General features: G+C 34.9%; 98 protein-coding genes and 4 pseudogenes (2 of these 102 cut by a window edge). 53 read left to right on the top strand and 49 right to left on the bottom strand.

Translation table 11 applies throughout. The annotated features are described in order from the left end of the window. Window positions 1-1,034, bottom strand: partial view of a 1-deoxy-D-xylulose-5-phosphate reductoisomerase gene (locus IPK14_24885; GenBank protein ID MBK7996487.1) — the 5' portion only. It extends 166 nt beyond the left edge of the window; the window shows 1,034 of its 1,200 coding nt (coding positions 1-1,034); it begins with the start codon at window positions 1,032-1,034; its stop codon lies off the left edge, out of view. Between the two features lie 326 nt (window positions 1,035-1,360). On the opposite strand from IPK14_24885, the gene IPK14_24880 reads away from it, so the two are divergent. The 7 genes from IPK14_24880 (at window position 1,361) to IPK14_24850 (ending at window position 8,202) form a co-directional block, all read left to right on the top strand. Beyond that, window positions 1,361-2,173 (top strand): mechanosensitive ion channel family protein, encoded by an 813-nt coding sequence (locus IPK14_24880; GenBank protein MBK7996486.1) that lies wholly within the window; start codon window positions 1,361-1,363, stop codon window positions 2,171-2,173. Window positions 2,174-2,358: 185 nt separating this feature from the next. After that, on the top strand, window positions 2,359-3,096 hold the full coding sequence (locus IPK14_24875; protein MBK7996485.1) for a hypothetical protein: 738 nt from the start codon (window positions 2,359-2,361) through the stop codon (window positions 3,094-3,096). A 36-nt stretch (window positions 3,097-3,132) separates the two neighbouring features. Further along, window positions 3,133-3,738 carry a 4Fe-4S dicluster domain-containing protein gene (locus IPK14_24870; GenBank protein ID MBK7996484.1) on the top strand — a complete coding sequence of 202 codons (606 nt, stop codon included), beginning with the start codon at window positions 3,133-3,135 and terminating at the stop codon, window positions 3,736-3,738. A 29-nt stretch (window positions 3,739-3,767) separates the two neighbouring features. Further along, on the top strand, window positions 3,768-4,196 hold the full coding sequence (gene nrfD / locus IPK14_24865) for a polysulfide reductase NrfD (protein ID MBK7996483.1): 429 nt from the start codon (window positions 3,768-3,770) through the stop codon (window positions 4,194-4,196). Then, a complete protein-coding gene (gene nrfD / locus IPK14_24860; protein ID MBK7996482.1) occupies window positions 4,156-4,692 on the top strand; it encodes a polysulfide reductase NrfD in 537 nt (178 codons plus the stop codon). Before nrfD (IPK14_24865) ends, nrfD (IPK14_24860) begins: the two co-directional genes overlap by 41 nt. A 30-nt stretch (window positions 4,693-4,722) precedes the next feature. After that, the gene (locus IPK14_24855) at window positions 4,723-7,551 is read left to right on the top strand and encodes a molybdopterin-dependent oxidoreductase (protein MBK7996481.1); all 2,829 of its coding nucleotides are present in this window, start codon (window positions 4,723-4,725) and stop codon (window positions 7,549-7,551) included. A gap of 60 nt (window positions 7,552-7,611) precedes the next feature. Further along, on the top strand, window positions 7,612-8,202 hold the full coding sequence (locus IPK14_24850; protein MBK7996480.1) for a glutathione peroxidase: 591 nt from the start codon (window positions 7,612-7,614) through the stop codon (window positions 8,200-8,202). A 45-nt stretch (window positions 8,203-8,247) separates the two neighbouring features. On the opposite strand, the gene IPK14_24845 is transcribed toward IPK14_24850, so the two are convergent. The 5 genes from IPK14_24845 to IPK14_24825 all read right to left on the bottom strand — a co-directional run bounded on the left by IPK14_24845 (window position 8,248) and on the right by IPK14_24825 (window position 12,090). Further along, window positions 8,248-9,411, bottom strand: a complete 1,164-nt coding sequence (locus IPK14_24845) for a PLP-dependent aminotransferase family protein (protein MBK7996479.1) — start codon at window positions 9,409-9,411, stop codon at window positions 8,248-8,250. Window positions 9,412-9,445: 34 nt separating this feature from the next. Continuing rightward, on the bottom strand, window positions 9,446-10,381 hold the full coding sequence (gene pssA, locus IPK14_24840) for a CDP-diacylglycerol--serine O-phosphatidyltransferase (GenBank protein MBK7996478.1): 936 nt from the start codon (window positions 10,379-10,381) through the stop codon (window positions 9,446-9,448). After that, entirely contained in the window at window positions 10,374-10,997 is a 624-nt protein-coding gene (locus IPK14_24835; GenBank protein ID MBK7996477.1) for a phosphatidylserine decarboxylase, read from the bottom strand. Before IPK14_24835 ends, pssA begins: the two co-directional genes overlap by 8 nt. A gap of 112 nt (window positions 10,998-11,109) precedes the next feature. After that, window positions 11,110-11,349 (bottom strand): DUF465 domain-containing protein, encoded by a 240-nt coding sequence (locus IPK14_24830; GenBank protein MBK7996476.1) that lies wholly within the window; start codon window positions 11,347-11,349, stop codon window positions 11,110-11,112. A gap of 126 nt (window positions 11,350-11,475) precedes the next feature. Then, window positions 11,476-12,090: a hypothetical protein gene (locus tag IPK14_24825; protein ID MBK7996475.1), complete on the bottom strand. Its 615-nt coding sequence runs from the start codon at window positions 12,088-12,090 to the stop codon at window positions 11,476-11,478. Window positions 12,091-12,359: 269 nt separating this feature from the next. Between IPK14_24825 and IPK14_24820 the strand changes: the two genes are divergently transcribed. After that, on the top strand, window positions 12,360-13,055 hold the full coding sequence (locus IPK14_24820) for an N-acetylmuramoyl-L-alanine amidase (GenBank protein ID MBK7996474.1): 696 nt from the start codon (window positions 12,360-12,362) through the stop codon (window positions 13,053-13,055). Between the two features lie 296 nt (window positions 13,056-13,351). On the opposite strand, the gene IPK14_24815 is transcribed toward IPK14_24820, so the two are convergent. Genes IPK14_24815 through sixA form a run of 4 tightly spaced genes read right to left on the bottom strand, consistent with a single transcriptional unit; the run spans window position 13,352 to window position 18,615 of the window. Continuing rightward, window positions 13,352-14,275, bottom strand: coding sequence for a hypothetical protein (locus IPK14_24815; GenBank protein MBK7996473.1), 924 nt, complete (start codon window positions 14,273-14,275; stop codon window positions 13,352-13,354). Beyond that, entirely contained in the window at window positions 14,227-17,238 is a 3,012-nt protein-coding gene (locus IPK14_24810) for a hypothetical protein (protein ID MBK7996472.1), read from the bottom strand. The genes IPK14_24815 and IPK14_24810 overlap by 49 nt, the downstream gene beginning before the upstream one ends. A 43-nt stretch (window positions 17,239-17,281) precedes the next feature. After that, window positions 17,282-18,100 (bottom strand): hypothetical protein, encoded by an 819-nt coding sequence (locus IPK14_24805; GenBank protein MBK7996471.1) that lies wholly within the window; start codon window positions 18,098-18,100, stop codon window positions 17,282-17,284. A gap of 5 nt (window positions 18,101-18,105) precedes the next feature. Beyond that, the gene (sixA, locus tag IPK14_24800) at window positions 18,106-18,615 is read right to left on the bottom strand and encodes a phosphohistidine phosphatase SixA (protein MBK7996470.1); all 510 of its coding nucleotides are present in this window, start codon (window positions 18,613-18,615) and stop codon (window positions 18,106-18,108) included. Between the two features lie 191 nt (window positions 18,616-18,806). Between sixA and IPK14_24795 the strand changes: the two genes are divergently transcribed. Genes IPK14_24795 through IPK14_24785 form a run of 3 tightly spaced genes read left to right on the top strand, consistent with a single transcriptional unit; the run spans window position 18,807 to window position 21,040 of the window. Then, window positions 18,807-19,898 carry a VWA domain-containing protein gene (locus tag IPK14_24795; GenBank protein ID MBK7996469.1) on the top strand — a complete coding sequence of 364 codons (1,092 nt, stop codon included), beginning with the start codon at window positions 18,807-18,809 and terminating at the stop codon, window positions 19,896-19,898. Window positions 19,899-19,932: 34 nt separating this feature from the next. Continuing rightward, window positions 19,933-20,493: a hypothetical protein gene (locus tag IPK14_24790; protein MBK7996468.1), complete on the top strand. Its 561-nt coding sequence runs from the start codon at window positions 19,933-19,935 to the stop codon at window positions 20,491-20,493. A 16-nt stretch (window positions 20,494-20,509) separates the two neighbouring features. Continuing rightward, window positions 20,510-21,040, top strand: a complete 531-nt coding sequence (locus IPK14_24785) for a hypothetical protein (protein MBK7996467.1) — start codon at window positions 20,510-20,512, stop codon at window positions 21,038-21,040. A gap of 79 nt (window positions 21,041-21,119) precedes the next feature. On the opposite strand, the gene IPK14_24780 is transcribed toward IPK14_24785, so the two are convergent. From IPK14_24780 to IPK14_24770, 3 genes are read right to left on the bottom strand one after another with little or no spacing between them, the layout of a single operon-like run. After that, window positions 21,120-21,275: a hypothetical protein gene (locus IPK14_24780; GenBank protein MBK7996466.1), complete on the bottom strand. Its 156-nt coding sequence runs from the start codon at window positions 21,273-21,275 to the stop codon at window positions 21,120-21,122. 59 nt (window positions 21,276-21,334) lie between these two features. Continuing rightward, on the bottom strand, window positions 21,335-22,510 hold the full coding sequence (locus IPK14_24775; protein MBK7996465.1) for a VWA domain-containing protein: 1,176 nt from the start codon (window positions 22,508-22,510) through the stop codon (window positions 21,335-21,337). Between the two features lie 4 nt (window positions 22,511-22,514). Further along, window positions 22,515-23,333 carry a VWA domain-containing protein gene (locus IPK14_24770; protein ID MBK7996464.1) on the bottom strand — a complete coding sequence of 273 codons (819 nt, stop codon included), beginning with the start codon at window positions 23,331-23,333 and terminating at the stop codon, window positions 22,515-22,517. A 178-nt stretch (window positions 23,334-23,511) separates the two neighbouring features. Between IPK14_24770 and queF the strand changes: the two genes are divergently transcribed. The 3 genes from queF (at window position 23,512) to IPK14_24755 (ending at window position 26,639) form a co-directional block, all read left to right on the top strand. Beyond that, a complete protein-coding gene (gene queF, locus IPK14_24765; protein MBK7996463.1) occupies window positions 23,512-23,907 on the top strand; it encodes an NADPH-dependent 7-cyano-7-deazaguanine reductase QueF in 396 nt (131 codons plus the stop codon). 150 nt (window positions 23,908-24,057) lie between these two features. Further along, window positions 24,058-24,651, top strand: coding sequence for a superoxide dismutase (locus tag IPK14_24760; protein ID MBK7996462.1), 594 nt, complete (start codon window positions 24,058-24,060; stop codon window positions 24,649-24,651). Between the two features lie 227 nt (window positions 24,652-24,878). Continuing rightward, a complete protein-coding gene (locus IPK14_24755) occupies window positions 24,879-26,639 on the top strand; it encodes a SpoIIE family protein phosphatase (GenBank protein ID MBK7996461.1) in 1,761 nt (586 codons plus the stop codon). Window positions 26,640-26,645: 6 nt separating this feature from the next. On the opposite strand, the gene IPK14_24750 is transcribed toward IPK14_24755, so the two are convergent. After that, the gene (locus tag IPK14_24750) at window positions 26,646-27,134 is read right to left on the bottom strand and encodes a hypothetical protein (GenBank protein ID MBK7996460.1); all 489 of its coding nucleotides are present in this window, start codon (window positions 27,132-27,134) and stop codon (window positions 26,646-26,648) included. Between the two features lie 533 nt (window positions 27,135-27,667). On the opposite strand from IPK14_24750, the gene IPK14_24745 reads away from it, so the two are divergent. The 5 genes from IPK14_24745 (at window position 27,668) to IPK14_24725 (ending at window position 32,794) form a co-directional block, all read left to right on the top strand. Then, window positions 27,668-28,573: a right-handed parallel beta-helix repeat-containing protein gene (locus IPK14_24745; GenBank protein ID MBK7996459.1), complete on the top strand. Its 906-nt coding sequence runs from the start codon at window positions 27,668-27,670 to the stop codon at window positions 28,571-28,573. 26 nt (window positions 28,574-28,599) lie between these two features. Beyond that, window positions 28,600-29,475: a right-handed parallel beta-helix repeat-containing protein gene (locus IPK14_24740; GenBank protein ID MBK7996458.1), complete on the top strand. Its 876-nt coding sequence runs from the start codon at window positions 28,600-28,602 to the stop codon at window positions 29,473-29,475. Between the two features lie 167 nt (window positions 29,476-29,642). Further along, complete coding sequence (locus IPK14_24735; protein ID MBK7996457.1) at window positions 29,643-30,857, top strand: efflux RND transporter periplasmic adaptor subunit; 1,215 nt, start codon at window positions 29,643-29,645, stop codon at window positions 30,855-30,857. 12 nt (window positions 30,858-30,869) lie between these two features. Beyond that, complete coding sequence (locus tag IPK14_24730) at window positions 30,870-31,901, top strand: dienelactone hydrolase family protein (GenBank protein MBK7996456.1); 1,032 nt, start codon at window positions 30,870-30,872, stop codon at window positions 31,899-31,901. Between the two features lie 26 nt (window positions 31,902-31,927). Beyond that, the gene (locus IPK14_24725) at window positions 31,928-32,794 is read left to right on the top strand and encodes a formylglycine-generating enzyme family protein (GenBank protein MBK7996455.1); all 867 of its coding nucleotides are present in this window, start codon (window positions 31,928-31,930) and stop codon (window positions 32,792-32,794) included. Window positions 32,795-32,944: 150 nt separating this feature from the next. Here the strand turns inward: IPK14_24725 and IPK14_24720 are convergent, their stop codons facing one another. Continuing rightward, on the bottom strand, window positions 32,945-33,982 hold the full coding sequence (locus IPK14_24720) for a potassium channel protein (GenBank protein MBK7996454.1): 1,038 nt from the start codon (window positions 33,980-33,982) through the stop codon (window positions 32,945-32,947). Then, entirely contained in the window at window positions 33,982-35,862 is a 1,881-nt protein-coding gene (locus IPK14_24715; GenBank protein MBK7996453.1) for a protein phosphatase 2C domain-containing protein, read from the bottom strand. Before IPK14_24715 ends, IPK14_24720 begins: the two co-directional genes overlap by 1 nt. 309 nt (window positions 35,863-36,171) lie before the next feature. Between IPK14_24715 and IPK14_24710 the strand changes: the two genes are divergently transcribed. From IPK14_24710 to IPK14_24700, 3 genes are all read left to right on the top strand, one after another. Next, window positions 36,172-38,082 (top strand): ABC-F family ATP-binding cassette domain-containing protein, encoded by a 1,911-nt coding sequence (locus IPK14_24710; protein ID MBK7996452.1) that lies wholly within the window; start codon window positions 36,172-36,174, stop codon window positions 38,080-38,082. 319 nt (window positions 38,083-38,401) lie between these two features. Next, a complete protein-coding gene (locus tag IPK14_24705; GenBank protein MBK7996451.1) occupies window positions 38,402-40,714 on the top strand; it encodes a glycogen-debranching protein in 2,313 nt (770 codons plus the stop codon). A 161-nt stretch (window positions 40,715-40,875) separates the two neighbouring features. Next, the gene (locus tag IPK14_24700) at window positions 40,876-41,664 is read left to right on the top strand and encodes a hypothetical protein (protein MBK7996450.1); all 789 of its coding nucleotides are present in this window, start codon (window positions 40,876-40,878) and stop codon (window positions 41,662-41,664) included. Between the two features lie 2 nt (window positions 41,665-41,666). On the opposite strand, the gene IPK14_24695 is transcribed toward IPK14_24700, so the two are convergent. The 3 genes from IPK14_24695 to IPK14_24685 are packed head-to-tail and all read right to left on the bottom strand — an operon-like array spanning window position 41,667 to window position 43,773. Further along, on the bottom strand, window positions 41,667-42,959 hold the full coding sequence (locus tag IPK14_24695; protein MBK7996449.1) for an HD domain-containing protein: 1,293 nt from the start codon (window positions 42,957-42,959) through the stop codon (window positions 41,667-41,669). A gap of 7 nt (window positions 42,960-42,966) precedes the next feature. After that, on the bottom strand, window positions 42,967-43,170 hold the full coding sequence (locus IPK14_24690; protein MBK7996448.1) for a hypothetical protein: 204 nt from the start codon (window positions 43,168-43,170) through the stop codon (window positions 42,967-42,969). Window positions 43,171-43,206: 36 nt separating this feature from the next. Beyond that, the gene (locus tag IPK14_24685) at window positions 43,207-43,773 is read right to left on the bottom strand and encodes a sigma-70 family RNA polymerase sigma factor (GenBank protein MBK7996447.1); all 567 of its coding nucleotides are present in this window, start codon (window positions 43,771-43,773) and stop codon (window positions 43,207-43,209) included. Between the two features lie 248 nt (window positions 43,774-44,021). Here IPK14_24685 and IPK14_24680 point away from each other — a divergent pair, with 248 nt between their 5' ends. From IPK14_24680 to IPK14_24625, 12 genes and pseudogenes are all read left to right on the top strand, one after another. Then, on the top strand, window positions 44,022-44,867 hold the full coding sequence (locus IPK14_24680) for an alpha/beta hydrolase (protein MBK7996446.1): 846 nt from the start codon (window positions 44,022-44,024) through the stop codon (window positions 44,865-44,867). A 5-nt stretch (window positions 44,868-44,872) separates the two neighbouring features. Continuing rightward, entirely contained in the window at window positions 44,873-45,307 is a 435-nt protein-coding gene (locus IPK14_24675) for a DUF2752 domain-containing protein (GenBank protein MBK7996445.1), read from the top strand. Between the two features lie 2 nt (window positions 45,308-45,309). Continuing rightward, window positions 45,310-45,806 (top strand): annotated as a pseudogene (locus IPK14_24670) (GNAT family N-acetyltransferase). 441 nt (window positions 45,807-46,247) lie between these two features. After that, entirely contained in the window at window positions 46,248-47,078 is an 831-nt protein-coding gene (locus IPK14_24665; protein MBK7996444.1) for an alpha/beta hydrolase, read from the top strand. A gap of 251 nt (window positions 47,079-47,329) precedes the next feature. Then, window positions 47,330-48,421 (top strand): TonB-dependent receptor, encoded by a 1,092-nt coding sequence (locus tag IPK14_24660; protein ID MBK7996443.1) that lies wholly within the window; start codon window positions 47,330-47,332, stop codon window positions 48,419-48,421. 466 nt (window positions 48,422-48,887) lie between these two features. Then, window positions 48,888-50,564 carry a TonB-dependent receptor gene (locus tag IPK14_24655; protein ID MBK7996442.1) on the top strand — a complete coding sequence of 559 codons (1,677 nt, stop codon included), beginning with the start codon at window positions 48,888-48,890 and terminating at the stop codon, window positions 50,562-50,564. A 106-nt stretch (window positions 50,565-50,670) separates the two neighbouring features. Continuing rightward, window positions 50,671-52,581, top strand: a complete 1,911-nt coding sequence (locus IPK14_24650) for a cyclomaltodextrinase N-terminal domain-containing protein (GenBank protein ID MBK7996441.1) — start codon at window positions 50,671-50,673, stop codon at window positions 52,579-52,581. A gap of 23 nt (window positions 52,582-52,604) precedes the next feature. Then, a complete protein-coding gene (gene ugpC, locus IPK14_24645; GenBank protein MBK7996440.1) occupies window positions 52,605-53,711 on the top strand; it encodes a sn-glycerol-3-phosphate ABC transporter ATP-binding protein UgpC in 1,107 nt (368 codons plus the stop codon). Window positions 53,712-53,714: 3 nt separating this feature from the next. Further along, window positions 53,715-54,653, top strand: coding sequence for a sugar ABC transporter permease (locus tag IPK14_24640; GenBank protein ID MBK7996439.1), 939 nt, complete (start codon window positions 53,715-53,717; stop codon window positions 54,651-54,653). Then, the gene (locus tag IPK14_24635) at window positions 54,654-55,235 is read left to right on the top strand and encodes a hypothetical protein (protein ID MBK7996438.1); all 582 of its coding nucleotides are present in this window, start codon (window positions 54,654-54,656) and stop codon (window positions 55,233-55,235) included. 170 nt (window positions 55,236-55,405) lie between these two features. Continuing rightward, window positions 55,406-55,990, top strand: a complete 585-nt coding sequence (locus IPK14_24630) for a carbohydrate ABC transporter permease (protein MBK7996437.1) — start codon at window positions 55,406-55,408, stop codon at window positions 55,988-55,990. Between the two features lie 74 nt (window positions 55,991-56,064). Further along, window positions 56,065-57,372 (top strand): extracellular solute-binding protein, encoded by a 1,308-nt coding sequence (locus IPK14_24625; protein MBK7996436.1) that lies wholly within the window; start codon window positions 56,065-56,067, stop codon window positions 57,370-57,372. 191 nt (window positions 57,373-57,563) lie between these two features. Here the strand turns inward: IPK14_24625 and IPK14_24620 are convergent, their stop codons facing one another. Next, the gene (locus IPK14_24620; protein ID MBK7996435.1) at window positions 57,564-60,674 is read right to left on the bottom strand and encodes an alpha amylase C-terminal domain-containing protein; all 3,111 of its coding nucleotides are present in this window, start codon (window positions 60,672-60,674) and stop codon (window positions 57,564-57,566) included. A 421-nt stretch (window positions 60,675-61,095) separates the two neighbouring features. Here IPK14_24620 and pulA point away from each other — a divergent pair, with 421 nt between their 5' ends. After that, the gene (pulA, locus tag IPK14_24615; protein MBK7996434.1) at window positions 61,096-62,955 is read left to right on the top strand and encodes a type I pullulanase; all 1,860 of its coding nucleotides are present in this window, start codon (window positions 61,096-61,098) and stop codon (window positions 62,953-62,955) included. Window positions 62,956-62,962: 7 nt separating this feature from the next. Here the strand turns inward: pulA and IPK14_24610 are convergent, their stop codons facing one another. Then, window positions 62,963-63,283: a DUF2834 domain-containing protein gene (locus IPK14_24610; GenBank protein ID MBK7996433.1), complete on the bottom strand. Its 321-nt coding sequence runs from the start codon at window positions 63,281-63,283 to the stop codon at window positions 62,963-62,965. Between the two features lie 540 nt (window positions 63,284-63,823). Between IPK14_24610 and IPK14_24605 the strand changes: the two genes are divergently transcribed. From IPK14_24605 to IPK14_24595, 3 genes are all read left to right on the top strand, one after another. Next, on the top strand, window positions 63,824-66,376 hold the full coding sequence (locus tag IPK14_24605; protein MBK7996432.1) for a cyclic nucleotide-binding domain-containing protein: 2,553 nt from the start codon (window positions 63,824-63,826) through the stop codon (window positions 66,374-66,376). 63 nt (window positions 66,377-66,439) lie between these two features. Next, window positions 66,440-69,736: an NAD(P)-binding domain-containing protein gene (locus IPK14_24600; protein MBK7996431.1), complete on the top strand. Its 3,297-nt coding sequence runs from the start codon at window positions 66,440-66,442 to the stop codon at window positions 69,734-69,736. A gap of 81 nt (window positions 69,737-69,817) precedes the next feature. Further along, on the top strand, window positions 69,818-70,483 hold the full coding sequence (locus IPK14_24595; protein MBK7996430.1) for a hypothetical protein: 666 nt from the start codon (window positions 69,818-69,820) through the stop codon (window positions 70,481-70,483). Window positions 70,484-70,490: 7 nt separating this feature from the next. Here the strand turns inward: IPK14_24595 and trpS are convergent, their stop codons facing one another. From trpS to IPK14_24580, 3 genes are all read right to left on the bottom strand, one after another. Beyond that, a complete protein-coding gene (gene trpS / locus IPK14_24590; protein MBK7996429.1) occupies window positions 70,491-71,459 on the bottom strand; it encodes a tryptophan--tRNA ligase in 969 nt (322 codons plus the stop codon). 92 nt (window positions 71,460-71,551) lie between these two features. Further along, a complete protein-coding gene (locus IPK14_24585) occupies window positions 71,552-72,334 on the bottom strand; it encodes a hypothetical protein (GenBank protein MBK7996428.1) in 783 nt (260 codons plus the stop codon). A gap of 61 nt (window positions 72,335-72,395) precedes the next feature. Then, the gene (locus tag IPK14_24580) at window positions 72,396-73,001 is read right to left on the bottom strand and encodes a response regulator (GenBank protein ID MBK7996427.1); all 606 of its coding nucleotides are present in this window, start codon (window positions 72,999-73,001) and stop codon (window positions 72,396-72,398) included. Between the two features lie 167 nt (window positions 73,002-73,168). Here IPK14_24580 and IPK14_24575 point away from each other — a divergent pair, with 167 nt between their 5' ends. Both IPK14_24575 and IPK14_24570 read left to right on the top strand, forming a co-directional pair. Beyond that, complete coding sequence (locus IPK14_24575) at window positions 73,169-74,734, top strand: YifB family Mg chelatase-like AAA ATPase (protein MBK7996426.1); 1,566 nt, start codon at window positions 73,169-73,171, stop codon at window positions 74,732-74,734. A 125-nt stretch (window positions 74,735-74,859) separates the two neighbouring features. Continuing rightward, a complete protein-coding gene (locus IPK14_24570) occupies window positions 74,860-75,411 on the top strand; it encodes a DNA-binding protein (protein MBK7996425.1) in 552 nt (183 codons plus the stop codon). 11 nt (window positions 75,412-75,422) lie between these two features. Here IPK14_24570 and hisB read toward each other — a convergent pair whose 3' ends face one another. Together hisB and IPK14_24560 are read right to left on the bottom strand one after the other, a co-directional pair. Further along, entirely contained in the window at window positions 75,423-76,013 is a 591-nt protein-coding gene (gene hisB, locus IPK14_24565) for an imidazoleglycerol-phosphate dehydratase HisB (protein MBK7996424.1), read from the bottom strand. Between the two features lie 16 nt (window positions 76,014-76,029). Further along, window positions 76,030-76,764, bottom strand: coding sequence for a DUF2071 domain-containing protein (locus tag IPK14_24560; protein MBK7996423.1), 735 nt, complete (start codon window positions 76,762-76,764; stop codon window positions 76,030-76,032). An 819-nt stretch (window positions 76,765-77,583) separates the two neighbouring features. Between IPK14_24560 and IPK14_24555 the strand changes: the two genes are divergently transcribed. Next, a complete protein-coding gene (locus IPK14_24555; GenBank protein MBK7996422.1) occupies window positions 77,584-78,297 on the top strand; it encodes a carbonic anhydrase in 714 nt (237 codons plus the stop codon). A gap of 69 nt (window positions 78,298-78,366) precedes the next feature. Then, window positions 78,367-79,928, top strand: a pseudogene (locus tag IPK14_24550) (SulP family inorganic anion transporter). 101 nt (window positions 79,929-80,029) lie between these two features. On the opposite strand, the gene IPK14_24545 reads toward IPK14_24550, so the two are convergent. From IPK14_24545 to lon, 6 genes and pseudogenes are all read right to left on the bottom strand, one after another. Next, window positions 80,030-80,221: a hypothetical protein gene (locus IPK14_24545; protein ID MBK7996421.1), complete on the bottom strand. Its 192-nt coding sequence runs from the start codon at window positions 80,219-80,221 to the stop codon at window positions 80,030-80,032. A 51-nt stretch (window positions 80,222-80,272) separates the two neighbouring features. Further along, window positions 80,273-80,458 (bottom strand): hypothetical protein, encoded by a 186-nt coding sequence (locus IPK14_24540; protein MBK7996420.1) that lies wholly within the window; start codon window positions 80,456-80,458, stop codon window positions 80,273-80,275. Window positions 80,459-80,576: 118 nt separating this feature from the next. Continuing rightward, window positions 80,577-81,290 carry a dipeptidase PepE gene (gene pepE, locus IPK14_24535; GenBank protein ID MBK7996419.1) on the bottom strand — a complete coding sequence of 238 codons (714 nt, stop codon included), beginning with the start codon at window positions 81,288-81,290 and terminating at the stop codon, window positions 80,577-80,579. 192 nt (window positions 81,291-81,482) lie between these two features. Further along, complete coding sequence (gene sppA, locus IPK14_24530; protein MBK7996418.1) at window positions 81,483-83,183, bottom strand: signal peptide peptidase SppA; 1,701 nt, start codon at window positions 83,181-83,183, stop codon at window positions 81,483-81,485. A gap of 182 nt (window positions 83,184-83,365) precedes the next feature. Continuing rightward, complete coding sequence (locus tag IPK14_24525; protein MBK7996417.1) at window positions 83,366-83,656, bottom strand: antibiotic biosynthesis monooxygenase; 291 nt, start codon at window positions 83,654-83,656, stop codon at window positions 83,366-83,368. A 10-nt stretch (window positions 83,657-83,666) separates the two neighbouring features. After that, window positions 83,667-86,040 (bottom strand): annotated as a pseudogene (gene lon / locus IPK14_24520) (endopeptidase La). A gap of 297 nt (window positions 86,041-86,337) precedes the next feature. Between lon and IPK14_24515 the strand changes: the two are divergent. Further along, entirely contained in the window at window positions 86,338-86,763 is a 426-nt protein-coding gene (locus tag IPK14_24515) for a hypothetical protein (GenBank protein ID MBK7996416.1), read from the top strand. A gap of 5 nt (window positions 86,764-86,768) precedes the next feature. Here the strand turns inward: IPK14_24515 and pilO are convergent, their stop codons facing one another. The 9 genes and pseudogenes from pilO to IPK14_24470 form a co-directional block, all read right to left on the bottom strand. Further along, window positions 86,769-88,697 (bottom strand): type 4a pilus biogenesis protein PilO, encoded by a 1,929-nt coding sequence (gene pilO, locus IPK14_24510; GenBank protein MBK7996415.1) that lies wholly within the window; start codon window positions 88,695-88,697, stop codon window positions 86,769-86,771. 29 nt (window positions 88,698-88,726) lie between these two features. Next, the gene (locus IPK14_24505) at window positions 88,727-88,915 is read right to left on the bottom strand and encodes a hypothetical protein (GenBank protein ID MBK7996414.1); all 189 of its coding nucleotides are present in this window, start codon (window positions 88,913-88,915) and stop codon (window positions 88,727-88,729) included. Then, the gene (locus tag IPK14_24500) at window positions 88,887-92,729 is read right to left on the bottom strand and encodes a GAF domain-containing protein (GenBank protein ID MBK7996413.1); all 3,843 of its coding nucleotides are present in this window, start codon (window positions 92,727-92,729) and stop codon (window positions 88,887-88,889) included. The genes IPK14_24505 and IPK14_24500 overlap by 29 nt, the downstream gene beginning before the upstream one ends. A gap of 334 nt (window positions 92,730-93,063) precedes the next feature. Next, window positions 93,064-93,837: a hypothetical protein gene (locus IPK14_24495; protein MBK7996412.1), complete on the bottom strand. Its 774-nt coding sequence runs from the start codon at window positions 93,835-93,837 to the stop codon at window positions 93,064-93,066. 56 nt (window positions 93,838-93,893) lie between these two features. After that, window positions 93,894-95,834, bottom strand: coding sequence for a TonB-dependent receptor (locus IPK14_24490; protein MBK7996411.1), 1,941 nt, complete (start codon window positions 95,832-95,834; stop codon window positions 93,894-93,896). 11 nt (window positions 95,835-95,845) lie between these two features. Further along, window positions 95,846-96,022 carry a hypothetical protein gene (locus IPK14_24485; GenBank protein MBK7996410.1) on the bottom strand — a complete coding sequence of 59 codons (177 nt, stop codon included), beginning with the start codon at window positions 96,020-96,022 and terminating at the stop codon, window positions 95,846-95,848. 608 nt (window positions 96,023-96,630) lie between these two features. Then, complete coding sequence (locus IPK14_24480; protein MBK7996409.1) at window positions 96,631-97,977, bottom strand: WD40 repeat domain-containing protein; 1,347 nt, start codon at window positions 97,975-97,977, stop codon at window positions 96,631-96,633. A gap of 51 nt (window positions 97,978-98,028) precedes the next feature. After that, window positions 98,029-98,388 (bottom strand): annotated as a pseudogene (locus IPK14_24475) (hypothetical protein). Next, window positions 98,364-99,629, bottom strand: coding sequence for a hypothetical protein (locus IPK14_24470; protein ID MBK7996408.1), 1,266 nt, complete (start codon window positions 99,627-99,629; stop codon window positions 98,364-98,366). The pseudogene IPK14_24475 and the gene IPK14_24470 overlap by 25 nt, the downstream one beginning before the upstream one ends. 113 nt (window positions 99,630-99,742) lie before the next feature. On the opposite strand from IPK14_24470, the gene IPK14_24465 reads away from it, so the two are divergent. Both IPK14_24465 and IPK14_24460 read left to right on the top strand, forming a co-directional pair. Further along, window positions 99,743-101,533, top strand: coding sequence for a hypothetical protein (locus tag IPK14_24465; GenBank protein ID MBK7996407.1), 1,791 nt, complete (start codon window positions 99,743-99,745; stop codon window positions 101,531-101,533). Then, on the top strand, window positions 101,491-101,895 hold the full coding sequence (locus IPK14_24460) for a hypothetical protein (protein ID MBK7996406.1): 405 nt from the start codon (window positions 101,491-101,493) through the stop codon (window positions 101,893-101,895). The genes IPK14_24465 and IPK14_24460 overlap by 43 nt, the downstream gene beginning before the upstream one ends. 22 nt (window positions 101,896-101,917) lie before the next feature. On the opposite strand, the gene tsaD is transcribed toward IPK14_24460, so the two are convergent. The 4 genes from tsaD to IPK14_24440 are packed head-to-tail and all read right to left on the bottom strand — an operon-like array spanning window position 101,918 to window position 104,302. Then, window positions 101,918-103,006 carry a tRNA (adenosine(37)-N6)-threonylcarbamoyltransferase complex transferase subunit TsaD gene (gene tsaD / locus IPK14_24455; GenBank protein ID MBK7996405.1) on the bottom strand — a complete coding sequence of 363 codons (1,089 nt, stop codon included), beginning with the start codon at window positions 103,004-103,006 and terminating at the stop codon, window positions 101,918-101,920. 3 nt (window positions 103,007-103,009) lie between these two features. After that, window positions 103,010-103,444, bottom strand: a complete 435-nt coding sequence (locus tag IPK14_24450) for a peptidylprolyl isomerase (GenBank protein ID MBK7996404.1) — start codon at window positions 103,442-103,444, stop codon at window positions 103,010-103,012. 22 nt (window positions 103,445-103,466) lie between these two features. Next, window positions 103,467-103,910 (bottom strand): HAD-IIB family hydrolase, encoded by a 444-nt coding sequence (locus IPK14_24445; protein ID MBK7996403.1) that lies wholly within the window; start codon window positions 103,908-103,910, stop codon window positions 103,467-103,469. Next, window positions 103,826-104,302, bottom strand: coding sequence for an HAD-IIB family hydrolase (locus tag IPK14_24440; GenBank protein MBK7996402.1), 477 nt, complete (start codon window positions 104,300-104,302; stop codon window positions 103,826-103,828). Before IPK14_24440 ends, IPK14_24445 begins: the two co-directional genes overlap by 85 nt. 106 nt (window positions 104,303-104,408) lie before the next feature. Between IPK14_24440 and IPK14_24435 the strand changes: the two genes are divergently transcribed. The 7 genes from IPK14_24435 to IPK14_24405 all read left to right on the top strand — a co-directional run bounded on the left by IPK14_24435 (window position 104,409) and on the right by IPK14_24405 (window position 109,357). Next, window positions 104,409-105,569 (top strand): threonine synthase, encoded by a 1,161-nt coding sequence (locus IPK14_24435; GenBank protein ID MBK7996401.1) that lies wholly within the window; start codon window positions 104,409-104,411, stop codon window positions 105,567-105,569. Between the two features lie 3 nt (window positions 105,570-105,572). After that, window positions 105,573-107,255: a glycosyltransferase family 39 protein gene (locus tag IPK14_24430; protein ID MBK7996400.1), complete on the top strand. Its 1,683-nt coding sequence runs from the start codon at window positions 105,573-105,575 to the stop codon at window positions 107,253-107,255. Between the two features lie 3 nt (window positions 107,256-107,258). Further along, the gene (locus tag IPK14_24425; protein ID MBK7996399.1) at window positions 107,259-107,729 is read left to right on the top strand and encodes an acyl-CoA thioesterase; all 471 of its coding nucleotides are present in this window, start codon (window positions 107,259-107,261) and stop codon (window positions 107,727-107,729) included. A 45-nt stretch (window positions 107,730-107,774) separates the two neighbouring features. Further along, window positions 107,775-108,257, top strand: a complete 483-nt coding sequence (locus tag IPK14_24420) for a 6,7-dimethyl-8-ribityllumazine synthase (GenBank protein MBK7996398.1) — start codon at window positions 107,775-107,777, stop codon at window positions 108,255-108,257. A 35-nt stretch (window positions 108,258-108,292) separates the two neighbouring features. Next, window positions 108,293-108,769 carry a transcription antitermination factor NusB gene (gene nusB / locus IPK14_24415; protein ID MBK7996397.1) on the top strand — a complete coding sequence of 159 codons (477 nt, stop codon included), beginning with the start codon at window positions 108,293-108,295 and terminating at the stop codon, window positions 108,767-108,769. A gap of 81 nt (window positions 108,770-108,850) precedes the next feature. After that, window positions 108,851-109,102 carry a hypothetical protein gene (locus tag IPK14_24410; GenBank protein MBK7996396.1) on the top strand — a complete coding sequence of 84 codons (252 nt, stop codon included), beginning with the start codon at window positions 108,851-108,853 and terminating at the stop codon, window positions 109,100-109,102. Window positions 109,103-109,123: 21 nt separating this feature from the next. Next, the gene (locus IPK14_24405; protein ID MBK7996395.1) at window positions 109,124-109,357 is read left to right on the top strand and encodes a hypothetical protein; all 234 of its coding nucleotides are present in this window, start codon (window positions 109,124-109,126) and stop codon (window positions 109,355-109,357) included. An 82-nt stretch (window positions 109,358-109,439) separates the two neighbouring features. On the opposite strand, the gene IPK14_24400 is transcribed toward IPK14_24405, so the two are convergent. From IPK14_24400 to IPK14_24390, 3 genes are all read right to left on the bottom strand, one after another. Then, on the bottom strand, window positions 109,440-110,249 hold the full coding sequence (locus tag IPK14_24400) for an enoyl-CoA hydratase/isomerase family protein (GenBank protein MBK7996394.1): 810 nt from the start codon (window positions 110,247-110,249) through the stop codon (window positions 109,440-109,442). A gap of 568 nt (window positions 110,250-110,817) precedes the next feature. Beyond that, a complete protein-coding gene (gene ftcD / locus IPK14_24395; protein ID MBK7996393.1) occupies window positions 110,818-112,392 on the bottom strand; it encodes a glutamate formimidoyltransferase in 1,575 nt (524 codons plus the stop codon). After that, the gene (locus IPK14_24390) at window positions 112,393-113,643 is read right to left on the bottom strand and encodes an imidazolonepropionase (GenBank protein MBK7996392.1); all 1,251 of its coding nucleotides are present in this window, start codon (window positions 113,641-113,643) and stop codon (window positions 112,393-112,395) included. It abuts the gene before it with no gap. A 122-nt stretch (window positions 113,644-113,765) separates the two neighbouring features. Between IPK14_24390 and IPK14_24385 the strand changes: the two genes are divergently transcribed. Then, entirely contained in the window at window positions 113,766-114,947 is a 1,182-nt protein-coding gene (locus IPK14_24385; protein ID MBK7996391.1) for a glycosyltransferase family 4 protein, read from the top strand. Between the two features lie 55 nt (window positions 114,948-115,002). Here the strand turns inward: IPK14_24385 and IPK14_24380 are convergent, their stop codons facing one another. After that, window positions 115,003-115,343, bottom strand: the end of a protein-coding gene (locus tag IPK14_24380; protein MBK7996390.1) for an ascorbate-dependent monooxygenase. It continues 1,192 nt past the right edge of the window; the window shows 341 of its 1,533 coding nt (coding positions 1,193-1,533); its start codon lies off the right edge, out of view; it ends in the stop codon at window positions 115,003-115,005.

Here is a 115,343-nt window from a genome sequence, read left to right as displayed (position 1 = left end):
ATAAAACCAATACTGCCATCAAGAAATCTAGCTACAGCAACTTCATTTGCAGCATTAAGAACCGTTGGAGCAATTCCACCTAAACGCAAGGCTTTATAAGCTAGTGAAATTGCTGGAAAACGACTCTCATCAGGTGCAAAAAATTCTAGTTTTTGTAAGTTGGTAAGATTTAATCTAGGCAGGTCTAAAACTAATCTATCAGGGTAAGTCATAGCGTATTGAATTGGCAATCGCATATCTGTAAGCCCCATTTGAGCTAAAAATGAGCCGTCAACCAGTTCAATCATTGAATGCACTACGGATTGAGGATGAATAACAATATCTATTTGATCAGCAGTAAAACCAAAAAGCCAACGGGCTTCAATAACTTCTAGTCCTTTATTCATCATAGTTGCAGAGTCAATAGTAATTTTTGCTCCCATTTGCCAAGTAGGGTGTTTAATTGCTTGTGCTACTGTAGCTTGTTGCATTTCTTCTAATGTTGCATTGCGAAAAGGCCCACCTGACGCGGTTAAAATAAGTCTTACTACTTCCGAAAAGCGTTCACCCCTTAAACATTGGTGTAGGGCGTTATGTTCGCTATCTACAGGCAAAATTTCTGCTCCATTTTCTTGAGCGCATTTTTGCATAAGCTGACCAGCCATTACAAAAGGCTCTTTATTAGCAATTGCAACTCGTCTGCCAAGTTCAATAGCCTTGTAGGTTGGCAGCAATCCCAACGCTCCAACCGTTGCAGAAACGACTATTTCCGCCTCTGAATGTGTAGCAACAGCAAGCATTCCTTCCATTCCAGTTTTTATAGTCGGCATGCCGACATTTAAGCCTTGCAAGCGTTTTACCAACTCTTTAGCGTGTTGATCTGTTGCAACAGAAACTATTTCCGGTTTGTAACGGGCAGTTTGTTCTGCAATCAACTCTATATTTGTTCCCCCAGAAATTGCTATAACTTGAAAACGTGGAGCTAGTCGATCAACTACATCTAAAGTATTTCGCCCAATTGAGCCAGTAGAACCAAGTATTGCTACTTTTTGCATATAAAACCCTCAAAATTTTTTCTTTAATTTATCTATTTTTTAGCAAACAAAAGATATTACACCAAACCTATTATTTGGGCAAAACCCTCTAGCTAGTAAATTTAGCCCAGGCCTTTAGAGCTAAAAAGTTGTGCATTGCTCTATATTTCAATAACTTGTAAAGCAAATTCCATAACTATTTAACTAAACATTAAGTTATCTTTAACTAAATATTTATGAAAGTAGTGCTATTTTTTCCCCTTTATAATACTCTTTAAGGTAAATAGCTTAATACCAAGCTATTTATTTATGAGTAAAAATCTATTTATTGAGGAGGAAGTAAATTAATGGATATCGATTTAGCAAAAATTATTCAAGATTTAATAGTCATTCTATCCCAATTTGGAATGAAATTAGTTGGTGCTTTAGCACTTTGGATAGTTGGACGTTATTTAATCAAACTAGTAAATCAAATGTTGGTTAGCTCTCTAAGAAGACAACCTATAGAACCAACAATTCTTGGTTATTTAGGTTCAGCTTTAACAGTAATACTAAATATTACTTTAGTAGTAGCTATTTTAGGCTTTTTCGGCGTTCAAACCACAACTTTTGCAGCACTTTTAGCGGCTGCGGGGTTTGCAGTCGGTACAGCTTGGAGTGGACTACTTTCTAATTTTGCTGCTGGTGCGTTTATCGTTGTTTTGCACCCCTTCAAGGTAGGTGACTTTATTTCTGCTGGTGGCATTATTGGAACTGTTGAGGAAATAGGGCTATTTGTTACAACAATTAACACTATGGATAATGTAAAAACCTTTGTTGGTAATAATAAAATTCTCTCTGACAATATACAAAATTTTTCTGCTAATCCTTTTCGCCGCGTAGATTTACTTGCACAACTTGACCATAGTGTTGATCCAAAAGCTGCTAGTCAACTACTAAGAGAGCGAATTAGCAAAATTCCAAATGTAATTGCTGAACCTAAACCAGACATTGAAATTTTGCAATTTACTCCTATGGGGCCGGTTTTAGCAGTTCGTCCTTATTGTAATAATGACCACTATTGGCAAGTTTATTTTGATACTAATCGAATAATCCGAGAAAGCTTTGGTGAAGCTAACTACCCTGCTCCAGAACAACATTTTGCTGTTAAGCAAAGTTAACTTTTTGTCTTTGCTTAATTTTCTAAAAGCTAAATAACCTTAAAAGAGCTATTTGTTAAAAACAAGTAGCTCTATTTTTTTAACTACCTGCGCTTGTGATTGTAGGCTGTTACTAAATTATGCTTAAATATCACTATCCTTTTATAACCAATCCCTATTAACAACTTTATTTTTAAGGAAGTTTTATGAGTCAAAGATTTTTTTATTATTCACTCAATTTATTACTTGTATTAGTTTTTTTACTAGCAGCAAATGTTAATCAAGTACAAGCTCAATCTGGCAGAAGAGTTCAACCACCTCCACCCGCACCAGTAGAAAATTCTAGACCTGAAACAACAAAACCAAGAGAAACCTTTGACCCACCTCCAGCCGCTAAAAATGAAGAAAAAGAGGTTGTAGAACGAAAACCTTTTGTCTTGACCTATGATCAAAATGCTTTTGAACTGCCTCAAGGCAATACAGGCAATAATATTACTGGTCTAGTTGTTAATACCTGTTTAGAACGCTTAAGACAATATGACAGTATTAGCGTTACTCCTGATAAAGAAATGAATCGCGGTCAAGCTTCTAACAAAGCAAAAGCTGATGAACATAACCACTTTATTTGGCTACAAGTTCGTGTAGAAACTTTTAACAGTAATGGTCAACCTCAAAGCTTACAAGACTTTGCAGTTGATTATGTAGTTTTTAGTCCTAAAGATGGCAAAATAAAAGCTAATGGACGTGTTTATTTACGTCCCTATCAACCTGGTGTTGGAATAGGTGGAGTTAATCTTCCTCTACCAGCTAATATTCCTCTAGGTGTTCCTGGTGTAGGTAATTCCCTACAATATTCACTGCTTCAAGCAGGCGTAGAGACAGCCGATCGCATTATGCAAGGTCTTAAAATTGCTCCTCCAACGCAACCTAATAGAAGATTTTAAGTCAAGTAACAGCTAATTTCTTGTTGGGGTTCTTTTATGCGCTATGGGTTTTTGATTGATCAACGTAAATGTATTGGTTGCCACGCTTGTACAGTGGCTTGTAAGGCTGAAAATAATGTTCCTTTAGGTAGTTTTCGCACTTGGGTTAAATATGTTGAAGAAGGAAACTTCCCCAACACAGAACGCCAATTTGCTGTTTTGCGCTGTAATCATTGTGATAATGCTCCTTGTGTAAAAATTTGTCCTGTTACAGCACTTTATACCCGTCCAGATGGAATAGTTGATTTTGATCAACAACAATGTATTGGTTGCAAAGCTTGTATGCAAGCCTGTCCCTATGACGCGCTTTATATCAATTCCCACACAGACACAGCAGAAAAATGCAATTTTTGTGCGCATCGTGTCGAAGTAGGGCTTCAACCTGCCTGCGTTATTGTTTGCCCAGAACAAGCTATTGTTACAGGAGATCTAGACAATGCAGAAAGTCCTATTTCACAACTACTTAGCAAAGAACGTGGTGTTGCTCGTAAACCTGAGCAAGGCACACGTCCTAAGCTTTATTATTTAGGCTCAGGGAAAAGTGTCTTAAAACCAGAACTTCAAAACGAGATAATAGCTATCTTTGGTCAGAAACTGGACTAGATAAACAAACCGTTGATTTACAACAATTTATTTCCAAAGCAGAAGCCAAAGCCCGTACAGCTTATGACGTACCTCATCATCAAGTTTGGGGTTGGCGCGTTTGGGCCTACCTTTGGACTAAATCCATTGCTGCTGGAGTGTTCTTTTTACCAGCCTTTGCGCTAATAATGGGTTGGCAAAAGTCTAAATCTCTGTTAGTTGCTTCATTGATTTCTTTGATTTTTCAAGTAGTTACTGGTTATTTGCTAGTGTCAGACTTGCGCCGTCCTGAAAGGTTTTTGCGTATTTTACTGCGTCCACAATGGAAGTCCTGGCTTGCAATTGGAGCTTATATTTTAACTGCATTTGGTGGTGTTTCTAGTTTAGTGTTTGTAACTGAAACTTTTTCTTTATCCAATTTAACTTACTATTTAGCAAATTCCTGGGGCAATTTTAGGAATTTTAGCAGCAATTTATAGCGGCTTTCTTTTTGCTCAAGCTGAAGGTCGGGACTTTTGGCAAAGTCGGCTAACTACACCTCATTTATTTTTCCAAGCTACTTTGGCTGGTGCTGGGGCATTAGGTGTTATTGCTCCATTAATCAATTTACTTGCAGTTTTTGCTTCTTTAACTATTGGCAAAGTACCAGAACAAATTTTTTCCTGCTTTATTAGAAATAGCTTATTAGTTGGTTTAATTGGACATTTAGCAATTATAGTTTTAGAAATAGCTTTAACTTACTTAAATAAACCTAAGCCACAAATGGCTGATGCTCGACGAGCAATGACATTACTAACACACGGGCCTTATTTTTATCAATTTTGGGCAAATGCAATATTTTTTGGGGTATTAATACCAGCATTATTTTTAACTTTTGGTTTATCAACATTTTTTGCTTCAATACTTGCTTTATCTGGTCTTTACACTTATGAAAGACTTTGGATTACAGTAGGTCAGAAAGTTCCGTTAAGCTAAAAATTCTTTAATTCTTTGGAAAATTAAACAATGTTTACTTTTGTAAAAAACTTAATTTCAAGAAAAGCACCTCGTAAAGACAAAATTGAGCCAATTAATAAAAGTGGAGAATTAAGTAATTTTCCTCCTGTAGATCGTTGGGATGATTGGACAGAATATGAAGCAGCCGAGTGGCCTGATAGGGTTGCACGCCGCTATATGCTTGTTCCTACGATTTGTTTTAATTGTGAAGCGGCTTGTGGACTGCTTGCTTATATCGACAAAGAAACAATGCAAATTCGCAAGCTAGAAGGAAATCCTGTTCACCCAGGTAGCCGAGGCCGTAATTGTGCTAAGGGGCCAGCAACACTTAGCCAAATAAACGACCCTGAAAGAATACTCCATCCTCTTAAACGTGTTGGACAACGTGGCGGTGGAGAATGGAAAAGGGTCTCTTGGGATGAAGTTTTAACAGATATTGCAGGACGAATTAGACAAGCTTTTTTAGATAACCGACATAATGAAGTGATGTACCACGTAGGCCGCCCAGGTCATGACGGCTATATGGACAGAGTTTTACAAGCTTGGGGAATTGATGGTCATAACAGCCATACTAATGTTTGTTCTGGTGCTGCACGGTTAGGTTATGCTCTTTGGCAAGGCTCCGATCGTCCTTCGCCAGACCATGCAAATGCTAAATTTATTTTGTTGCTAAGTTCCCATCTTGAAACCGGACATTATTTTAACCCTCATGCACAGCGAATTATTGAAGCTAAAATGGCTGGTGCAAAAATTGCAGTTATTGACATACGTTTATCAAATACGGCTTCAATGGCTGATTATTGGCTAGCACCTTGGCCCGGTACAGAAGCAGCATTATTACTAGCAATGGCTCAAGTAATCTTGGCTGAAAATCTTTTTAATAGAGAATTTTTAGAACGCTGGGTTAACTGGCAAGAATTTATGAAGGCCAAATACCCAGAGCGTCAAGCTAATTTTGATGAATTTTTAGCTGCATTAAAGGAGCATTATCAAGAATTTACCCCAGAATTTGCTGAAAAAGAAACCCGTGTTTCTGCTGAAATGACTCGTAAAATTGCCCGTGAAATTGCTCAAGCAGGCGAAGCATTTGCATCACATGTTTGGCGTAATGCTGCTTCTGGCAATTTAGGCGGCTGGCAAGTGTCACGCTGTTTAGAGTTCTTAAATGTTCTTACTGGTAGCATAGGGACTAAGGGCGGAGTTTCGCCTAATACTTGGGATAAATTTGTCCCTACACCACCTAATAAACCAAGTCCACAAAAAATGTGGAATGAAATGCTTTATCCAAAAGAATATCCTCTTTCACATCATGAATTAAGCTTTTTGCTACCACATTTTCTTAAATCTGGACGAGGCAAGCTATCAGTTTATTTTACAAGAGTTTATAACCCAATTTGGACAAATCCAGATGGGTTAACTTGGCTAGAAACTTTACTAGATGAAACTTTAGTAGGACTGCATATTGCACTTAGTCCAGTTTGGAGTGAAACAGCTTGGTTTGCTGATTATGTCTTGCCAATGGGGGTTGGTGCAGAACGACACGACATTCAGAGCCAAGAAACTCATGCAGGTAGTTGGATAGGTTTTCGTCAACCTGTGCTAAAAACCGCACGTCAAAAACTTGGAGAAAAGTTTGAGTTTACCTATCAAGCTAACCCTGGCGAGGTTTGGGAAGAAGATGAGTTTTGGCTAGAACTCTCCTGGCGTATTGACCCTGATGGCTCATTAGGAATCCGCCGTTATTTTGAATCACCTTATCGGCCAGGTGAAAAAATAACAGTTGATGAATATTACCAATGGATCTTTGAAAATAGTGTCCCAGGTCTAAAAGAAAAAGCCCAAGCAGAAAATTTAACACCTTTAGCATATATGCGTAAGTATGGAGCTTTTTCAGTAGAAACAGATGTTTATAAAAAACATGAAAAAGTGCTTTCAAGTTCAGAGTTTTCCGATAGCCAAGTTGATGAAACAACAGGAATAATTAGAAAAAATGGTGCTGCTATTGGCGTAAAGATTAATGATAGTGCCGTAGTCGGTTTTCCTACACCATCCCGCAAACTAGAACTTTATTCTGAAACCATGAAAGATTGGCATTGGGCAGAATATACATTACCTGGTTATATACGTAGTCATGTACATTGGCAAAATATTAAGCAAGAAGCTAATGAAATGGTACTAGTACCAACATTTCGACTTCCAACTTTAATTCATACTCGATCAGGCAATGCTAAATGGTTAAATGAAATTTCTCATAGTAATCCAATTTGGATACACACAGAAGATGCCGTTAGAGTAGGCGTTAAGACCGGTGACTTATTAAAAGTAGAGACTGAAATAGGACTTTTTATTAATCGTGTTTGGGTGACAGAAGCAATTAGACCAGGTGTTATAGCTTGTTCTCACCATTTAGGACGCTGGCGACTACGCGATAAAATAGGCGGAGAACGTTGGTCAACGGCTCTAGTAGATTTAATTAAACTTAACCCTACACAATGGTTTATGCGACAAATGAAATCGATAGAACCATTTACTAGCGCGGATCCTGAATCTGAACATATTTGGTGGCAAGATGCTGGAGTTCATCAAAACTTGACTTTTTCAGTACATCCTGACCCAGTAAGCGGAATGCACTGCTGGCATCAAAAAGTAAAAGTCTCTCGTCCCTTGCCAAATGAGCGTTATGGAGATATTTTTGTTGATACAGCCAAAGCTCATCAAGTTTATCAAGAATGGCTAGCTCAAACTCGTCCCGCACCAGGGCCAAATAATTTACGTCGTCCATTGTGGTTTGCTCGTGCAGTCAAACCAGCACCAGAGGCTTATAAAATCAATGAGTAAGCTGCTAAATCATTTAATAATATTAATTTTTAATCTTAATCTAATTTCTTAGGAGAAAATATGAAACTGTTTATATCTATAATGATGATGGTAATGATGTTTGCAACATTATCTGTAAATATGGGTTGTTCTTCAGCAGAAGCTAATTTACCACCTTTAACAGAAAAATCTATTTATGATTTTTCTATGAAGTCAATTGATGGTAAAGATGTCAAAATGGAAGAATATAAAGGTAAAGTTTTGCTATTGGTTAATGTAGCTAGTCAATGTGGTTACACTCCACAATATGAAGGTCTACAAAAAGTTTATACCAAATATCAAGATAAAGGATTTGTTGTTTTAGGTTTTCCAGCAAATAATTTTGGTGGGCAAGAACCTGGTAGCAATGAAGAAATTAAAACTTTCTGTAGTACAAAATATAATGTTACTTTTCCAATATTCTCAAAAATTTCTGTAAAAGGTTCTGACAAACATCCTTTCTATAGATTCTTAACAGAAAAAGCAACTAATCCCGATTCAGCGGCTGAAGTAGCTTGGAATTTTAATAAATTCTTAGTAGATAAAAATGGAAAAGTTGTAGCTAAATATGATTCTGGCGTTGCTCCAGAAAGTGCAGAATTGACTTCAGCAATTGAAAAAGCATTGCAATAAATTCTAAATGTAACTGGGAACGCTATTTTGCGTTCCCATAAAAATTTATAGTAATGAACAGAGGGTTTTTATCCCCTGGCTAATACGTTCTGGTGTTTCTTTAGAAAAAGCTAGCCGTAAACTATTAGCCTTTCCTTCATTTACATAAAAAGGTTGACCAGGCACATAAGCCACACCTGTTTCTACAGCTTGAGTTAAAAGCTTAGTAGTGTCTATTTCTTGGTTAGCAAGCTCTACCCAAACAAATAAACCGCCTGTGGGTTGTGTCCAAACGGTATTAGCAGGAGCATTTTCTTTTAATGCTTGAAGCATTGATTGGCAACGAATTTGATAAAACTCTCGCAAAACTCCAAGCCGCTTGTTAATTAAACCTTGTCTTCCACATTCAGCAACAATAGCTTGATCTAGCATACTAGAACAAAGATCAGCAGATTCCTTGATTAATTCAATATTTGCAACAAATTCACTATTAGCAACAATCCAAGCAGTTCTAAGACCTGGGGTTAAAACTTTTGAAAAGCTTCCTAAATAAATTACTCGTCCTTCTTTATCAAAACTTTTTATTGGTGGAGGTGGAGGAGCAGAAAAATAAAGCTCTCCATAAGGATCATCTTCTAAGATTAGTAAATCTAATTCTGAGGCCAAAGCTAGCAAGTCTTTACGTTTTTGCAAAGATAGCGTAATTCCAGAAGGATTTTGAAAATTTGGAATAGTATAAATTAATTTAACTTTGCGGCCTTGTTTGCGAAGTTCTAAAACTTTTTCTTTTACAATACTTGGCTCTAGGCCGTCCATAGCCATTTCAATGCCAACAAGTTCTGCACCTGCATTATTTAAGGCGTAGGTGCCCCCAATATAGCTAGGTAGTTCAACTAACACAACATCGCCTGGGTCTATTAGCAAGCGGGAAACCAGGTCTAAACCTTGTTGAGAGCCGCTAGTAAGAATAAATTCCTCGGCTTTTGTTTCAACTTTGCGGTTTTGCATTTCTTGAACCAAGTATTCAATTAGTTGGCGATTGCCACGAGTGACCCCATATTGCAAAACTTCGCTACCACGTTCATAGACCAAGCGGCTAGAAATTTCTGCTATTTCATTGTAAGGAAAAGTTTCTGGGCGAGGAACACCACCAGCAAAGGAAATAATTCCAGGACGATTAATTAAAGTAGAAAGACGACGAATTGGATTAGGTCTTAGCCGATCTGCCAAAGAAGAAAAATATTTTTATTACCCATATTTTTGCCTAAGATTGTTGATTAAGACTTACATCAGAAGAAACATTTCCTGTTGAAGGATCTTCTGTTGAAGAATGTGGACGGAAAAAGCTTAAAATTTTTGCTACTGGCCCCAAAGAAACATAACAAGTTGCCATTACTAGTAAAACTACCTGTGACCATTGGTAAATAGCTAAAATCATTATAGCAATTAGCAAAAAGGTTTGATTACGGCTTATAGATGGTTTATCAGACGTGCTTTTAAAATTATTATAGCGCACTGTACTAACCATTAGGAGAGCAAGGATAGCAGTTAAAATCATTAGTAAAACACTAAAAAAGTTAGCGTCAATTATAAACCCAAATAGATCCATTTGGCCTTTACGCATAATTAAAGGTACTGGGGTAAAATGCACTATAGCAGCAATTAAACTTGCACCTGCTGGGATTGGCATACCAACAAAGTATTTTTTTACAGATTTATCTTGTACAGGTTTACGAGCTAAAACATTAAAGCGTGCAAGACGTAATGCCCCACAAACTAAAAACATAAAGGAAACAGCCCAGCCAATTTTTTGTAGTTCAACAATTGGGCTATAGGCCCAGGAATAGACCAAAACAGCAGGCGCAATTCCAAAACTTAACACATCGGCTAAAGAATCTAGTTCAACGCCAAATTCACTAGTAGCATTAGCCATTCGTGCAATACGGCCATCTAGGAAATCAAATAAAACAGAAAAACCAATACACATTGCAGCTAAATCAAAATGATGTATTGCTTGGGATTGTAATACTTCATTTTTTAATGAAGCACTGAGAGCGACTTTTTGAAAACCTTTTAAGGCTTCTAGAACAGAATAAAAGCCACAAAAAATATTTGCAGTAGTAAGGAGACTTGGGACAATATACACGCCTTTACGTAGGTCAGGGCCTCGCCGCGGTTTTTCTTTAGATTTATTATCCATTAGAGTTTTTCCTTCCAATGATGGTTACACCACCTTTTAACTTATCGCCTGCTTTAATTAAAATCCTAAATTCTGCTGGTAAAATTAAATCTGTACGAGAACTAAACTTAATTAAACCTAATCTTTCACCTAAATCTACTGATTCTCCAGTTTTTTTCCACAAAACACATCGACGGGCAACAATACCTGCAATTTGTTTCATAATAACTTTAACAGAGCCATTTTCAATAGTAATAACATTTTGCTCATTAATTAGTGAAGCATCTTCACGGGTAGCAGGTACAAAACGACCTTTTACATAATTAATATCACTTATTTTTCCTGCTATTGGAGAGCGGTTAATGTGTACATCAAGAGGTGAAAGAAAAATACTAATTAAATTTGGAGAATTTGCTATTTCTGGGTTAATAGCTACTACTTTGGTGACACGACCATCAGCAGGAGCAACAACTATATCTTTTTCATCAGGAATACTACGTTCTGGATCACGAAAGAAATAAATCACAAACAGCAATAAAATAAAAAATATTGCTGCTATTAAATATAATTGCATAAAGGCAATCATTATAGTTAATAATGCTAAGAAAATTATATAGGGATATGCTTCTTGTGCCATATTTTTTTTACTATAAAGTTTTAATACTATAATCAAAAACGGGAACTACCTTAATAAGATTGTCCCCGTTTTGGTTGTAACCTGTTGAAAACACTTGTTTTATTAGTTTAGCTTAGTGACTAGCTGCTTTACGTTTATAGTTTTGTAGGATCGATTCCATTCTATCTTTAACCTGGAGTTTTTTCTTTTTTATTGTCGCCAATTCTAAACGTTCTTCTTCACTAGGATATAATAATGCGGCTAATTCGCCTACACGTATTTCATAACTTTGATGTTCTTTTGCTAAGTCTCTAAATTCTTGATTATTAGACATTAATTCCATTTTTAACAAATCACCAGTAGTAGCATTCATAAAGCAAAATCCTCCTTAAAAGATAATAAAACGACCCTTAAAATCAATTTTTAATTTCAGCTTAGTTGCTCTACATACTATTACAAAGACCACACTAAAGCAAGTATCAGCTTATATCATATTAGATTAGCGTCCAGCCAAAAATTTTCTTTGAGTTCTTTTATCTAATGGTGCATAAATGTACATAGTTCTTACTTGATTTTTGGTCATAAATATACTAATTCCTTTAGAAAAATAATCAAATAACAAATCTTTAGATAATGATGTAGTGCTAATGTAGGAGCGGCCCAAAGTAGTTTGCATTTTTTCTCTACCATCACCAAAAAAGAAAGTGCTTGATATACCAAAATTTTTGCATTTCTCTTGGTCATAACCATAAGAAGACAAAATCATATAAACTACTTTTTCATCCTTAAAATAAATAGTATATATAGGGTAGTAAGTGCGATTAGCATAACTAGCGTACTCTACTACATAATCAAATCCCAAGAAAAATACCAATTCATTTTTAGGATTTAGTTTTCTACTTAAAAGAGTTTGTTTTTCTTCTTCAAAAGTGCTTCTTCTAACAGGTTTTTTACCTAAAATACTAAATACTGTTTCTGATGGAGTGCCAATAGTAATTTCTGCTACACCTGAACCAGGAACAATAATATCTTTATAAATTTCTAAATCACTTTGAGCAAATACTTCTATATAACCTAACATTACTAATAAAAAAACTAACACCCATCTTTTCATCAACTTAAAAACATCTCCTTAACTTTTAGACAGTAACTTTTACTATATTAAAATTATTTATAGTTTAATCTCCTAAAAAGATTTTTAGAATTATTAAGATAATAGGGGCTTTTTAGTAAGATAGCAAATATTAGTAGCAGATTGACTAGAAAAAACATTCTTTTAATAATATTATTTACTTATACTTAAGCGGTATAGCTTATGTCTTATAACAAAAATAAGCAATTGATAGATAAACACAAAAATTTAGAAAATCTAGAGGGAAAATTATGGCACAACCAAAAAACTATCAATTTGATTTACCAGCAACAGGTCGACCAAGTAATGTAATACTTCCAGAAGCCTGGTATCCAGGAATCCAGCAATATTGGCAAGCTTCAACATCAAAAAGAATAGTAGATCCAATATTAGGAATAAAAGCTGTAGTAATACATGCAACCGCTGGTAGTAGTTCTCAAGGGGCAATATCTGTGATAAAGGCTAAAAAAGCATCATTTCATTGGCTAATACCAGATGAAGATGAACTCCAGCATGGAAAATTAGTTTGGGCCTGCGCTCCAGAAGCAAGAGCAGCCTGGCATGTAAGAAATGATTGTAGCCATTCAGATGTTAATGATGGAAAAACTAGAGTTAATCACTGGTCATTAGGGATAGAAGTTGTTAATAATCAACAAAATAACGATAAGTTTTCTGATTGGCAAGTTGAAATAACAGCCCAAATAATTAGATATTGCTGGGAAAAATACCCTAACTTAAAACATATAGTTTCACACGCAAAACTAGATCCTACTAGGCGAAGTGATCCAGGTGTTAACTTTCCTTGGGATAAATTTAAGAATTTAGTATTAAATGGAATTACTAGTAGTGACCCAGCTAATATAGGTTTGTTAGCACTTATTAACAATGCTCCAGAAGCTTCATCTATTAGTTTGGATACAAACATAGAAGGATGTTGTGAAGGTTAAAAAAGTAAAGATTTATTTTTTATAAATAATAAATACAATGTAAACAAAGTTTTGTAGTATTCCTAAATCTTAAGTCACGCGCGTGACGAAATAATTGTAGCCTAGGTCGTAAGACCTAAGCTTAGTTATTATACATAATTAGAGTCGCGTAGCGGTGGCATAACAAACATATTAAATTCAACAAATTAATTATGTCGTCACGTTCGTGACTCTATTAATATTTTATTATAATACGTAGGGTTCCAACCCTACGTATTATAGAACCCAAAAGTAATTATTTTAATTAATTATATAGATTAGGTTTTGTTGAACAAATTGCGAAAAGCTCCAAGTGCGCGGCCAAAAATAGAATTTCCACCACTACCACTAGGAGGAGTCACCGTAACTTGTAGCATATCGCTACTACCAGTGCGTTCTTCCTCAAACATATTGCGAACACAAACAGCAAAATGTTGTGGGCTAACTTCGCCTTCTCGGTTAACTGTCATAGATGTTGCAGCTAATGGAACAGTTAATTCGTTCTTACCAGCAAAATCTAGTGAGAATTTCTTTACTTGTCCACCTCCAATTACACGAGAAAGTGCTTCAGGCAAGCAAACCCATAAAACATCCCCTACCTTATAACCCCCTTCTAGTTTAACTTTTAAGTCAAGACCATCCCCAATATTAACTTTTGGTTGGAATTTTCCATCTTTTTCAAGTGTAATTCTAAGTTGTATTCCGTTGCTAAATTGTCCCCAATCTTCTGTTACTACACGAGTGACTTCAATAGGAATTACTCCTTGTAAAGCAGCAATACTAATAATTTTTTCTGTTGTATTTATTGCTTCCTTAGCAGTAGTAGCTTGTCCGTTAACTTCTAGTTTTCCAGTTCCACTAACAATTTTAGCTGCTTGAAGTTCTGACATTAGAGCAATTGCAGCAACAGAATCAACTGTTGAATAAAGCCGTCCATTTTCACCTAAATCTTTTACTACTTTGTTAGCTAAAGCTAAGGCAGCAACATAATCTGCTGTTGTTCCTACTCTAAAAAGCGTTGCTGCTGCATATGCGGCTTCTGCTCTCATTCCTACAGCACCCATTAAATAAGGATCATTACTAGCAGATTGTTGATTATCAGCATATTTTCGAGCAATTCTTAAGGCTTGCTCCTGTGCATTATTACCAAATCTTACTGCTCCATAAGCTTCTTCACAATTATTAGGATTTTTGGAGGCCAATCTAATTTATAAGCCGCAGTTGCATCTTTTGCCATCATTAACCCATTTTCTATAGCTTGGGCTAAACTAGGGCTAGGTCTACCAACATCTTTAAGCAAAGATAAATTCCACAGATAACGAGCAGCCTTTGGCCCGTAATAAGAATGTGGTTCATTAGCATAATCGGGATACATCTTAAAGCCCCTACCTTTAAGCCACATTGATTCTTCCCGTTTTACCCCAGCAATAATAATGCTTTCGGCCTGGTCACGTCGCTTTTTATCATCTCCAGAAAATGTATACATTGCACAAGCCGACAACATTATTGCTGCGGTCTGTTCACAACATGCATGTCCATAATTTGAAGTAGCATCCACTAAGGCTTGAAAAGGTTTGTCTAAACTAGGCATTACCCTTAGTGCAACAATTGTAGGGTCAGATTCTAAATAAAGTTTCTCGCTTTCTCTTAGGAAACAAAGTGTTTTGGCTAAATACTGGAATTTTCCTGGCTCATTAACTCGTTTGACTACATAATCCACCCGGTTAGTTATAGGGTCTTCAAGCATTACTTCATAATCACCTGGTGTAACTAAAAAGCTAACTTCTGCTTGTGCAGCATTTATTAGCTCATTTTGTTCAATTGGATGACCATCATAAATTAGTTGTATAGGTTTTCTATCACAGGTTACTTTTACACGTATTTGACCAGATTTTGACCCTAAATGAACTCGTCCAATAGCTGTATCGGCTTTATAAACAAAAAGTGGGACATCTAGCACAGCAAAAACTTCTTTTTCTGCTCTAAAACGTGTTTCAACTCTAGCCCAATCTAGTCCAGAAATAGCAAAAGCTTCTACAACATAATCAGCAAAAGCATCTCCTAGCTTAACATTTACGCTAGCAATACCACCTTTAACATCTACTAGGCCAGCAAATAAAACTTCTGGATCTTCTACAATAGTTGGTTTTGTGTTGTTATCGGCCTCATTTGATTCTTCTTTTTTGGATGTTCTTTTTTTAAGGCTTCCTTTTCCACCGCTTTCTTCAGATTCTAAAAATACATCGTCAAGCATACTACTTACGGCATCTAACATAGCAAAACCTCCGGCTGGTGCTGAAGCTGGCCTTGGCATAGGGATTGATTCCATCATCATAGGTACTGGAGGTGGTAAAGCACCTGTTATAGAAGCACTTCTAGCAACTGAAGGCATAGCTGGCATGTAAGAAGATTTATAGTAAGTAGGTGGTTCAGGTGGGCTAAGGAATTGACGGAGTTTTGTTTGTGGGTTGCCAAACATTAAATCTTTAGAGCTTTTTTCTACTAAATCCTTAATTTGTCCTGCTAGGCGGCTAGTTGGAGTGTCACTACTTAAAAGCCTTGCATCTTTAACAATTAAATAAAGAGCCGAGGTTTTATCTTCGCCTAAATTAATTTCAATGTTGATTTCGCTACCAGGTCGGCAAGTTTCAGGAAGTTTAATTTCTGGCTTTAAGCTGGTAGGGCTAACTAAAGCTCCCCAACCTTCCCAGGGCTTACCTTCAACATAAGCACCTATAGCTAAAATAGCTGTTGGTGCTGGAACATCCATTTCTATAACTTCTCCTGCTCTTAAAACAGGAAAGTTTAATTGTTGCCGTCCGCCTGTTTTTAGCATTTCATAGCCAGAAAGCCCTCGTAAACTAGCTAGATCATCATCATTCATCATATGGTTAAAATCATTCCAACCATCTTCAATTGCTGTTCTAAGTGCCATTAAAGCTTGTTTTTGATTTCCTTCACGAGCATAACAGCAAGCTAAATAATAGGCATAATTAGGATGTGGGTTTGTTAAAGTAGCACGTTTTTCTTCAAACATTATCCTAGCTTGAGAAAATTTGTGTTCTGCAAAAAGTTTTTCACCAAAACGATAAATTTCATCTGTTGTTGCTGGATGTGCTGCGGTTGAAGGATTTACAGCCCCATTACGTGCAGAAGGAAATGTATGATCTACAATTACTACACAAGCTGATTCTACTGTAGTATTAGCAATTAAACGAGCGCGATTTGTGTCAACTTTTTCCAAGCGAAAAGGTGATGTGACTTGAGTTCCTTCTTCTAGGAAAATTCCTCGCACCTCCCGACTATTTTCATTAGGAAGCAAAGTTCCTCTTACGGTTGTGCCTAGGTAAGAAAATGGGGTTTGCTTGCGTTCAGATTCACGACTACCAACTATTGGGACGGTAGCAGTACGAGCAGGATCATTAACTAGCTGAATATTAATAGAATGTGGCCCTTGACCGCTTAAATTAAACGTGGTTTCTACTATACCATCTACTGAGTCAGCTTTATTGCTAGCAAGTCGTTGGTTACGATCCATTAAATCTAGTTTTACAGGGCCACTTAAAGCGACTCCAAAAGCCTCTAACCGTATTTTGACAGTAAGTTTTTCTCCAACTAGACGACGATCTACTAAACTTGCAACTAATGAAGCTAGCCGATATTCAGCAACAGTAAAAGCGCAAGTAGGATCTTTATCTGTAAAATCCTTAAATTTTACCTCATAGCTACCACTTAGTAAGTCTCTGAGTATTAAAGTTGCTGCACCACCGCTATTAAAATGCACTGTATGTTTAGAAAGTTCTGCTCCATTAGCATAAAGAATTACTACCACATCTGTATCTGGGCTAAGAGGGTCTAAAATCAGTAAATTAACAGGATCTTTTTTTTCTCGATAAAGAGCTTTATCACTAGTAATATTAGCAAGCTTAAGTTTTGGTATTGTTATAGGTTGAATAGAAACAGAAGGAAGAACAACTGTGTCAGGCCCCATTAAAGAAAGCACTTGGGAGCGAATTACAGATTCACCAAAAAAGCGTTTTACCCAAACAAGGCTTGGTTGGTCAAAAACTTCTCGTCCAACAAAAGCAAAAGCTTTTCCTAACACAATTTGATCAGCAATTTGATTTGCTAAAGTCCAATCTTGCGTAATTACTTGATGTGACATAAGTTTTCGCTCCTTTAATTTTAGAGGTTATTTAGAGGGTTATTTATTTTACAGACTTAGCATTAGCTGGTTTAACAAATAATTTTTCTAGGATTGGGACATTAAAATCTCTAGTTTCATAATTAATACGTAAGATTTGTTTTCCATTTTCAAAAAGGTCTACAACATAGGGGGCTGTAATACCATTAAATTCTAGGTAGCGTAAAAACCGATTTTCAGCCTTTACCCTTACCCCTTCAAAATTCTCTTTAGGAAAACGCAAGGCTAAAGGAAGTTTAGTTTGTGGGTCAAAAAATACTTCTGCTTCCTCATTATCAGAATAACTTAAGCGTACGCCTTCGCCATATTGACGGGGCCAAAGTTCTTGACGAGATAAATAACTAATTTTGACATTTTCACTTTTCCAACCACCACGCAAAATTTTATCTATTTGATAGCGCAAGGTGTTGGCAAAACGTTGTTGTTGTGCTTGGGTTTGGTCGCGTAGAAGTTCAGAATCAGAGTCATAAATCCAGTTATGTTTAGCAGAATTACTTTGGATAAAAAGCCGACCTTGATTCTTAAATTCTACTCGTTCTTTATCTGGTAAAAGAATGTAGTCTACAAAAGATTGTGTTCCAAGTTTATCTGGTTCGGTTTCTGTGCTTTCAGGATTTTCAGTATTAGTAAGACGATATGGAGTAACAAAACCTTGCGCTCGTTCGCTTTTAATCGACAAGTAAGCTTGTCCTCCCAATGCAGTTATTGCATTTTGAATTAAAGCTATAGCTTTATCTTGGGATTCATTTTGTGCTTTAACAGAAAAAGTTGTTAGCACAAAGCAAAATAAGATTATAAAAAAAACAATCTTTCTAAAAGTCATTAAACTTACTCCTGCCCAGCCAACTGACGCAGTTGTTTTGGGGTAAGTAACCAATGTAAGAGTCCTGTACCTTTTGGGTCTTCTCGCTCAATTTCTACACAAGCAATTCCGCCTTTTTTTAATGGAACATTGCGAACTTCTCCATTAGAAGTTAGATAAGAAACTAAATCTCCTAAATGTGGTTGATGCCCAACAACCATTACTCGACTACTCCAATACTCATTAAGATCAATAAATATATCATCTAAAGGTCTATCAGGGGTTAAATGCTCTGTTTCTACAACTTTATCTGCAATCTTAAACCCATAAATTTTACAAACAATTTCTGCTGTTTGACGCGCACGTAAATAAGGGCTAGTTAAAATGGTATCTATTCTTGGTAATATTCTGGTTAGCCCAGTAGCGTTTTGGCGCATTTTCGCAATTCCATAAGCACTTAACGGCCTAGTATCGTCTGACTCTTCCCAGCCTGATCTTTCTACTGCAATAGCATGTCTTAGAATATAAAGTTCCATCTCCCGAAAAACTCCTAAATTAAAAGTGGGAATTAAATTGATAATGTTTCAAAATATGTCATTAAAAGTTATGCTTTGCAACGTGAAAAATCCTCTTTGGAGAAAACAAACTTTTTTAGCTAAAAATGTTTCTAAGATGTAACACTCCAAGAATTTTCTTAATTTCTCAGTTTGTTGAAAATAAAAGATTTATGACTAGAAAAATTATCAATACCAAAATAGCCCTATTTTACTTCTTATTTGTTTTTTGCTTAATAGTTATTCCTAGCCAAGCACAAGAACCAACAATTAGCATTGATGCTACAGTGGTAAATGTGCCAGTTGTGGTTAGTGATAGCCAGGGACGTTATATAACAGGCTTAAAACAAGAAGATTTCCTACTTTATGATAACCAAGTACAACAACAAATCGCCTTTTTTGATGCAGCAGAAGAACCTCTTAACGTTGCTTTGCTTTTAGACACTAGCCAAAGCACTAGAGAAGTTTTAGAAGATATTAAAGAAGCAGCCTTTGATTTTCTGCTCCAATTAAGGTCAAAAGATCGTGCTATGGTTATTACTTTTGATGATCGAGTACGTTTTCTTACTCCCCTTACTAGTGATCAAAGCGTGTTAGAAAGAGCAATTTATCAAGCTAGAATAGGTGATCGCATTGGTACAAGGTTAAATGATGCAGTAATTGAAGCTAGTCAAGAGCTAAAAAAAGCTGTTGGACGTAAAGCTATCATTTTGTTAACAGATGGAAAAGATTATGGAAGTGATATTGACACGGATGAATTATTAGATAAGGTAATGGAGTCTAACTCATTAATTTATACAATTTTTTATCCAACAGGTAGAAACTTTAGTTCGCCAATTAATAAACCTCCTTGGCGAGAAAATCCATTTCCAAAAAGTCCTAGAATGGAACCTTTTCCCCGTTTTCCTCGCTTTCCTCGTGTTAGCAGGCTAGTGCCGCAAGCAGGTCGTAGAGTTGACCAAAATAGAGGTCAGCGGAGAAACGAAAGAATACAACGAAGAAATCAAACGGCAATAGATTTTCTTACTGAGCTAGCAGAAGTAACTGCTGGACGTTTTTATAAAAGTGAAGTGACAGACTTAAAAAAGACGTTTCGTTTAATTGCTGAAGAACTACGTAACCAGTATATTTTGGGCTTTTACCCTGATAATTCTGACTTTACAGACACACCACACAGCATTAAAGTTCAAGTTAGCCGTAAAGATGTAGTAGTTCGTTCACGTCGTAACTATCGGCTATTACCTCCAAATAGTAATAACGATTGAAAATTTTTAAAATTTTTAAGGAGCGTCTTCAATTATGAGTGAAGATCTTGAACAAGTTTTTGTATCTTTGGTCAAAGAAAGTTGGAAACAATATAACGAAAGTATTTATAACGCCCGTGTAGACGATATTTTGGTTGGTGCTGTAATTCATTCTAATGTTGAGCTTGGATATTCTTTAATAGACCTTAGTTCTGATGGAGTTTATCATTACTTACGTTTTGAACACTTAGCAAGCAGACAACGTGTAATTTTTGAATTAAGAAACCTAAGTGAAGATTTAATTACTGCAAGAGTCTTAGGACGACGTGCTAGAGTAGTAATTGGCTATGGTTGTCCTGTTCAAAATTTTGGCACACTTTGGCAAACCTTAAAAGCAGAGTTCAAAAGCGGTTTTGTTGATGCAGCAGAGCCAGGTGTTATTACTTGTGATGCTGATGTTTCTTCAGGCTATATCTATGCTCAAGTACCTTTACTATTTGAACTTGATAAATATATTGGTAATAACTACCAAATAAATTACCAACTACTTCAACACCATATCAATGCTACGGTACATTCTCTAGCAAAATACTTACAAGGTAGACTACAAGCCTAAAGGAGAGGGGAAAAATATGTTTTCTTTTTTAGCTAAGTTTCAACATAAACAAGAGATGCGAGAAAGTAAGGACGAAATCCTAATAGGCGAAATAGTCCGAGCAATGACCCGTTCAGGAAATGTTGCTATAAAATTTTCTGCTGATAGTGGTTGGCAAGCTGTTGTTTTTAAGCCACTTAATGACAATGTGCTAAATTCAATTGTAGTAATTTTAGACCGTAAAACCGGAGATAGCGCAATCCAACAAGCTATTTTTGGTAGTAAAGCTACAATTACACTTCAATGTGAAACAAAAAATTACCTAGTTGATCCAGATGATTTAATTCAAATGTACAAAACTGACCTTAAAAATATTTTTAAAATTCCGATGTTGGGAGAAGTCAAGCTAGATCATCAACTTAACTCAATTCTTGCTACCAAAAAGTTAATTATTGACATAGATAATTACATCCTTAAAGGTGAGCAAAGCGTGTCAAATCTTGCTAGTTTGTTAACTACAAATATTCAAGAAATACGTAATAAGCTTGCTCCCTACAAAAAAGCATAGGTATTTGTAATTATATTTCAAAAATAAAAGTTCTGAAAATCTTAATCTTTGTGATTTTCAGAACTTTTATTTTTATTGCTTACTCAATTGTGAAATCTTGTTCTTGAGAAACTTGTTTTTTACCCTTAGCATCATTAATAGTAATTTTTAGTTGATATTGTCCTGAAGGAAAACCTCCTAGAGGTAAACTTCCACCATAGGCAATACGTCCGCTTTTGTCGAGTTTTTCAACCACATCTATTTGAGGGCTAGTAAATAAAGCTTTATCACCTTGCAGAATTTGAACTTGTGCTGTTAGTTCAGGAATTTTTTACTAGCTTTATTATCAAAGACATAGCATAAAAATCCAATAGATGATTTTTCTGAAAATATATTCAAAGCTTGCCCACTACCGCTAATATTCGTAGCAACATCTTTAGCATTATCATTTGAATGTAATAGCAAAATATTACTTAAAGCTAATTTAGATTTTTCTAAGTCTGGCACTTCTACCCAGGTTGTAGCACTGCCAAGTTTATTGCTAATAGGATCACGTAGGGCAAAGCGAATATTATAAAAACCTGGTTTTAATGTCAAAGTTCGACTAAAGAAAAACCAAGCTTTTCCTATTTGTTTATAGCGGGCTTCTGTAAGATTTAAATCTAAAACGCTTTCTGATGAGTGTGCAATTTTACCGTTTTCTGCAACTACAACTAACAAAGTATTTAGCTTATTTTGGTAGTTATTATTAACTTTATTGAAGTCAATATTGTTAAGATTAACAGCTAAAGAAACTGCGCTATTATCTTTGCTATTATCAATATAGCCTAAAAAATCAGCTTTTAGTTTTAAGTTAACATCTTTAACAGGCAAAATTGATGTCATAGCTTGAAATAAGTTACTGTTAATATTTGAGTTAGTGTTTTCTACATTTTCTTGGCTGCTATCTTTATTGTTATCAACTTTATTATTTTTTGCTGCCTTTTCTTTTGCGTTTTTTTCTTTTTTTGCTAACTCTTTTAGATCAATTTTTTCACCACCACTAAAGTAGCCTTTTCGAGTTTTTATAGTTAAATCTTTTCGGGATTTTATCTTAATTTGGAATTTTTTAAACTTGCCATCTTTTTCAACTGATGTTGGATAATAAGCTAGTAAATAATAGCTAGAACTTTCATCAACAATACGTTTTAGTCCTCCAGACAAGTCATTAGTATTAATAATGCTAACTCCTCCTGTATCAGCAGCTAAAGTATTTAACCCAATTAAACTAGCAAATTGTTCACGCCCAGATAGACTTATTCCAACTCCTGTAAGATCAAAAGAAGACTTTTCAGCCCCAAAAGGATTATTAGGGCCAAAACCTAATCCATCACTACCTAAAGAGTAAATTACAACGCCTGCACGAGTAGCAGAATCAACAATTCGTTGCATTTGTTGGTAATGATCAGCTTCTCTAGGCTCAAGTAAAAAACCATCTGAGACTAAAATCATTGTTTTACGACCCTGGTACACTTTTAAGAGCAAGAATACTGTTACGAACTGTTTGCAAAGTAGCAGTAGTTTGAAGATTTAGCGCGTCAACTATTTGGCGGGATGTAGTTTGTATATCTCTTTCAACTGTAGTTCTTGGAATAGGAACTCCAACATTTTCAAGATATCTCATAACAGCTAAATCTAAAGATTCAATCTCACCTTCTAAAATTTTTTGTGCTTGAAATTCTGTTAGGTTAGCTAAGTTATTTGGTGGAACTGTTGGACGAACTTGAGATCTAAGTCTTTCAACTGCTCTACGCATTACTCTTGGATCATCGGTTAGTTGCTGTAAAAATCCAAGTCCTCCACCAGTGCTAATAACTGCAACTTTATCTCCAACTTGAAATTGGGTATTAATTAAATTGAGAAGTTGTTTTCTTACATTAACTATATTGTTAAAACTAATATGTAGGTCATCAACCAAGATAATAAAATTGCGGCCAGACTGTTCAATAAGTGGAACATCTATAGGAATATTTTTATTATTATTTACTGGAGTTTTAATAGTAGATTTTGCTTCTACTTTAGGGCGTACTATGGAAAAAAACGAAATATCTTGCAGTTTATCATCTTCTAATAGCTGAAAATCTTCTTTTGTTAAATTATTGACTATATTGCCTTTTTTGTCTGTCACCACTACATCAAGTTGTATTAGTTCTGTGTCAATACGTATAGCTTCACCATCATCTTGATTATTTTGATTAGAATTTTCTTGAGCAAAAACTGAGGCACTAAAGAGAAAAAGCAGAATTATAGATAAAAACAAATGCTTTCGTAACATAACTAGTTTATCCCTTTCATTGTTGTTCTTGGAAATATTAATTAGCTTAAATATTCCTAAAACTTATTTATTTTTTATTCACGTAAGTTTGTTTTGCTAGTCAGGCTAAGAAAAAATACTTTTACAGGTTATAATAGCCTAAATTTGATGACGTTAGATTATTTAGAGGAGAGAATGGATGTCCACCGGATATACAGAAAAAGAAGCAAAAGCCGGATTAGATGTAGCACTTCCTAGCATTGAATGTTGGCCTAATCAATTTCAAGATTATGAAATCGAGATTGAAATCCCTGAATTTACTTCTATTTGCCCTAAAACAGGACTACCTGATTTTGGAACTATCACAATTCGCTATCAACCTAATGAATTTTGCGTAGAATTAAAATCCTTAAAGCAATATTTCTTAGAATATCGAAACATTGGCATTTTCTATGAAAATGTTATTAATCGGGTGTTAAATGATTTTGTAGCAGCTTGTCAGCCGGTTTGGGCTGAGGTAATAGGCGAATTTACCCCACGCGGTGGTATTCGTTCCAGAGCCAAAGTACGCTATCCAAAAGTGGAAAAGAGTTAGATTTATTTCTATATTCTTAACTACACAAAGTTTATCTTAAAGTGTGCTAACTATGGTTGTTTGATCAAAAATTTTCGGCTAGTATGGCCTTTTCCTAGATAGCAATAACTTACTAATTTATCAAATAAATAAAAATCTGGAGGATAATTTATGTCTGGAAATCAGCCCTACCAGGAGCAGAAATACGACCTTTCTAATCTTAATGGTATTTCCGATAAACAATTAGAAATTCACTTTGGGCTATACGCTGGCTATGTGAAAAATACTAATTTACTAAATGAACAAATCGGTGATTTGCTAAAAAATGGTAAAGGTGGCACACCTGAATATGCAGAACTTAAACGCCGCTTAGGTTTTGAATATAATGGTATGCGCTTACATGAATATTACTTCGGTAATATGACTAAAAGTCCACAAGATTTAGCAAGCGATTCAAAGCTACATACTCAAATCAACAATGTTTTTGGCAGTTATGACAACTGGAAAACAGATTTTGTAAAAGTTGGAACAATGCGCGGTGTAGGCTGGGCAATGCTTTATCAAGACCCAACCAATGGAAATCTTTCTAATCACTGGATTACATTACATGAAGATGGACATCCAGCCGGATTTACTCCACTACTTGTAATGGATGTCTGGGAACATGCTTTTATGGTAGATTACAAACCTGCTGAACGCGCCAAATATATAGAAGCTTTCTTTTCTAATATTTGCTGGAATAGTGTAGAAAAAAGAATGAGCTAAAATAGACCTGCCCTAAAGAGCAGGTCTATTATCAAAAACCCTTCTAGGGCTTAAGAACAAAAATTTTCAACTTTTTATACTACATAGTGGTGTTTGATAATAGCCAAGTCCTTTAGGGCTTGGCTATTTGGTTTGGTTAAAACTAGCAGTAAAAAATAGGTACTACTTAAAAAAAAATTTTTGTTATACTTGCGCTTCTGACATTTCTGGAGGAACTACCAAAATCCATGCATTATTTAATTATTTATTCACCGGGCCTACCACCTCGTACTGTTTGGCTTACCCAAAATAAACAAACCATTGGACGCTCAAGCCGTGCAGATATAAATATTAATGACTCTTTTGCTTCTCGTATTCATGCAGTTTTAGAACTGCGTGGAGATAATTACTGGCTTACAGATCTTGGTAGTCAAAATGGTACATATTACAATGAAACTCGTGTTTCAAGAGAGCTTTGTTTAACACCAACAGATCGAATTAGAATCGGTGAGACCGAACTACATTACTATAGGGAAACTGCTGAAGGTGCAGGAACAAAAACTAGCGTTATTTTCCATAATAACCAATCGGGTCAAAGCCCTGAAGTTACTTTAGGCCCTGAGCCTGGGACACGTATGTCACGGGTGCTTGTGCCTTCCTCTACCCAACTTTTATCAGACAAGCAATTACAAAGAAAAGTAGCAAAAGATTTTGTTGATAATGCACAACAAAGAGATCTTTTAGCACTAGTAACAAAAGTAGGGTTAATGCTTTCTGATTGGTCATTAGATCAATTGTTAGAAAACATTTTAGATATAGTTTTTGAAAATATTCAGGCTGACCGAGGATTTTTATTACTTGTAGAAAAAAGCGGTGATTTAACCTGTAAAGTTGCCCGTTATCGAGTTCCACCATCTACTGGAGAAACGCCTGAAGTAGCTATTAGTCGTCATATTTCTGATTTAGTTTTACAACAAAAGTCGGTTTTAACTTCAGATGCACAACAGGATGCAAGATTTGCTGGCGCACAATCAATAGTTTTATCTGGTATGCGTTCCTGTATGGCTGTTCCATTAGCACTACATGAACAAGTTTTAGGAATGATTTATGTAGATAATCCTTATGAAAAACGTTTTAGTGAAGATGATCTACGTGTATTAACTACTATTGCATCTGTAGCAGCAATTAAAGTTGAGCAAGCACGTTTTCTAAAAGAGCATTTAGAAAAACAACGAATTGAGCAAGAATTAGAAGTAGCAGTAACAATTCAAAAGCGTATTTTGCCGCAAGAGCCTCCTGCTATGGAGGGTTTAGAAGTAATAGGTGTTAATATTCCTTGTCATACAGTAGGAGGGGATTACTATGATTTTGTTATATCTTCTCCAGAAAATATTGGTTTTTGTATTGCTGATGTGTCTGGCAAAGGAATCCCAGCAGCATTGCTTGTATCTACTTTACAAGCAACTTTTCGTGCAACCATAGAACAGCCTGATCTATTAGAAGCAATTTCACGAATTAACAAAGTAATTTGTCGTAGTACACCTTCTTATAACTATATTACTTTCTTTTATGGGTTATTAAATAAACATTCAAAAGGTTTTACCTCAATCAATGCTGGTCATAACGCTCCGCTAGTAATTAGGCGAGGTGGAAAAGTATTAAAGCTTGAAAAAGGTGGTTTTTGTTTAGGGATGTTTGAAAAAGCTCAATATGAAGTAGAAGAAATATTTTTAGAAGATGGTGATTTGGTTTGTCTTTATACTGATGGTGTAACAGAAGCAAATAATGTTGAGCAAGAAGAATTTGGTGAGGCACGGCTTATTACTTTTTTACAAGAAAACCGAACTTTAGCATTAGATGAGCTTTCCAAACAGCTTTACCGACAAATAGAAAATTTTGTAGGAGATGAGCCACAACACGACGATTTAACTTATATATTATTTAGGCTAGAAAGCGATTTATCCGACGGGGAAACAATAATTTTTGACATTCCAGATGATGAAGATTAAAGGTTACTAGTTTTTTTCCGTTTTTAAGCTAAATGTGCCATTAGGGTTACGTCGGTTTAAGTGCAGCAAAATAGTTATCCCTAATGGCAGCACCAAAAAGCTATAAATTAGACCTATTATTCTTATGGGTGTTTCAGCCTCTTGAGGAAGCCAATTAAAAATCAATATTAGACTTATACAAAACAAACTAATTAAGAATCCAGATAGCCCAACCACTACACCTAAACGCTTATTACAGCGATAAGAAGTCCAAGCAACTACAAGCCCAACAGCACTTAACATTGGCCCGCTTAATAAAATAGTACGTATTTCTACAAAACTTCCTATTAATGCACCAATAATTACTATAATTTGAATTACTGTCATTAGTTCAATATTACCATTAGCAAGGATTCTATTAGGTCGATTATTTTGGTTTGTCTGGCTTGATTGATAGGCTTTAGTGCTAACATCTTTAATAATACTACAACGGCGACAAAAAATTATTTTCACCATCAAAAAGATCTGATTGATGGCAAATCTCACATCTAAGAGCATATTTTTCTTGTCGAATTTTTATTTTAACCATAAATAACCATCTCTTTTTAACTCAATATTAGTAGAAGGTAAACAAAGTAATATAGTAAATTTTTGAATCTTAAGCCCTAATAAAGCGATAGATATATAGCCTAAGTTTCTTAAAATCCATAGAAGATCCTAAGATATTCTTAGATAAAAATTTTAACTAACTATTAAATTAAAGAGTTAGTTAGAACAAGCAAAGGGCGAAAAAATGAAAATTCTCGCCGCTAATACTTCCCATAACTTCTTTTAATCGCTATAATTGTGTCGGCTATTCCTTTTATATCTAATTTCATTATACAGAAACTATCAATTAACATAACTTAACTTTTTATTTTGCCTAAAATACTGTCTGTTTCTGTATTGCCATTAAATGTGTTAGCTTAGTGGAAATTGTAAATATTTACTTAAACCACTGAAATTATAACGACCAGAAATTATGTTAAAACCTTGAAGGAGATCACTCAATGGAGAAATTTAATATTCGCAAAGTTACTTTTTTAAGATTGGTAACTTTTGCTTTGATTATTGCTGGCCTAATTCTTAGTACAAACTTTGTTAAAGAGGATGTCTCTGCTAATCATCCTGTATTAGTAGAAGGCGAAAGAGATTTTGACGGTGATGGCAGACTTGGTGCTGATGAAGATGGCGATAATGCTACAGATAGAGTCTATGGAACTATAACAGCAGGATTACTAGCTGCTAATGGTGCTACTAATGCTAATGGACAAGTAATTGTTGTTACTAATGGCCGTTTCCCAGAATTAATTCGTATTCCTAATACAGATGCAGGCCAAATGACTGTAAATGGTGTAACTATTGTTGAAGCCGCACCTGGCATTATGGCTGATATTGATGCTGTTTTAGCTGGTAATGCTAATAATGGTGTGCGTCAAGCTGCGGTTGGCGTTCTTATCAATACAGATCTAACTGATAGAGCTATTATTTTACGTAACCTCAATATTCGTAACTACTTAGAAGGAATCCAAGTTTTAGGAGCTTCCAGAGTATTAATAGATAACTGTCGTTTAGATAGCAACCTTAACTTTGGTATTCGTGCTATGGGAACCTCCAGAGTCAGTATAACCAAAACTACTGTTCAAGCTTCTGGTATGAGATTTAATCCTATGATGGGAACACCAGGCCCAGGTACAGGTGTCCGCTTTGAAGAACAAGCTAGAGGAACTATTGTTGATAGTACAATTTCTGGCAATACCGCTACTGGATTAAGCAATGGCTCTACTCAATCTGTTGTACTATCAAGAACTACTGTTTTTGATAATGGCACCAATGTTTCTGGTACTTCAGCTTCTTCTTTTGTTAAGTTGTCTGATGAAATGACACCAGAAGTAGAAAATGATTCATTAAGATAAGTCTTAAACAAAGAAGGAGAATAAAAATGAATAGAATTACTCGATTTATTGTGTTAGCTTCGCTAATTTTAGCATTTGGTTTTGTTGCTACTTCCTGGAATACCACTGATGTAGCAGCTAACCACCCACTATTAGTAGAAGGTGAAAGAGATTTTGATGGTGATGGTTTACTTGGTGTTGATGAAGATTTAGATAATGCTTCTGACCAAGTATTTGGAACTATTAATGCTTCATTAGGTATGGCTAATGCTGGTGCTAACCAAAATGGTGTTGCTGTAGTTGTTACCTCTGGCCGTTTCTTAGAAACTGTTCGTATCACTGGTGCTAATGGTAATGTAACTTTAGAAGCTGCTCCCGGTGTAAGTGCTATGGTTGAAGCTGTTCGTGCTGGTAATGCTGGTAATGGTGATCGTCAAATGCGCCCTGGTATTATTGTTGATGCTCCAGCAACTAGAATTGTCACTATTCGCAATATGATTAGCCGTAACTGGACTGATGGTATTCAAATTAATGGCTCTTCTAGAGTAGTGATTGATAATTGTCGTGTAGAAAATAATACTAACTTTGGTATCCATGTAACTGGATCATCTAAAGTTACTATTAGCAATTCTACAGTAGCTTCTTCCGGTTTCCGTTCTGGTGCTGCCCCTGCCAACAATATGCCTAACCCAGGTATTGGTATTGGTTTTGAAGGTAGTTCAACCGGTACAGTAGCATTTACTACAGTTAGCGGTAGTGTAGCGGCTGGTGTTTCTAACACCTCTTCTGCTGGAAGAAAAGCTGTAGGAATTTTATCTGTCAATGCTTTTGATAACAATCCAAACTTTAATGGTATCAAACCAGCTAAAGGAACTATTCCTGCTGTTGCTGCTCCAAGCCAAGATGATCCAGATAATCAATAATAGTTAATATAAATAGGGGTACAAAATTTTGTATCCCTATTACACCAAACTTTACTGCTCTACCAAAAGATATTTGCTGCTTTAGTCCAAAGTTAATAAGCCTTGCAACAAATCAACTATACTTTATAATTTCAGAAAAAGATTTTTCATAAATTACTAAGTTTCCCATGAAAAAACTAGCTTTACTCCTATCTATATTAACTACTTTAGTATTATCTTTTAGTTATATTTTTATATCTACAACAAATACTAAAGCAACTACTGAAACCAAATTAGAAAATAAGATAGAAAATAAAGAAAATCCTCCTGTAAACCTAATTACACTTGATAAAGAATCTCAGCTACTTTTTAAGCTTCGTACAACACCAGCAACTAACAAAATAATAAATAATGGTTTTCAAGTACCAGCTACAATTAAATTACGGCCTCAATCCCAAGCAACTATAAGCAGTTCTGTTACTGGACTACTAAAAATGAAAAGAATTATTACTGTAGGAGATCTGGTAAAAAAAGATGAAGTTATTGCTACTGTTCAACAACCACTTAATGTAGCTGACCAAATTACTTTAGACGCTTACCAAATAGAGCAACGTAGCCGCCGAATTAAAGTAGAAGACGATGTAGACCATACGCGTAAATTATTAGTAATTGCTAATGTAGAATTAACAAGAGTAAAAAAACTTTATGAAGCTGGTGCTACTTCTTTAAAACGTTTACAAGAAGCAGAACAAAAGGTTGAATTTGCTTCTATAGAAGCCGCTCATGCTATACGTAATTTAATTGATCTTGGACAAAAAGATAAAAACTTTGACTCAAATCTTACAATCAAATCTCCTCTTACAGGAATTGTTGCTTCATTAAATGCTACTAATGGCGAGCAAGTAGAAAGTGGTAAAACATTACTTACAATTGTTGATTTATCAAATGTTTGGGTAGAAGCACAAATTTTTGAAAATGACTTACCTAAGCTATATAACGCTACTAATATTAATTATCAAATACCTGCAATAGATAGTAAAATAAATACTTTACCTGTAAGAACAAACTTCTTTAACTTAGCTACAAATGTTAATCCTACAACTCGGATGGTAGCAGTATATTTTGAAATTCCAAATCCAGAAAATAAATTAATAGATGGGCTTATTGTAAAACTAGATATTAATAGCAGCGAAAAGATAGAAAGATTAACCGTACCAACTCAAGCAATAATAATAGAAAATGAACAAAAAATAGTTTTTGTTTATAAAGGCGGAGAACAATTTGAAAAACGTGTAATTACAACAGGAATAGAAACAGAAGAAAATACAGAAATTCTTACTGGGTTAAGCCTAGGAGAAAGAGTAGTAGTAGAAGGAATTTATCAATTAAGAGCAAAAAAATGAGGTATTAAAATTGTGAATGTATTAAGAAAAGTTTTATTAGTATCAATTCTATTAACTTATATTATCTTCCCTATTTTAGCTCAAGATAATGCTGAAAACTCTTCTCGTCCTAGACGTGCTAACATTACTGGCGCACCACGTACTATGGAAGATGTAAGAAAATTTGAGCAGGCAATAGCACGTAATAAACAAATAGTGGGTTTTGTTTCTTATTATTATGATGGTTGTTATAATTTAGCAGCACTTAATGCACTGTTAGGAAATAAAGAAGAAGCAATAAAATGGTTAGAAAAGGCTGTAGAAAAAGGATTAATTGACACCGAGATAATTAATAATGACCCTGATATAGATTCATTAAAAACAGAAAAAAACTTTTCTGAGATTCTTAAGTTAACCGAAGAAACAAAAAGCAACTTAGCTAGAAGCACTCCATTTACAGTTGAAAATAATTTACAAACTGATGGCAAAAAGAAATTACCGCTTCTTGTAGTTTTACATGGAGAAACAGAAAATGCCTCTAATTTATTTCAACTCTGGGATTCACTTGCCAAAAAAAATCAAGTAGTGTTAATTGCTCCACAAGCTCTTTATACAATTGGTGATGGGCATTATCAATGGGGAACAATGGCTGAAGGGCGAGAGATAGTTGCAAAAGCTATTGCAGAAGCAGAAAAAAAATATCCTGTTGATACAAATAAAATTTATGTTATGGGTTTTTCTCAGGGTGCAACCTTAGCCTTAAATATGGCTTTATCTACTCCAGAACGTTTTGCAGGTGTTATTGCTGTTGCTCCTCGGTATCTACATAAACTTGTTGCTCTGGAGAAAATCAAAAAATACTCCCCAGCAGTTTACTTAGCTAATGGAGAAAATGAGGATCCTCATATTTTAGCCAACAATCAGCTAGCTAAAAACTTGTTAACTGATGCAGGCTTAAAAGTAGAATTAAAGCTTTTTCGTAACACTGGACATGCCTTTCCAGCTAACCCATCCCTAGAACTAGAAAAAGCTTTAACTTGGATAGAACAAAACAAAAAGCAATAAAAAGTAATAGCAAAGGTGTTAAAAAAATGGCTAATAAAAATTTTTACTTAAAAAACTTTATTTTATTTCTTACTATTTTTTTACTATTCTTTAGTTTTTCTTGTAAAAAGAGTAAACCTGGAGATGATCGCCGAGTTACACCACTTGAAAAACCTTTAACAAAAGTTAGTGAAAAATATGGGATAAAATTTGAGGATTATTTAATTCCAGAAACAATTTCTATTCCTGCCGGTCAATTTATGATGGGTAGTGATCAGGAAGAAGAAATCCCAAAAGAAGAACAACCCCGCCATAATGTTACACTTAAAGCTTTTGAAATTGGACGTTTAGAAGTAACTAATGCTCAATATGCAGATTTTGTTAAAGCTACAGGTTATGAAAATCCAAAATGGCAAGAAACTAATAGCGAACGTGTAAGTAATATGCCTGCAATGGCAATAAGTTGGGAAGATGCTCAGGTTTATTGTAAATGGCTTTCAGATATTACCCAAAAAACCTACCGACTCCCAACAGAAGCAGAATGGGAATATGCTGCTGGTGGTGCGCAATCAGTAAAATTTAGCTGGGGTAATCCCTGGGATCCAACCCAAGCCAACGTTGCAGGAGAAAAAAAAGCTATCATTCAATCAGCAAGTTATCCTGCTAATGCTTTTGGCCTTTATGATATGACTGGAAATATTTGGGAGTGGTGCGAAGATTTCTTTGATGCAGAATTCTATAAAAATAGCCCAGCAGAAAACCCTGTTAAATCAAGTGAAGAATCTGTCTCCCGTGTCCAAAGGGGTGGAGCATGGAATAGTGGGGAAAAATATGCTCGTATCTCTTTTCGTAGTCGCAATGGACAAAGTGTTAGATCAGAAACTACAGGTTTTAGAGTTGTGTTAGCTCCTTAGACCTTTTAGACCCACCAGCCAGGTCTATTATTAAAAGACCTTCTAGGGCTAAAACAAATAAACCTTCTATGCTGCATATTTGATAATAGCCAAGTCCTTTAGGGCTTGGCTAAATTGTTTGGCTAAACTGTTTGGCTAAATTGGCTAAAATTATCTTCCCACTAATTTAGTTAAACTTTCTATTTGTTTAACATCACCCATAACAATTAAAGTGTCTTCTGCTTCAAATCTTGTATCTGGATTTGGATTATAAATATACTTCTCACTATTAACACGCTTCATAGCAATAACTATTAGACCCGTTTTACGGCCAATATCTGAATAGCGTAGAGTATTACCAACCAAGGAAGAACCTACTGGTAAACTTACTCCTTCAATCCTAATAGTAGAGCTTTGATCGCGCATCATTACATCCAAAAAACTTACTACTGCGGGACGTAGCATAACGGAGGCCATTCTCAAGCCTCCAATATAATTAGGAGCAACTACGGTTTCAGCACCAGCAATTTTTAATTTATGTTCTGACTCTTTTTCTACAACACGCGAAACTATTCTAATATTTTTATTTAGACCTTTAGCAGTTAACACAACAAAAACATTGTCCCGATCACTATGAAGTGCAGTAACAAGACCTTGAGCGCGTTCAATTCCTGCACTTACCAATATAGAGTCTCTAGTAGCATCACCTAAAATAAATGGAACAGCTAAATCTTTAACACTTTCTATTTTTTCTGGATCTAATTCTATCATTACAAAAGGAGTTTTAGTTTTAGCAAATTCTATTGCAATATATCGACCTGTTTCGCCTACTCCACATAAAATGTAATGGTTGGAAAGCTTTTCTATTTCCTTTTGCATTCTACGTCTCCCAATTAAACCTATTAATTGGCCTTCAATGATAAAACTAGCTATTACACTTAAGCTATAACCAATAATACCAATACCAGTAACTATTAAAAAGATTGTAAAAACTCGTCCCTTAATTGTAAGTGGATTAACTTCACCATAACCAATAGAAGTTAAAGTAATTATGGTCATATAAAGAGAGTCAAAAACATTCCAGCCTTCTATTAGTTGATAGCCAATTACACCAAAAAAAACTACTGCCATCATTAAAATAGCAGCAGTAATTACACGTTTTCTATAAAATTGGTCATCAGCGAGTAAAGCTAATTTTCTATCACTCATTAGGTCATTAAATTACGAAAGACAAAAAGGCGACCATAAATTTTTCCACTCTCATCACGAACTGGTGAACTATAACGCTTAATTTTATTTGTTCCTCGTTTTTCTAAACGTGTCTTTATCTCATCTTCTACTACCATATCAGGGTTGTTAATTAATTCTATAAAACGTTGTAATTGTTGGTCAGAGTTTTCATATATATGTTGAATTTTCTTAAGCAATGCACGATAGCCAAAACCTACAACATTATCTAGTTGAACTTTATGAAAATTAACAAAAGTTTCATTTACTGCTGTCACCCATCCAGCAGTATCCATAATTAAAATTCCATCACTAACAGCATCCAAAACATTTTGGAAAATATCCTGGCGAGTTTTTGCTAGAGCATCCATTTCCATTTGTAGTTGTAAACTATTAGCCTCATTGACAGCACTTTCATAACGTAGGGTATCCATTTGTTTAGCGCGTTCAATTCTAGGCTTCATTCTAATCAAAACTTCTTTTTCATCAACAGGCATTATTAAATAGTCATCTGCCCCATTTTCTAAACCTTCGATGATATGTTTTTTCTGACTATATTCAGAAGAAATTAAAATTATAGGAATATTTCGGAAGCGTGGGTTTCCTCTTAGAGTTATACAAACACCCATACCAGTAATTTTTGGCAGTTCTACCATAGCAATAATTAAGCGGGGTTGTTCAGTAATTGCTTTAGCTAAACCTTCTTCACCATCTATTGCAGTAATTACCTCATAATAAGGCTTAAGCATAAACTCAAAAGAGAGTAAATCTTCATGACTTGCGCAAAGTACCAAGACGCGCTCTCTAGTTCCAGTATTAGGGGCATAAATTTCGTTTAGGTCAACTTGTGGGGCTTGTTCTACTTCGGCAGTAATTTCTTTTTCTGATAAAGCTGGTGCTGAAGAGCTATCAAACTCTGCTGTAACTCCTGGTGAAGGTGGTAGTTTTGAGGTAGGTGTTAAATAAGAATATGTACGAGCAAAGTCTGGCTCTGTAACTGCTGGTGTTTCTATGGGTTGTGATTCTGCAAATTCTTGTCCATATTCAAGTGAAGCTAAAATCAAAGTTATATTATCTTTGCCTCCATGAGCATTAGCTGCGTCTAGTAAAGTACGACAGCCATCTTCTATTGTAGGAGCATTCATAATTAATTCCTGCATTAGCTCATCTCGAAGCATTCCAGAAAGCCCATCAGAACAAACCAAAATTTGATCTCCATCATAAAGATCAATTGTTGATGTAACAGGGTAAACTGTAGGTTCTGCACCTAAAGATTGTAAAATAACATGTCGGTAAGGATGTGTTTCTGCCTCTTCAGGCTGAATAATCCCTGAATCTATAAGAGTTTGTACCATTGATTGGTCTTTGGTAAGGCGAAAAATATGTCCATTACGAACTACATAAGCACGTGAGTCTCCAACCTGAACAATATGAGCATGATTGGTTTCTATTAATAAAGCTGTTAAGGTTGCTCCCATTCCTTGTTCTTGTGCATTACGTTGAGAGCGTGACCAAATAGCCCAATTAGCTTTCTTTGTAATTTCAGCTAATACTTCAGCACCAAGTTGTTTATACTCACGGTTAAGTAGTTCATTTTGAAATACTTCTACAGTAACTTGGCTAGCAACTTCTCCAGCATTACGTCCGCCCATTCCATCACTAACAAGCAAAAGTGTTCCACGATCGCTAATAGCAAATTGTGATAGTTGTGAGGCTTTAGGAATATATTTAATATTTAGGTCAGCAATCAAAAAATTGTCTTCGTTGTTTTGTCTTACTCGCCCAACATCTGTTAAACCAACAACATGGACTATATTTCCACCTGGTGAGCCATTAGGTTGGTTTTCTCCCCATTGCGTCATGTGATTACATCCCTACTACTTTAATTTATCTTTAAAATTTTTAATAATTTGGTAACAAGAAATTAGCAAAAATATTTTTAGCATAAAAACAAACTTTATGGTTAAAAATTTTATAGCTATTTAGTTCTATTTAGATAAGATAAGTATTTTTAACAGCAACAAATTAACTATGAGTTGTTAACGTCTAATTCAGTTTGCCTAAAGTTAGCCGAACTTGTGCCTAAAGTCTACTTACATTTGCTTGCATGAAAACAAAATACCTTCTAACTTATTGCGGTAAAATAGCAATTCTAAAACTTCTAGGATTTTATGAATTTACTTAGTTTAAGCCAAATTAGTCAAACTTATGACTTAAAACCTGTCTTACAAGACATTACACTAGCAATAGATACTAATGAAAGAGTTGGAATTATTGGAGCTAATGGTTCTGGTAAAACTACTCTATTTAAGATTATTGCTGGGGAACTTACTGCTTCCTCTGGTAGCGTTTCTATCCGTCGAGGTATTCAATTAGGGCTACTAGCTCAAGAACCAAAACTTGACCCTAATCTAACTATTAACCAAACCCTTAGTGCTAGTCTTAGCGAAATACAACAAGTTATTAGTGATTATCAATTAATTAATAATCAAATAGCTAATTGTCAAGATGAAGATGAGCTAAAAAAACTCCAACCACAACATGAACTAATAGAACAACGCTTAGAACAATTAGGAGGCTGGCAATACCAACATCGTATTGATACTATTTTGGGGTATTTAGACTTAAAGGCAGAGGATAAATTAATAAATAACTTAAGTGGTGGTGAACGTAAACGTGTAGCTTTAGCTTGTGCCTTAATTCAAAATCCAGATTTATTAATTCTAGATGAGCCTACTAACCATTTAGACGCTTACACCATTTCTTGGCTAGAACAATATTTAGATAATTACTCTGGCGCATTACTTTTAATTACTCACGACCGATATTTTTTAGATAACGTAGTTGACCGAATGATAGAAATAGATAGGGGTAGAACCATTAGCTACACAGGCGGCTATTCAGATTACCTAGCAGAACGCGCCCAAAAACAAGAAACTGCGGCTAAAGTACAAAATAAATTGCTTAATTTGCTTCGTAAGGAAGAAGCCTGGCTACGTCAAGGCGTTAGAGCTAGAGGAACTAAATCAAAATATCGTGTTCAAAATGTTTATGAACTTAGAGAAAAAGCCCGCCAAGAAGCAGAATATCAACTCCAAGGCCGCTTATCCTCCACTAAACGCTTAGGTAATACGGTTTTAGAAACAGAAAAATTAACAGTTTATTTTCAAGAACAACTTTTAGTAAAAGAGCTTGACTTTATTATGGTTAAAGGAGATCGTGTAGCAATAGTTGGGCCAAATGGCTGTGGGAAAACTACTCTACTTAAAACCTTAATTGGAATGCTTCCTGCTACATCTGGAAAAATTGTCTTGGGTAAAAACACTGAAATAGCTTACTTTGCTCAAGATCGTCTAGATTTAGATGGAGAAATGACGGTTTGGAAATATTTAGCTGAAAATGCAGAAACAATAAAAGTAGGTTCAGAGTTTCGCAATATTAGATCTTACTTAAGTGATTTTAAGTTTGATAGCAATAAATTACTTAGCAAAATTCACACACTTAGCGGAGGAGAAAAAAACCGGTTAGTTTTAGCTAAATTACTTTTAACTAGCACTAATTTATTAGTTTTAGATGAACCTACTAATGATTTAGATATTGATACTTTACAATGGTTAGAACAAGCATTAATAGATTTTCCTGGCTGTGTTTTATTTGTCTCTCATGATCGTTTCTTTTTAGATAAAGTAGCAACATCTGTGCTAGTTTTTGAAGAAAAGGCTAAAGTAACTCGTTATGCTGGTAACTATAGCTTATACAAAGAGTTATATAGCACCCCTACTTCTAGTAATGAACAAACTATTTCTAAAACAACCCCCACTACACAAGTTGTTGAGAAAAAAGCAAATGCACGAAAAGGACTTTCTTATAAAGAACAACAAGAATTAACAGCACTCGAAACACAACTAGCGTCATTAGAAGAAGAAATCAAAACCCTTGAACTCCAACTTAGCGATCCTATAAGCTATGGATTAAATCATCAACAACTAGCCGAACTCGGCCAACAACTAGAACCACGTCAAAATCAACTTGATCAACTCTATCAACGTTGGTTGGAATTAGAGGAAAAGAAAAATAATTGATGCTCTTCTGAAAATACTTAGTATTTTTATCTTAGAGCTATTGTTATCAACATTTCAGTTGATATAAACTGTTTATTTTTATTGCCCCTCAAATAAAAATTATTTAAATCAATAACTTAACTCTTAACGCTCAAACTTAAAAACTTATTTCGCTGTATTTTTTAGCGCAGTTACAAATTACGTGAGAATACTTTAATCCCAAAACTAATATTTTTTAAAGGAAGCAAAAACCTATATGAAATTTCCTTGGTCAATGAGTAGTAAAAACTTTTTATGTATATTGTTAATAACTATTTTAATTTCAACATTTAATTGGTTAATGCTAGAAGCAAGTGCTGATAGTCAAAAAATTAAAAGTGTTGGCAATACTGAGTATAATGTTACGGCTAATCCATCTCAATTAGGTGCCTATTATGATGCCAATAAAACTAATATAACTTTTCGTGTCTATTCTTCTCGTGCAACTCGAATAGAAGTTTATCTTTATAGCTCTGCCACTGGTACACAAGAAAAAGTAAAATATGTATTAACCAAAAATTCCACTGATAATATTTGGTCTAAAACAGCTTCTGTATCAACATTGCAAAATAGCTATGGACTAAATGGAGTAATTTACTATGGTTATAGAGCTTGGGGCCCAAACTGGCCTTACAATTCTAGTTGGACAAAAGGTTCTACTACAGGTTTTATTTCTGATGTAGATGCAAATGGAAATCGTTTTAACCCCAACAAACTATTAGTCGATCCTTACACTTTAGAAATAAGCCATGATCCTGTTACTACAACACAAACTGATGGAACAATTTATGCGTCTGGCCCGATTTATCGTAGTATTGACACTGGTTCAAAAGCACCAAAAAGCATAGTTTTAGCACCTGATGTTTTAGCTAATTCGGCTGGAATTGGTGTTAAGCCAACACGTCCATTAAAAGATGATGTTATTTATGAAGTTCATGTACGTGGCTTAACTAAGCAAGATAATAGCATTCCTGCTGCTTACCGAGGTACTTATAAGGGTGCGGCAATGAAGGCTGCATATTTAGCTAGTTTAGGCGTTACTGCAATTGAATTTTTACCTGTACATGAATCTCCAAATGATAACAATGATATTAATCCAAACAGCAATGCAGATGGGGATAATTATTGGGGATATGTCACGCTTAATTTTTTTGCGCCTGATCGTCGTTATGCTTATGATAAAAGTCCTGGTGGCCCGACACGTGAATTTAAGGACATGGTAAAAGCTTTTCATGATCAAGGAATCAAAGTCTATATTGATGTTGTTTATAACCATACTGGCGAAGGCTACGCATATAGCCCTACAGATAAAAACACCTATAACATTATTTCTTGGCGAGGTTTAGATAACCCAACCTATCATTCACTAACTGCTGATTTTCAAAATTCTTGGGATAACACTGGTGTTGGAGGTAACTTTAATACCTTAAATCCTATTGCACAAAATCTAATTGTTGATTCCCTACTTTATTGGCGTGACAAAATGGGACTAGATGGTTTTCGTTTTGATTTAGCTTCTGTTTTAGGCAACACCTGTCAACATGGTTGTTTCAATTATGACAAACTTAACCCTGCAACAGCATTAAACCGTATTGCTAGAGATCTTTCACCTCGTCCCGCTAATGGTGGTAGTGGAGTTGATCTAATGGCTGAACCTTATGGTGTTGGTGGTAATACTTATCAAGTAGGTAACTATCCTGCTGGCTGGTCAGAATGGAACGGAATTTATAGAGACACAATCCGTAAATCTCAAAATAAATTAGGTCTTGAGCCAATAACTACAGGTCAATTAGCTAGCCGTTTTGCTGGTTCTTCAGACCTTTTTGGTGATGATGGCCGTAAGCCTTGGAACTCTGTCAATTACTTAGTAGTGCATGATGGTTTTACCTTAAAAGATCTTTACACCTATAACACCCAAAATAATAATCAAGCTTGGCCTTTTGGCCCTTCAGATGGTGGAGCAAGTATTAATGATAGTTGGGATCAAAATGGTGTTCTAGCCGATCAACGTCGTGCGGCTCGCTCAGGATTTAGTTTATTAATGTTAAGTGCTGGAACTCCTATTTTTAATGGTGGTGATGAATTTTTACGCACTTTACAAGGTAACAATAATGCTTATAACCTAGATTCTCCAGGTAATTGGCTTAACTATACCCTAAGTTCTACACAAACAGCTTTCCAAACTTTCTGCCAAAAAATGATTGCTTTTCGTAAAGCTCACCCTTCACTACGTCCAGTGAATTTTTACTCTGGTGTAGACAATAACTCTAATGTTATGGAGCAACTCCGTTGGTTTAAACCTGATGGTGGCGTAGCAGATGGAGCTTATTTTGATAACCCAAATAACCGCTCAATTGCTTATCGTCTGGATGGTACAGAGTTTGGTGATTCTGCTAGTGCTATTTATATTGCTTATAATGGTTGGCAAAATCTAGTAGACTTTCGCTTACCTTGGCCCGGTACTGGTAAAAATTGGTATCGTGTGCTAGATAGTTCTAGTTGGAATGAAGCTAATGGAAATATTACAAATCCTGGTAGCGAAACATTTATTGGTGGTGAAAATACTGTTTATGGCTTACATGGAAGAGGCGTATTAGTATTAATTGCTAAATAACTAGTGATTATTGCTTTTTTATAGCTGAGGAGCAAAAAGTTTAGTATTTGTGGCTTTTTCCTCCTCCTACAAAAACAAGACGATTTTTCTATTTTTTTTAGCTACAATAAGTCATCAATTTTATTTTAATAACTTGTTTATTTTAGAAAGGGTTATTAGCAATGTCTTGGAAAAAAGCTTTGTTGGCTAGCGTTTTTGTACTTATTAGCAGTGTTTTTGCTTTTGCTCAAATAACAGAAATGCCTCCTCCACCGCTTCCTGATGCTGCTCTGCTGGCTGACATTCTCCAAGCTAGCGAAAATCTTCATAAACAAGGCCAGGCTATAGAATTTAAAGAAACTGTTAGTTTTCGTCTTGCTGCTGTTTTACCAGAAGGACGACAAACCCGCAATATACCTAATAGAAATGTTGATTATCGTCAATCGGCTGATTATGCCGTCCGCGCTCGTCAAGGACAAATCCTAGAAAAAAATCTAATTGAAGTACATCAACCGCCTCGCTTTGGACTAAATGCGCTTTTTAAGGTAATTGATATTCCTACCCTTCAAGAAACTTTGCCACCTGTAGCATCATTAAAAACCGCCTTTTTACTTTTTCTTAGTAAAGACTTTGTAAATGGTTATAAGGAAGTTGAAAGAGAAAAAGTAAATGGTCGTGAAGCTGTAAAGCTAGCTTTGCGCTTTCGTCCTGGTCGTATTGCAATTGAAAACTGCTTTGTTTGGATAGATGAAAAAAACCATTTACCATTAAAAGCAGAACTAAAAATAGGTGATATTGATCGTTATAGTAATGTAGTATTAAAAGTTTTACTTGAAGATGTTACTGACAATAAATTACCAGGCCGTATTACTCAAGAAGTAAGTTGTAGCACCTATGAAAATGGGATTCCAATCAGGTTAGAACATACTTCGGTTTATTCAGACTTAAAACCATTACCAAAAGAGCAATAACTCTATTTTTTTGATTCTTTTAGTAAGTTGTACATTTGTTCACTAACTTCTTTTGGAAAACAGAGTCTATCAATTTTAAACCCTTTCATTCCTCTAATTACATCAGATACAGCCGTGATTTCACATCTTTCATTATTGGCATGTCTTTTAGCTTCAATATAAATTTGTCCTTTTGGTTCAGCACTATTTGGGGAGTAGGGGCCAAAGTAAGGAATATCTGCCGCGCTATCTCTAAACAAGTAATAACTAGCAGGAAAACCTGCTTTAGTAATAATTTCACAAGCTTTAGTAAAAACTTCTGTTTCTTCAATTTCTGCCCAATTTATATCAATTGAGCCAAAGAGTCTACGATTAATAAATCGATTGCATAAATCTCTTAAAACAATGTCTTTTTCATTTATCCATTGCTTAATATGAAACATTATGTCGTGGTCATCTAGGCTTAAAAACTCTTTTGTAGTCATTAACCGGGCAGTCAACAATTTTGCAAGAGGTGAATCTTTTAGATAAAAGCTTAGGTCATTTGATTTTAATAATTCTACTGCACGACGTAAAATAGCAATTAGCATATTTTCTGAAGCTCTTAAGGAATGATGAAAATAGACTTGGCGAAACATATAAAATCGGGCTTGTAGATATTCTTCCACAGCATATAAACCTTTAGAAGAAACATAAATTCGCTGTTCCTGTGGGTCAAGTTTTATTGAGTGAATAATCCATTCCAAATCATAGTTGCCATACTTTGCACCAGTCATCAGGCTATCACGAAGCAAATAATCAAACCGGTCACAATCAAGCTGAGAGCTTACAAGTTGATGAGCATAGGCAGGCAAAAACTTATGCTCATAGATGTTTACTAGGGTTTTTGGTAGTTGAGGGTCATATTTAGAAAGGATTTGATTTACTTGTGTAGAGGGATCTAAAAGGATTTGCTTAGTCCAATTTTCATGACTTATAGCAGTAGCTTTTTCAATAACATGTGAAAATGGCCCATGTCCAATGTCATGAAGCAGTGCAGCAACACGAGCAGCAACGCGGATTTCTGGAGCAATATTATACTTTTCGGCTAGCTTATTTAGCACTCGTGTCATAATGTGCATAACACCAAGTGAATGAGTAAAACGACTATGTTCAGCACCTGGATAAGTATAAAGAGCTAATCCAAGTTGCTTAATTCGTCTTAATCTTTGAAATTCACAAGTGTCAATTAATGCAATTAGTAAACGATCACCATCTTGCACACTGTTAAGTGCAATAATGTTATGCACAGGATCACGATATATTCTTTCTGTCATTTAGCTATTAATCGCGTTCACTAGATTTATAGCTCAACATTTTCCACAATACATAAACAGCAGCCATCACAATAGCAACCATAAAAACAGTTTGGAGTAGGGCAAATATTTTTATTAATACATCCCAAAACAATACCCAAACAAAACTAAGGAAATAGTAACCTGCTACTACACCAACAAGCCCTAAAGTAATATTCTTTAATGCTTTCATAAATACTCCTTACCAAATTAAACCTAAGTAATTTAGCTAGGCAGAAACTTTCATTCTCCGTAGCACTTTAGCTAGCTCAATACGTCCGCGATTAATACGGGACTTTACAGTTCCTTCAGGAATTTTTAGTTTATCAACTATTTCTTGATAACTTAATTCTTCAATATCTCGCATAATTACACATTCTCGTAAATCAGGAGAGAGTTTATCAATTGCTGCTTGAACTTGTAGGGAACGTTCTTGGCGTTCAATACGACGATGAGGACTTTCAAAACCGCCGCTTAAATGATGAATATGGTCATCTAGGTCGTCGCTACTATCGGCTGGTTGACGGCGACGTTTTCTATAATCATCAATAATTAAATTGCGTGCTAGACGCATCAACCAATTAGATAAATCTCCAAGTTCTGGATCATACTGCTCTAGCGAACGATAGATACGAATAAAAACTTCTTGTGTTAAATCTTCAGCCGATTCATGCCTACTAGTAAAACGATAGGCGAGTTTATAAACACCGCGCGAGTATTCTCGCACAATTTGTTCCCAAGCATCTGTATCACCGCCACGACAACGGGTTATTAGTTCTAGGTCGCCTTCAGCCAAGATGTTTCTATCCCCAATAATTAAAATTATAGTATAAAAACTTAAGCTCAGTTTTTAATTTTTTGCTACTGCTGTTAATTGACGCTTAAGTAAGCGTGTGGTTCAATTAACAAAATTGTCTTATATAAAATGTTAGCAAGCATTGTAACGAGTAGAGACAAAAACTAGCAAGAGAAACTAAGCATAATTAGCTTTTAATTCTCCGAATTTTTACCATAAGTTAAGCCTAATTTTATATAAAAAAATTTATGTCATTTATTTCTCTTAATTCTACTAAAATCTACTATCAGATGATTGGCGAAGGTACACCAGTAGTTTTTATTAGTGGTTGGACACTTTCATGTGATTATTGGTTGCCACTGGTAGAAAAACTTAAACACAAACATTTATGCCTACTTTATGATGGACGGGGTTTTGGGCGTTCTCAACCTTTAGCGCAAGATGCTGGGGTTGAAATAGACGATCATGCTGAAGACCTTCATCAGTTAATTACTAGTCTTAGGCTTAAAGATGTAAATTTAGTAGGCCATGGTTTAGGTGTATGGACTGCCGCCCTATGTGCCAGGCAACATCCTCAAGATGTGCTTACTCTAACAGCACTTGCACCAGAAAGCGAAGCCTCTGCTAAAGATACTAAATCCGTAGAATTACCATCTTTTTGGCAACAAGCTAGCATTTTATTAAAAGACCTGGCTAAAGTTCCAATGATAGGAAATCTTGTAGCTTGGCGTTACCATAATGCTCCAGAACCATTTCGCTCACATCTTTATGAAGATTTTGCCAAAGCTGATCGTCGGGCTGCCTTCCACCTTTTAGCTAGCTGTATGGGAAATGACAACCGCCATCGTTTTGCACAAACTTTAGCTAATCTACATATTCCTATTTTATTAACTCGAGGCTCAGAAGATCGCATTTGCTCAACTCAACTTTTGCGCTCATTATTTGAGATTATCCATAGCGGTAAACTAGCAACCATTCGAGGATGTGATCATTTTCCAATGCTAGAATACACAGAAGAATTTGCTAATTTACTCTTAAGTTTTTTTGAGCAAAACGCTATTCTTAAACCAAACCAAGCTTTAACTCGTCGCTAATTTTTATGAGTGATATTAATAAATTAGTTGACCTAAAAATAGATGAAAAAATGTTGATTTGGTTAGTATTTGCTGGTTTTGGGACTGTTTTAGTAATTAGCTATTTTTACCAGGCCCCACCTAACCCTAAAACATCCCTATGTGCTTTTTATAATCTTACTCATTTGCCCTGTCCAGGATGCGGGCTAACTCGCTCATTTTGTGCTATTGCCAAAGGTCAATTTATTGCTGCATTTAACTTTCATTTACTTGGCCCAGCTTTATTTATAGCAACAACTTTAACTTGGCTAGCATCTCTCCTAGCAATCTTTGGAATAAATAAGCCTATTAAGTTTTTTTATCAATTATTTACTAAAGACTTATCAATAAAATTATTTGCTGTTATTTTAGCTATTTACTGGATAGCTAGATTAGGTGTTATAACTATTAGTAAATTTTAATTATGAATATTCATTTAGCAACTGAATCTGACTTTCAAGCTATATGGCCGATTTTCCAAGCGGTTATAGCCACAGAAACAACCTATGTTTTTGCTCCAACAACTTCTTATAAAGAAGCTTTTCCTATTGGTTTGGGCCTAAAATAAAATCTTTTGTAGTAGAAGATAACCAAAAAATTGTTGGTATGTATAAATTAATTGAAAACCAGCCTGGTCTAGGCTCTCATGTTGCTAATGCTTCTTTTATGGTAGATCCAAATTACAGCGCAAAAGGTCTTGGCAAAACAATGGGAATACATTGTCTTAAAGAAGCTAAAAAAATCGGATTTTTAGCTATGCAATTTAATTTTGTTGTTAGTAGCAATTTGCCAGCCGTTTCTTTATGGCAAAAACTTGGTTTTAATATTGTTGGAACATTACCAAAAGCTTTTAAGCATAAGGTTTTAGGTTATGTAGATGTTTTTGTTATGTATCGGTTTTTAGATGATATTGAGATTTGAGAGATTTAATGGAACTAATTAAGAGTGTTTATCTGCGGGGTGCGCTACTACTCTTATTTTCCTAAAAGCTGATAGTTTATCACTGATAGTTTTTTTTTGCTGGGCTAAGAAAGTAAACAACACCCCTACTCCTTATACTAAAGACGGATTTTCTTTGAAAAACCGTACAAGAAATTTAAACTTTTTCCGAAAAAGTGCAAATTTTTCCGAAAAAGTTTTTAGAGCCGTTCCATTGTCAAAAATATTAACTCATAAAATATTGCTTTTAATATATTTATCCAATATCTTTTTCTAAAAAACTTTCTCAATTCATTCTAATTCTTCTAAGAGTTGCTAGATTTTTTTTTCAATAAATAGGATAATTCCTATTACCGACCAAAAGAAAATCATTTGTTTTTAATTATGTTAAAAAAAGTTTATTTGGTAACGATACTAGTTACTTTGGCATTTTTGTTATTACCATCCAAAATCCTTGGACAAGGTAGAGATGTAGTCAATACACTAACAGGAAATATAATAGTAGAAAGTGATTTTTCCTCTAAAACATTAGCAAATAAACGCAACATAATTATTTACTTACCACCTAATTACAAACAAAACTCTAAAATCCATTATCCTGTTTTATATCTACACGATGGACAAAATGTTTTTGACCAAACAACATCATTTATTGGTCAAGAATGGCAATGTGATGAAACAGCAGAAAAATTAATTTTAGCTAACAAAATTCAACCAATTATTATTGTTGGTATCTACAATGCTGGTGAAAAGCGCGTTGATGAATATACCCCCTCAATTGATGTGCGTTATGGAAAGGGTGGAAAAGCTAATTTATATAGCAAGTTTTTAATAGAAGAATTAAAACCTTTTATTGATAAAAAATATCGTACCCTTAAAGATCCTGCTAATACTGCTTTAGGTGGATCTTCTTTAGGTGGACTAGTTTCATTATTTATTGGGCTTCAACACCCACAAATATTTGGAAAATTGGCTATTGTGTCTCCTTCTGTGTGGTGGGATAACAAAGTAATTCTTAAAGATGTAGAAAATTTACCTTCAAAACCAAAAACAAAAATATGGTTAGATATTGGCTCAAAAGAAGGTGAAGAAAGCATTCCTGATACTAATAGCTTAAAAGAAGCATTGGTAAATAAAGGTTGGCAGTTAAATAAAGACTTAAAATATTTAGTTATTGATGGAGCAAAACATAATGAAGAAGCATGGGCAAACAGGTTTGATAAAATATTAGAATTTCTTTTTCCAAAAAAATAAAATAATTTTGATGTAGCCTTTAATAATTAATCTCTGGCCCCCAAAAAATAAATAGGCAACTTACCTAATAACAAAACTAATAGTTCTTTAAATATATATTTACTAATATTAGTAATACATACAAAACAATCAATCGTTTTTCTTTATATTTCAAAATATCTTTCGTGTTTTTAATTAAAAGTAAAAAGCTTTTCTTTAAGTTTATAACTTATTAATAATTCTTCAGTTTAAGCAAGGAGATAGGGATAAAAATGAATCGCAAATCTTTTTTTTCTAAGGGCCGTATAGTAGGAAATTTAGCTTTTCTACTACTTACGGCGGGCCTTACTTTTGGACAAAGCGATACGGCCCGTGTAGAAGGAACCGTAACTGATTCCACAGGAGCAGCAATAGCTGGGGCAACAGTATCTTTAATCAATGTTGGTACTAATAGCAAAGTTGAAATTACAACTAATGAACAAGGCAATTATGTTGCTCCATTATTAAAAGTTGGTAATTATCGTGTAGAAGTTATGGCTCAAGGTTTTCGCACTAATATTCAAACTAATATTACTTTAACCGTTAGCCAAATTGCTCAAATTAATGCCCAACTTGATACAGGTGATGTTAGCGATGTAATTGAGGTTAGTAGTAGCGCACCATTAATAGAAACTAGTTCTGCTACCATTGGACAAGTAATTGAAGGTAAACAAATTGTTGATCTACCAATAAATGGACGTAACTTTACACAATTTGCTACTTTAGTTCCTGGGGTTTCTCGTGGCACATCAGGCAGCAATGCAGATGGTTCTGGTGGTAATGCAGAAACATTTCGTCAAGGTGATACAGGTTCAGCAGCTATTTCTGCTAATGGTTTAAGAGAACAAAACAACAATTTTTTATTAGATGGTATTGATAATAATGAAAGCGTTGTAAATACAATTGTTTTTTTCCCTCCTATCGAAGCATTACAAGAATTTCGCGTAATTACTAGTGTTGCACCTGCTGAATTTGGCCGTGGAGGTGGTGCTGTAATAAATGCTATTACTAAATCAGGTACTAATGAAATTCATGGGACTGTTTTTGAATTGTTACGTAATTCTGAGCTAGATGCACGAGCAACTTTTGCTCCTACTAAACCAGTATTTCAACGTAATCAATTTGGTTTTGCTTTTGGCGCACCTATAAAGAAAGACCGCACATTTTTCTTTGGTAACTACCAGGGCTTACGTCAAAACCTACCAAAAGAAGAAGGCAACCGTGTCACAGTACCTACAGCTAGAATGCGTCAAGGTGATTTTGGCGAGTTGCTAGATGCAAATTTTACTGGCTTAGGTCAACCTATCACAATTTTGATCCAGTAACTGGTAATCCTTTTCCACGTAATGTTATTACTCGTCCACTTGATCCAGTAGCTGTTAAATACCTAAATTCATTCCCTTTACCAGATATTGCTGGTCGAGCAACACAAAACTATATTGTTAAACGTATTGCCAAACAAACCTTTAATGATGGTGATTTCCGTATTGACCATAGATTTAAGGATACAGACACCATATTTGGCCGCTTTAGTATTGCTGATGATAGCCAAACCGACCCAGGCCGTATTCCAGGCTTCCAAGCTGGTTTTGGTTCTGGTCTAAACGCTATTGAAGCTCGTGGAGTAGCAACTGGCTATACCCACACTTTTAGCCCATCAACTGTTAATGAGTTTCGTTTTGGTTTTACACTACTACGCATTGGATTTTTCCCAGTTAACTTTGGGCAAAACCAAAACCAAGATATTGGTATTGGTGGCCCGGTGGGTTTAATACCAACACTGGTATTTCCTTGATTGGTGGTGGTAACGGTAATTTTATTGAATACTTAGGCGATGGCGGTCAATTTACCTTACGTGAACGTAGCTATCAAATATCAGACGCGCTCACTCATGTTAGAGGTAACAACACCTTTAAGTTTGGTTTTGTAGTAATTCGTCGTAATGTAAGAGCCTTCCAAGGTGATTTTGCTAAAGGTTTCTATTTCTTCTCTGACTTTACTGCAACAATTGGAAACACACCTCCTTTAGGTCAAACAGGCTATGAAGTAGCAGAAATGTTAATAGGTAAAACCAACTTTACTTCAATTACTGCTAGTCCAGATGGAGCATTACAACCAAGCACAGCTATTTCCTATGAAAATGGCTTTTATGCCCAAGATGATTGGCGTATAACCAGAAATCTTACACTCAATTTAGGGTTACGCTATGAATATTTCACAGCACCTTTTGAAGAAAACGATCGTCTAGCTAATTTTGACCCTGCTACAGGCAGAATAGTAGTTGCTGGAATGAATGGCCCACGTGCTACAGTAGAAACAGATAAAAACAATTTTGCACCTCGTTTTGGCCTAGCTTATGCGTTTAATTCTAAAACCGTACTTCGTGGCGGCTATGGTATCTTTTATTCATTAGATCGTGGTGGTATTGCTAACCAACTAACACAAAACGCTCCATTTATCATTACACAATTTCGTTTTGGTGGCCCTGGTGCTAATGTTCGTTTAAGCGAACCTATCCCACTACCTAACCCAATAAATTTAAGTAATCCTGTTCTTCCTGATGGTTCTGCATTACGCTTTATTCCTAGAGATAGTGATACTACTAGAGTACAGCAATATAATGTAACAGTAGAGCATCAATTTAATAATTATCTAGCTTTAAGTGTCGGCTATGTTGGAACTAAGGGTGATAATGTTGTTGCAGTTTCTACTTCTGGTGGCTTTAATGATCCTAATGTAAGAAACCGCCTAACTACAATTGCTAATGTTGGCGATTCTGATTATAACTCACTACAAATAAAAGCAACTTTACGTAACTATAAAGGAGCAGGATTTTTAGCTTCTTATACTTATGGACGTGCAAATAATAATACTCCTGGGCCATTTCCTGGGCCAGGTGGAAACTTCCGTACTCAAGCATCTGATCCTAATAATTTAGACCTAGACGAAGGCCCAGCAGATTATGATGTACGTAATCGTTTTACCTTTGCGGCTAATTATGATCTACCATTCTTAAAAGACTCAGATAACAAAATAGCTAAAGCTCTATTTTATGGCTACCAAATTAACACTATTGTTACTTTACAAGATGGAACTCCATTTACTGTATTTGGTGGTTTTGGTCGTGCTGCTTTAGTTGGTAGCAAAGAGTCTGCTAAGGGTGATGAGTCTGTAAACAGCTATTACAATGCTGCTGCATTCCGTCCTTCAATGAATGCTCAAGATCAAGCTCCTCGTAACTTCCTACGTGGCCCTGGTCTATCAACCGTTGATTTTTCCATCTTCCGTAGATTTAACCTAGTTGAAAGATTGAACTTGGAGTTCCGCGCTCAAGCTTATAATCTTTTCAATAATCCACAATTCAATAACCCAGGTATTTTTATTGGTGCTGGTGATACTGCTGTAATTACAAACACCCGTGGAAATTCTGCTCGTCAATTTGAATTTGGATTGCGGCTAAACTTTTAGTTAGTTACTAAATTTTCTTAAAAGCACAGCCCTGATTTAAGGGTTGTGCTTTTTTAAAATTGTTTGTTTGATAATCTGTTTGATAAATAGTTAAATTACTTTACTTATGATTAGCATTAAAAACTTTATTAAATATACTCACTACTTACTTATTAGACTTTGTTACTTATCTATTTTCCTTATAATTTTATCTTTACCTCTTCCAACAGCTAAATCCTCTAGTAAATTACAAACTTTATTACAACCTCAAATAGATAAAATTGAGCCGCCTAATTGGTGGATTAACCACAGTGTAAACCCCGTCCAAATAATAATTTATGGACGTAATTTTAATGAAAGTAAAATTAAGCTAGATTCCGTAGGTGTTAAACTAGTAGAAAGCTCTGTAAGCAATAATGGAAGTTATATTATTGCTTACCTTGAAATTGACCCACAAAAAGCGACTGCTAGTAATATAAAAATAACTGTAGAAAATAATGCTGGCAATTCTACTGTTGATTTTGGATTAAGGGATTTGCCTAGAACAGCAGGAAAATACCAAGGATTTAGTCCAGACGATGTAATTTACTTAATCATGGTGGATCGTTTTGCTGATGGTGATCAATCTAACAATAACCCAAAAGAATCTGCTGGATTTTATGACCGCAAAAAACCTCGTGGCTATCATGGAGGTGATTTTCAAGGCATAATCAATAATCTTCCTTACTTAAAAGAATTAGGTATTACTGCTATTTGGATGACTCCTATTTATAATAATTCAAATAGGGTTTCTGATTATCATGGTTATGGTTCGGTGGATTATTATCAGACAGAAGAGCATTTTGGCACTTTAGAAAAATTGCAAGAACTAGTTAACACGGCCCATCAACAAGGAATAAAAATAATTCAAGACCATGTGCTTAATCATACGGGCCCGGATCACACTTGGACAGATAACCCTCCTACACCAGATTTTATTAATGGAACACGTCAAAAACACCTAAATAATGTTTTTGATATTGCTTCTTTAACTTCTGTTAATGGTGATCCAACTAGGGCAGATTTAACCTTGCGAGGTTGGTTTGCTGATATATTGCCAGACATTAACCAAACAGATAGAGAAGCCGCACAATATTTAATACAAAATTCTCTTTGGTGGATTTCATCAACCGGAATAGATGGTATTAGATTAGATACTTTTCCTTATATCCCTCGCTCTTTTTGGAGTAACTGGAATGGAGCTATCCATAAACAACATCCAAACTTTACTGTAGTTGGAGAAGTCTTAGACGGCAACCCAAACATAGTTTCTTTTTTTCAAGGTGGAGTAAAACGCTTTGATGGTATTGATTCTAAAGTAGATACTCTATTTGATTATCCTAGCTGTTATGCAATTAGAGAATATTTTGCTAATAATCGTGGACAATTAAGCAGAATTACAAATATTGATGAAGTCTATCCAAATGCAAGTGTTTTAGTCCCATTTTTTGGAAACCATGATATTAAACGTTTTGCTAGCGAGCCTCAAGCAACAATAGAAAATACAATTTTAGCCTACACTTATTTGTTAACAATGCGAGGAACTCCACAACTTTACTATGGGGATGAATTAGCAATTACTGGAGGCGAAGACCCTGATAACCGCAAGGATTTTCCTGGCGGTTTTCCTGGTGATTTGCGTTCTGCTTTTACTTCTGCTGGACGCACAAAATCAGAAAATAAGCTTTTTAATTCAATAAAAAAAGTCTCCCAAATACGTCAAAAATATCCTCAACTACGTGGCGGAGAAATGAAATTTTTATTTGAGGATCAAGACGTGGTAGTTTATTTACGCTCAAAAGAAAATGACCAGGCTATTGTAGCTATTAATAAATCAGTAAATAAGACCACTAGAAACATTAACTTACCAGCAAATCTTTTTGCTGATGGAGTAACATTTAATAATAAATTAAATGAAAAATACTCAACAAATGTAGTAAATAATAAGCTAAAAATAAAATTTGTAGCTAAAGAAGCTATAATTTTAATACCAAATTAATAAATCAAAAATCTTATAAATTTATGGCTCAATTAGAAATTAAAAACCTTACTAAAATTTATGATGGTGGTGTTTGTGCTGTTAACTCAGCTTGCTTTGATGTAGCAGATAAAGAATTTGTAGTTTTAGTTGGGCCTTCGGGCTGTGGTAAATCTACCTTACTTAGAATGATTGCAGGGCTAGAGTCTATTTCTAAAGGTGATTTAATGATAGATGGAAAGCGTGTAAATGATTTACCTTCAAAAGATAGAGATATTGCTATGGTATTTCAAAACTATGCTCTTTACCCACATTTAACAGTTTATGAAAATATGGCCTTTAGCTTAAAACTACGTAACTATCCTAGCAATGAAATAAAAACTCGCGTAGAAGAAGCAGCTAAAATCTTAGGTTTAACCGAATATTTAGCACGTAAACCAAAAGCTTTATCAGGCGGACAACGCCAGCGCGTTGCTGTTGGTCGGGCAATAGTTCGTCGTCCAAAAGTTTTTCTTTTTGATGAACCGCTTTCTAATCTTGATGCAAAAATGCGTGTTCAAACCCGAGTTGAGCTAGTCAAACTACATCGTCAATTACAAGCTACAATGGTTTATGTTACTCATGACCAAGTAGAAGCTATGACAATGGCAGACAAAATTGTTGTTGTAAAGGGCGGCGAAATCCAACAAGTTGCACCCCCACTAGAACTTTATAAAAATCCTGCAAACAAATTTGTAGCAGGCTTTATTGGTAGCCCTGCAATGAATTTTATTAATTGCAAAGTTGCTAAAGAAAATAATCAAATTATTCTAAATTCCCCTGCTCTAACTGCTCATTTAATGGGAGAAAAATTTTCTTCTTTGGATTTGAGTTCTTTACCAGCAGAAGTAGTTTTAGGCATTCGTCCAGAAGACATTAGCCTTGCTAATGGTCAAGATAATAAAAATGTTTTCTCTGCTACTGTAGAATTAATAGAACAAATGGGAAACGAAATTTTTGCTCAACTATCCTTAGCAGATAAAGAAATTACGGCTCGATTGCCTGCGGATATAAAATTAACAATTGGGGAAAAATCTCAATTTATTTTTAATAAAGAAAAATGTCATCTTTTTGACCCTACAACGGAAAAATCATTGATTAGTAAAATTTAGTAAATGAATAATAAACCAAACTTGCGAGAATCTCTTATTTCATATCTTTTTTTAGCACCTTTTTTGCTTGTTTTTACTGTATTTCTAGGCTATCCAATGCTCTATTCACTTTATCTTAGCTTTAGAAGCACTTCTTTTTCTACAGATTGGTACAATATTTTTAATAGTATGGAATTTGTAGGTTTAGCTAATTATCAGTCTCTACTTTTTGATACTCGGTTTTGGTGGTCTTTAGGATTAACTTTACTTTATGCAGTTTTAACTATTCCAAGTTCCATTGCACTAGGTCTTTGGCTCGCTTTGCTATTAAATAATAAATTAAAAGGGGCTGCATTTTTTAGAAGTGCATTTTATTTACCTAATATTTTAGATATGTATGTAGTAGGTACTATTTGGGTACTTATTTTAAGCCCAAATTATGGATTGCTAGATATTTTACTTAGCAAAATAGGTTTACATTTGCCCCAATCAGGACTACTAGCTAATCCATACACGGCTTTAGCAACAATTGCTACTGTAGTAGTGCTAAAAGGTGCTGGATTTGGAATGATTTTATTTTTATCTGCAATTCAAAATATTTCTGAATCAATCTATGAAGCAGCAGATATTGATGGGGCTAGCTGGTGGCAAAAACTACGTTATATAACTTTGCCCCTCTTAAAACCAATCATTTTATTTATGATTATTACTGGCACAATGAGCGCGTTAAATGCTTTTACAGAAGTTTATGCAATGGCTAGCAGCAAATATGGCGGTTTTGGTGGCCCTTACATTCAATTTCAAGGCGAGTCTGTTGGCGTAACTTCTTTGTCAGGTCTTTATCTTTACCAACTTTTTGAACGTGCAGAATATGGTAAAACTGCGGCTTTTTCATACCTGCTAATGATTATTGCTTTAATAATATCTTTTGCTAATGCCAAATTATTGAAAGTGGAAAAATAAATGGAAAGGTATTCGCTAAAAAATTTTTTTATTTATGTCGCGCTTTCTGTTGGCTGTTTAATTGCGCTATTGCCGCTTCTTTGGATGATTTTGGTTGCTTGCAAACAACAAGGTCAAGCCTTAAAACTAGAAATTCTACCAGAACCAATTGCTATCACCGCACCTTATCAGACGATTGCTGGTAAATCTAATCAAGTAACTTTGCAATATTACAGTGCTTCGGCTCAAACCGTCCAAGTCCGCATTAGTTTTAATCCAACGCAATTATTTGAAATGAATAATGATCATGGTAGTTTTTGGATTAACTTTTATGATGTAGCAGCAGGAGAATATGATTATGAATTTATTGCTGATGGAAATGCTGTAATCAATCCTGATACTAATAGCTCTAAAGCTAAAATATTGGTTAAAGAAGCTTTCTCAAGCAATACAAAGCTTAAAAATGCTTCCTACATCCAAGGTAATACATTAGTATTAAGATTTTTAGGATCAGGTCAATTACCTATAAAAGCTTTACTTGCTGATGGACAAGAAGTTAACCTTACAGAAAAGACTCAGCAGGCTATTTTACTGCTCAAGTAACAGACTTAAAGACAGGTGAGTTTAGCTACCGTTTTAGTTATGCCAGAAGTTTTTGGGATGGAATCAGCGAAATTTACACTTATCAAAATTTTGTTGAAATACTTTTTAACCGTGATTTTCCTTTTCTAAAATTTTTTGCCAATAGTTTAATTGTAGCCACCCTTGCAGGTTTGTTAACAGTAATTCTTTGCACTATGGGAGGTTATGTTTTTGCTAAAAAGAATTTTGTTGGCAAAAAAGTCTTGTGGAGTATTTTCTTAGGCACAATGTTAGTGCCAGGTCTTATTTTTATGCTACCTCAATTTGCTATTGTTACTAAAATAGGATGGATTAATAGTTATTGGGGAATGGTAGTTCCGCATGTTGCTAATATTTTTGGGCTTTATTTGCTACGCCAATATATCGAAACAATTCCAGATTCGCTTTTTGAAGCAGCTAAAATTGATGGTGCAAGTGAATGGCAATTGTTTACTAAAGTTGTTGTTCCGCTTTCAATTCCCATTATGCTAACGCTATTTTTGTTGGTTTTTGTTGGTCAATGGTCTAATTTTTTATGGCAGTATATTACTAATACTCCTGATTCTGCTTATCGTACTTTACCAGTAGGATTATCACTATTTAAGGGTCAATATGATATTCGCTGGGAGCAAATGATGGCAGGAGCATGTTTTTCAATTATCCCAATTACAATTTTATTTGTTATCGCCCAACGTTTCTTTGTTCAAGGAATGACAAGCGGAGCAGTAAAAGAATAAAAGTTAAATCTATGAAATACAATATTTTATCCTTTTTTTATAAAAAAAAATTTTACTCTTTAGCTCTTGTCATAGTGCTACTGGTAATAATTTTTAATAATACTGCTTGTCGTTCTGTTTTAAGCTCTGGAGAGCAACCCAATGAATTAACCATTTGGATTACTTATAACCCACAGGAATATGATGTTTTTAAGCAAATTGCTCAGGATTTTCAAACTGAATATAGCAAAAAGCATGGCAAAAGCTTACATCTAAACTTACAGCGTATTCCTTATGATGGACTGATGCCTAGGCTAAAATATGCTTGTTTAGCCAATGCTACACCAGATATTTGTAGAATTGATAATGCTTGGCCGCTAACTTTAGCTTATGGTAAATCAATCATTCCACTAGACACTTTACCTAGTTTTAACACTACCATTGACGAGCTAGCACAAGAATATGTTCCAGCAGCAATAGCCTCAAATATTGTTGAAACTAAAGCAGATAATGGAACTTGGGAAAAACATCTTTATGGTATTCCTGATCAAACAAATTGTGTTGCCTTGTTTTGGAATAAAGAGCTTTTCCGTCAATCAGCAACAGAACTACGTAGCGCAGGTTTAGATCCTGACCGCGCCCCTCGTGATTGGGAAGAATTTGTTAAATATGCACAAATTTTAACCATCAAAGATAAAAAACAATATGGTTTTGGTATGTTTAATTCGCTTTGGTGGTCAATGCCTTTCTTTAATACTTTTGGCACTGAGTTTGTAAAAAAAGATGCTAACGGTAAATATATCTGTACTTTAGACGAGCAACCTGCACAACAAGCTTTGCAATTTATGACAGATCTTTACTTAAAATATGGCGTAGAAGCAGGAGCCTGGCGGACAGGTTCAATTAACCCTGAACAAGGTTTTTTAAATGGAAAATATGCAATGATATTGTCCGGCCCTTGGAATCTAAAGCGATTTTCCAACATTGATTTTGGTGTTAGCTTAGTTCCAGCCGGGCCAGCCGGAACTAGTTCTAATGTTGGTGGACAAAACTTAGTAGTTTTTCGTACCTGTAAAAATCCTGCTGTTGCACTAGAATTTCTTCGCTATTTTTCTTCGGAATCTGTACAAATTCGCTGGTCAGAAAGCCTTGGACAAATCCCAGTTAATATTAAAGCATTTGATAAAATTGATTTGTCAGAACGTCCCCAATTAGCAGTTTTTATGGAGCAACTAAAAACCGCAAAAGCTACGCCTAAAATTCCTAGAATGGATGTACTAGAAGAAAAAGTTGTTGGCCCAGCCCTACAACTAGCAATGCAAGGTGACAAAAGCGTAGAACAAGCCTTAAAAGACTCCACCAAAGAAATTAATAAAGACTTTTTATCATTATTAAATAAATAAATAAAATAATTTAATACACTGTAAACTAAATTTTCTGATATTTTAATCTTAAGCCCCAGCGGGGCGATAGATTTAAGAATATAAGATTACTTAGTTTACGCTGTATTTAATTCCACAAAATAAAAAAGCTAGTGCAAAGTCAATTACACTAGCTTTTTTATCTAATTAAGTTTTTTATCAGACATACGTAACTAGGCTTTCTTTAGTACAACATAACCAGCAGCAGGAATATTTACACGAGTATTTCCACCATTAAGAGTTGCTCCAAAGTTTCCAAAATTGCTACCACCGTAACGAGCAGCATCGCTATTTAGGACTTCTTTCCATTGTCCTGGGGGTAGAGGCATTTGATAACCTTCTAAATTGTTACGGTTAAGACTAGCAACAATAATATATTCATCATTTCCATCTTTACGAGAAAATGCCATTACAGAATTATCATTGTGGGTATAGATACGGTTTACTTGGGAATCAGCTTCAAATGCAGTGCTTGAAGATCTTAGCGCAACGGCATCTTTATAAAATTCAAACATTTGACGACGAGAAATATTATTCATCGTTGTAGTGCGTTCTTCTGGTTTCATTGCTTCTAAATCGTTAAAGACTTGTTTATCTGCGATGGAAAGGTTTGTGAAACCCGAATCCTTAGCACGTGCTTCTGGAGACATATCAAAAAGTTTAGTATAAAGCTGACGTTGCCCATCATTAAAGCTAATGTTGTTCCAATCCCAGTTTTTACCTACAGATTGCCAATCCCAGCCAGCATCCCAGGTAGAAGGAATGCCCCACTTAAAGCTGTTTGAGGCCATTGATTCATCACCTTGGAAAAACATTGGAATACCTGGGGATGCTAGACCAATACCAGCAGCAAAGCGTGCAGCATTTCGCGCCCATTGAGGGGGCATTTGACCATTTCCTGCTGTCCCATCAGCAGTATCAATGGTTCTTTCTGCATTTCCTACTTCATCATGGTTAGAAATCATTGTGACAGCTTTTGACCAACTATCTAATCCACGTGGATTAGTTAACATATCCATAAACTTATCCATTTCAGTTCGTTGATTATTGGCTGCTTGTTGGATGATGCCAGGCTTATCATTATCTCTAACTAAGCGATGTTGAAATTCTGTATACCACTGAGCATCAAAACCGCCACCTGTACCATCGGCTTGAGTAGGTCTAGTAATTGTTGGGTCATAGTCAAACTGTTCTGCTGCAATAAAAGTGTCTGGTTTAAGGAAATGTAATTGACGGTTCATTTCTCTCATCATATTCCAACCATCTACACCACCAGTTCCTTTCATTGGTTCTGTAAAGTCAAAACGTAGCCCGTCAAAGTGAAATTCTTCTAATTGTGCTACTGCATGATCAACAAATAGTTGTTTAACTTTTGGATTATTGTAGGCGGGCATTGCTCCCCAAGGAGTGTTTCTCTGCTCAAATTTATCAGGATCTGTTGACCAATTAAAATATGGGTTTTCTTTGCCATCACTGTTCCATAAATCATTATGATCTCCGCCAATATGGTTATAAACAACGTCATTGATAACGTTAAAGCCTTTAGAATGAGCCATATCTATAAACATCTTAAGTGCGTCTTTACCAGATACAAACTTTCCATTCTCATCAGTAAAACCATATGAGCTTTCTACTGCAAGGCTATTAGCACCCATATAACCCCAATCACGATTACCTTCTACTTCATTTGCAGGCATCATTTCTAAAGTATTGACTCCTAAGCTCTTAAAGTAGTCCAATTTATTCATTACATCTTCAAAAGTAGAGCGATTAGCATTATTTCCTTGACCATAGAAACTACCTGCATGGAATTGATAAATTACCCATTTATTAGGATCTTTTTCCCGTGGAGCATTATCATTTTTCCAAGCATGCGTAGTATCGCTAATTACTGCACCTCTAAATGAACGCCCACTAGACGCGCTAATAGTATTATCCCATTTATCATTAAAAGGTGTTTTTTGTAATTCTGCTTTTGTAAGTTTACCATTATTGTTTGTATCACCAACTAAACCTAACTGACCATTTGGTTTACGTTCATAACCTTGAAACTCATAGCGAAGTCCTACCATTTTATCCAGGTTATTTACTAAAGTTGTCCAACTTCCAGCTTGATTGGTCATCTTAATACGACCCTTATCATCAACATTATCAAGCCATAGATTATTATCTTTACCACCATTCATCTTAGTAATTAAGCTAGAATCAAATTGTCCTAAGCGTGTTATTAGTTCGTTCTTGGTTAATTGATGTCCATTAGAATCTTTTAATACCAAATAGGCTTGCTCAATATTAGGCTGGTCGTCTATTTCAAAGCTTACAAGTTCAGTACGAGATTCTGCATAAGCTTTTTGGCGAGCATTATGAGAAACTTCTGGATCTGGCCCTTCAATTTGTGACTTATATTTTTGGTAAATAGCTGGTTCCATATAGAATTGGTTAACTCGTTCGCCTTTGCTATTTACATAAAGTCGACCTACTCCAACTTGTTCACCTTGCATTTGGCGGGCATATGGGTCAGTACGTTCTAGAAGTTTTCCTTCTGAATCAGTAACTTGATAGGTGTAAGCTTTGCCTTCCATGCTCTTCCAACCACCAGCAACTTTAGCAGACCAATTTCCCTCAGAATCTTGTGTCATAGGAATAAGTTTAGCGCGTCCATTTTGGTCAAAAACTTTGACTTTGACATCTTGAGCATTTGGGGCCCAAAACTTAAAGCTAATATCATTTCCTGCTTTGTGCGCACCCATTTCATGATAAGTTGTTGGTGAATAGCTTACTTGTTTAGTATCTTCGCCTAATGAAAATTTAAGATTTCCTTCGCCCATTACAGCCCATTGACTTTTGCCTGCTGGCCCATCAGCAACTACGCCCCATTCCCAGTTATGTTGTTGACCATCATCTACTAAATCTAGTGTCACCGACCATTTACCATTACCTAAATTTGTCATTGCAACACTATCACCTTTGCCCCAAGATGGGTCAAATTCTCCAGTAGTTTTATTCCAACTGCCTTTTAATTGTAGATTTGTAAGATTTTTATGTGCGCCTGCATCATAAACAAAAGTTACTGGGCTATTGGCTGGAGCAGCAGTAGCACGTCTATCAACAACCCCTATTGACTCCACTCTACCTAAAGCATTTGTTTCTAATGCGCGTACTGCTGTTGTAGAAGAATTGCTAATAGAAGTATTTTGTGCTAATCGATCTGTTAACTGATTACGTAAAAACGCTCCTCCCATGCTATTACGTCTTGAGCGTAGTGGTTGAGGAGAATTAAACATAGGTTGAGATTTAATATATTGACTATCAATAGCTTTACTGGTTTCTGTTGTTGTGGCAGGTTTTGTAGTTTCTAATTTTGTTTGTTCGGTATTATTTATATTAGACCCAATACTCTTTACTGACATTGCTACTCCTTATTACTTTAACTTAAACTGAAAGGAAAATTTTTGGATTTTATGATGAACAGTTGAACTTTGTTTTATCGGCTAGCAACTTGCTTTTGTTGCTGATCAATGTAGTATTAAATACCGATCCTAGCAAGAAAAGAATCTATAAAAAATTTATGAAGATAAAATATTTATTTACACCTAATTATTTAGCAAAGGTTTTTATAATCTTGCTTCTATCCTTAGTTTTTAATACTTCTAATAGTTTTTCACAAACTAACCAACAATTGCCACACAAAGCCGATAAATTTATTTGCTCGCATCCTTTAGGATCTCTCTACACAAAAGATTCTACTATTTTTCGTGTCTTTGCTCCTACAGCAGAAAAAGTAGTATTGCACCTTTATCAAACTCCCATAAAAGGACAAGCAGATCTTTTTCTTTATCAAAAAATATTGATGGTTGTTGGGAAGTAAAAATAGCTAAAGATTGTTTAGGGCTTTTTTATACTTTTACGGCTACTGGGAGTGAGCCTGGTTTTCATCCTGAACAAGAACTTATTGATCCTTATGCTCGTGCTGTCACCTCTCACAATGGAAGGGCAATTGTTGTTTATGATGATTTTAAGGTTGCTGCTCGTCCTAAATTTCCAATATCTGAAGCAATAATTTATGAAGCTCATATTAGAGATTTTACTATAGATCCAGATTCAATGATTGAGCAACGAGGAAAATATTTGGGTTGGACAGAGGAAAACACACATTTATACTTAAGACCTAATATTTCTACAGGGCTTGATCATTTAATCGAATTAGGCATTAATACAGTACAAATAATGCCTATTATGGAATTTCAAAATCAGGAAAGCATTGATCAATATGGTTGGGGATATGATTCAGTTCATTTTAATAGTCCAGAAAATTCTTATGCTAGCAACAGCATAGAAAAAAACTCTATTAGAGAATTAAAACAACTTGTTGATAGCCTACATAAAAAAGGTATTCGAGTAATTTTAGATGTAGTCTATAACCATACAATGGAAGATATTAAAAACCGAGTTTATAGTTTTGAAGGACTAGTACCCGGTTATTATTACAGACGTAAAAATGATGGTAGTTATTGGAATGGTTCAGGTGTAGGAAATGAATTTCGATCAGAAGCACCAATGGCACGCCGCTTTATCATTGATTCTGTTAAATATTGGGTGACAGAGTACAAAGTTGATGGCTTTCGCTTTGATTTAATGGGACTTATTGATTTGGAAACTATAGAATTACTAACAAAAGAGCTTAAAGCAATAGACCCTAATTTGTTAATTTATGGTGAACCTTGGTCAGCAGGAGAAACACCTATAACTATTACAAACAAAGGAAAACAGCGTAATAAAGCTTTTGCAGTATTTAATGATCATTTCCGTGATGCTCTAAAGGGAAGTGTTTTTCAACCTAGAGAACAAGGTTATATACAAAAAGGCATTAACATAGAAAAAATTAAAATTGGAATAATGGGATCAATCCAAGATTTTGTTGATAACCCTCAAGAAGGTCTTAATTATGTAGAATGTCATGATAACCATACTTTTTGGGATCGTTTGATGATATCAACTATTGACGATAGTAATTTAACTGATGCTAATCGTCGAGCAATGGCGCGTCTTGGTGCAGCAATTCTTTTTACTTCTCAAGGAATCTCTTTTTTTCAAAGCGGCCAAGAATTTTTACGCTCTAAAGGTGGAAATGAAAATAGCTATAATAAACCTGATGCTATTAATATGATACGTTGGCAACAAAAAGCTGCTAACTATGATATTTATCAATATTATCAAGGTTTAATCGCGCTACGCACACATCACCCAATATTTCGTTTAACTACTGCTGAAGAAATAAAACAAGCTATAAAATTTTTAGACCAAGACTTAAACTACCAATTACCAGCTAGTGTTATTGCCTATTTAATTAGTGATGTTACTAGAAAAGATCCTTGGCAACGTGCTTTAGTGATACTAAATGCTAGCCAAAGAGCAGAAAAAATAACTATACCTGAAGGTAATTGGCAAATTTACGCTGATCAATTTAATGCCGGAAAAGACCCTATTGTGTCTCAAATAAAAATTATTGATAAAACAATAACAATTCCGGTACATAGTGCATTAGTCTTAGGAGAAATTAAGTAGGTTTTATTTATTGTCCAAGAGCTTCTTTTTTTTGCTCACGTGCATAAAGAAAAAGTGGTAAAGCAAAGCATAAGCCTACGCCAAGGGTTGAAACAATATAAATCCAGAGGTTTTTTATTTGGTATTTCGCCGCCTCACCTTTTGCGTAAAGCCAGAAAATAAAAGAAGAAAATAGCAGGTCTGTCATTGCAAGTGTAGATATTTCTGTTCCCCACATTTGTTGCCAAAATTCGGTTAGGTTTATACCATGTGCAAAAACAAATCTAATTGCTAGTAAATCAGAAATAATTAATGCTACTATTGCTAAAAGAAAATAAACTTTTTTCATAAGTCCTCCATATAAAAATTCAAAAACAAATTTAATTTTGGCTTTTTTAGCTTTCTCAAATTAGTAACGCACGGTTATTAAATAAAAAGGCTCACAAGAAAATAACTTTTTAGCAGTAAAGGCAAAATTTGCAGCCTAGCTTGTGGAAGTTATAAACATTTATTTATCTTAAAATACAATGCTTTAAACTGCTAAATGGTAGTATTATTTTAGCTTAGCAAGAGATAATCAAAGAAATAGTTGGTTATCTGGAAAAAAAAATTTAATCTCGTGAATTTTCCTAGTTACGATTTTGAAATCAATTATATAATGTGATAACCCAACCAGTAGTTTTCAATGGGTAAGATCCTCCTTTAAAACAAAACATAAATTAAAACTATCTATTTAAGCTAATTTTGTCTTGATATAGATAAATGGAGTGATAACTTTTGCAAAACTTGGGTGTTTCTTTATTTATTAGGATTTTAAGCTTAATAAGTAAGAAATATAATGTCTAACTAATTGAGAAATAATAACTTAAAGCTGCACAATGAGGTTGCTATGAGCAAAGAACTAAAGCGTCAAGAAGTTCAAGATCACCATGCAGTTATCCAAGCCATTAAAAGCATTGGAGCAATTGAAGAACTAGTGGAATTTGAAGCAGGGCATGGATATAAATACGCGGTTGATCTAGAAGTATCTATTTATGGACGAAACTATGGCCCAGGAAAAAAAGTTGGCCCTTACATTAAAATGTATAGTTATCCGCCTGGTGCTGAAATCATTCGTGAAGGTGATTGGGACACTAACACTTTTTATATTGTAGTAGAAGGTTCGGCAGAAGTTTTTGTTAAGGGCCGTAACGAATCCGTTGCTACTGTTAAACATGGTAATCCATTTGGTGAAATGGCAGTGCTAGCAGGTGTACAACGTGCTGCAACAATCAAAGCACACCATGAAAGCGGCACAAAAGTCTTAGAAGTACAAAGACCTGCTCTACGTATGTTACGCAAACTAAAGAAATTTGGTGCAGCTTTGGACTTAACCTATCGCAACAATGGCCGCAATTCTGCTTTAGGCAGCCTTTCAATTGGTGAAGAAGCTAAAAAACAATTAGCCCAAATATCTGAGTTTAAGGTTTTAGCTCGCGGCCACGTAGTTTGTCAGGAAGGCCGACCCGTTGACCGAATTGTAATAGTTAAAGATGGTTGGGTTAAACGTGCTTGTGAAGGCGATAAAAAAAATGACTCTGCTGATTATATAGGTTCTGGTTATTGTTTAGGCATCAATGCTTTAGCTGAACGAGGAGCTAAATGGGCATATAAAGCTACAGTATTAAGCCGTACAGAAGTACTAGAAATTCCATTTAAGAAATTGATGGCTTATCCCCAATTAATGGAAACCCTTAAAACAGAGCTAACTCCATTTAGCACACTTGGCACACCTCTTCAACCTGATAAACAACTTGCCTTTGCTAAGCCAGCTAAAACAGCCCAAGACCGAATCTTAGATAAAGGTTTAGCAGACGCAACTAATCTTTTAGTAATGGATATGGATTTATGCGTCCGTTGTGGTAATTGTTCTTTAGCCTGTCATGAAATTCATGGTCAAGCTAGACTAACACGACGAGGTATTCACCTCTTCCGCCCAACAATGCCAACCCACACCCTTAACCAAAGCATCTTGGCTCCTTCAGTGTGTCTACATTGTAAAGATCCTGAATGTATGACTGGTTGCCCAACAGGAGCAATTGCCCGTTTCCAAGGCGGTCAAGTAGATATTAACCCTGCTACTTGTATAGGTTGTGGAGATTGTGCTACTCAATGTCCTTATAATGCAATTTCTTTAGTCCTACGTAAGGATTTGCGTAAGCCAGGAGCAAAAGACTCTAAACCTGCTCCAGCTAAAGCTGGTGCAAAAGGTGCGCCTGCACCAGAAGCTAAAGTAAATGTCTTTGAAATGCTTGGTCTAGCCTTTGATGCTAAACCAAGCCCAGTAACAGGCGAAGAAGACTTAGTAGCTGTGAAATGTAACCTTTGTAATGGTACAACTATCAACCCTGTAGATAAAAATGGTCAAAAAATTTATAAAGATCATCGCTATAACTGTGTAGAAAGCTGTCCAACAGGTGCTTGTATTCGTGTTTCACCAACACAATATTTTTCAGAAATTGCAGCTATTAAAGGAAAAGCCTTTGATGCACAAGGAAAAACTGCTGTTAGTAAAGTAAATTACAAAGATACTGGTAAACAAATTACTCATGTTATTGGTATTTTATTTACTTTACTATTATGTGGTCTTACTATGGCAGGTATCGTTAAGTATGGTTTAGGAACACCTTTACTTGATACTAATTGGTTTAATTTCCGTTGGATAACTGGCCTAGTAGGTCTTCTTGGAATAGTTGTAGTAATGGCTTATCCAATGCGTCGTCAAATGTGGCAAAAACGTAGCGGCGCACTCCGTTTTTGGATGTTAAGCCATGCTTATGCAGGTGTTATTGCAGGTGTATTATTACTATTACATGGTGGTACTAGCCTGGGAGGTCTTTTAACAGCATCTTTAATGATATCTTTTGACCTAGTAATTCTTACAGGTTTATTTGGTATTTTAATTTATTGGGTAGGGCCTCGAACTTTAACAAAAATAGAGGGCGAACCTCTTCTTATAGAAGATTTGCGCCGTCGTCGTGAAGAGCTATATCAAGAAATTGCTGATATTACAGCTACTTGCCAAACTAAAGCTGAACAACAAAACCGCAAAAAAGATTTTGAAACTACTTTCTTAAAAGGTCGAGACTTAGTTTTAGACACAATCACATCTCTTCCCTATTTACTACGTCAATACTTAAAGAAAGAAAGCGTTGAACAACTTTTAGAATCTGCGCAAAAAGAGTTTCAACGAGAAACTAATAAAATTAAAGATCCAGCAGAACGAGATGCTTTTACTCGTCTAGTAAAAGCAGCGGCAACAGTTCGTCGTATAGACGCACTTGTCTACATCCACCGAGCCTTAAAGCTTTGGTTACCACCTCACGTAATATTTACTTCCTTAATGCTAGCTTTGCTTTTAGTACATATTGTGCAAGTAACCTATTACTTATGGCGTAACTAAGAAGTTTTACTGCTAGTCTTTATTCAAATAGCTAGTCTAACTAGCTTAAAGCTAAGGAGAAACATGAGTACAGAAGCGACAAAATTTGTAATCAAGAGAACGGATTTGGACAATGACGATCTAGTTATTGAAAGCGATAGCCTGACTATAGGGTCAGCTTTAGGTAATGATATATTACTTAATCATCCAACTGTATCTCGTACCCATGCTGGTATTTGTAAAATTGATGGAGCTTACTGGGTTAAAAATCTGTCTACTTCTAATGGAACAATAGTTAATGGTGCGCTAATTGAGACTGTACAACTAGAAAATGATGATGCAATACAAATAGGTGTATTTTTACTAAAACCAAAAATTGATGATGAAGATGGTTCTCTATATTTAGAAGTAGAAAAGCAAATTGATGCTGTTTCAGCAGGTAATCGTGGAACACAAATGATAGGCGGCCCTATGCAGGCTCAGGCTAGTGGTAAAACTGCTATGCTTAACCCTGACTTGTTAAAAATGCTGGGTATTCAATTACCTGGTATGCCTGGCTCGCCTCCACCCGCAGCAGGTAAAGGCGCAGCAAAACAAAGTGCTACACAGTTATTAGGTGTAGCCCGTATGCAGCGCGGAATGACTGGTTTGCTTAGCTCCATTATGGCTCTACCACAGGATGAGCAACAAAAATTCCAACAAACTATGGATGCTTTTTGGGATAGACGTAAGCTAGCTGAAACTGGCGGCGAACAAAAAATGGCAGATATCTCTATTCTACGACCTAATAAGCCAGATCCAGAGTATGAGAAATTTAATCTTCACTTAGGAAAAAAACAATTTAACTGGTTGCCTACAACGGATTTAGTCCGTCCTTGGCCTCGCGGCTATCTAGGAACTTTAGGAATAATTATTATCTTACTAGCAACAGGTTTGAGTTTTGGTTATGCCAACTTCCTTTCACCTGGTGAAGTTAGTGCTGCTCATCAGCTAAATGAGTTTAATCGCCAACAATTTTTACCTGGTTCTAAAGCTTTACTGGCTTCTAACAATACTGTAGGAAATAATTGTAATTCTTGCCACTCTGCTACTACATCAATGGAATTTAAGTGTAAAAACTGCCATCAAACAGCACATTTTACACCTGATGTATTTCCAGAACATGCAAAAGCCAATATTAGCTGTATGGATTGTCATACAGAACATAAAGGACGCGCTTTTAGTCGAGCAACTGTAGCACGTAGTATGTGTGTTGATTGCCATAAAGCTAATCCAACACATCCTAAAGCCAAAGACGCTAAAGGAAATCTATTAAAAGAGCCTCATGGCGGTAATTTTGGCTATCCAATAGATGATAATGGTAATTGGACATGGAAAGAACCTATAAATGAGTTCATGAAAAAACAATTACCTACAGATGAACCATTAACAGAAAGTAGTAAGTTCCACTATGTGCATTTGGCAGGTCGTGAACAAGGTCGCGCTCGTTGTACTGATTGCCATGAATCTTTAGATACTCCTGAACTAGCCAAAAAGATAGATAAAAATAATTGTGCTGTCTGTCATGGTGTTCAATTTGTAAATATTAGCAATAAAGATCCTAAAGAAGCAGCTAAAGTCCTAGACCAATTAGCAATTAAAAATGGTTTAGATTGTAATTCTTGCCATCCTCAGCATGGTGTTAGTAATGATTTAAGAGTTGCTCTACGTCCTGTTACTGGTAAAAAGCTACAAACTGGCCGAGCAGAATTACCTATTTACACAGCAGATAGTGTTTATCGTGGTGGTAATGCTTGGAGTTGGACATCATTTGCTGCTCGCTTTGGTGGAATGCCTTTTTCTGGCTGGTTACTTTTCTTTAGTATCATTCCTTTAACAGTTCTTGGTTTCTTAGGTGTTGATACTATAAGACGACGACAAGTACAAGAAAAACTAAAGGGTAAACTAATAGATCTTTCTACTCAAAAGGTTTGGGATCCTTCAAGCATTAAGTATGCTCAAAAATGGGAATCTCCTGATCAAAAGAAACGTGCAGAAGATTCTTCTAAGACAAGACCTGTACCTCATCCTGTAATTAATTTTGAAACTTGTATAGGCTGTCATGGATGTATATTAGCTTGTCCCCAAGACGTACTAGGATTTGATGACCAAGAACACCATGCCATTGTAGTCAATTTTGAACAATGTATGGAAGACACAGGTTGTCAATTAGCTTGCCCTACGGCTCCACAGTCTTGTGTACTTATTAATACTAAGAAAAATATTCGTGAAGCTCCTAAACCACTTCGTAAAGGCCCTGGAGAAGGCTTTGAAACAGAACACGTTGCTGGTGTTTACCTAATTGGTGACGTTTCAGGTGTGCCATTAATCCGAAATGCTATTAAAGAAGGTCGTGTAGCTGTAGATAAAATAGCTGAAAAGGTTAAGGCTGAAGGTAAGGGTGGGGCTGATTATGATGTAGCAATTGTTGGTATTGGGCCTGGTGGTATTGCTGCCGTTGCTCGCGCTGCTGAATTAGGACTTTCCTACATTGCACTAGAACAAGGCCGTAAATATGCAACTATTGCTGATAAATACCCGGCTGGTAAGTATGTTGCATTTAACCCATTTAACCCTGGTGATCCTCCTTTAGGCGCAGTACGCTTAGAAGGCCCAGGCGACTTAAAAGAAAAAATGTTAGGTTGGTGGGATGAAGCTGTACAAAAGTTCAATATTAAGATTAATGAATATGAAGGTGTAAGCGAAGTTGTCCCACAAGATGGAATCTTTATTGTAAAAACAACTAAGAATCCTACTGGTTATAAAGCACGCAAGATTGTTCTAGCTTTAGGTACTGCTGCGGCTCCTCGTAAGCTTGGTGTAGATGGTGAAAAAGAATTTGAAGCAACTAAGATTCTAAATCGCCTACAAGACCCAGCAGAATTTAAGGGTAAGAAGATTGTTGTTGTTGGTGCTGGTAACTCTGCTGTTGAAGCGGCTGTAGACCTAACAGGTAAACGTAAAGAAGATGGCACTGTTGTCTTCCCACCTCCAGGTGAAGGAAATGAGGTTTCTTTAGTTGTTCGTTCTGACTTCCCGAAAGACTTAACCTTAGAAAATAAGATGTGGGTTTACTACTGTATTGACCAAGGTAGAATGAAAGCTTACTTTGGCGCAGGACTTAAACAAATTAAGGAAAAAGAAGTAACCCTACAAAAGATTCGTGGTGAGCAAGTCATTGGTACTATTCCTAATGATGTTGTATTTGCTATGATTGGTAGCGAAGCACCTAAAGGTTTCTTGGAAAAAATTGGTATTAAATATACTGGTTGGGATAAGAAGAAAGAAACTCCTAAAGATGCCCCCAAAGATGGAAAAAAAGATGCTAAACCTGCCAAATAATTAACTTTAACCACTTAGGACAAGAAAGGTTTTATTCTTTCTTGTCCTTTTTAATTTGCAATTAACTTTTATGAGGTTTTTATGACTGACCAATCTAATGAAGAAAAAGTTTCTTTATTTGAAGCACAAAAAATAATTACTGAATCATTAGGCTCTACACCAGACAAAGAAACTTTATTAGAATGGATCAAACTTGGTTACTTAAAAGGTGAAGAAAAAGGTTCTGAAATTTATATTAATCAGGAATCTATAAATACCTTACTAGAACAATTACCTAAAACTACAGATAAAAAACGTCCTCCTAGACTAGTTTTACACGCTGTTGATATTTGGCGGCGTGATGAAGATAAACGAGCAGTTGCTGTAACATTATCATCAAAAGCTGCGGTAGTAACTTCAGAAAAAACTTGTGATGAAAACAAAGACCAAATGCTAATAGCAGCAGTTCAAGCAACACTAGCAGCTATAACAGAAATCCTAGGCGATAAGCTACTATTTGAGCTAGTTCAAGTTAAACATCATTCACTAGAAAAAATTGAACAATCTATGGTAGCAGTCTTATTAAAAGCGGGCCAACAAGGTTCAATGCAAACTCTTTCTGGTGTAGCAATGGCAGAAAATGACTCTTTACCTCTTCAAGCAGCGGCAAAAGCAACGCTTAATGCTCTTAACCGCACCCTTTCAGCTTATATTACACCTCAAAACACTTGGCGAGACTTTGTTAAAAGATTTTTACCAATTTCTTAACCTTCTATTAATCAATCCCACAAGCTTTGCGAGCGGCTTTTAAGGTTTTGCTTGCTTCCTCTCGCGCTTTAATTGCTCCTTTTTGCAAAATTTCTTCTACATAAGCTCGATCTTTTGCTAATTCTTTTCGCTTACTGCGGGCAGGAGCAAAATAGTCATCAATTTGCTTAAGTAAAGTTTTCTTTGCTTCTCCATAACCATATCCACCAGCTAAAAACTTTTCACGCATTTCTTCTTTTTCTTTTTCATCAGCAAAAAGAGTATATAACTGAAAAATAATACTATTATCAGGATCTTTTGGAGCTTCAACAGGTGTTGAATCTGTAACAATGCCCATAATTACTTTTTTTAGTGCATTTCCTTCAGCAAAAATCTCTATAGTATTGTTATAGGATTTACTCATTTTCTGACCATCCAGGCCCGGAACTTTAGCTGTAGAATTTAGCTTTGCTTCAGGTCGCTTAAATACTTCTTTACCAAAAGTAGTATTAAAATAACCTGCCATATCTTGTGTCATTTCAATATGTTGCACCTGGTCAGCACCAACAGGAACTAAATCTGATTGATAAATTAAAATATCTGCTGCCATTAAAACTGGATAAGTAAATAGCCCTACTTTTGCAGCAATCCCTTTAGCAATCTTATCTTTATATGAATGAGCGCGTTCTAAAAGCCCCATTCCCGTTACTGTAGCAAGTAACCAAGCTAATTCTGTTACTTCTGGAACATCAGATTGTCTAAATAAAGTAGCTTTTTCTGGAGAAAGCCCAAGTGCAAGATAATCTATTGCAACATCCAATGTTAGGTTTCTTAATAATTCTGCATCTTGTACAGTAGTCAAAGCATGGTAATTAGCAATAAAATAAAAGCCTTCACCTTGATCTTGTAAGGCTATATGCTGTTTAATAGCACCAAAGTAATTTCCTATATGTAATTTACCTGATGGTTGAATACCAGAAAGAATACGTTTTTGCATAATTTACCTTGTTGAATAGAATTAGCTAAGTTATAAAGCTAAAAAATAAGCTAAAAAGAAGTGTGTTATTAATTTTTAGTTTTGAAAATTATTTAGGATTTTTTCCTTTTTAAGTCAAAATCCATAAACTCTGTTAGACCTTTTAGACCTGAAGTAGCAGCAAATCCATCTATTGAATCGCTTTCTTCATCATCATAATCGTTTGAACTATCGTCTTGTATTTTATCGCTGTCCATTAAAGTAGATGATATTGGCTCATTATCTGAATATTGCTCATATCCAATGGACTCTGCTGGATTCATCCAACTACCAGTATTAACCCCTAAAATATCTTCGCTTATAGGTGATTCTAAGCTGCTAGAAGGCATTGGTGGTAGTGATGGTGGTGGTGGCGGTGGTGGTGGAGTAAAATCTCTTTGTTTTGCTGGCATAGCTGGCATAGCAGCTTGGTTTGGAGCTATCGCTGGTGGTGCTACTGGTGCAGGTCTATTTTTTACAGGTGCTGCTACTGGTGTAGAAACTACTGGTGCAGGAGTAGATGAAAATGATGCAGGTGCTACTGCTGGTGGCAAGCTTGGCTGTAAGGCTGGCGCGACTGGCACAGCAGCAGGAATTTGCATAGCTGGCATTGTGCCAGAATTAAGAATTTCTCTAATATCTAATTGATAATCTTTACGGAAAATAGCTGACATTCTTTGTTGGTAGAAAGTTTCCCATTCTACAAGAAATCTAGCTTGGATATCTGGAGGAAGTAAAGTGTTAATGCGTACTTGCTTTACTTTTTCAGCATAAATTAATTGTAGAGTAGCTAATGCTTCTGACTCTAAGGTAAGTTCGGCTTGTAGTTCTTCTATACTTTTTTTTCTATTTTCCATGTGGCCTATTATATAAATTTAATTTTGATAATCAAGTAGCTTTTAATGCTAACAAATTTTACTAAATATCTTTGATTTCTTGATCTAGTTGTTTTACTAGTTTAGCAATTTTTTGTGCTAGATTTTCAATAGTTTGCAGTCCCTCAGAAACATCTTCTGGTAAACGATGGCGTAAAAGTAAAGTAGTACGACCTAGCACACCTGTTAAAGGATCTGTAATATCTCTTTGTAAAACCTTAATTATTTCTTTTAGTGAATCATTACGATATCTTAATTTATCTTGTAAACTTTTTACCCTCATTGCAGCAGTAATTCTTGCTGCTAATTCTGCTCTGTTATAAGGCTTACTGATGTAATCATGCGCACCTGCTTCAAAACCTCTTATTTCATCTTCTAATTTGCGAAGAACCGTAATTAAAATTATTGGAATATGGCTAGTTTCCTTGTTTTCTTTTAATTGATAACAAACTTGGTAGCCGTCCAGGTCTGGCATTACAACATCTAAAACAATAACATCTGGTTGTTCTATTTTCGTTAAACTTAAAGCTTCTTGACCATTAGTAGCTTGAATAACCTGGTAATTCATTTGCTCAAAACACATCACCAAATATTCACGCGCATCTTGGTCATCATCAACAACTAAAATTTTTTGGGTTGGCACTTTCATAGCTTTTAGTATACTTTAGCCCAAAATCTGCGGCAATAAAAGTCTCTCTTTTGCCTAAATAAATCTTTTTATTGCATCTATACCTATCTAAAAATACACCCTCTTTAATAAACCTTTTGTAATTCCAATCAACTTTTAATCTTAAGTATATTTTGGAGAATAACTTTATGTCTTTATTTAAAACCCTTACTGCGGCTGTTTTTGGTATAGAAGCATCACTAATAGAAGTAGAAATTGACCTACAACTTAAACCAAAAGAACCAGAACAAATAGCAACTTTTACAATGGTAGGGCTACCTGATACAACCGTTAGAGAAAGCCGAGAACGTATCCGAGCAGCTATTAATAATTGTGGCTTTTTCTTTCCTCAACACAGAATTATTGTCAATCTTGCCCCTGCCAATGTTAGAAAAGAAGGTTCTAGCTTTGATCTACCAATTGCACTAGGAATTTTAGGTGCTAATGGTGAAATTTCCAAAATGGATTTAACAGATACCTTATTTTTAGGTGAACTAGCCTTAGATGGTCGTATTCGCCCGGTTCGTGGGGTGTTGCCTGCAACAATTAAAGCTCGTAGTTCAGGACTTAAACAGATCTTTGTTCCAGTAGAAAATAGCCATGAAGCTGCTGTAGTCGAAGGAATGGCTATTTATCCTGTTCAATCACTTAAAGATGTAGTAGTAATACTAGAAAATCTTGCTAAAAACGACCCTGCTAACGCTATAAATCCATTAAGCGTTGACGCAGCAAAACTACTTTTAACTAATAATAAATATGATCTTGATTTTCAAGAAGTTAAAGGACAATCTCATGTCAAACGAGCCTTAGAAGTAGCTAGTGCTGGTGGACATAATATTTTATTAATTGGCCCGCCTGGATCAGGAAAAACAATGCTTGCTCGGCGAGTTCCTACAATTCTTCCACCTCTAACATTTGAAGAAGCCCTTTCTATAACTCAAATTCATAGTGTAGTAGGGTTAGTTAATGGCGGTGGTCTAGTTGCAAAAAGACCTTTTCGCTCTCCACACCATACAACAAGCGATGCCGGTTTAATTGGAGGTGGAACAGTTCCAAGACCTGGTGAAGTTTCTCTAGCCCATTATGGAGTATTATTTTTAGATGAACTGCCAGAATTTGCTCGAAATGTACTAGAAGTTTTACGTCAGCCAATTGAAGATGGGCTTGTCACTATTAGCCGAGCTAGCATGTCACTTACTTTTCCCTCTAACTTTATGCTTATCGCTGCTATGAATCCTTGTCCTTGTGGTTATTTTGGCTCGCCAACTAGAGAATGTAAATGTAGCCCTATGCAAATACAACGTTACGTAAATAAAATTTCTGGCCCTCTGCTAGATCGCATAGATATTCATATTGAAGTACCTGCTGTAAAGTTTAAAGAACTTGAAACAGCAGATGTAGATAGCTCTAATTGTATTCGCAGCCGTGTAATTGCAGCTAGAAATAGACAAATAGAGAGATTTTCTAGCAATTCTATTTTTGCTAATGCCCAAATGAACTCACAACTTATTGCAAAGCACTGCAAAATAAGCAATAACGCTAAAACTATATTAGAACATGCTCTTAATCGCTTAGGACTCTCTGCAAGAGCTTACGATAGAATTCTTAAGGTTAGTCGTACAATTGCAGATATAGAAGGAGCATCAAACATTGACACTCATCATATTGCTGAAGCAATTCAATACCGCTCACTTGATCGTAATTATTGGAAATAAAATCTTTGCCTATTGCTTAAAATCAGTCAAAACACTTTCCATAAGAATCTTAATGAGAGTTAAGATTCTTATAAATTTAATTTTTTGAAGGAATGTTAATGCACAAAAATATAAAAATACTTTTTATGTCTATTGCCTATTTGCTACTTTTGGCTAGTTTTGAAAGCCTTTCTTTTGCTCAAGGTAAAATCCTTGACCTAGGTGATAAACCCAAAGAAACTGACCCAAATAAAGTTACTAATTTTGCACTATCAAAAAGCTCTAAAATCTATGCTTTAAGACTCAAACCTCAACAAGATGTAAAAATTGCATTAGAGCAGTTTGCTAAGGAAAATTCCATTAAATCAGGTTTTATTGTAACTGCTGTAGGAAGTTTACAAGAAGCAACCTTGAGACTTGCCGATCAAAAAGATCCTGTTAACTATAATGAAAAAATGGAAATTGTATCGCTAGTTGGAACTATTTCCCCTAATGGTGTTCATTTTCATGTGTCGCTTGCTGATAAAACTGGCAAAACCTTTGGCGGCCATATGTCTGAAGGTTGCAAGGTTTACACTACCGTAGAATTATTTATTTGCTCTTTAGATGATGTTATTTTTTCCAGAGAAGACGATCCGCAAACAGGTTTTAGAGAACTTGTTGTTAAACCAGCCTTAAACCAAAGAATAATGGAATAAAAAATTTATTCTTAAGTTAAAGTGCCTTTAGTGGATAAAGTCCCTTCAATCCTTGGATTTATCCTTGTTGCAGCAGACAAAGCACGAGCAGTAGACTTAAAAATCGCTTCTAAAATATGGTGTTGATTACGTCCATAAATTAATTCAATATGAATATTTGCTCTAATTGAATCAGAAAATGAATGCCAAAAATGTTCTGCCAATTCTACAGCAAATGTTCCAATTATTGGCCTTATGGGAGCAGCATTATAAACTAAATAAGCTCTTCCTGAGAGATCTACGACAGTACGAACTAAAGTTTCATCCATCGGGACGTAAGCCACACCATAGCGTTCAATTCCTGTTTTATCCCCTAGCGCGTGTGCAAAAGCACGGCCTAAAGTAATTGCAATGTCTTCTACTGTGTGATGATCATCAATGTGTAAGTCTCCTTGGCAATTAATCTTTAAGTCAAATAAACTATGCTTAGCAAATAACTCCAACATATGATTAAAAAAGCCTATTCCAGTAGAGATTTCTGCTTGTCCTTGTCCATCAAGGTTTAGGCTAATTTTTATGTCTGTTTCTTTTGTTTTGCGGGTAACTTTGGCTTGTCGGCTCATTGTTATTTTTCCTATTTTATTTAGTTGGGGCTTTGCCTACTTGATAGTTGCAACCTCGGTTCCATTGGTAATTAATTGGTTCGACTTTATAACAAACAATTGGGCTAACATTTTTATCCTTAAAAAAAGCCCAGTTAGCACTTTTAACATTAATTAATTGATAATGCCAATCTTCTTCACGTCTTTTTATATGAATTATATTTGCGCTTCCATCAGCATTTATAGCAATTCCATTAGGCTTATATTTTAGAAAATCGCCTGCAAATTCTAGTGAAGGAAAAATGCTATTTTCAGGAAGTTGAGCCTTAACATTAGGCTCTAGCATCACTTTGGCAGGAGCATCCAAAGATTTAATGTTGATACTTATTATTTCTGGCTTACGTTCAATTTCAATATCTGTTAGGTGTAAATTAAAATTCGTTAGCATATTTCCACCTAAAGCAATCAATCGATTATCGCAATCACTTCTTAGAAAATATAGCCCTTCAATAGCTTCTTGTCCTAAGGGCTGAAACTTAACATAAAGACGATAGGCAATATGCCAATAATCTAGCCCAAAAATAGCAGGTATATATTTAGGACGCATTGACTGGATATGAGAAACAACCACATTCCAAAAAGCATAGCCCTTGTAAGTAACTAGCGATAAGTTAGCAGGAAGTAAATTTTCTACATCAGCTATTTTGGTTTGATAAGTAAATAGCCAACATTGATCCAACCTTCCAACCATTGTTATAGGATTACTAGCCATTAAACTACCTCAAAACTTAAGAAAAATCACTGGCTTTTAATAAGTTTAAATTATTTTTTATATTATGAAGCAAACAAAAGATGTTTCAAATGAAGAAATAATAAATTCATAGTAAACAAAGTTTTTCCTAAATGCGAAATACTAAATATAAAACAATTATAAAAATAATATAAACAGCAGAACAAAGGACAAAATTAAACCGGAGTTTAATATTGCCAGATTTATAAAGTTTTTTTACTATTGCTAGGCTAAATCTATAAATATTTATAGGTTAGTTGTTAAAACTTTTTATTATTTTTAACAGAGTGTATTTAACAGGGTAGTAACTGGAATAAATATAATAACAAAATCCTCTTACCGTGAAATTGAATACCTACTAAAAGTTTGTAATTTAATAAGCTTTAGTAGTCTCTAATAAATAAAGTTTTTGGTGATGGTTAAAATAGATTAGGCAAAAAGCCGTTTGTTATTTACAGCAGATATAACTTGGACAAAAAATTTAATTTTCAATTTCTACTCTAAATTAAAATAAAACCAACCAACCAAACTAAAAGCTGCATCATACACAAAAACACTCTAAAAATTATAATTAATAACAAACTACATAAATTACTAAACAGCTTTCTTTCAAAAGAAACCTGTTGGCTATATTTGTTGCTGTTACTTGTTGAGTAGAAACAAGTTAATAAAGATCGACAAAAATATCACGGTATTTTTATGTAGGCTAGCGTCATTTCCCGTTTAAAACAGACTACTTTCTAGTAATGACGCACCTTAAATTAAGTATATAAATATTGATTCTTAAGGAGAATTATGTATATGGAAGCGTTAGTTCGAGGCATTCATCATTTTCAAACAACCGGTTTTAATGAAAATAAAGATTTATTTAAGCTACTTTCTGAAGGGCAAAAACCTGATACTTTATTAATTACTTGTTCTGACTCTCGTATTTCTGTAGAAATGCTACTGCAAACCAAGCCTGGAGATCTTTTTATTTTACGTAATGCAGGCAATATTATCCCTGCTTTTGGTGCAGCACATGGTGGAGAGGCTGCAACTATTGAATATGCTATTAAAGCTTTAGGAGTTGCTCATATTGTAATTATGGGCCATTCAAATTGTGGAGCAATGAAAGGCTTACTACATAGAGAAGATCTAGGAACAATGCCGCTAGTAAAAGAATGGTTAGAGCATGCTTCAGCTACTTATGAGGTAGTAAAAGATTGTTATAGTGATTTAGAAGGAAAAGATTTGCTAAATGCGACAATAAAAGAAAATGTACTAGTTCAAATAGATAATTTACGTACTTATCCAGTGGTTGCAGCACGTCTAGCTAAAGGGCAATTAACTTTACATGGTTGGATCTATGAAATTGAAACAGGCACTATTTTAGCCTTTGACCCAAATGAATCACATTTTAGCCCTATTACATCACAAAAAACTTTAGGTGTTAAATCACGCTATAGATTTATTGATGATGACAAAGAAAATTCCCTTAGCCCAGAAAAAGCAGAAAAAGCTAACAACGGGTAACAAATCAAAACAAGCGCATTTGAAATATATATTGACAATATTTTGGTTAAAATTTTTGGAGAATAATGGATGAAAGCACTAAGTTTTCAAAATGATTTTTCGCGTGAACATGCAGGCAAAGATGTTCTTGCGTCAATAGTGGTAGTACTAGTAGCACTACCATTATGTATGGGTATTGCTGTTGCTTCAGGTGTTCCACCCGCACTTGGACTTATAACAGGTATTGTTGGGGGAATTTTAGTTGGTTTTTTAGCTGGCGCACCGCTGCAAGTAAGTGGCCCGGCAGCAGGATTATCAGTTATTGTTTTGGAAATTATTCAAACATATGGGCTAGAAAGACTAGGAATAATTATCCTTATAGCTGGTTTGTGTCAAGTTGTTGCAGGGCTTTTAGGTCTAGGACAATGGTTTCGTGCCGTTTCTCCTTCAGTAATTCATGGAATGTTAGCAGGAATTGGTGTGTTAATTTTTTCTAGCCAATTTCATGTAATGGTAGATGATGGGCCCAAGGGCAATGGATTAAAAAATATTATTTCTATTCCTGAAGCTGTTTATAAAGGCATTATCCCTTTGGATGGTTCAACGCATCACCGTGCTGCTTTAATTGGTGCAATTACTATTGTTGTAATAATCCTATGGAATATTTTTGCTAAAAAAATCAAAATGGTTCCAGGCCCATTAGTCGCAGTAGTAATAGGAATGACAGTAGCTAATCTACTAGATTTTCCTATTAAATATGTAGAAATTCCTAGTAGTCTAGGTGATGTGGTGCAACTCCCAACTTTGGATGTATTTAAGTCTATAAGTAGCAATATTTTTATTGCTGGTGCATCAGTAGCTTTTATTGCTAGTGCAGAAACCTTGCTATGTGCTGTAGCAGTAGATCAAATGCACTCAGGCGCACGCACTAATTATGATCGAGAACTGCTAGCACAAGGTGTTGGAAACAGCATTTGCGGTGCTTTAGGTGCAATACCTATGACAGGTGTAATTGTACGTAGTGCTGCTAATGTTGAGGCAGGTGGTAAAACACGTCTTTCTGCAATCTTACATGGTGTTTGGATTTTATTATTTGTTTTGTTGCTACCAGGAGTTTTACAAAAGTCCCTACAGCAAGTTTAGCTGCTATTTTAGTTTTTACAGGCTACAAACTAGTTAACTTTAAGAAAATGAAAGAATTATTAACTTATGGCAAAAGTGAGTTTGCTATTTATATAGTAACAATGGTTGCAATTGTTGCTACTAATCTTTTAGCAGGCGTTATAATAGGTTTTGCTTTGTCAATGGCTAAGCTAATTTATATTCTAACTCATTTAGATGCAAAGCTTATAGTTTGTAGTGATAAAAAGGCTGCTAATTTAACACTTCAAGGTAGTGCTACATTTATGAAAATCCCTCAACTAGCAGCACTTTTAGAACAAGTTCCTGCTGGTGCTGAACTTCATGTTTTCTTCAAAAAACTAGATTATATTGACCATGCTTGTCTAGATTTATTATCAAATTGGGAAAAACAGCATCAAAGTTCCGGCGGTTCAATGACTATAGAATGGGAACAATTAGAAGCTAAGTTCCATAGTCGGCGTATGACTGGCGCACTAGTTATGCCAGAATCCTTAAAAAATACTCCTTAGTTAAATTAAATTTAAACTTATATAAAAAGTGAGGGAAAATGCCCTCACTTTTCTATTTTATAAAGTCTTAAACCCAGCAAATATTATATAACTATTGAATTTTATGTAGTTTTTTTACGTGAGCGAGTTGTTTTTGGTTTAGGCTCTGGCTCTGGCTCTGGTTCTGGTTCTGGGGACTTTGGGATAAGTAAATCTAGTTTTTCATTTATTTCATCTAAAGCATTACGTATTGCTCTTAGGTTTTTATTTATTGCTTCAACATCCTGACGGCTAGCAACATTCATAACACCCATAGTTGTTTGACTAATTTCCTTAATGCGGCCAGAAAGGTTTAGCGTTTGTTCTCAATTTTGGGCCAGTGCTGTAAGAAAAACTTGACTCCGAGCAAACTTTTCTATTTGCTCCCCAGCAGATTTTTCCCACATATCGTGAACTTGCTTAAATACATCTTTCACGCCTCTTTCCCCTTTATTTTCTGTTGTTTTTTCTGTCTTATCTGCTTTATCTGCTTTATCTGCTTTACTAGGCATATTGGCTCCTTAAAAAACATTATCTGTTATGCTGGCAACATTCTATCAATCTAAGTAAGACTAGCAAAGGAAATTTATCTTAAATTTTTCCAACTATTAAACAAAAAATTTAAAATACTTATTTCATCAGAAATTCTATAGAATCTTTACTAGTATATTCTTTAATTTCCTGAGCGTAACGAAGGACTTTTAATGTTTTCTCCCCTAACAATTCTAAGTGGTTGTTTGTTAGTTGTAGCAAACTACCTTCTCTAAGCCCTACAACATAAAGATCAGGATTTAGAACTAAAAATTCAGCTAACCTTTCATCCCTTGTTTCACCTTGATGATTTGCTAGTATTGCTTCTGTATAATGTGGGTTAATTTGAAAAGGTATAAGACCTAAAGCATTAAAACTAGGTGGCTGGGCAATAGGCATATCATTAGTAGTTTTAATTGTTGGACAAGCCATATTTGATCCAGCACTCCAACCAATATAAGGTAGTCCTTTGCTAACTCTACCTCGTACAAGTTCTAATATATTATTTTCATAAAAACATTTTAATAATTGAAAAGTGTTACCTCCGCCAACTACTATGGCTTGGGCATTTTCTATAGCTTGGGTGTAATTGCTTGCTTGATGAATTGAGCGAACACTATAACCTAATTCAGTAAATTTGCTAGATACGATATTAGTATATTCATCATAAGAAAAACGTACAGCAGCAAAAGGAATAAATAGAATTTCTTTTATATCAGGGCCAAGAAAATTTTTTATTTCTTTTTCTGCGTGAGCTAAATAAGCTCCACCATAATTTCTAGAATTGCTAAGAAGTAGTAAGCGTTTAGACATAATTTGACCTTTCAAAATCAATTTTTATTTGCTAATTAACAACAAAAAATCACAAAGAAAATTCTTTGTGATTTTTACTATAAATTATTTATTCTTCACGAAATTAGTGAATGCTTATATAATAACGCATTAGAGCAAAAACATGCTCTTTTTCCATACTTTTCATTATAGATAAAGCCTGAAAAGTCTCTCTCATTTCCTTAGGCATTTCTGCTTCAATTGCTCGTCGAAGTTGAGCTTGTTTAGCTTTTCACTGATTGATGTTTCTTCTTCTAAATTACTTAAAAGGGCTGCAAAGCCTTTAATTTTTGGATATTCAACTAGTTGTGGGCTACTAGTAGCAGGCATATTAGCTAGCTGTTTAGCAACTTCAATAGCTTTTTGCAGTCCACCTAATTCATCAACTAAACCTAATTCTTTACCTTTGACTCCACTCCAAACACGGCCTTGAGCAATTTCTTGAAGAGATTCTAGTTTCATATTGCGACCCTCGGCAGCTTTACTAGTAAAATCTAGGTAGAAGTCATCCATATATTTTTGAAGTTTTTGAAGTTCTTCTTCGCTAAAATTTTTATATTCTGAATAAAAGTCTGCATTTTTGCCGCGTGTTAATGCTTCTACATTCATACCTAAATGCTCTTTATAAAGACCATTTATATTAAGCTTACCTCCAAAAATTCCTATTGAACCAGTAATTGTAGAAGGTTGGGCTACAATTTTATCTGCTGCCATAGAAATATAATAACCACCTGAAGCAGCATAATCTGACATACAAGCAACTATTGGTTTTTTAGCTTGTTTGGTTAGCATTATTTCTCGCCAAATAATATCAGACGCAAGAGGTGAACCACCTGGGCTATTAACTCTTAAAATAATAGCTTTTATATCTTTGTCCTCACGGGCTTTTTTAATTGCGGCTGCAACGGTATCTGAGCCAATGGTTTCATCGGAAAAAGGGCTACTATTACTCTTACCAGACATAATTGCCCCAGAAGCATAAATAATAGCAATACGACCATCTTTTCCAATGCCAAACTCAAAAGGGCTAACATTATTATATTTACCGCTAGTAATTGCCCGGTATTCTGTAAGTTTTAATTCTTCTTTGATCTTATTTTTTACTTCATCTAGGTAGATTGCATCATCAATCAAGCCAACTTCTTTAGCTTGTTTTGGGATATTGTATGGGCCTTCATCAATAAGTTTTTGTACTTCTGCTTCATCTTTTTTGCGAGATTTAGATATTTCTGAAACATAGTTTTTATAAATATCATCTAGCAGAGCATTTAAGGCTTCTTTATCTTCTGGAGACATTTCCGAACGGGTATAGCGTTCAACAGCACTTTTATATTTGCCGTAACGAGTAAAATTTGGCTCAACTTTGATTTTATCTAAAAAGCCCCTCATAAAAGTTGCGTGGACAGCAAAACCTTTTACTAATAAGGCTCCTGCTGGAGCAACATAAATTTTGTCGGCTGAAATAGCTATAGAATATTCTAAATCTCCGCCCTGCTCCATATAAGCATAAATAGGTTTACCTGATTGCTTAAAATCTGCTAGAGCATCTCGGACATCTTGAACTCGCCCTAGACCTAGACCAGGCCCATCTAAAAGTAAAAGGATTCCTTTAATATTTTTATCTAGTTTTGCTTTTTGGATATTTTCAAGTGTGCTTTTTAGTGATGAAGTTTGACCGCCAAAAAGCTTTATAAAAGGGTCATCTGCTATTGCTTCAGGCATACTTCCTGATAGTTTTAGCTCTAAGATGCTATCGCTTGCAACCTTAGGAGTAGAGCTAGAAAATAGACTCATCACTAGTAGAAGTCCTAAAACCCCAACTATTACAGTAGTACCTAAAAACAAGGCTAAGATAATCTTTCCCCGTCGTGTCATAAACTTATCAACCTTTCGTTATCTATAAAAGATAAGTGTTAATTTTAATGATGTTATCTATAGCAAAACAAAGTTGTTAAGCTAATTATTTTGCTAAACTTGTTGATGAATTATAAGACGAGAACAACAAATTTTTTGTTTCAGATAGCTAAAAAACTCTACCATATAAAGAAATTTATTAGCTATTTAAACAATGAGTAATAGCGAATATCTGCTTCTTGGCTAAGAAGACCTGGGGCTTTTACTAGCGCGGCTTGAACATGTGGCGTAGTAAAATGGGCATTGATAGCATCAAGACTGGCCCATTCTTCAAAAAACGTAAAATCACTTGGGTCATTGTTATTTTGAAATATTTGATAACTAATACAGCCCTCTTCTTTGCGAGTTGGTTCAACTAGGCTTTCTAAAGCCGCTTTTAACTCTTCTACTTTATCTGCTTTTGCTAAAAACCTAGCAACTACATATACTGACATAATTTTTCTCCTAAACTAAAGCTATTTTTAAGACTTGTTTTACATTTTCAGCATAAACAAATTCAATATCTTTTAAGACTTCTTTTGGAATGTCGTCTACATCTTTACGATTAGCAACAGGAATTATCACGGTAGTAACTTTGTTACGATGAGCAGCTAGCACTTTTTCTTTTAAGCCGCCTATTGCTAAAACATTACCTCGAAGAGTTACTTCACCTGTCATTGCAACACTTCGCTTAACTAGACGGTTAGAAAGTACAGAAACTATAGCCGTTACTAGTGTAATACCTGCTGATGGGCCATCCTTAGGTATTGCACCTTCAGGGATATGGATATGGATATCATGGTTAGCAAATAATTCTTCATTAATTTGAAATTCTTTTGCACGAGATTTTGCATAAGAAAGGGCTGCTTGGGCTGATTCCTTCATTACATCGCCCATTTGACCTGTTAGCATAAGGCCGCCTTTGCCTTTCATTAGCAAAGCTTCAATAAAAAGAACATCTCCCCCAACAGGTGTCCAAGCAAGTCCTGTAACTACACCAATTTGGTCTTTTTTTAGAATTTCTTCAGGTGCAACTTTTGATGGGCCTAAGAATTCATGTACATTTTTACTTGTAACACGAACTAGCTTATCTTGACCTTCTGCAACTTTTCGGGCAATTTTACGGCAAATACTACCAACTTCTCTTTCTAATTGTCTTAAGCCAGATTCCCTAGTATATTGATTTATTAAGGATTTAATTGCTGAATCTGCTAAGGCTAAGTGTTTATTAGTAATGCCATTTTCTTCCATTTGTTTTTTTAACACATGGGTTTTTACTCTAGCTAATTTTTCTATTTCTGTATAACCAGAAAGCCTTATAATTTCCATTCTATCGCGTAGAGCAGGTTGGATTGTGTCTAAAACATTAGCTGTAGTCATAAACATAACATTTGAAAGATCAAATGGAACGCCTAAATAATTATCTCTAAAACTATTATTTTGTTCAGGATCTAAAACTTCAAGTAGGGCTGAGGATGGATCACCGCGAAAATCTGAGTGAACTTTATCTATTTCATCCAACATAATTAGCGGGTTATTGGTTCCTGCTTGTTGGATAGCTTGGACAATGCGGCCAGGCATTGAGCCTACATAAGTACGACGATGACCGCGAATTTCTGCTTCATCATGAACACCACCTAAAGAAAGCCGGACAAATTTACGACCTAAAGCACGAGCAATTGAACGTCCAAGCGAAGTTTTACCAACTCCGGGCGGGCCAACTAAACAAAGTATTGGGCCTTTAGCTTTTTCTTTTAATTTACGAACAGCTAAAGCTTCTAAAATACGTTCCTTTACTTTTTCTAACCCATAATGGTCTTCATTAAGAATTACTTCTGCTTTCTTTAAGTCTAAATTATCTTTAGAAAACTTTGACCAAGGTAAGTTGACTAGGACATCTAAATAATTTCGTAACATTGCTGCTTCGGCTGCGTCTGGGTGCATTCGCTCTAATTTTTTTAACTGCCGTAAAGACTCTTCTTCTACTTTTTCAGGCATTTTTGCTTCAGCAATTTTGTCACGATAAGCATTTATTTCTTCTGCAAACTCATTACCCTCGCCAAGTTCCTGTTGAATAGCTTTTAGCTGTTGACGTAAGTAAAATTCCCGTTGGGAACGGTCAATTTCACCTTTAGCTTGGGAATTTATTTCTTGTTGGACAGTTAAAACGCTTATTTCTTTAGTTAGTAGTTCGTTAATTCGGCGAAGTCGTGCAGTTTGTTCAATAAGTTCTAAGACGCTTTGAGCGTCTTCAACTTTTAATTCTAGGTTTGAAGCAGCTAAGTCTGCTAGTCGTCCAGCATCTTCTAAATTAACAGCTATTGCCATTACTTCAGGAGAAATATTTTTCCCTAGTGCTACAGCCTTTTCCATAGAAGACTTGACACTACGCATTAAAGCTTCAAGCTCTAAACTATTGTCTAGTCTAGGTTCAGGTAAAGCGGTAATACGTGCTTGTAAGTAGGGCAAGTTTTCATCTACATGGGCTAGTCTAGCACGAGAAAGACCTTGAACTAAAATGCGGATTCTGCCATCGGGAAGCTTAAGCATACGCATAATTACTGCTACAGTCCCAACCTCATATAAATCTACTGTAAGAGGTTCTTCTTTATCTAAATCACGTTGAGAAACTAGCATTATCATTCTACTTTCGGCTAATGCTTGATCAACAGCACGAATAGATTTTTCTCTTTGTACAAAAAAGCGGCACAATCATAAAAGGAAAAATCACAATATCGCGTAAAGGTAAGACAGGTAAAACTTCGATTTTCAACTGCTCATCATTACTTTCAATAACATCTATTGATTGTTCTTGTTCGGCTGATGATTGGTTGGGCATATTTTTATGGTTTCTCCTCGAAAGATAATAGCTAGTTAATAGCTCTACTTAAACTAAATCTTTTACTCCTAAGAAAATATACGGGCAAAATAGATTTAACAAATTAATAAATAAATGTATAAGATTATTTGGCATCTCTTTAAGAAAGAGATTAAAATTGTTTATTATCTTTAAGATACAATCAAAATTTTAGTTTTATACTAAAAAAACTCAGTTAGCATAATACATAGTTTTATCTGATTCAAGCAATCGCTCTCTTAGCTTAGAGAGTGTTAAATTAGCAGTTTTACAAAATTTATGAAAGAAATCACTATTCGTAAAGAAACCCGACCAACTCGTTGTGAAATATGCCATCAATCAGATATGTTTGACCCTGAAACTTCTCAGTGCCAGCGATGTGAAAACATTGTACTCTCTGTAAACAATCCTATTGTTGCTGCTAGACAACAAATTGCAACAATAGAAGGAACACTAGATTTTATGGCTTTAGGAGCAGCATTTTTTGGAATACTTGCTTTTGCTCCAGGTCTTTTTCTTCCTCCATTAGGGCTAGTTTTATCAATTTTAGGTGTTATTTGTGGAAAAAAATCTCTTACAAATATTAGAAATAGACAAGGCGCGCTTTCTGGAGAAAGTTTTGCCTATATTGGTCTTTATTGTGGAGGATTAGGTTTTTTACTAGCACTATTTTTGATTTTATTTATTATAAAATCCTCTAAATAATATATTTACTCCTCAATTTTTACTTTGCCCGCTGTTTGAAGTTGTAATAATTCTGTTCGGCTTAAAATTAGGACTCTTTCACTTTCTACCAACGCCGTTAAATCATTAGCTCTTAAAATTGCCATAAAAACTTGAGGCCAAGGTAGGTCTTTTATAGCAGCAGTAACTTTTATTTGTTTGGCTGTAGCAGTATAAGCAAACTTGACCTTGTATTTATTAGTAAAAAATTTTATTACTTCGCCTAACTCTACTTCTGTAATAGATAATGCTAACTCTTCAGCTTGAAAATCTTTTGTCCCAAACTTTCCTGGCAATGGCGGATTCTCAAAACTAGTTGCTAAAACTGGTAAATTAGCATTAATAGCTTGTTCAAAAGCAATTATGCGAAATACTCGCTTTTCTTCAACAAAAGTTAAATTAACTGAATGCAGGACTTGAGCTAATACATCATTAAAATTTCCTCGCTCCTGACTAATAGAAATACAAAGAGCAGGTATAGTTTTATCAATAATAAAAGCAAATTGATAATTGCTTAATTCATACATTAATAATAATAAAGTATCTAATCTAACATTACTAACTTTTAATGTAAGTATTGTATTAGGTAATTTTGCTTTTGCTAATTGCTCAAGCTGTTGGGAAATAGTTGTTTCCTTACCATTAATTGGGATACTAACAACTGAGCAATTAGGAGAGTCAACAGATTTAGCAATTTGTGAAATTTGAGTTTTGCCACTTGAATCAACAATATTTTCTTCAAACAAAGCTCTGCCCTGCTGAACAGCAACAAAGCGACCGTTATAACATTTTGCTCCAACAGAAACAAATAACTCTTTTTGATTTGGAGTCTTAAATATTGCTCCTTCTAAATCAGAAGTAAAATAAGTTCCTGCTAGTGATAGTTCTGAAACTAAATAAGGACTACTACGGTCTAAGCGTTTAATATTAGGTTGATTAACTAATTGTAAATACTCGGCAATACGTTTTTCTAAATCTGGGTAGTTAGCATTAGCATTACTACCCTGTATTAATTGCTCTAAAGTATAAATAGTAGTAAATGGGTCACGCTGTAGGTCTTGATCAGAAGTTTCAACGCCTTCTAACCATTGTTGGTAAGCTTTTGGTACATCCAGGTTTGCTTGAATAGTAAAATTTGGCCCATTTTGTTCTGGGGAAATATCCGTAAAAATTTTTGCTGCACCTACTTCATTTATTAAATTTCTTACAGTTTCAGCAGAGCGAGAAACACCCGTTATTTTCATTAAACGAGAATCCATAGAAACGCCTGTTAGGACGGTTTCTAAAGATTTTGGAAAGCGTTTTCCAAGACGACGCAGAGCAGTCCAAACAGCTACACGTTCCTCAAATCGAGAGTTTAGAAGCATGAGTGTATTTTGTGCTGAAGTAAGTTGGGCAGTAGTTGTTTGCCCAGTAGGATTTTGCATTTTTTCTGCTTCTTTTTCATCCAAACTATAAATTAGCATAGTGAATTCTGCTTCCACAGAAACAAGCGGAGCAGGTTGCTTAGTTCGTTTAATATCTAGACCATCAATAATTATTAAATAATTAGAAGCAGCTAGATTAAGTAACATATCGGTTACTCTTTCATAAGTGCCAAATAACTCTACTTTTACTGGATGAAAAACAAAAGGTTCATCTTTAACTGCTGTGCTACGTTCAAAAGTACGCCAGCGTAGTTCTCTTAGCCGAAGCTCATTTTTAATTTGACCAATTGTGTTAGATATATCTTCTTCATCTTTAGCCATACCTTCTAGCAAAGAAGCAATTTCATTTTGGGCATCTTGCAACTGCTTTTTCTCATTTGTTTGTTGTGTGGTTTCAGGTGCTATGCTTTTTTTAGGTCGTTTTTGTTGGGCAAAACTAGGAAAGGTTAAAAAAATAATTGTCAAAAAAATTAATAAAGCTCGTATCATTGTTAAATAAACCTATCAATAACTTAAACTTAACTTAAATCCATTACAGTTCTAACTTTATCTAGTAGATCGCTGATGCCGTAAGGTTTTTGTAAAAAGCCTAAAACCCCTTCATTTAGTATATCTTGAGATTGTTCATCTTCATTATAGCCACTAGAGAGCAAGACTTTTACTTCTGGATTAATTTTCTTAAGTTGGCGAAACGCTGTTGGCTCCATCAAGTTCTGGCATCATCATATCTAAAATAACTAAATCTATTTCTCTAGCTCTATTTTGGTAAATATCCAAGGCTTCACGTCCGTTTTCTGCTGTAATTACTTGATAGCCTCCACTATCTAGCATTTCCACTAGTAAATCTCTCATAATATCTTCATCTTCTGCTACCAAAATAGTTTCTGAGCCTTCTTTACTATATTCATCAGTGTTTTTTATTTTAGCTAATTCTTTTGTTGATGAGGGTAAATATATAGAAAATGTAGTACCTAGTCCTGTTTCGCTTTCTACATCAATATAACCATTGTGGTTTTTAATAATTCCATAAACCATTGCTAAACCTAAACCTGTGCCTTTTTTATCTCTCTTAGTTGTAAAAAAAGGTTCAAAAATTCGTTGTTTGGTTTCTTCTGTCATCCCCATACCAGTATCACTAATTCTAAAAAGTACATAGCGGCCTATTTTTGAGCCAGGATGCTTATAAGTAAACTGCTCATCTAAAGTAACATTTACAGTGCTAATGCTTAGGCAACCTCCTTCAGGCATTGCATCACGAGCATTAATACACATATTAACAATTGTTTGGATAATTTGACCACCATCAACTTCAACAACTAATTTAGTTTTTGCTAGGTCTAGTTTTAGTTTAATATTTTTGCTAATTGTGCTTTCAATTAATTCTACAGCCTCTTTTACCAAAGAATTTAAGTCTAAAACTTGCACATGGTATTTTCCACCACGAGCAAAAGCTAAAAGCTGTTGAGTTAGGTCTGCTGCACGTTTAGCAGATGATTCAATAATATTAATATACCGATAAAGAGGATCCATCTTATTCATCTTTGTTTTAATAAATGAAGTGTATCCTAATACTCCACCCAAAATATTATTAAAATCATGTGCAATACCTCCTGCTAGTGTGCCTATGGATTCCATCTTTTGAGCCTGTTGCAGAGCATCTTCTAAAACTTTCTTTTCTGTTAAATCCTCAAACTTAACTACCACATTTCCAACTTTTCCTATATCGTCAACTAATGGAAATAGTGTAGCTCTTCCACTAAGCATTTCATACTTATGGTAATCTTCTTCGCTAGCTGAAACGGGTAAGTCAACCATTAATTGAACTACTTCTCCTGTCAAAACTTTATGAAAAGCTTCAACTACAGGAGTATCAATAAAAGGTGGGTTAGCCAGTACATTATATTTACCTATTACTTCATCATAGCTATCTTTTTTCTGAATCAAAGATAAAGCACTTTGATTCATTAATATGCAAACGCCTGTTTCATCAGTAATAAAAGTAGCTAGAGGTGATTCCAGAACAATTTTGGCAAAAAATGCTTGTGATTTACGAACTTCTTCTAGTGATGATTTTATTTTTTCATAAAGCTGGGCATTTTCCACCGCTACACCAATTTGTTCAGCTAAGACTTGTAGCGTAAGCATATCTTCTTCATCAAAAGCATTAATATTACTATTTTGAACATCCAACACACCTATAACTGAACCACGCACTAATAAAGGAACTGTTAGTTCTGAACTAGTTTCTGGAAGGCTTTCAATAGGTAAATAGCTAGAACTTTTGCTTACATCATCAACTAAAACAGGTTGGCCTGTAGAAAAACAACGTCCAACAATCCCTTCTTTAATTGCTAAAGTTGCTCCTATTGGTTCAGGTGCTTGAAATCCTCCACAACCAGCAGTAAAAGTAAGTTGGTCTTTTTCTTTATCATAAAGAAAAATATTTACATTATAATAACTAAAGGTATTATGTATAAGCTTAACTACAACAGGTAGTAACTCATCAAGTTCTAAAAGAGCCGTTAATTTATCCCCTACTTGATAAATTGTTTCTAAACGCATAGCACGTCTTTGCGCATTTTGATAAAGATAGGCTTTTTCTACAGCAATTCCAATAGTTTGACCAATAGTGTTAAGCAAGCGAATTTCTTGTTTTGTAAAAGAGCGTGTAGAACGATTACCACAAGCAATAAGCCCATAACAGTTGTCTCTAACTTTTATAGGGATAAAAGCAGCAGCAATAATGCCTTCTTTTTGTACTGCTGATAGGGCAGGTCTTGGGCCAACCGTCCCATCATCCACAGATAAATTATCTACAACAATTAATTCACCTCTTTCAGCAGCTTTGCCAATATAACTAACACCTAAAGGAATATTTTTTGTTTCTGGATGATTTAGAAATTCTTCTGAACAACCAACATTAGCCCTTATCGATAGTAGTTTTGACTTTTCATCTGTTGTCAAAATCATACAGGTATCTAGCTTTAATACTTCCTTAATTTTGATTACTGTGTTAGAGAAAATTTCTTCTAAAATCAAAGAACGGCTAGCAGTTTCAGCAATAGTGTTTATAGTAAAAAGTTCTTCATTTTGGCGTTTAATTTCCTCTTCTGCACGCTTTTTATCACTAATATCTGTTAAAACTGATAAATTACCTGTATGTTCATTACTTAAACTAAAAACAGGTGACTCAGAAAAAATTACAAAAAGCTTCTCTTTATTACTAGTTATAAGTTCTACTTCATAACTGCTACTAAGCCCTTGGGATCGGTTTTTCCATTCTTCTTGGACAAAAGTTTGTTGGCTTCCTCTAATATAATTAAGTATATTTTCTCCAAGCAGTTCTTTTTCTTGTTTACCAAGCATTTCTGCAAAACGACGATTAACAATTTTTATAAAGCCATCAGGAGAAATTAGCACAATTCCATCATTGCTACGCTCAACTAGTGTGCGATATTTTTTTTCAGACTGTTGTAGGCTATAACGTAAGTCTCTTTCTAAATGAACCTTTTTTTGCTCTGTATATAAAGCAAAAATAGAAACAATAATAAATGTACCTATAAAAAATACCGCTACTATCCAAACTTTTCTTAAATTTTCATGAAAAGGCTTTAGTATTGATTTACGTGGCACATTAGACATCACTACCCATTTTGCCCAGGGTACACGACTAGAAACATAAGAAATTAATTGAACTTCATCACCTAAACTAGCTAATTTTATTTGTGCTTTACCACTTGTTTGAGACAAAGCCATGTTGAGAAATTCATAGTCAGCACGACGATCTCTTGCCTTTGGGTTAGGGTCTAAAAATGCTCCTTGGGCAATCATATCCCAGGACTGGCCGACTAAAGCAGGGTTGCTATGAGCAACAATTTGACGATCTTGATTAATTATCCAGGTAAAACTACCCAATTGTATATCATAGGGAGCTACATAGTTTTTAATCCAATCATCAATATCTATTCGTCCCGAAATAGTACCATCAAAGATTTTTTCTCCTGTTTTTTCTGTGCGAAAAACCGGTATATCAAAAGCAATTGCTTTATTGTTATCCATAGTTGTATATGGGCCAGCTAAAGCTAAATTTTTACCACTTATTGCCAAAGCCGTCGAAGGTCGGTGCATTGCACTCATACCCATAAGTTCTGATCCATCTTGATAAGCAGTAATAAAATGCCCTGTAGCATCAATGCGAGATATATCTGTTAAACGCCCATCAAAACGCCGATAACAAGCAGCTAAATGAGGCCAAATTTTTTCTGGGTCATTGGTTTGGACATCTGGCAAACTAGACACATAATCAAAATCATTTTTTATTAAAGTCAATAGCTGTGATAGATCTTCAGCAATACCTTTGATATGTTCAAACTGCTTTTCGTTATAACTTTCACAAGTTTCATATTCAAATTGTTTGGCAAAATAATAGAAAAATCCTGCCGCACCAAGCATAGTGGTTAAGGCAAATAACAAAACTACCCAAACACCAAGTGAAATGATTCTTGTTTTTTTCTCTGGCATGTATGTATATAGATATTAGGTAGATAATAAAATGTAGATAACAAAGATTTTAGGATAGCTTTTCTATTCTTGCAACCAACAAAGTCTAAAGAAAATAGTTAATACTTGCATCTTGCAAGCAAAAAATGAGTTTTAGCAATTATTGGATAAGAATATAAATGAATGAGTTATTAAACTCTTACTTCCAAAGTAACATAAGATATATAACTTAGGTGAAAACTTTAGATCATATATCTTATGTCCTGCTGGGTCATAAGATTTAACCCCTTGTTCTTCAATTTTTTATTCTTAAGTTAGAACATATGCTATTTTGGGGATAACACTATAGTGACACTTAAAACGAAACTCTAAATCCAAGTTGGATTTGACGAGGAGAAAAAGCCCCTAAAAATCTATCTTTACTAGCAATAAAACGATTTCCCGATTTTTTAGGTAATTGAAATTTTCCATTTTTATCAGGCGGGAATACTCTTGCAATATCACTTATATTAACTCTATTAAATAAGTTAAACACTTCAAAAATACCGCTTATTTCTGCTTTTTCACCTATTTTTATTTTACGTGAAAGACGAATATCTATATTTGCAAATCCAGGTGAAATCCCTGCATTTCGCCCTAAGCCTAATGGACGATCGCCTGGAGGGTTATCAGCATTTAAGTTTAAGTCTATTCCTGCTAGTAAGTTATATGGTCTTCCTGTTTCAAGATTAACAATAGTAGAAAACTGAAAATCTCTTAAGTATTTATTTTTTAGCAAATTACTTTCAAATGTGCCTGATAAAACAAAACGACTGCGAACATCTTGTAAAGACAAAGCACGTTCATTTGCAATATTAAGAGAGTCATTTGTTTCTTGAATATCTGTTCCGATGTCAAGAAAATTATCTATAGTTTTTGATAGAGTATAGTGAGCTTGTAAGTTAAATTGATCTGAAATTCTTTGTTTAACTGAAATTGTGAAACTACTGTAATAACTGTCATATGAAGAAGAAAACTCAAAAATTTGCCCTAGATCTGGAAAAACACGCCCAACCAACTGACTTTGTAAAGCATTTCCGATTACTGGCCTAACAACAGGGTTTATATTACGTACAGAAAGAAGTCTCAAACCTCTAACATAATCTAAAATCAAGGAAATAGAAGTATTATTACCAGCTAAATAATCTACTCCAAAGTTGATTGTTGAGTATAGCTAGTTCGAGTTTTACGGTCATAAACAAAGGTAGAGCTTAATTGAGGAATAAAATCTACTCCAGCAGGAATTTCTAAGCCTTCAGGAAATTTTCTGTTTGGCAAACTAAAAGGAATAGCTGAAAAAGGAAAAGGAATAACAGGAATTTTAATTGCATTTGTAGCAGAAGTTAATTCAACTAGAGTAGCATTACCAAAAAGCTGTGTACTCGCAAAAATACCATATCCAGCCTTAATAGTTAAGTTTTCTAGCTTTTTAGGACGATAGGAAATAGCAATTCTTGGACTAAAGAAACCATTGTTTTTTGGTACAAACCCTATACGATTAATATCATAGCGAATCCCTAGTTTAAGTAAAAAATTTTCTGAGAGCTTGATATTATCTTGAAAAAACAAAGCTAGCTGTTTTTGATCTATAGTAACTAAAGGATTTCCAAAACCCTGGGCAAAGGCTGTAGGTAGAGGTAAGCTAGCTAAAGGAAAGTTAAGAGCTAGTTGCTGTGCAAAGTTAGTAAGAAAAGCTCTTTGCTCAGGAGTCCGTAATTTTGGATCAAAAGCCTCAATCCCTGATATATTTGGCCCACCAAAAGCAGAAAAATCTAGTGGAGCAAATACTGCAAAACCACCTGAAAAAATTGGAACTTTAGTGCCTCCATCTCCTGGGAGATTTACATAATAATAATCTCCTCCAAACTTAATTTGATGACGACCTCTGGTTAAAGAAACATTATCAATAATTTGGTAAATAGACGCACGTCTAGGTTGAGAAAGAAAAATTGTACGACCAAAAGTAACAATTCCTTCTGGAGCTATTAGTTGAACACGAGTACTATTATCAGGAGCATTAACATCTTGATTACGTAAGCCAAAAAGAAACCTTGTTTCATTTATCAAATTAAGAGAAGTGCTACTATAAGTATTATTAACAGCAAGATTATTTTCATCTAATAGCTGAATTCCACCTGCTGTTTGACCTGAAAGACCACCAAAAGGTTCAAAAGCACCATTATAGTTTCCCCCAAAATTGTAGCGAATAAATAAGTTATCTTGTTGTCCAAGACGAAAATCAACCCTAGTCAAGGCAGAAGTTGTTCCAAAAGCAAAGGGAATAGGCCCATTGTCTAAGGTAAATCCTAAACTTTTAGCTGAATTTACAGTTTGATTGCTAATGGTAACAAAATTACTTTGTTTAACAGAAAGGCGTTCAAAGGAGTTAAAGAAAAATATTTTATCTTTTTTTATTGGCCCACTAAAAGTAGCACCAAATTGATATTGTTTATATTCTGGCTCAGTAGGTGCAAAAACATCTCTTGCACTAGTTGAATCATTACGATTTAAGAAAAATAAACTTCCTCGAAATTCACTTCCACCACCTTTTGTTATAATGTTAACCACTCCACCTAAAGCTCGGCCAAACTCAGCACTGTAACTATCACTTACTACTTGGAATTCTTGTATGGCATCTTGGCTAAGAGTAGCTCTTACAGAACCTGCCGCCGTTTCATTATTATCTAAACCATCAATACTTACATTATTAAATCTAGCTTGCTGCCCATTAAATGAAATGCCTGAAGAAGCCACCACTCCTTGTGCAGGAGCGCGATCTTTTGTTGCTCTAGGAGTTGTTAAGGCAAAATCTAAAAAATTACGCCTATTTATTGGTAAATCATTAATTAATTTAGGGTTGATATTAGTACTGTTTTCAGTTTTTTCTTGACTAAATTCATTGCTGGCAAGTACTTCAATAATTTCAGTATTTTGTCCTACCTCTAAATTAAAATTTACTAACGCGACTATACCTAATTCCAAGCTTTGCTTATAAGTCTTACTAGAAAAACCTTCGATACTAGCAACTATTTCATAGTTACCTGGAGGTAGTTGAACAATGGAAAATGAACCATCAGATTGAGACATTGTTTCACGAATTAGATTAGTTGATAAGTTTTTGCAGTAATTGTAGCCCCACTTATCGCTGCATTTTGAGAGTCTAAAACCTTTCCAACAATATTTACTGAAGTAGCTCCACCTTGAGCAAATGTGATTACTATAGCTAATAATAGTAATATCACTGAAGTCATTCCAAAAGTTATTTTTTTTAGCATTTTAAGCGTTTTTTCTTTACTACAAACCTTTCTTCTGAGTTGTCATTAAAATATTACTTTTAACCTTAATGTTTTTTCGACAGGTATAACTACGAGAATCCTTATAAAAGGTAGATTCAACAATCTTACAACAAAGACAACAACTGTAGGAAAATTACGCCTACAAGATATAAATTTTTTAGAAAAAAAATAGGAATATTAATTGGTAATAGGAATTTGGCTAGTCAAACAATAAGACAACTTGCTTTATTGACTATTTAGAATATAAATTAAGAGCTAGTTTACAACACACATTTTTTAGCTATCCTGCCTTAATTTTATAACCTTTTATTTAGGAGGGAGTTAAAAGGTATTTAGAAAACAACTTTATAAAAAGTGTTTTTTGATAAAATAGAAAGTATTATTAGGGCAATATTATACATACAATATTTTGCTTAACAATATAATTAATCAACTTTTATATCATTTTTACTAACTACTAACTAGTAATGCAACTATTAGTTAATATTGTTCCTGATAATATATCATCTTAACTAAAGCTACTATTTATCTTAAGTAAAAGTTAATTCTTGAGAAATATAAGTTAATGGGTTAACTATTTTGTCCTTTTAACAGGTTTCTAACTGCAAAAAATATAAATTCCCTAACTGATCACAACTAATAATTAAGCCTGTATCGCTAATAGCACAACGAGTAATTGAACCAATTGTTGGAAAAGTACCAATTATGGTTTCTTCGGCTAAACTTATTACTCCTAAAGTATTTTCATCTAAACCTAATACTTGATATTTATTATCATTAGTAATAGCTGTTTTTGTATCAATACAACCTTTTTGCTCTTTAACAACGTGTTTTTTTATTAAATCCCAACTTCTTAGTCGGCCAGCAAAATTAGCGGAGATAAATTCCTTGCCATTTTCCATTAACACTAAAGCATATATTCCGGCTCTATCTCGTAAAGTAGTATCTAGCTTTCTACTATCTAGATACCAAATTTTTATTGTTCTATCATCACTACTAGAGATTATATATTTATTATCCGGTGTTATTATTAAGCTTAATACTCTATCTTGATGCTCTGTTAATATATCTATACACTCTAAAGTAGCTAAATCCCAAAGCTTTATTTCATTACCACTAGCAGAAACTAAATATTTTTTATCTACACTAATAGCCATTGCATTAACTGAAGCTGAATGAGCGAGTAAACTAGTAATTTCCTGTCCTAGATGGTTCCAAATTCTAATTGTCCCATTAATTTCACCTGAAAAAGCATAACGACCATCTAGCGAAATTGCTAAAGCAGAAATATTAAATTTTTGTTTTATTGGTGCAGTGTTTTCTTTAGCAATATCAAAATTCCAAAGTTTTACTGTTCCATCTTTACTTGTAGAAAAAATCGTCCCCTCACTTAAAACTAAGTCTGTAATTAGATCACTATGCCCTGCTAGCACATTTACTAGCAAACCTGTTTCTAAATTCCAAATATTGATTGTTTTATCACTATTTCCAGTAACTATATATTGATTATCTTTAGTTAATGCTAAGGTGTTAATGCTACTTGTTGATTCTGTTAAAACAGCAATTAAAGAACTAGAAGCTAGCTCCCAAACTTTGATCTTTGCATCTTCGCTAGTTGAAATTAAGTATTTATTATCAGATGTAACATTTAGTCCTGTAACACTATAGTCATGTCCAAAAAAATCATTTATTGGCAAATAGCTTAATAAATCCCAAACCTTTATTGTTCCATCACTTCCACCAGAAATTAAGTATTTATCATCTAGGCTAACACTTAGTTTATTAACAATAGTTTTATGTTCGGTTAAAGTATGAATAGAAGAGGGGCAAGAGGGGTTATCTAAGATTGAGTTAAAATCCCAAATTTTTATTGTTCGGTCACTACTTGCAGAGACTAACTTTTCATTATCCGACGTAACAACTAAAGCCAACACACTACCAGAATGTTCTTTTAAGTTAGAAAGAAGTTTACCTGTAAATAGCTCCCAAATATTTATTGTGCCGTAGCAATCACCAGAAATAATATATCTATTGTCTTTGCTTAAGCTTAAACTAAAGATTATGCCTTGGTGAGCAATTAGAGAGAATATTTCTTGACCCGTATTTAGTTCCCAAACCCTAATTTGGCTATCTTCTCCAGCAGTGACTAAAAATCTATTGTCTGTTGTTAGTTTTAAGGCTTGAAACCCTGTTGTGCTTTTTATTAGCGTTTGTTTAAGTGAATTATAAATAGCTTTTCCAGGCTTATTTAGCCATTTTATATAATTATAAGGTTGGTTGTTGGTTAGTTTTTCAAGGTAAATACTAGCAGCTTTACTAATTAAACTTTCTGTAGGTTGATTAATAGCTTGTTGTAAAACTTTTCAGGATAGGCTGAAATAAATTGCAGTTGACTAGATAAAAATTTATACCAAAGCTGCAAATTTGTTTGGTCTAATAAACCATTTATATTTAGAATTTGCTCAAAATTGTCTATAAATTGCCATTCTAACCCAAGCTTAAGTTTATTTATAATAAATTCAATATTTATAAACTCATTTATTGCTTTATTAAACAATTGTTTTGTTGTGGCTAAATCGGTTAATGCTATACTTAATAAAATAGTTTTTAGTAAATAACTATCAAAATAAGTAAAATAATTATTTGTGTTTTTCCCTTTTGTTTTAATTAGCCATTTTACAAAATATTGATAATATATAAATTGTTTTTCTCTGATTAATATTTCCTTCTTAATATGATTAATAACTTCTTGATTTACAAATATAATTTTATTACTGGGTAGTAAAATTATATATTTATCTAATTTTATTATAATATTCAATATTTCTAATTTATCTATATTTATTTCTACTATTTCTAATAACTCACTGAGTTGATTAATAGTAATTGGCTCATAGCTTAAAGCTAATAAACCTAATATTAAGTTTATTTCTTCAACTGTTAACTTAGAGTCCACTATATCTAAATATATATTATCCAATAGGTTATTTTTTATTGTAGTTTTTAAATTTTCGGTAGTTAGGTTTGTTAATCGCTCTGACAACAGACTGCTTAAATATAAATCTGGTTTTGAGAATAAAATAAAATATATATTATGTGGTAATTTAATGGGCAGAACTTTAATAATATAATCAAAAAATATTTCTGATAAATTATCAATAATTATTATTATTTTATTTTTTTCTTTTTGTAAAGTTTCTAATATATTAACTAGATTTTTAGATAAACTATTTAGATCATTATAAAAAAAGTTTCTTGGAAGTATTTGCTCAAAAAATTCGCTAGCTTGCCAAATTAAAAATTGTAACATTCTGTAAGGATTTTTATCTTGTCTTACTAAATAAACTAAACAAATATTTTTATCTTTTTGCTTTTGAATAAATTTAGCTAGTAAGGTGTTTTTTTCTCTCTCTTCAGCACTTAAAAGCAAATATCCTCCATTAGGATTATCTAAAAAATAATTTTCTAAGACGTTTAAGGAATCCTTATCTAGAGAAAAGTTTTTTAGGTGATATTGCAGTAATGACCAAATTTCTTGTAGATATTCACTTTGCCAACAACTTTCTAAAGAATTTATTGTATCCATTGAATTATAAATCTGCACTGGTTTAGAATTAAAAAATTAATAAAAATAAACAATTTATAAAAAAACAATTTCTTGTCCACAAAAACTCTTATCACTAAAATATTAATAATACTATGGAAAATACTAAAGAACCTTTATGGATTTACCGTCCAACGATAGATTTACTTATAGGTTGTGGGGCATGGTCATTGCCACTACTTTTACTTGCTAATCCATTTGGAAACTTTGATTTACAAACTTTAGCAATAATTTTTTATGCCTTATCTTTAGTTTGCAACTATCCCCATTATATGGCAACCATTTATCGTGCCTATGGAACAAAAGCAGACTTTACAAAATATCGCTTTTTTACTCTTCATTTAACAGCCCTTTTAATACTATTAGGTATATTTGCTCATACTTCACATAAACTATTAGCTATTATTTTTACTGTTTATCTAACCTGGAGTCCTTGGCATTATATGGGGCAAAATTTTGGCTTATTTATGATGTTTAGCCGTCGTGCTAACTTAAATATAAGCAATTTTGATCGTACAGCAATTTATTTAGCCTTTATAGCTTCATATTTAATGCTTTTCTTTAGTTTTCATACAGGCGACTCACAAGACCCTTATATTTTGTCATTAGGCATTCCCCCTGTTATTGGTAGAAGTGCGCAAATTACTTTTTTAGTAATGTTTTTTCTTACTGCTGGCTATGGACTATTTAATTTACTTCGTCAAGCATCCTTAAAACTAATGATTGCTCCTTTGGTCGTGCTTTCAACAGAATTTTTCTGGTTTGTGCTACCAACAATTCTACAACTAACTAACGCTATTGGCTCTGTTCCACAGGTTCGTTATAGCACTGGTGTTTTAGCTATTATGCACTCGGCTCAATACCTTTGGATTACTAGCTATTATGCTAAAAAAGAAAACCCAACTGCTGATAGCAATTGGAGGCTTTTACCTTATTTATTAACTTTAATTATTGGTGGAATTGTTTTATTTGTACCTGGCCCTTGGCTTGTAAGCTATATTTTTAGCTATGACTTTACTACTAGCTTTTTAATATTTACAGCACTAATTAATATTCATCATTTTTTGCTTGATGGAGCAATTTGGAAGCTACGAGATAGCAAAATTTCTGCTTTGTTGCTTAATAGTCAAGAAAACTTCTCTGCACTTGCTGAAAAAACCTTTTGGTTAGCTAAATTAACCAGTAAAAATTTAGCTGCTAGGAGTTTTAGAATTGTAATTATTGTTTTGCTACTTCTTTTAGCTGGTGTTGACCAAACTAGGTTTTATTTTGCACTTAAAGAAGGAAATTTAACCTTTCTTAGTTATGCAGAAAAACTAAATCCAAATGATGCAACAGTTAAAACAAGACTTGCTCTAGCAAAAGCTAATCCAGACAACATAATAGAAACCATTGAAAACCTTAAATCAGCCCTTAAGTTAAACCCCTATGACCCAGAAATTCAACACCGTTTAGCACAAATGTTGATAGAAAACCAACAATTTGAAGAAGCCTATACACATTATCAAAAAATGCCGTCCTATGTGCCATTAGATGCAAATGCTTTAATTAATTTTGGTATTTTAACAATGCAGCTTAAAAATAACGTGTCAGAAGCAATTTCTTATTGGCAACAAGCCACACGCCTTGCACCAAAAGAACTTAATCCACACATTTATTTAGCCGATACTTATTTCCAACAAAAAGAATACCTTAAAGCAATTCCTCATTATGAATCTTTCTTGCTTTTAGCTTCTGAGCAACCCTTAGAATTAAGACCTAGCCCTAAGCAATTAGTATTAATAGCATTAAAAATCGCTGAATGTTACACCCAGACGCAACTTCCTGAGCGAGCATTAAAATATTGTCAACAAGCAGTAAAATTGCTGAAAATTCTAAGGATTTAACATTAAATAGCTTTGCTTTAATTAAACTTGGGGAAATGTATCTAGCATTTGAAAACCTAGAACAAGCAATTCCAAACTATCAAAAAGCTCTTAAACTTGATGAAATAGTAAAAGACAATAAGTTATCTGCTGTAGATTGGTTTAACTATGCAAATTTGTTAGCTAAAGCAAATGCCTCAGAAATAATGATTATGGCTAGTTTGCTTAAGGCAGAATCTTTATTAAAAGACTCTCCAGGCCCTGAGCTAGACGAAATACTTAAAGCTAAAGAAGTATTTATCAAATCTACAGGTATGGAAACATCTAAAATCGAGCAAGATTTAGATAAGCTTGTTGAAAAAGCTCTTAATTTACAACCTTAAGTAAATTTAGTGCTTAAACAAACTAAGAAAGGCGATATCTAACTTTACCTTTTTTGGGTGGTTCGGTTTCTAACTCTAGATTTTGTAGCTTTAAGCTGGAAACAGCCGTTAAATCTAGCCCTACTTTTTCACCACGTAGCAACTTGGGATAACCTGCTGCTGCAATCATTGCTGCATTATCAGTCGTAAGTATTGGACTAGGATAATAAAGCGCAACTTTCATTTTTTCGGCTAGTTCTTTCATTGATTGGCGCAAAGCACTATTACAAGCTACACCACCAGATAAAATTAAGGTTTTTGGCTGGTAATCTGCAACAGCTTTTCTAAAAGGAACTATTAAGGAGTGAACAGCAGCTTGTTGAAAGCTAGCAACAAGGTTTTTGATTTGCTCAGATGGTTCTTCCCCACTTAAAAGCGGTGTTATAGATTGTTCTTTTGTATATCGTAAAACTGCTGTTTTTAGGCCGCTAAAGCTAAAATCATAACGCCCGTCTTCCATTCTAGGGGGGGTAAAAACTAGCGGAGCCGCTGACGCATCACCTGTACGAGCTAAACGGTCAATAACTGGGCCTCCTGGATAGCCTAAACCTAACAATTTAGCAACCTTATCAAATGCCTCTCCAGCAGCATCATCCCTTGTATGACCAACAAGCTGATATTTTTCTGCTTCAGGCATTAAGTAAATACTAGTATGACCTCCAGAAACTACCAAAGCTAAAGCGGGATACTCAATTGGAGGATTTTCAAATATTACAGAATAAATATGACCTTCTAGGTGATTAACTCCAACCAAAGGTTTATTTAGCACATAGGCCAAGGATTTAGCATAACAAATGCCTACTAGCAAAGCTCCTACAAGTCCAGGCCCATAAGTTACAGCAATACCATCTACATCAGAAAGTTGAATTTCTGCCTTTTCACAAGCTTCTTTTGCAACTGCCATGATTTTAACTAAATGCTCACGGGAAGCTAGTTCTGGCACTACACCGCCAAATGGACGATGTTTTTCAATCTGTGAAGCAATAATGTTAGAACGCAAACGGCAACCATCTTCAATAATTGCCGCTGCGGTTTCATCACAAGAACTTTCTATTCCTAATACTAAACGCATAAATTAAACAATCTTTACACTTAACATTTTATCGCCAATAGCAATATTTTTTACTACTTCCAAACCTTCAGTTACACGACCAAAAACAGCATATTGCATATCTAGGTAAGCAACCGGAGCTAATGTAATATAAAACTGGCAAGAAGCACTATTAGGTTCTGAGGATCTAGCCATTGCTACTACTCCAGCAGCATCATGTTTTAAGTTTGGCTTTACTTCTAAAGGTATGGTTTTACCACTATTTCCAGTACCATTACCTACTGGATCGCCACCTTGAATAACAAAATTAGGAACTACGCGATGAAAAGTTAAACCATCATAAAAACCTTTTTCTGCCAAACCAATAAAATTAGCAGTAGTTATAGGTGCATCAGTTTCATATAAATGAAATTTAATCGTACCTTTGTTAGTTTCAATTACTGCGGTTCTTTCAGCCATAAATCCAAAATCCTCCTAAAAATTAACTATGTAAAATATATTTTTCAATTGCTACAGCTACACCATCTTCATCATTACTTAAGGTGGTGGTAAAGCCTTTATTTTGCAGGCTTTCATCAGCATTTGCCATTATTATAGGCAACCCTGCATATTCCAACATTTCTAAATCATTTTGGTTATCGCCTATTGCCATAACTTCATCTGCATTAATATTAAATGACTCAGCTAAAGTTTTTAGTGCTGCACCCTTAGAGGCTTGAGGGTTTATTACATCCAAAATTGCTAAATCAAGCTTTCGATAAGCTGTTAATACTACTTTAGCTTGTCCGTGTAACTCTCTTGTTAATCTTTCAGCAATTTCATCCATTAAGTCACATCCTCCTACATAAAAAATTTGTATAGGTGGATGTGTAATATAATGATAGAGATCCCTGACTTGATGGGTGTATTGATGAAACATTGACATATAGGCGCGAAGGCGCACATTATCTTCAGAGATATGATCAAAACTAACAGTCCTTCGCTTTGTGGATTATCACAACATAAAGTATCTGCCTTGTGTTCACGTCCAACTAGAATAAGCTCCCGAGCTAGATCTTTATCTAGCGGATGATAATCAAAAATATGTAAAGTTTGAGTATCTTTAGTCAATGCCCCATTATGAGTAATTAAAGGTAGTTGTAAGTTTAGATCTTGGGCAACAGGCCGAGCAGCATGAAAACGTCTTCCTGTAACTAAAACAACTTTTATCCCAGCAAATACAGCCCTTTGGATAGTTGCTTTGGTGTGGTCAGAGAGTTTATTTTGCGAATTAAGCAAAGTGCCATCAATGTCTAAAGCAAGTAGTTTAATTTGCATAGCGGTTAATCTAACATTGCTTGTCCTTAAGGGTAAAGGCAAGCTTGCTTATCTAGTATTTCAAGGATAAAATCGTGCTTTTCTTTATTTTATGTTAGGAGGAGACATGCCTGTTACACACCTTAGTTGCTTTCAATGCAAAGAACAATATGAAAAACAAAAGGTTCATCAACTTTGTAAAAGCTGCGCTAAACCCTTAAAAGTAAATTATGACTTAAAAAAAATAGGACAAAATTTCACTCCAAGTAAGTTACTTGGTCGTCCTGCTAATTTGTGGCGTTACCAAGAAGTTCTACCTGTAGAAAATTCAGCAAATATTATTTGTTTAGGCGAAGGTTTTACACCTCTTTTTCATGCTACAAAGCTAGGAAAAAAACGTGATATGCCCAAGCTTTATATTAAAGAAGAGGGATTAAACCCTACAGCATCGTTTAAGGCTCGTGGTATGGCTTTGGCTGTATCAATGGCTAAAGAATTAGGCTTAACTAAACTAGCTGTTCCAACAGCAGGCAATGCTGGTGGAGCTTTAGCGGCTTATGCAGCAAAAGCAGGGCTAGAAGCCTATCTTTTTATGCCAAAAGATGTACCAATAGTTAATCGTTTAGAAGCTGAATATTGTGGGGCTAAAGTAATCTTAATTGATGGATTAATTACAGATTGCGCCAAAGCCCTACTAGAACGTAAAGATCAAGAAGGTTGGTTTGATGTTTCTACCTTAAAAGAGCCTTACCGTATTGAAGGTAAAAAAACTATGGGCTATGAATTAGCAGAACAACTTAATTGGCAACTGCCTGATGCAATTGTCTATCCTACTGGTGGCGGAACTGGGCTAATTGGTATGTGGAAAGCCTTTGATGAAATGGAGCAATTAGGCTGGATTACTAGCAGACGACCCAAAATGATCTCAGTTCAAGCAAGCGGTTGTGCGCCAATGGTAGAAGTTTTTAATACTGGTAATACCGGTGTAGAAATTAAAAATGCTCATACTCTTGCTGCTGGTTTACGTGTTCCCCGTGCTATAGGCGATTTCATTATGCTAGATATTCTTAAGAGCAGCAAAGGAACTGCACTTTCTGTTTCTGACCAAGAACTTATTGCAGGAGCAAAAGAAATTGGTCATTCAGAAGGAGTTTTTGCATCTCCTGAAGGCGGAGCAACTCTAGCAGCATTAGATAAATTGCTAGCTAACGGCATAATTCAACCAAATGAAACTGTAGTGCTATTTAACACTGGTAGCGGAATAAAATATTTAGAAGCTTTTCAATAACAAATGTCAAATTCCAGTAGTACAAAATTAGATTTTTTTAATGAATTACTAAAATATCAAAAGTTTTTTCCTATTTTTATCATAGGAATAGCTTTTCCACTTTTTTTTTATAAGCTAGGTGCAGTAGGTTTTTTAGGCCCGGATGAACCCCGCTATGCTCAAGTAGCAAGAGAAATGTTTGAACGTAGCGATTTTATTACTCCTACTTTACTGGGAGAAACTTGGTTTGAAAAACCTGCTCTACTTTATTGGTTTATGATTGTCTGTTATCAGATTTTTGATCCTAGCGAGTTTGCAGCACGTCTTCCTAACGCTATTTTTGCTACTGCTAATTCATTAATTATTTATCATATAGCTAAAAAAGCCGCAGGCAGCATTTATGGATTATTTAGCGGGCTTGTTTTAGCTAGCTCTCTACTTTACTTTGGTCTAGCTCGTGCTGCTTCTTTTGATATGCCTTTAACCTTTAGCTTTACTCTTGCTATAGCTTCGTTTTATTTGGCTGACACATCAGAAAATAAACGTCAGCAATTTCTCTATCTTATAGCTTTTTACTCTGCTTTGGGAATTTCTGTACTGGCTAAAGGTCTTGTAGGCTTTGTTTTAATTAGTGCAATTATAGGTATTTATATAATTTTAACTGGTCAATTAACTTCACTGCTAAAGTTTCGCCCTTTTTTAGGCTTAGTATTTTTTCTTTTAGTTGCTAGTATTTGGTATCTACCCGTAATCCTAAAACATGGACAATCATTTATTGATGTATTTTTTGTCCAACATCATTTTCAACGTTTTACTTCTAATAAATATCGTCATCCTGGGCCAATTTACTTCTTTATATTAATTATTTTAGCTGGAGTATTTCCTTGGACTATTTTTTTATTAAAAGGTGTTGTAAGGCTTGTTAAACTTCGTCCTAGTGGATTTAGCTGGTTTAATTTTGAGCATAAACAAGATCGATTATTACTTTTAGCCATACTTTGGCTTGCTATTCCTTTAACTTTCTTTTCTCTTTCATCTTCTAAGCTGCCTGGCTATATCTTGCCAGTATTTCCCGCCCTAGGATTATTAATTGGCTATGAAGTAGAAAAAACCTTTTCTCAAGCTAAACAATTGCGCTACCCAATAATAATAACTAGTTTATTGTTATTAATTGTTGGTCTGGCTGCACCTTATTTTGCTGGAAAAGAGCTAGCAGCAAGTCAAACTAGCAAAATTTTACTAGCAGTAACACCTATTTTAGCCGCTTTAGGACTACTATCTCTCTTTTGGCTAAGAAATTATTGGACAGTTTTATTTTCTTTATTTGCTATAAATCCAATTTTTGCAATAATTATTACCACAACGCTTTTTTCACCTTTAGAAAATAAAGATTCTCTATCTTCACTTTCAAAAATTGCCTTAAGTAATTTTAAGGCTGATGAAAAAATTATTTTCTTTAATTACCTTCAATATAGCCCATTATTTTATACAAATGGGCGTGTAATTAAAGGCTCAGGTGAACATACACAAGAAGCATTAGTGCTAGAAACTAGCGATCAACTAGCCCAACTTCTACCAAAAAACACTAGCTTACTTTGTTTAACTAAAGAAAAATATCTTAATAAAATAACTAGTGATGGTCGCTTTAAATTTTCATTTATTGCTAATCAACGCGATATTCAACTTTTAAGGGTTTCGTTAAAGTAAATTATGGAAAATAAAGAATCAAAACATTTTGTAGAGTCTTTTCTACGGGTAAGATACGCTGAAACTGATTCTATGGGAATTGTCTATCATGCTAACTACTTAATCTGGATGGAAGTAGGCCGTACAGATTATTTTAGATCACTTGGGCTAAGTTACCGAGACTTAGAAAAAAAATACCAGCTTTTTACCCCATTAATAGATATTAATTGTCGTTATCTTTCCTCTGCTGTTTATGATGATGAAATTTTAATTCGTACTTACCTTAAGCAACTTAACAGAAGATTAATTAAGTTTGGCTATGAAATTTACCGTGTAAATCCTAATGTTAAATTAGCTACAGGAGAAAGCACACATTTAGTAGTTGATGCTCAGCGTAAGCGAGCAACTTTTCCTGAAGAAGTATTAAATGCCTTTCAAAACTGTATTTACGCCGGCAAAGATGAGCCTGTAAATATTGACAGTCAAATTAGCTAACACTATACTGCGAGCAAACAAATAACTTAACAGGAGGAACGCGGCGTGCCGCGACAAATACAAGGTTCACTAAGTGCTGCTGGATTTAAGTTTGCTTTAGTTGCTAGTCGTTGGAACGATCTAGTAGTAAATAGATTAACTGGTGGAGCAGTTGATATTTTAGAACGTCTAGGTGCGCAAAGTGATGATATAACTATTTGCCGTGTTCCAGGTTCATTTGAAATCCCCTTAATAGTAAAAAAACTAGCTGATGCTGGTAAATGGGATGCTATTATTTGTTTAGGTGCTGTAATTAGAGGTGAAACTCCACATTTTGACTATATCGCGGCAGAAGTAACAAAGGGTATTGCACAAATTGCATTAAACAGTAATATTCCTATAACTTATGGAATTATTACTGCTGATTCAGTAGAACAAGCTATTGATCGCGCCGGGATGAAAGTTGGTAATAAAGGTGCTGAAGCGGCTATGTCTGCGGTAGAAATGGTTAATTTGTGCCAACAAATTCAACTTAGTATCAAAAACTAATTTTACTTAGTTTTTAGTTCTATAGGTATAAAACTATGGGTGCTCGTCGTAAGGCTAGAGAGTGTGCCTTACAAATGCTCTTTCAATATGATATCGCACGTCCCAAAATAGAGGATCTAATCAAAACTTATTGGGAAGAAATATGTGAAATATCAAAATCAGAAGTTAGTTCAGAAATCACTGAATTTGCCACTGAACTAGTTATAGGTACTATTGCACACTTTGAGCAAATAGATAATTGCATTAGTAATCGTGCAGCTAATTGGCGAATTTCTAGAATGGCAATAGTAGACCGTAACTTGCTTAGAATGGCTGTCTATGAATTCCTCTATCAACCTAATACCCCTAAAACAGTAATTATCAATGAAGCCCTAGAGATAGCACGCCGCTTTAGCACTTATGAAGCTACTCAGTTTATTAATGGGATTTTAGATGCTGTTAAGCGGGATTTAGAAAATGGAAACGGTCAAGCAGCCTCAGCAAAAGGTGCGCCTTCTGGTTCTAGCTCCTAAACAATTTGTTATTTTTAATTAAAAAATCTATTTATGCTGCTTTGTCAGCACTTACCTAAATCTTTGTAATAATAGAAAATTATGCCAAGAATACCGTGGATTGAAGAAGAAAAGGCCGAAGGCTTGCTAGCGGAAATCTATGCTGAAGCTCGTAGTAGAGCAACTATTCCTGGTAAAGTTCCTGATATTGTTTTAACTATGAGTTGGCAGCCAAATTTTCTTAAATCCATACTAGATGCTGCTAGACTTAGCTTTTCAGATGCAGCATTAAGCCGCGCCCAACACGAAATGATTGCTTCTTATGTATCAGCCCTTAATCGCTGTCATTACTGATTAAGTAGTCATACTACATTCTTGCAGTTGCAAGGAGAAGAATACACGGCTGTTGCTAATGCTTTACGAGAAGGAAATTTAGATAAAGTCCCTATTTCTGATGCTGAACGTCTTTTACTTAGATTTGTTGAAACATTGACTAAACATATCTATAAAATTACTAACGAACAAGTAGAAGAATTACGTAATATTGGTTGGTCAAATCCTCAAATAGCTGAAGCGGTTTATATTGGCGCACTTTTAACTTTTTTGTAAGAGTTGCAGACGCTTTTGATATTCATCCTCCACTAGATTTTGATCCAAATGGAATCCCACCTGTAATAGATAAAGCTTAATTTTATTTATGCCTCCAAACGGGTTTGCGCTTTTCCATAAAAGCTTTTAACCCTTCGTGTGGATCAGCTAAGCTCATTAGTTGCATCAAATATTGCTCTTCTACTTTTGACAAAACTTCTTCAAAATTTGGAAAAAATCCTGTAAAAATTGCACGACGTGTTACTTCTAAAACCGATGCACTATTATCACGAAAAGACGATATGACTTCTAAAGTACGTTCTTCTAATTGTTCTTCGCTGACAACAAAATTTACAAGTCCCATATTTTGCGCATCAAAAGCATCTATTGGCTCACCCGTTAAGATCATTTCTGTTGCTTTTTTTAATCCTATTATTCTAGGTAAAATCACGGCTGCCATAGGAGGGAAAACACCTAATCGAATTTCAGGTTGTCCAAATTTTGCTTTTTCTGAAGCAATAACCACATCACAAAAAGCTACTAATTCACATCCTCCACCTAGAGCAGGCCCATTAACTACTGCAATTGTTGGTTTAGAATAATTATGTAAAGCTCGGAAAATATTATGAAAATTTTCTAGCATTTGATAGGCCATATCTTGGCGATGCTCTTCAATTGAAACACCAGCAGAAAAAGCCTTTGAAGTAGGTGTAGCAGCAAAAACAACTGCACAAACATAAGTAATTTTTGTTAATCGACTAAGAGCATGATTAACTTCTTTTATCATTTCAATAGAAAAGATATTTAATGGAGGCTTATTAAAAATAATGTAAGCTACTCGATCTGCCACTACTACTTGAATTGTCTCATAAACAGATTGCCCAAAGTCAGACCCAATGTAATCCGACGACATGTTAAACTCCCTCAATTAACACTTACTTTTGCTATTTTATTTCTACACTAATTTTTATACTTAACTAATTTTTATATATCATACTAAAAATGTAACCATTAATTTACTAGGAAACTTTGTTAGATATCCATCTAAACTTGCCTAGAAAAACATTTTTTTAGGAATGTAGACAAAACGCCTACACTCCTAAAAATAAAGCTTAGTTACATACACCTATTTTCTTTACTTAATACAGCGTAATCTAAGTAATCCTTAATTCTTAATTCTTAATTCTTAATTCTTAATTCTTAATTCTTAATTCTTAATTCTTAATTCTTAAGCCCCAACGGGGCGACACATTTGTAGCGTAGGGTTTTAACCCTACGTATGATAATAAAATATTCACAGAGTCACGAATGTGACGACATAATTAAAATACTGCGCTAATTAGGTTTATTATGTCGTCGCTACGCGACTCTAATTATGTATAATCACTAGGCTTAGGTCTTACGACCTAGGCTACAATTATTTCGTCCTTTCAGGACTCAAGAAATTAAAAATTTACTAGATCTTTTATATTACACTATATTTAATTGCTAAGGCTTTTTCTTAGAGTTTGCTCAATTTTATTTGCTATTTCTTGAGCGCGTTCTAGCAAACTTGACACTTTATTTTGATTTTCTGTAACAAATTCATTGTCAGTTATTGAGCTTAAATTAACTAATACATTGTAGTAAGCACTGCGTATTGCTACTACTGCTAGCTGTGCGCCAACAGCTAAATCTGTTAAAACATTAGGGTTGCCAATCTCAGATAAGTCATCTAATAGCTCTAGTACAGCAAAGGATTGCTCAACTGTACGAACAGGCACAGAAACCGCGTGCTTGGTGGCTTCTTGTATAGCAGTTTCTCTAGCTAATTGTTCTGCCTGGCTATCTTTAGGTAATTTCATTGCTTTTAATACACCATTAAAGCTCTCAGCATTATCAGTAATAGTTTGTCTTAAAACTGCTCGGAGTTCATCTAATTGAGTAAGAAGTTCTTTTACTTGCCATTCAACAGAAGCAAATTTTTTCTTTCCAACCGTTAAATTTCCCATCATTTGACCAAGAGCCGCTGCTAACATACCACAATGAGCCGCAACGCTTCCGCCACCTGGAGCAGCAGTTCCGGCAGCAACTAAATCTGGAAATGTGCCTATTGTGTTAGATAAACTTTCGTTGTCTTCACCTTGTCCTGAATCAATTCTTTCTTGTTTAGCTAAAGCAGCTTGAAGACGATTTTCTAAAATTTGTTCTGGGCTAAAGTTTTCTAGCTGTAAATAAAAGTCTGAACAAGCATTTAGCGCGGCTTGTGGTACTAGTCCGACAATTTCACTACCTAAAATATTTACTCCATATCGTTCAGCTTCTCGTTTTACCATTTCAAAAGCTCTAAAAAGTGGTGTCCCTTCAAAATTCACCATATTCATAGAAACTTGAACAATTCCACGGTCTTTAAGCTCAAAACCTAGGGCTTTAACATAGCGAAGCCCTCCACCTGCAAAACGTATAACTTTAGCAATTTTCTTAGCTACATCAATATCACTGGTTGCTAGATTGATGTTATAAGCAACTAGCGGAGGTCTTGCGCCTACCACAACAGCACCCGCAGTAGGATGAATTTTAGCTTCGCCAAAATCTGGTTTACGACTGGCGTTTGTTTCTATTTCTTTGCTTAAAAGCTCAAATTCTCCCTTACGTATATCAGCTAAATTAACTCTATCTGGTCTAGTAGCAGCCGACTCATAAAGATAGACAGGAATTTTATTTTCTGCTGCAATCCTTCGCCCAGCTTCACGCGCTAGACGAACGCAATCTTCCATAGAAACATTTGAAATAGGGACAAATGGAATAACATCTGTAGCCCCTAAGCGTGGATGTTCGCCTTGATGATAGTTAAGGTTAATTAGTTCAGCAGCCTTTCCACTAGCTCTTACAGCAGCCTCAACGCAAGCTTCAGGCTCACCAACAAAAGTCACTACTGAACGATTATGGCTAGCATCCATTTCTTGATCTAGTAAAACTACTCCTGGTACAGACTTAATAGTTGCAACTATTTGATCAAGAACTTCCTTTCTACGACCTTCACTAAAATTTGGGATACATTCAACAATTTTTTCCATTTATCTACTACTCCTATAAACAATATTTCCTCGCTTAATAACTGTATTTACAAGGTTTGTGCCAAAAAAGTATGGGATTTGCCGATAATCTTGGCAGTCAAATATTACTAAATCAGCTTGTTTACCTAGTTCTAAAGATCCAATTTTATCGCCTCGTCCAAGGCTATAAGCAGCATTAATGGTGCAAGCCGTCAATGCTTCAGCAGGTGTAAGCCTCATTTGAGTACAAGCTAAACTCATTATCATTGATAAACTAGGTGTTGGTGAGCTACCAGGGTTAAAGTCTGTTGCAATTACTATTGCAAGTCCGCTGTCAATCATTTTTCTAGCTGGAGGATACTGCTTTAAGCCTAAATGAAAAACCGACCCTGGCAACAAAACAGCCATAACTCCTGCTTGTTTTAGTGCATCAATAGACTCTTCATCAATATGCTCTAAATGATCGGCTGTTATAGCGTTTAATTCTGCTGCTAGCTTTGCTCCACCTGAAAGTGTTAATTGATCGGCGTGTAAGCGTAATTTTAAGCCATACTCTTTAGCTGTATTTAATATTTTTCTAGCTTCATCAACGGAAAAAACATGGCTTTCACAAAAAATATCACAATATTCAGCTAAATTTTCTTTTGCAACTGCTGGGATCATTTTTTCAGTTAACAAATTTATATAGCTATCTCGATTATTGCGAAATTCATCAGGGATTTCATGCGCTCCTAAAAATGTAGGGACTAGTTCAATATTATTTTCAGATGTTAGCTCTTTAATTACTTCTAAACTTTTTATTTCATCTTCTAGCGATAAACCATAGCCGCTTTTTGCTTCTGCCGTAGTTGTACCATGTTGTAAAAGTAAATTTATATGGCTGCGTGATTCTGCTAATAAATCTTTGCAACTAGCACCACGAGTACGACGAACGCTTGAACGTATTCCACCACCAGCTAAAGCTATTTCTTGGTAAGTTTTACCTAAAATCCTGAGTTCATATTCATTTTCCCGACTACCAGCAAAAACTGGGTGTGTATGTGCATCTACAAACCCAGGTGTTACTATTTTTTCTCTAGCATCTATAAATTGACAATCTGTAAATTGTGGTAGGCTTTGAGCTTCTCCAACCCAGTTAATTAACCCATTTTCACAAACTATTGCACCATTCTCTATTATCGAAAGTTCACTTAAGTTATTTTTTGTACGTGGCTCAGATGATCCAGCTAATGTTACTAGCTGTTTAATGTTAGTTATTACCAATTTTTCCATAATTTTAGTAAGCTACACAGAGCTTAAATTTTGGTCAAGCTAAAGTAGGAGAAAATATTAAAGCTTACCAATATAAAATATATTAATGACCCTAACCTTAACTTTATACTTTGATAGTTTTTATGAAAATTGGTATTTATAATCTTTTTCTTAATACTTTAGGTGGTGCAGAGAAAAGATCCCTTGTTACAGCAACACATTTAAGTGATTTTCACAATGTGTATCTTTTAGTACCTTACTCAATTAATAAAGAGTACCTAGAAAAATACTTTAATGTTGATCTTAGCCGTATTCAAATAATTGTTCTAAAACAAGGGCGATTTTCTTGGTTAAAACAAAAATATGCTTATGAAAAAGACTATTTTTGTCAGATTAAAGCACTTGAATTGGATATATTTATCAATAACTCATTTATGAGTGGACTTTCTTGTCCCTCAAAGCGAGGAATCTATTTTTGTATGTTTCCTCATAAAATTCCAAGAAGTCCATTAGAAGGGATCTCACTTAAAGAAAAAATAGACACATCCCTCATTTGGATAAAAAATAGGATAATGAACCGAAGCATAGCAACACTAGATTCTTATGATTTTATTGCAGCAAATTCACAATTTACTCAAGAATGGATTATGAAATGGTGGAATCGTCCGTCAGAACTTATTTATTCTAGCTGCGACCCTATGATGGAGATACTCAACTTTTCTGATAAGAGGTCAATAATTCTAAATGTAGGTCGTTTTACATCAGATAAAAAATTCATTCACCATAAACGCCAAGATATATTAGTTAAAGCATTTAAGAAATTAAATAAGGCAATTAAGGATGGGTGGGAACTGCATTTAGCTGGTGGAATAACAAAGGATAAGAATGATGATAAATTTATCTCTCAGCTTATTGATTCTGCAAAAGGCTATCCTATCTTTTTCCATTTTGGTATTAATTTTGAAGAGTTACACAAGCTATATAAAAAAGCCTCTATTTACTGGCATGCAACTGGTTATGGAGTATCTTCTGAACAATATCCAAATCTACAAGAACATTTTGGAATCACAACTGTAGAAGCTATGTCAGCTGGAGCAGTACCTGTAGTTATTAATTCAGGTGGACAGAAAAATACTGTGCATCAGAAAAAAAATGGTTTTTTATGGGATAGTTTGGAAGAAATGCTCAATTACACCAATATACTTATTAATGATAAGCAACTTTTACAAAAATTAAGCTATCAAGCCTTTCTTGATAGTAAAAACTTCAGTCGTAAAGCATTTAATCAAAGAATGAATAATTTAATTGGGCGTTTAGCAAATTAAACCTTCATTGCATATAAAAACGCTGGGTTTTATACACTTTAGCAAAAAATAATTTTTAGTGACAAAGTGGTCTTTGTGGAATATCTAAATTTCTAGGTGATTTCCAGGGAAGTAGATTCATTCCTGATTTATTGTAAGCTGGGGCCCAGTTATACATTTCACCAGGAGAACTACTTAAAATAGATCCCATCATACGAATATTAGCTTGCTGCATTAAGTCCTTACCGCCCATTGTAATACGTGGGTTAGCTTGTGGGTCTAGTGCAATTTCATCTACTATTAGTGTAGATTTAGCATCAGCAGCTTGGGCTTGTGAGCCTTTACGGTCTAGGATGTAGCTAACAAAAGCTAAACACATTTCATCTGTAGTCTGTTCACCCCAAGTAACCGTTTTAG

Source organism: Blastocatellia bacterium, assembly GCA_016713405.1.
Taxonomy (GTDB): Bacteria; Acidobacteriota; Blastocatellia; order Chloracidobacteriales; family JADJPF01; genus JADJPF01.
Note: the sequence above shows the minus strand (reverse complement) of the source record. Positions and strands in the feature narration are given on the sequence as shown.

Coding starts and splice junctions, on each gene's coding strand:
- IPK14_24880 (MBK7996486.1), top strand. CDS start 1,361: ATGGATATCGATTTAGCAAAAATTATTCAAGATTTAATAGTCATTCTA.
- IPK14_24875 (MBK7996485.1), top strand. CDS start 2,359: ATGAGTCAAAGATTTTTTTATTATTCACTCAATTTATTACTTGTATTA.
- IPK14_24870 (MBK7996484.1), top strand. CDS start 3,133: ATGCGCTATGGGTTTTTGATTGATCAACGTAAATGTATTGGTTGCCAC.
- IPK14_24855 (MBK7996481.1), top strand. CDS start 4,723: ATGTTTACTTTTGTAAAAAACTTAATTTCAAGAAAAGCACCTCGTAAA.
- IPK14_24850 (MBK7996480.1), top strand. CDS start 7,612: ATGAAACTGTTTATATCTATAATGATGATGGTAATGATGTTTGCAACA.
- pssA (MBK7996478.1), bottom strand. CDS start 10,381: ATGGATAATAAATCTAAAGAAAAACCGCGGCGAGGCCCTGACCTACGT.
- IPK14_24835 (MBK7996477.1), bottom strand. CDS start 10,997: ATGGCACAAGAAGCATATCCCTATATAATTTTCTTAGCATTATTAACT.
- IPK14_24830 (MBK7996476.1), bottom strand. CDS start 11,349: ATGAATGCTACTACTGGTGATTTGTTAAAAATGGAATTAATGTCTAAT.
- IPK14_24825 (MBK7996475.1), bottom strand. CDS start 12,090: ATGAAAAGATGGGTGTTAGTTTTTTTATTAGTAATGTTAGGTTATATA.
- IPK14_24820 (MBK7996474.1), top strand. CDS start 12,360: ATGGCACAACCAAAAAACTATCAATTTGATTTACCAGCAACAGGTCGA.
- IPK14_24810 (MBK7996472.1), bottom strand. CDS start 17,238: ATGTCACATCAAGTAATTACGCAAGATTGGACTTTAGCAAATCAAATT.
- IPK14_24805 (MBK7996471.1), bottom strand. CDS start 18,100: ATGACTTTTAGAAAGATTGTTTTTTTTATAATCTTATTTTGCTTTGTG.
- sixA (MBK7996470.1), bottom strand. CDS start 18,615: ATGGAACTTTATATTCTAAGACATGCTATTGCAGTAGAAAGATCAGGC.
- IPK14_24795 (MBK7996469.1), top strand. CDS start 18,807: ATGACTAGAAAAATTATCAATACCAAAATAGCCCTATTTTACTTCTTA.
- IPK14_24790 (MBK7996468.1), top strand. CDS start 19,933: ATGAGTGAAGATCTTGAACAAGTTTTTGTATCTTTGGTCAAAGAAAGT.
- IPK14_24785 (MBK7996467.1), top strand. CDS start 20,510: ATGTTTTCTTTTTTAGCTAAGTTTCAACATAAACAAGAGATGCGAGAA.
- IPK14_24775 (MBK7996465.1), bottom strand. CDS start 22,510: ATGATTTTAGTCTCAGATGGTTTTTTACTTGAGCCTAGAGAAGCTGAT.
- IPK14_24770 (MBK7996464.1), bottom strand. CDS start 23,333: ATGTTACGAAAGCATTTGTTTTTATCTATAATTCTGCTTTTTCTCTTT.
- queF (MBK7996463.1), top strand. CDS start 23,512: ATGTCCACCGGATATACAGAAAAAGAAGCAAAAGCCGGATTAGATGTA.
- IPK14_24760 (MBK7996462.1), top strand. CDS start 24,058: ATGTCTGGAAATCAGCCCTACCAGGAGCAGAAATACGACCTTTCTAAT.
- IPK14_24755 (MBK7996461.1), top strand. CDS start 24,879: ATGCATTATTTAATTATTTATTCACCGGGCCTACCACCTCGTACTGTT.
- IPK14_24750 (MBK7996460.1), bottom strand. CDS start 27,134: ATGGTGAAAATAATTTTTTGTCGCCGTTGTAGTATTATTAAAGATGTT.
- IPK14_24745 (MBK7996459.1), top strand. CDS start 27,668: ATGGAGAAATTTAATATTCGCAAAGTTACTTTTTTAAGATTGGTAACT.
- IPK14_24740 (MBK7996458.1), top strand. CDS start 28,600: ATGAATAGAATTACTCGATTTATTGTGTTAGCTTCGCTAATTTTAGCA.
- IPK14_24735 (MBK7996457.1), top strand. CDS start 29,643: ATGAAAAAACTAGCTTTACTCCTATCTATATTAACTACTTTAGTATTA.
- IPK14_24725 (MBK7996455.1), top strand. CDS start 31,928: ATGGCTAATAAAAATTTTTACTTAAAAAACTTTATTTTATTTCTTACT.
- IPK14_24720 (MBK7996454.1), bottom strand. CDS start 33,982: ATGAGTGATAGAAAATTAGCTTTACTCGCTGATGACCAATTTTATAGA.
- IPK14_24715 (MBK7996453.1), bottom strand. CDS start 35,862: ATGACGCAATGGGGAGAAAACCAACCTAATGGCTCACCAGGTGGAAAT.
- IPK14_24710 (MBK7996452.1), top strand. CDS start 36,172: ATGAATTTACTTAGTTTAAGCCAAATTAGTCAAACTTATGACTTAAAA.
- IPK14_24705 (MBK7996451.1), top strand. CDS start 38,402: ATGCTAGAAGCAAGTGCTGATAGTCAAAAAATTAAAAGTGTTGGCAAT.
- IPK14_24700 (MBK7996450.1), top strand. CDS start 40,876: ATGTCTTGGAAAAAAGCTTTGTTGGCTAGCGTTTTTGTACTTATTAGC.
- IPK14_24695 (MBK7996449.1), bottom strand. CDS start 42,959: ATGACAGAAAGAATATATCGTGATCCTGTGCATAACATTATTGCACTT.
- IPK14_24690 (MBK7996448.1), bottom strand. CDS start 43,170: ATGAAAGCATTAAAGAATATTACTTTAGGGCTTGTTGGTGTAGTAGCA.
- IPK14_24680 (MBK7996446.1), top strand. CDS start 44,022: ATGTCATTTATTTCTCTTAATTCTACTAAAATCTACTATCAGATGATT.
- IPK14_24675 (MBK7996445.1), top strand. CDS start 44,873: ATGAGTGATATTAATAAATTAGTTGACCTAAAAATAGATGAAAAAATG.
- IPK14_24660 (MBK7996443.1), top strand. CDS start 47,330: ATGAATCGCAAATCTTTTTTTTCTAAGGGCCGTATAGTAGGAAATTTA.
- IPK14_24650 (MBK7996441.1), top strand. CDS start 50,671: ATGATTAGCATTAAAAACTTTATTAAATATACTCACTACTTACTTATT.
- ugpC (MBK7996440.1), top strand. CDS start 52,605: ATGGCTCAATTAGAAATTAAAAACCTTACTAAAATTTATGATGGTGGT.
- IPK14_24640 (MBK7996439.1), top strand. CDS start 53,715: ATGAATAATAAACCAAACTTGCGAGAATCTCTTATTTCATATCTTTTT.
- IPK14_24635 (MBK7996438.1), top strand. CDS start 54,654: ATGGAAAGGTATTCGCTAAAAAATTTTTTTATTTATGTCGCGCTTTCT.
- IPK14_24620 (MBK7996435.1), bottom strand. CDS start 60,674: ATGTTTAATTCTCCTCAACCACTACGCTCAAGACGTAATAGCATGGGA.
- IPK14_24610 (MBK7996433.1), bottom strand. CDS start 63,283: ATGAAAAAAGTTTATTTTCTTTTAGCAATAGTAGCATTAATTATTTCT.
- IPK14_24605 (MBK7996432.1), top strand. CDS start 63,824: ATGAGCAAAGAACTAAAGCGTCAAGAAGTTCAAGATCACCATGCAGTT.
- IPK14_24600 (MBK7996431.1), top strand. CDS start 66,440: ATGAGTACAGAAGCGACAAAATTTGTAATCAAGAGAACGGATTTGGAC.
- IPK14_24595 (MBK7996430.1), top strand. CDS start 69,818: ATGACTGACCAATCTAATGAAGAAAAAGTTTCTTTATTTGAAGCACAA.
- trpS (MBK7996429.1), bottom strand. CDS start 71,459: ATGCAAAAACGTATTCTTTCTGGTATTCAACCATCAGGTAAATTACAT.
- IPK14_24585 (MBK7996428.1), bottom strand. CDS start 72,334: ATGGAAAATAGAAAAAAAAGTATAGAAGAACTACAAGCCGAACTTACC.
- IPK14_24580 (MBK7996427.1), bottom strand. CDS start 73,001: ATGAAAGTGCCAACCCAAAAAATTTTAGTTGTTGATGATGACCAAGAT.
- IPK14_24575 (MBK7996426.1), top strand. CDS start 73,169: ATGTCTTTATTTAAAACCCTTACTGCGGCTGTTTTTGGTATAGAAGCA.
- IPK14_24570 (MBK7996425.1), top strand. CDS start 74,860: ATGTCTATTGCCTATTTGCTACTTTTGGCTAGTTTTGAAAGCCTTTCT.
- hisB (MBK7996424.1), bottom strand. CDS start 76,013: ATGAGCCGACAAGCCAAAGTTACCCGCAAAACAAAAGAAACAGACATA.
- IPK14_24560 (MBK7996423.1), bottom strand. CDS start 76,764: ATGGCTAGTAATCCTATAACAATGGTTGGAAGGTTGGATCAATGTTGG.
- IPK14_24555 (MBK7996422.1), top strand. CDS start 77,584: ATGGAAGCGTTAGTTCGAGGCATTCATCATTTTCAAACAACCGGTTTT.
- IPK14_24545 (MBK7996421.1), bottom strand. CDS start 80,221: ATGGGTGTTATGAATGTTGCTAGCCGTCAGGATGTTGAAGCAATAAAT.
- IPK14_24540 (MBK7996420.1), bottom strand. CDS start 80,458: ATGCCTAGTAAAGCAGATAAAGCAGATAAAGCAGATAAGACAGAAAAA.
- pepE (MBK7996419.1), bottom strand. CDS start 81,290: ATGTCTAAACGCTTACTACTTCTTAGCAATTCTAGAAATTATGGTGGA.
- sppA (MBK7996418.1), bottom strand. CDS start 83,183: ATGACACGACGGGGAAAGATTATCTTAGCCTTGTTTTTAGGTACTACT.
- IPK14_24525 (MBK7996417.1), bottom strand. CDS start 83,656: ATGTCAGTATATGTAGTTGCTAGGTTTTTAGCAAAAGCAGATAAAGTA.
- IPK14_24515 (MBK7996416.1), top strand. CDS start 86,338: ATGAAAGAAATCACTATTCGTAAAGAAACCCGACCAACTCGTTGTGAA.
- pilO (MBK7996415.1), bottom strand. CDS start 88,697: ATGATACGAGCTTTATTAATTTTTTTGACAATTATTTTTTTAACCTTT.
- IPK14_24505 (MBK7996414.1), bottom strand. CDS start 88,915: ATGGAGCCAACAGCGTTTCGCCAACTTAAGAAAATTAATCCAGAAGTA.
- IPK14_24500 (MBK7996413.1), bottom strand. CDS start 92,729: ATGCCAGAGAAAAAAACAAGAATCATTTCACTTGGTGTTTGGGTAGTT.
- IPK14_24490 (MBK7996411.1), bottom strand. CDS start 95,834: ATGTCTCAATCTGATGGTTCATTTTCCATTGTTCAACTACCTCCAGGT.
- IPK14_24485 (MBK7996410.1), bottom strand. CDS start 96,022: ATGCTAAAAAAAATAACTTTTGGAATGACTTCAGTGATATTACTATTA.
- IPK14_24470 (MBK7996408.1), bottom strand. CDS start 99,629: ATGGATACAATAAATTCTTTAGAAAGTTGTTGGCAAAGTGAATATCTA.
- IPK14_24465 (MBK7996407.1), top strand. CDS start 99,743: ATGGAAAATACTAAAGAACCTTTATGGATTTACCGTCCAACGATAGAT.
- tsaD (MBK7996405.1), bottom strand. CDS start 103,006: ATGCGTTTAGTATTAGGAATAGAAAGTTCTTGTGATGAAACCGCAGCG.
- IPK14_24450 (MBK7996404.1), bottom strand. CDS start 103,444: ATGGCTGAAAGAACCGCAGTAATTGAAACTAACAAAGGTACGATTAAA.
- IPK14_24445 (MBK7996403.1), bottom strand. CDS start 103,910: ATGTCAATGTTTCATCAATACACCCATCAAGTCAGGGATCTCTATCAT.
- IPK14_24440 (MBK7996402.1), bottom strand. CDS start 104,302: ATGCAAATTAAACTACTTGCTTTAGACATTGATGGCACTTTGCTTAAT.
- IPK14_24435 (MBK7996401.1), top strand. CDS start 104,409: ATGCCTGTTACACACCTTAGTTGCTTTCAATGCAAAGAACAATATGAA.
- IPK14_24430 (MBK7996400.1), top strand. CDS start 105,573: ATGTCAAATTCCAGTAGTACAAAATTAGATTTTTTTAATGAATTACTA.
- IPK14_24425 (MBK7996399.1), top strand. CDS start 107,259: ATGGAAAATAAAGAATCAAAACATTTTGTAGAGTCTTTTCTACGGGTA.
- nusB (MBK7996397.1), top strand. CDS start 108,293: ATGGGTGCTCGTCGTAAGGCTAGAGAGTGTGCCTTACAAATGCTCTTT.
- IPK14_24410 (MBK7996396.1), top strand. CDS start 108,851: ATGCCAAGAATACCGTGGATTGAAGAAGAAAAGGCCGAAGGCTTGCTA.
- IPK14_24400 (MBK7996394.1), bottom strand. CDS start 110,249: ATGTCGTCGGATTACATTGGGTCTGACTTTGGGCAATCTGTTTATGAG.
- ftcD (MBK7996393.1), bottom strand. CDS start 112,392: ATGGAAAAAATTGTTGAATGTATCCCAAATTTTAGTGAAGGTCGTAGA.
- IPK14_24390 (MBK7996392.1), bottom strand. CDS start 113,643: ATGGAAAAATTGGTAATAACTAACATTAAACAGCTAGTAACATTAGCT.
- IPK14_24385 (MBK7996391.1), top strand. CDS start 113,766: ATGAAAATTGGTATTTATAATCTTTTTCTTAATACTTTAGGTGGTGCA.